Source organism: Cupriavidus sp. GW821-FHT02F09, assembly GCF_059421605.1.
In genome coordinates, this window is record NZ_JBWKVH010000003.1 from 112,596 (window position 1) to 225,868 (window position 113,273).

General features: G+C 66.2%; 98 protein-coding genes and 3 pseudogenes (2 of these 101 cut by a window edge). 39 read left to right on the forward strand and 62 right to left on the reverse strand.

Going from position 1 to position 113,273, the window contains the following annotated elements:
- The 6 genes from groL to AC07XB_RS05050 form a co-directional block, all read left to right on the forward strand.
- A protein-coding gene (groL, locus tag AC07XB_RS05025; protein WP_492371239.1) for a chaperonin GroEL crosses the window boundary here: on the forward strand, positions 1-1,221 show its 3' portion. It extends 417 nt beyond the left edge of the window; only the last 1,221 of its 1,638 coding nucleotides appear in the window; the start codon falls outside the window, past its left edge; the stop codon is at positions 1,219-1,221.
- Positions 1,222-1,703: 482 nt separating this feature from the next.
- A complete protein-coding gene (gene msuE, locus AC07XB_RS05030; protein WP_492811943.1) occupies positions 1,704-2,270 on the forward strand; it encodes an FMN reductase in 567 nt (188 codons plus the stop codon).
- A gap of 17 nt (positions 2,271-2,287) precedes the next feature.
- Positions 2,288-3,436: an FMNH2-dependent alkanesulfonate monooxygenase gene (gene ssuD, locus AC07XB_RS05035; RefSeq protein WP_492371241.1), complete on the forward strand. Its 1,149-nt coding sequence runs from the start codon at positions 2,288-2,290 to the stop codon at positions 3,434-3,436.
- Positions 3,437-3,581: 145 nt separating this feature from the next.
- Positions 3,582-4,790, forward strand: coding sequence for an acyl-CoA dehydrogenase family protein (locus AC07XB_RS05040; protein WP_492826681.1), 1,209 nt, complete (start codon positions 3,582-3,584; stop codon positions 4,788-4,790).
- Between the two features lie 241 nt (positions 4,791-5,031).
- Positions 5,032-5,163, forward strand: a complete 132-nt coding sequence (locus AC07XB_RS05045; protein WP_492826679.1) for a hypothetical protein — start codon at positions 5,032-5,034, stop codon at positions 5,161-5,163.
- Complete coding sequence (locus AC07XB_RS05050) at positions 5,154-7,235, forward strand: HEAT repeat domain-containing protein (protein ID WP_492826677.1); 2,082 nt, start codon at positions 5,154-5,156, stop codon at positions 7,233-7,235. Before AC07XB_RS05045 ends, AC07XB_RS05050 begins: the two co-directional genes overlap by 10 nt.
- Positions 7,236-7,298: 63 nt before the next feature.
- Here AC07XB_RS05050 and AC07XB_RS05055 read toward each other — a convergent pair whose 3' ends face one another.
- The 8 genes from AC07XB_RS05055 to AC07XB_RS05090 form a co-directional block, all read right to left on the reverse strand.
- On the reverse strand, positions 7,299-7,709 hold the full coding sequence (locus tag AC07XB_RS05055; RefSeq protein WP_477134584.1) for a CBS domain-containing protein: 411 nt from the start codon (positions 7,707-7,709) through the stop codon (positions 7,299-7,301).
- 351 nt (positions 7,710-8,060) lie between these two features.
- A complete protein-coding gene (locus tag AC07XB_RS05060) occupies positions 8,061-9,422 on the reverse strand; it encodes an LLM class flavin-dependent oxidoreductase (protein ID WP_492826675.1) in 1,362 nt (453 codons plus the stop codon).
- Positions 9,422-10,672 (reverse strand): SfnB family sulfur acquisition oxidoreductase, encoded by a 1,251-nt coding sequence (locus AC07XB_RS05065; protein WP_492826673.1) that lies wholly within the window; start codon positions 10,670-10,672, stop codon positions 9,422-9,424. The genes AC07XB_RS05060 and AC07XB_RS05065 overlap by 1 nt, the downstream gene beginning before the upstream one ends.
- A gap of 1 nt (position 10,673) precedes the next feature.
- Entirely contained in the window at positions 10,674-11,945 is a 1,272-nt protein-coding gene (locus tag AC07XB_RS05070) for an SfnB family sulfur acquisition oxidoreductase (protein ID WP_492826671.1), read from the reverse strand.
- A gap of 40 nt (positions 11,946-11,985) precedes the next feature.
- A complete protein-coding gene (locus tag AC07XB_RS05075; protein WP_492371247.1) occupies positions 11,986-12,828 on the reverse strand; it encodes an ABC transporter permease in 843 nt (280 codons plus the stop codon).
- A complete protein-coding gene (locus AC07XB_RS05080) occupies positions 12,825-13,832 on the reverse strand; it encodes an ABC transporter permease (RefSeq protein WP_492371248.1) in 1,008 nt (335 codons plus the stop codon). Before AC07XB_RS05080 ends, AC07XB_RS05075 begins: the two co-directional genes overlap by 4 nt.
- A gap of 13 nt (positions 13,833-13,845) precedes the next feature.
- Positions 13,846-15,546 carry an ABC transporter substrate-binding protein gene (locus AC07XB_RS05085; RefSeq protein ID WP_492826669.1) on the reverse strand — a complete coding sequence of 567 codons (1,701 nt, stop codon included), beginning with the start codon at positions 15,544-15,546 and terminating at the stop codon, positions 13,846-13,848.
- Positions 15,547-15,599: 53 nt separating this feature from the next.
- Positions 15,600-17,321 (reverse strand): ABC transporter ATP-binding protein, encoded by a 1,722-nt coding sequence (locus tag AC07XB_RS05090; RefSeq protein ID WP_492826771.1) that lies wholly within the window; start codon positions 17,319-17,321, stop codon positions 15,600-15,602.
- Between the two features lie 456 nt (positions 17,322-17,777).
- On the opposite strand from AC07XB_RS05090, the gene AC07XB_RS05095 reads away from it, so the two are divergent.
- A complete protein-coding gene (locus AC07XB_RS05095; protein ID WP_492826667.1) occupies positions 17,778-18,800 on the forward strand; it encodes a fatty acid desaturase in 1,023 nt (340 codons plus the stop codon).
- Positions 18,801-18,817: 17 nt separating this feature from the next.
- Positions 18,818-19,645: a phosphate/phosphite/phosphonate ABC transporter substrate-binding protein gene (locus tag AC07XB_RS05100; protein WP_492371283.1), complete on the forward strand. Its 828-nt coding sequence runs from the start codon at positions 18,818-18,820 to the stop codon at positions 19,643-19,645.
- Positions 19,646-19,710: 65 nt separating this feature from the next.
- Here AC07XB_RS05100 and AC07XB_RS05105 read toward each other — a convergent pair whose 3' ends face one another.
- On the reverse strand, positions 19,711-21,426 hold the full coding sequence (locus AC07XB_RS05105; RefSeq protein ID WP_492826664.1) for a carboxylesterase/lipase family protein: 1,716 nt from the start codon (positions 21,424-21,426) through the stop codon (positions 19,711-19,713).
- Positions 21,427-21,856: 430 nt separating this feature from the next.
- Here AC07XB_RS05105 and AC07XB_RS05110 point away from each other — a divergent pair, with 430 nt between their 5' ends.
- The 9 genes from AC07XB_RS05110 (at position 21,857) to AC07XB_RS05150 (ending at position 33,258) form a co-directional block, all read left to right on the forward strand.
- Entirely contained in the window at positions 21,857-24,010 is a 2,154-nt protein-coding gene (locus AC07XB_RS05110) for a hydantoinase/oxoprolinase family protein (protein ID WP_492826662.1), read from the forward strand.
- Entirely contained in the window at positions 24,007-25,728 is a 1,722-nt protein-coding gene (locus tag AC07XB_RS05115; protein WP_492826660.1) for a hydantoinase B/oxoprolinase family protein, read from the forward strand. Before AC07XB_RS05110 ends, AC07XB_RS05115 begins: the two co-directional genes overlap by 4 nt.
- A 101-nt stretch (positions 25,729-25,829) precedes the next feature.
- Positions 25,830-27,461: an ABC transporter substrate-binding protein gene (locus tag AC07XB_RS05120; protein WP_492371252.1), complete on the forward strand. Its 1,632-nt coding sequence runs from the start codon at positions 25,830-25,832 to the stop codon at positions 27,459-27,461.
- A gap of 23 nt (positions 27,462-27,484) precedes the next feature.
- The gene (locus AC07XB_RS05125) at positions 27,485-28,471 is read left to right on the forward strand and encodes an ABC transporter permease (protein ID WP_492371253.1); all 987 of its coding nucleotides are present in this window, start codon (positions 27,485-27,487) and stop codon (positions 28,469-28,471) included.
- Between the two features lie 161 nt (positions 28,472-28,632).
- Entirely contained in the window at positions 28,633-29,463 is an 831-nt protein-coding gene (locus tag AC07XB_RS05130) for an ABC transporter permease (RefSeq protein ID WP_492371284.1), read from the forward strand.
- Between the two features lie 77 nt (positions 29,464-29,540).
- Positions 29,541-30,608, forward strand: a complete 1,068-nt coding sequence (locus AC07XB_RS05135; RefSeq protein ID WP_492826658.1) for an ABC transporter ATP-binding protein — start codon at positions 29,541-29,543, stop codon at positions 30,606-30,608.
- A complete protein-coding gene (locus tag AC07XB_RS05140; protein ID WP_477134589.1) occupies positions 30,586-31,368 on the forward strand; it encodes an ATP-binding cassette domain-containing protein in 783 nt (260 codons plus the stop codon). Before AC07XB_RS05135 ends, AC07XB_RS05140 begins: the two co-directional genes overlap by 23 nt.
- A 130-nt stretch (positions 31,369-31,498) precedes the next feature.
- Entirely contained in the window at positions 31,499-32,371 is an 873-nt protein-coding gene (locus tag AC07XB_RS05145) for a transporter substrate-binding domain-containing protein (protein ID WP_492811973.1), read from the forward strand.
- A gap of 77 nt (positions 32,372-32,448) precedes the next feature.
- Positions 32,449-33,258, forward strand: a complete 810-nt coding sequence (locus AC07XB_RS05150; protein ID WP_492826656.1) for a transporter substrate-binding domain-containing protein — start codon at positions 32,449-32,451, stop codon at positions 33,256-33,258.
- Positions 33,259-33,380: 122 nt separating this feature from the next.
- Here AC07XB_RS05150 and pcp read toward each other — a convergent pair whose 3' ends face one another.
- On the reverse strand, positions 33,381-34,028 hold the full coding sequence (gene pcp, locus AC07XB_RS05155) for a pyroglutamyl-peptidase I (protein WP_492826654.1): 648 nt from the start codon (positions 34,026-34,028) through the stop codon (positions 33,381-33,383).
- 97 nt (positions 34,029-34,125) lie between these two features.
- On the opposite strand from pcp, the gene AC07XB_RS05160 reads away from it, so the two are divergent.
- The 3 genes from AC07XB_RS05160 to AC07XB_RS05170 all read left to right on the forward strand — a co-directional run bounded on the left by AC07XB_RS05160 (position 34,126) and on the right by AC07XB_RS05170 (position 35,774).
- Positions 34,126-35,064 carry a LysR family transcriptional regulator gene (locus AC07XB_RS05160; protein ID WP_492826652.1) on the forward strand — a complete coding sequence of 313 codons (939 nt, stop codon included), beginning with the start codon at positions 34,126-34,128 and terminating at the stop codon, positions 35,062-35,064.
- A 66-nt stretch (positions 35,065-35,130) separates the two neighbouring features.
- Positions 35,131-35,262 carry a type II toxin-antitoxin system PrlF family antitoxin gene (locus AC07XB_RS05165; RefSeq protein ID WP_492826650.1) on the forward strand — a complete coding sequence of 44 codons (132 nt, stop codon included), beginning with the start codon at positions 35,131-35,133 and terminating at the stop codon, positions 35,260-35,262.
- Complete coding sequence (locus AC07XB_RS05170; RefSeq protein ID WP_492811981.1) at positions 35,259-35,774, forward strand: type II toxin-antitoxin system YhaV family toxin; 516 nt, start codon at positions 35,259-35,261, stop codon at positions 35,772-35,774. Before AC07XB_RS05165 ends, AC07XB_RS05170 begins: the two co-directional genes overlap by 4 nt.
- Before the next feature lie 31 nt (positions 35,775-35,805).
- Here AC07XB_RS05170 and AC07XB_RS05175 read toward each other — a convergent pair whose 3' ends face one another.
- From AC07XB_RS05175 to AC07XB_RS05200, 6 genes are all read right to left on the reverse strand, one after another.
- Complete coding sequence (locus AC07XB_RS05175) at positions 35,806-36,102, reverse strand: XapX domain-containing protein (RefSeq protein WP_492371260.1); 297 nt, start codon at positions 36,100-36,102, stop codon at positions 35,806-35,808.
- Between the two features lie 71 nt (positions 36,103-36,173).
- On the reverse strand, positions 36,174-36,614 hold the full coding sequence (locus AC07XB_RS05180; RefSeq protein ID WP_492371261.1) for a DoxX family protein: 441 nt from the start codon (positions 36,612-36,614) through the stop codon (positions 36,174-36,176).
- Between the two features lie 42 nt (positions 36,615-36,656).
- Positions 36,657-38,522 (reverse strand): amidohydrolase, encoded by a 1,866-nt coding sequence (locus AC07XB_RS05185; RefSeq protein ID WP_492371262.1) that lies wholly within the window; start codon positions 38,520-38,522, stop codon positions 36,657-36,659.
- Between the two features lie 155 nt (positions 38,523-38,677).
- Positions 38,678-39,499: an alpha/beta fold hydrolase gene (locus AC07XB_RS05190; RefSeq protein WP_492826769.1), complete on the reverse strand. Its 822-nt coding sequence runs from the start codon at positions 39,497-39,499 to the stop codon at positions 38,678-38,680.
- A 217-nt stretch (positions 39,500-39,716) separates the two neighbouring features.
- Positions 39,717-40,403, reverse strand: coding sequence for a hydrolase (locus AC07XB_RS05195; protein WP_492371263.1), 687 nt, complete (start codon positions 40,401-40,403; stop codon positions 39,717-39,719).
- 505 nt (positions 40,404-40,908) lie between these two features.
- Positions 40,909-41,928, reverse strand: a complete 1,020-nt coding sequence (locus tag AC07XB_RS05200) for an AraC family transcriptional regulator (RefSeq protein WP_492811984.1) — start codon at positions 41,926-41,928, stop codon at positions 40,909-40,911.
- Between the two features lie 171 nt (positions 41,929-42,099).
- Between AC07XB_RS05200 and AC07XB_RS05205 the strand changes: the two genes are divergently transcribed.
- The 5 genes from AC07XB_RS05205 to AC07XB_RS05225 all read left to right on the forward strand — a co-directional run bounded on the left by AC07XB_RS05205 (position 42,100) and on the right by AC07XB_RS05225 (position 47,533).
- Complete coding sequence (locus AC07XB_RS05205; protein WP_492811986.1) at positions 42,100-42,699, forward strand: RBBP9/YdeN family alpha/beta hydrolase; 600 nt, start codon at positions 42,100-42,102, stop codon at positions 42,697-42,699.
- A gap of 163 nt (positions 42,700-42,862) precedes the next feature.
- Positions 42,863-43,711, forward strand: coding sequence for a TauD/TfdA dioxygenase family protein (locus AC07XB_RS05210; protein ID WP_492371266.1), 849 nt, complete (start codon positions 42,863-42,865; stop codon positions 43,709-43,711).
- 67 nt (positions 43,712-43,778) lie between these two features.
- Complete coding sequence (locus tag AC07XB_RS05215; RefSeq protein WP_492826647.1) at positions 43,779-44,837, forward strand: beta-keto acid cleavage family enzyme; 1,059 nt, start codon at positions 43,779-43,781, stop codon at positions 44,835-44,837.
- Between the two features lie 207 nt (positions 44,838-45,044).
- Complete coding sequence (locus AC07XB_RS05220; protein WP_492826645.1) at positions 45,045-46,016, forward strand: quinone oxidoreductase family protein; 972 nt, start codon at positions 45,045-45,047, stop codon at positions 46,014-46,016.
- Positions 46,017-46,198: 182 nt separating this feature from the next.
- Positions 46,199-47,533: a spinster family MFS transporter gene (locus tag AC07XB_RS05225; protein ID WP_492826643.1), complete on the forward strand. Its 1,335-nt coding sequence runs from the start codon at positions 46,199-46,201 to the stop codon at positions 47,531-47,533.
- A 43-nt stretch (positions 47,534-47,576) separates the two neighbouring features.
- Here AC07XB_RS05225 and AC07XB_RS05230 read toward each other — a convergent pair whose 3' ends face one another.
- Genes AC07XB_RS05230 through AC07XB_RS05245 form a run of 4 tightly spaced genes read right to left on the reverse strand, consistent with a single transcriptional unit; the run spans position 47,577 to position 52,410 of the window.
- On the reverse strand, positions 47,577-49,115 hold the full coding sequence (locus AC07XB_RS05230) for a TolC family protein (RefSeq protein ID WP_492811991.1): 1,539 nt from the start codon (positions 49,113-49,115) through the stop codon (positions 47,577-47,579).
- Positions 49,102-51,120, reverse strand: coding sequence for an FUSC family protein (locus tag AC07XB_RS05235; protein WP_492826641.1), 2,019 nt, complete (start codon positions 51,118-51,120; stop codon positions 49,102-49,104). Before AC07XB_RS05235 ends, AC07XB_RS05230 begins: the two co-directional genes overlap by 14 nt.
- Entirely contained in the window at positions 51,101-52,150 is a 1,050-nt protein-coding gene (mdtN, locus tag AC07XB_RS05240) for a multidrug transporter subunit MdtN (protein ID WP_492826639.1), read from the reverse strand. Before mdtN ends, AC07XB_RS05235 begins: the two co-directional genes overlap by 20 nt.
- The gene (locus AC07XB_RS05245) at positions 52,147-52,410 is read right to left on the reverse strand and encodes a hypothetical protein (RefSeq protein WP_492826637.1); all 264 of its coding nucleotides are present in this window, start codon (positions 52,408-52,410) and stop codon (positions 52,147-52,149) included. Before AC07XB_RS05245 ends, mdtN begins: the two co-directional genes overlap by 4 nt.
- Before the next feature lie 316 nt (positions 52,411-52,726).
- Between AC07XB_RS05245 and AC07XB_RS05250 the strand changes: the two are divergent.
- Positions 52,727-53,227 (forward strand): annotated as a pseudogene (locus AC07XB_RS05250) (helix-turn-helix domain-containing protein); the annotation flags it as partial.
- A gap of 386 nt (positions 53,228-53,613) precedes the next feature.
- Here AC07XB_RS05250 and AC07XB_RS05255 read toward each other — a convergent pair.
- Together AC07XB_RS05255 and AC07XB_RS05260 are read right to left on the reverse strand one after the other, a co-directional pair.
- Entirely contained in the window at positions 53,614-54,129 is a 516-nt protein-coding gene (locus AC07XB_RS05255; RefSeq protein WP_492807496.1) for a DUF2867 domain-containing protein, read from the reverse strand.
- Positions 54,130-54,172: 43 nt separating this feature from the next.
- Positions 54,173-54,355: pseudogene (locus AC07XB_RS05260) on the reverse strand (lipocalin-like domain-containing protein); the annotation flags it as partial.
- A 266-nt stretch (positions 54,356-54,621) separates the two neighbouring features.
- Between AC07XB_RS05260 and AC07XB_RS05265 the strand changes: the two are divergent.
- From AC07XB_RS05265 to AC07XB_RS05280, 4 genes are all read left to right on the forward strand, one after another.
- On the forward strand, positions 54,622-55,275 hold the full coding sequence (locus AC07XB_RS05265) for a pyridoxamine 5'-phosphate oxidase family protein (RefSeq protein WP_492826635.1): 654 nt from the start codon (positions 54,622-54,624) through the stop codon (positions 55,273-55,275).
- Between the two features lie 384 nt (positions 55,276-55,659).
- Entirely contained in the window at positions 55,660-57,789 is a 2,130-nt protein-coding gene (locus tag AC07XB_RS05270; RefSeq protein ID WP_492807463.1) for a TonB-dependent siderophore receptor, read from the forward strand.
- Between the two features lie 279 nt (positions 57,790-58,068).
- The gene (locus tag AC07XB_RS05275; RefSeq protein ID WP_492826767.1) at positions 58,069-58,527 is read left to right on the forward strand and encodes a MarR family winged helix-turn-helix transcriptional regulator; all 459 of its coding nucleotides are present in this window, start codon (positions 58,069-58,071) and stop codon (positions 58,525-58,527) included.
- Between the two features lie 87 nt (positions 58,528-58,614).
- Positions 58,615-59,181, forward strand: coding sequence for an isochorismatase family protein (locus tag AC07XB_RS05280; protein WP_492826633.1), 567 nt, complete (start codon positions 58,615-58,617; stop codon positions 59,179-59,181).
- 168 nt (positions 59,182-59,349) lie between these two features.
- Here AC07XB_RS05280 and AC07XB_RS05285 read toward each other — a convergent pair whose 3' ends face one another.
- From AC07XB_RS05285 to AC07XB_RS05335, 11 genes are all read right to left on the reverse strand, one after another.
- Positions 59,350-60,150 (reverse strand): IclR family transcriptional regulator, encoded by an 801-nt coding sequence (locus AC07XB_RS05285; protein WP_492375584.1) that lies wholly within the window; start codon positions 60,148-60,150, stop codon positions 59,350-59,352.
- Between the two features lie 112 nt (positions 60,151-60,262).
- On the reverse strand, positions 60,263-62,377 hold the full coding sequence (locus AC07XB_RS05290; protein ID WP_492826631.1) for an acetate--CoA ligase family protein: 2,115 nt from the start codon (positions 62,375-62,377) through the stop codon (positions 60,263-60,265).
- Between the two features lie 4 nt (positions 62,378-62,381).
- Positions 62,382-63,182: an enoyl-CoA hydratase/isomerase family protein gene (locus AC07XB_RS05295; protein WP_267601856.1), complete on the reverse strand. Its 801-nt coding sequence runs from the start codon at positions 63,180-63,182 to the stop codon at positions 62,382-62,384.
- A gap of 98 nt (positions 63,183-63,280) precedes the next feature.
- Entirely contained in the window at positions 63,281-64,279 is a 999-nt protein-coding gene (locus tag AC07XB_RS05300; RefSeq protein ID WP_492826629.1) for a tripartite tricarboxylate transporter substrate binding protein, read from the reverse strand.
- Positions 64,280-64,460: 181 nt separating this feature from the next.
- A complete protein-coding gene (locus AC07XB_RS05305; RefSeq protein ID WP_492826627.1) occupies positions 64,461-65,126 on the reverse strand; it encodes a class I SAM-dependent methyltransferase in 666 nt (221 codons plus the stop codon).
- A gap of 115 nt (positions 65,127-65,241) precedes the next feature.
- On the reverse strand, positions 65,242-66,867 hold the full coding sequence (locus tag AC07XB_RS05310; RefSeq protein ID WP_492375580.1) for a histidine kinase N-terminal 7TM domain-containing protein: 1,626 nt from the start codon (positions 66,865-66,867) through the stop codon (positions 65,242-65,244).
- A gap of 140 nt (positions 66,868-67,007) precedes the next feature.
- Positions 67,008-68,324 carry a HipA domain-containing protein gene (locus AC07XB_RS05315; protein WP_492826625.1) on the reverse strand — a complete coding sequence of 439 codons (1,317 nt, stop codon included), beginning with the start codon at positions 68,322-68,324 and terminating at the stop codon, positions 67,008-67,010.
- A complete protein-coding gene (locus AC07XB_RS05320; RefSeq protein ID WP_183033991.1) occupies positions 68,321-68,593 on the reverse strand; it encodes a helix-turn-helix domain-containing protein in 273 nt (90 codons plus the stop codon). Before AC07XB_RS05320 ends, AC07XB_RS05315 begins: the two co-directional genes overlap by 4 nt.
- Before the next feature lie 176 nt (positions 68,594-68,769).
- On the reverse strand, positions 68,770-69,945 hold the full coding sequence (locus tag AC07XB_RS05325; RefSeq protein WP_492826623.1) for an acyl-CoA dehydrogenase family protein: 1,176 nt from the start codon (positions 69,943-69,945) through the stop codon (positions 68,770-68,772).
- A 145-nt stretch (positions 69,946-70,090) separates the two neighbouring features.
- Positions 70,091-71,431, reverse strand: coding sequence for a type II toxin-antitoxin system HipA family toxin (locus AC07XB_RS05330; RefSeq protein WP_492826621.1), 1,341 nt, complete (start codon positions 71,429-71,431; stop codon positions 70,091-70,093).
- Positions 71,432-71,433: 2 nt separating this feature from the next.
- The gene (locus tag AC07XB_RS05335; RefSeq protein ID WP_416052607.1) at positions 71,434-71,685 is read right to left on the reverse strand and encodes a helix-turn-helix domain-containing protein; all 252 of its coding nucleotides are present in this window, start codon (positions 71,683-71,685) and stop codon (positions 71,434-71,436) included.
- 266 nt (positions 71,686-71,951) lie between these two features.
- On the opposite strand from AC07XB_RS05335, the gene AC07XB_RS05340 reads away from it, so the two are divergent.
- Entirely contained in the window at positions 71,952-73,577 is a 1,626-nt protein-coding gene (locus AC07XB_RS05340) for a class I adenylate-forming enzyme family protein (protein WP_492826619.1), read from the forward strand.
- Here the strand turns inward: AC07XB_RS05340 and AC07XB_RS05345 are convergent.
- The 19 genes from AC07XB_RS05345 to AC07XB_RS05435 all read right to left on the reverse strand — a co-directional run bounded on the left by AC07XB_RS05345 (position 73,574) and on the right by AC07XB_RS05435 (position 99,319).
- On the reverse strand, positions 73,574-74,431 hold the full coding sequence (locus AC07XB_RS05345) for an AraC family transcriptional regulator (protein WP_492807445.1): 858 nt from the start codon (positions 74,429-74,431) through the stop codon (positions 73,574-73,576). The genes AC07XB_RS05340 and AC07XB_RS05345 overlap by 4 nt on opposite strands.
- Positions 74,432-74,626: 195 nt before the next feature.
- Positions 74,627-76,267 (reverse strand): class I adenylate-forming enzyme family protein, encoded by a 1,641-nt coding sequence (locus AC07XB_RS05350; RefSeq protein WP_492826617.1) that lies wholly within the window; start codon positions 76,265-76,267, stop codon positions 74,627-74,629.
- Between the two features lie 35 nt (positions 76,268-76,302).
- Positions 76,303-77,475 (reverse strand): ABC transporter substrate-binding protein, encoded by a 1,173-nt coding sequence (locus AC07XB_RS05355; RefSeq protein ID WP_150984552.1) that lies wholly within the window; start codon positions 77,473-77,475, stop codon positions 76,303-76,305.
- A gap of 64 nt (positions 77,476-77,539) precedes the next feature.
- On the reverse strand, positions 77,540-79,798 hold the full coding sequence (locus tag AC07XB_RS05360; RefSeq protein WP_492826615.1) for a 3-hydroxyacyl-CoA dehydrogenase NAD-binding domain-containing protein: 2,259 nt from the start codon (positions 79,796-79,798) through the stop codon (positions 77,540-77,542).
- Between the two features lie 34 nt (positions 79,799-79,832).
- On the reverse strand, positions 79,833-81,656 hold the full coding sequence (locus AC07XB_RS05365; protein WP_492826613.1) for an AMP-dependent synthetase/ligase: 1,824 nt from the start codon (positions 81,654-81,656) through the stop codon (positions 79,833-79,835).
- 69 nt (positions 81,657-81,725) lie between these two features.
- Positions 81,726-82,538, reverse strand: a complete 813-nt coding sequence (locus AC07XB_RS05370; RefSeq protein ID WP_492826611.1) for an ABC transporter ATP-binding protein — start codon at positions 82,536-82,538, stop codon at positions 81,726-81,728.
- Positions 82,535-83,332, reverse strand: coding sequence for an ABC transporter ATP-binding protein (locus tag AC07XB_RS05375; RefSeq protein ID WP_492826609.1), 798 nt, complete (start codon positions 83,330-83,332; stop codon positions 82,535-82,537). Before AC07XB_RS05375 ends, AC07XB_RS05370 begins: the two co-directional genes overlap by 4 nt.
- A 12-nt stretch (positions 83,333-83,344) precedes the next feature.
- Positions 83,345-84,421: a branched-chain amino acid ABC transporter permease gene (locus AC07XB_RS05380; RefSeq protein WP_174426302.1), complete on the reverse strand. Its 1,077-nt coding sequence runs from the start codon at positions 84,419-84,421 to the stop codon at positions 83,345-83,347.
- A 7-nt stretch (positions 84,422-84,428) separates the two neighbouring features.
- Positions 84,429-85,301 carry a branched-chain amino acid ABC transporter permease gene (locus AC07XB_RS05385; protein WP_492375568.1) on the reverse strand — a complete coding sequence of 291 codons (873 nt, stop codon included), beginning with the start codon at positions 85,299-85,301 and terminating at the stop codon, positions 84,429-84,431.
- Positions 85,302-85,542: 241 nt separating this feature from the next.
- The gene (locus AC07XB_RS05390) at positions 85,543-86,154 is read right to left on the reverse strand and encodes a methyltransferase domain-containing protein (protein ID WP_492826607.1); all 612 of its coding nucleotides are present in this window, start codon (positions 86,152-86,154) and stop codon (positions 85,543-85,545) included.
- A gap of 901 nt (positions 86,155-87,055) precedes the next feature.
- Positions 87,056-88,642 (reverse strand): acyl-CoA synthetase, encoded by a 1,587-nt coding sequence (locus tag AC07XB_RS05395; protein ID WP_492826605.1) that lies wholly within the window; start codon positions 88,640-88,642, stop codon positions 87,056-87,058.
- 72 nt (positions 88,643-88,714) lie between these two features.
- Positions 88,715-89,500: an enoyl-CoA hydratase/isomerase family protein gene (locus AC07XB_RS05400; RefSeq protein ID WP_492375246.1), complete on the reverse strand. Its 786-nt coding sequence runs from the start codon at positions 89,498-89,500 to the stop codon at positions 88,715-88,717.
- Between the two features lie 85 nt (positions 89,501-89,585).
- The gene (locus tag AC07XB_RS05405) at positions 89,586-91,586 is read right to left on the reverse strand and encodes an acetyl-CoA carboxylase biotin carboxylase subunit (protein WP_492826603.1); all 2,001 of its coding nucleotides are present in this window, start codon (positions 91,584-91,586) and stop codon (positions 89,586-89,588) included.
- A 39-nt stretch (positions 91,587-91,625) separates the two neighbouring features.
- Positions 91,626-92,780: an acyl-CoA dehydrogenase family protein gene (locus AC07XB_RS05410; protein ID WP_492826601.1), complete on the reverse strand. Its 1,155-nt coding sequence runs from the start codon at positions 92,778-92,780 to the stop codon at positions 91,626-91,628.
- A 55-nt stretch (positions 92,781-92,835) separates the two neighbouring features.
- Positions 92,836-94,458, reverse strand: a complete 1,623-nt coding sequence (locus tag AC07XB_RS05415; protein ID WP_492375249.1) for an acyl-CoA carboxylase subunit beta — start codon at positions 94,456-94,458, stop codon at positions 92,836-92,838.
- A gap of 155 nt (positions 94,459-94,613) precedes the next feature.
- A complete protein-coding gene (locus AC07XB_RS05420; RefSeq protein WP_492807429.1) occupies positions 94,614-95,516 on the reverse strand; it encodes a phosphatidylglycerol lysyltransferase domain-containing protein in 903 nt (300 codons plus the stop codon).
- Positions 95,513-96,325 carry a TIGR03084 family metal-binding protein gene (locus AC07XB_RS05425; RefSeq protein ID WP_492826599.1) on the reverse strand — a complete coding sequence of 271 codons (813 nt, stop codon included), beginning with the start codon at positions 96,323-96,325 and terminating at the stop codon, positions 95,513-95,515. Before AC07XB_RS05425 ends, AC07XB_RS05420 begins: the two co-directional genes overlap by 4 nt.
- Positions 96,326-96,433: 108 nt before the next feature.
- A complete protein-coding gene (locus tag AC07XB_RS05430; RefSeq protein WP_492375252.1) occupies positions 96,434-97,204 on the reverse strand; it encodes an AraC family transcriptional regulator in 771 nt (256 codons plus the stop codon).
- Between the two features lie 282 nt (positions 97,205-97,486).
- A complete protein-coding gene (locus AC07XB_RS05435; protein ID WP_492826597.1) occupies positions 97,487-99,319 on the reverse strand; it encodes an acyclic terpene utilization AtuA family protein in 1,833 nt (610 codons plus the stop codon).
- Between the two features lie 277 nt (positions 99,320-99,596).
- Between AC07XB_RS05435 and AC07XB_RS05440 the strand changes: the two genes are divergently transcribed.
- Positions 99,597-101,165 carry a fatty acid--CoA ligase gene (locus AC07XB_RS05440; protein WP_492375254.1) on the forward strand — a complete coding sequence of 523 codons (1,569 nt, stop codon included), beginning with the start codon at positions 99,597-99,599 and terminating at the stop codon, positions 101,163-101,165.
- Between the two features lie 162 nt (positions 101,166-101,327).
- Here the strand turns inward: AC07XB_RS05440 and AC07XB_RS05445 are convergent, their stop codons facing one another.
- On the reverse strand, positions 101,328-102,296 hold the full coding sequence (locus AC07XB_RS05445; protein WP_492807423.1) for a DNA-binding protein: 969 nt from the start codon (positions 102,294-102,296) through the stop codon (positions 101,328-101,330).
- A gap of 122 nt (positions 102,297-102,418) precedes the next feature.
- On the opposite strand from AC07XB_RS05445, the gene AC07XB_RS05450 reads away from it, so the two are divergent.
- The 4 genes from AC07XB_RS05450 (at position 102,419) to AC07XB_RS05465 (ending at position 105,913) form a co-directional block, all read left to right on the forward strand.
- Entirely contained in the window at positions 102,419-103,579 is a 1,161-nt protein-coding gene (locus tag AC07XB_RS05450) for a site-specific integrase (protein ID WP_492826595.1), read from the forward strand.
- 230 nt (positions 103,580-103,809) lie between these two features.
- Positions 103,810-104,226 carry a hypothetical protein gene (locus tag AC07XB_RS05455; RefSeq protein WP_492375257.1) on the forward strand — a complete coding sequence of 139 codons (417 nt, stop codon included), beginning with the start codon at positions 103,810-103,812 and terminating at the stop codon, positions 104,224-104,226.
- A gap of 194 nt (positions 104,227-104,420) precedes the next feature.
- On the forward strand, positions 104,421-105,392 hold the full coding sequence (locus AC07XB_RS05460) for a GGDEF domain-containing protein (RefSeq protein ID WP_492826593.1): 972 nt from the start codon (positions 104,421-104,423) through the stop codon (positions 105,390-105,392).
- Positions 105,393-105,493: 101 nt separating this feature from the next.
- Positions 105,494-105,913 carry a hypothetical protein gene (locus AC07XB_RS05465; protein WP_492375259.1) on the forward strand — a complete coding sequence of 140 codons (420 nt, stop codon included), beginning with the start codon at positions 105,494-105,496 and terminating at the stop codon, positions 105,911-105,913.
- Positions 105,914-105,934: 21 nt separating this feature from the next.
- On the opposite strand, the gene AC07XB_RS05470 is transcribed toward AC07XB_RS05465, so the two are convergent.
- From AC07XB_RS05470 to AC07XB_RS05505, 8 genes and pseudogenes are all read right to left on the reverse strand, one after another.
- Positions 105,935-106,123 carry a hypothetical protein gene (locus tag AC07XB_RS05470; protein WP_492375260.1) on the reverse strand — a complete coding sequence of 63 codons (189 nt, stop codon included), beginning with the start codon at positions 106,121-106,123 and terminating at the stop codon, positions 105,935-105,937.
- Positions 106,124-106,337: 214 nt separating this feature from the next.
- A pseudogene (locus tag AC07XB_RS05475) lies at positions 106,338-106,592 on the reverse strand (TCP-1/cpn60 chaperonin family protein); the annotation flags it as partial.
- Positions 106,593-106,633: 41 nt separating this feature from the next.
- A complete protein-coding gene (locus tag AC07XB_RS05480; RefSeq protein WP_492375261.1) occupies positions 106,634-106,921 on the reverse strand; it encodes a co-chaperone GroES in 288 nt (95 codons plus the stop codon).
- Between the two features lie 112 nt (positions 106,922-107,033).
- Positions 107,034-107,444, reverse strand: a complete 411-nt coding sequence (locus AC07XB_RS05485; RefSeq protein ID WP_492826591.1) for a hypothetical protein — start codon at positions 107,442-107,444, stop codon at positions 107,034-107,036.
- Between the two features lie 239 nt (positions 107,445-107,683).
- Positions 107,684-108,250 carry an Hsp20/alpha crystallin family protein gene (locus AC07XB_RS05490; RefSeq protein WP_492826589.1) on the reverse strand — a complete coding sequence of 189 codons (567 nt, stop codon included), beginning with the start codon at positions 108,248-108,250 and terminating at the stop codon, positions 107,684-107,686.
- An 89-nt stretch (positions 108,251-108,339) separates the two neighbouring features.
- On the reverse strand, positions 108,340-108,747 hold the full coding sequence (locus AC07XB_RS05495) for an Hsp20/alpha crystallin family protein (RefSeq protein ID WP_492807416.1): 408 nt from the start codon (positions 108,745-108,747) through the stop codon (positions 108,340-108,342).
- A gap of 15 nt (positions 108,748-108,762) precedes the next feature.
- Positions 108,763-109,203, reverse strand: coding sequence for an Hsp20/alpha crystallin family protein (locus AC07XB_RS05500; RefSeq protein WP_492826587.1), 441 nt, complete (start codon positions 109,201-109,203; stop codon positions 108,763-108,765).
- Between the two features lie 486 nt (positions 109,204-109,689).
- On the reverse strand, positions 109,690-110,139 hold the full coding sequence (locus AC07XB_RS05505; protein ID WP_492375265.1) for a PA2169 family four-helix-bundle protein: 450 nt from the start codon (positions 110,137-110,139) through the stop codon (positions 109,690-109,692).
- Positions 110,140-110,488: 349 nt separating this feature from the next.
- Between AC07XB_RS05505 and AC07XB_RS05510 the strand changes: the two genes are divergently transcribed.
- On the forward strand, positions 110,489-110,860 hold the full coding sequence (locus AC07XB_RS05510; protein ID WP_492375280.1) for a hypothetical protein: 372 nt from the start codon (positions 110,489-110,491) through the stop codon (positions 110,858-110,860).
- A 22-nt stretch (positions 110,861-110,882) separates the two neighbouring features.
- On the opposite strand, the gene AC07XB_RS05515 is transcribed toward AC07XB_RS05510, so the two are convergent.
- On the reverse strand, positions 110,883-111,692 hold the full coding sequence (locus AC07XB_RS05515) for a sulfite exporter TauE/SafE family protein (protein ID WP_492375281.1): 810 nt from the start codon (positions 111,690-111,692) through the stop codon (positions 110,883-110,885).
- A gap of 123 nt (positions 111,693-111,815) precedes the next feature.
- On the opposite strand from AC07XB_RS05515, the gene AC07XB_RS05520 reads away from it, so the two are divergent.
- Together AC07XB_RS05520 and cqsA are read left to right on the forward strand one after the other, a co-directional pair.
- Positions 111,816-112,667 (forward strand): AraC family transcriptional regulator, encoded by an 852-nt coding sequence (locus AC07XB_RS05520; protein ID WP_492375266.1) that lies wholly within the window; start codon positions 111,816-111,818, stop codon positions 112,665-112,667.
- 218 nt (positions 112,668-112,885) lie between these two features.
- Positions 112,886-113,273 carry the 5' portion of an alpha-hydroxyketone-type quorum-sensing autoinducer synthase gene (gene cqsA, locus AC07XB_RS05525; protein WP_492375267.1) on the forward strand. 941 nt of this gene lie beyond the right edge of the window, so 388 of the gene's 1,329 nt are visible here — the first part of the coding sequence; it begins with the start codon at positions 112,886-112,888; its stop codon lies off the right edge, out of view.

Below are 113,273 nucleotides of genomic sequence, written 5' to 3' on the forward strand. Positions count from 1 at the left end.
ACCAGCCGCGAGATCGCGCAGGTCGGCACCATCTCCGCCAACGGCGAAAGCGCCATCGGCGAGCGTATCGCCCAGGCCATCGACCGGGTCGGCAAGGAAGGCGTGATCACGGTGGAAGACGGCAAGTCGCTGGAAGACGAGCTCGAAGTGGTGGAGGGCATGCAGTTCGACCGTGGCTACCTGTCGCCGTATTTCATCAACAACCCCGACAAGCAGGTGGCGGTGCTCGAGCAACCCTACCTGCTGCTGGTGGACAAGAAGATCTCCAGCATCCGCGACCTGCTGCCCGTGCTGGAGCAGGTGGCCAAGGCCGGACGTCCGCTGCTGATCGTGGCCGAGGACGTGGAGGGCGAGGCACTCGCCACGCTGGTGGTCAACAATATCCGCGGCATCCTGAAGGCCGCCGCGGTCAAGGCCCCCGGCTTTGGCGACCGCCGCAAGGCACTGCTGGAAGACATCGCGATCCTGACCAGCGGCCAGGTGGTGTCGGAAGAGGTCGGGCTGTCTCTGGAAAAGATCGCGCTGGAGCAACTGGGCCAGGCGGGGCGCGTGGAAATCGGCAAGGAGAACACCATCATCATCGATGGCGCCGGCGACGCCGCGCAGATCCAGGCGCGGGTCAAGCGTATCCGCACCCAGATCGACGAGGCCAGCTCCGACTATGACCGCGAGAAGCTGCAGGAGCGCGTGGCCAAACTGGCCGGCGGGGTGGCGGTGCTCAAGGTCGGCGGCGCCACGGAAGTCGAGGTCAAGGAGAAGAAAGCCCGCGTGGAAGACGCGCTGCACGCCACGCGTGCCGCGGTGGAAGAGGGCATCGTGGCCGGCGGCGGCGTAGCGCTGATTCGTGCGCGCCAGGCCATCAAGGATCTGACGGGCATCAACCCGGACCAGCAGGCAGGCATCAAGATCGTGCTGCGGGCACTGGAGGAGCCGTTGCGCCAGATTGTTGCCAACGCCGGCGAAGAGGCCAGCGTGGTGGTAGCGCGCGTGGCCGAAGGGACGGGCAATTTTGGCTACAACGCGGCGACGGGAGAATATGGTGACCTGGTGGAAGGTGGTGTGGTTGACCCGACCAAGGTCACACGCACCGCTTTGCAGAATGCCGCTTCGGTGGCAGGCCTGATCCTTACCACGGATGCTGCGATCGTCGAACTGCCGAAGGATGAGGGACAGCTCGGCGCGCAGGGCGCGGCTGGCGGAGGCGGCGGACTGGATTTCTGAGGCCGTTGGATGAAGACGCGTCCGGCAAGGCATGAACGAAGGGGGTCCCGCAAGCGGGGCCCCCTTCGCTTTGCATGCATCGCCGCTGCGCATTCGGGCTGGAGCAGCACCAATCTTCGGCACCCTCTGCAGGGTCCTGGCGGGGATGCAAAGCTCGCATGCCTATATGCGTTTCGCGTGTCTATATATAGACGAAATTCATCCTTCGACGGCCAATTCCGTTGCGCTATCGTGAGGGGCTTGTAAGCGCTTGCCTAAGACGGCTGCGGTGGCAACGCCCCCCATCTCCACGCAGTTGCATCAGCAACAGCAGATCAGCAGTGTGCTCTGGGAGAACGGCGCGGATCCGTGCCAGGAATGGCGCACAGGCAAAGAACATGGCAATTCACGCGGGCTTGCTTCTTGCCTGATGCATTGCCGGCAACGAAATGCGCCCCGCGCGTGAATCCACAAACCATCGATATCGACAGGAGGTTCTTCCCATGGCTACACCGCTGAAAGTGGTCGCCGTCAACGGCAGCGCGCAGCAGCCCTCGCGCACGCTCGCGCTCGTGCAGGCACTGCTCACGGAACTGGATAGCCGGCTGCTTTTGCAAAGCCATATCGTCAACCTCGGCGATATCGCGCGTCCGCTGGGCGCGGCGCTGTCGCGCGCAGAGCTGCCGGCCGAGATTGAAAACGAACTGGTCGCCATCGAGTCCGCGGACCTGCTGGTGGTGGCCGCGCCGGTGTATCGCGGTTCTTATCCCGGCCACTTCAAGCACCTTTTCGACCTGGTGGGGCAGGAAGCGCTGGTGGACAAGCCGGTGTTGCTGGGGGCGACGGGCGGCAGCGACCGCCACGCGCTGGTGCTGGAGCATCAGTTGCGGCCGCTGTTCGGCTTCCTGCAGGCGCTCACGTTGCCCATCGGCGTGTACGGCAGCCCGGGGGATTTCCACAATGACCAGGTCAGCAGCACCGCGCTGGCCGAACGCATCCGCCTGGCCGCGGATCGTTGCGCGCCGTTGTTCGAAGCCAGCCGCAAATCGCCGCTGCAGCGCGCGGCTTGAAGGGGAGAGCCGCGGCAATGAATGTCTTCTGGTTTCTTCCCACGCACGGCGACGGCCACTATCTCGGCACCACGGAGGGCGCGCGCCCCGTTTCGCTGGGTTATCTGAAGCAGATCGCGCAGGCGGCTGACAACCTGGGCTACTACGGCGTGTTGATTCCCACCGGCCGCTCCTGCGAGGATTCATGGGTGATTGCCTCCGCAGTGGCGCCCTGGACGGAGCGCCTGCGCTACCTGGTGGCAATCCGCCCGGGCATCATCTCGCCGACCGTGTCGGCGCGCATGGCCGCCACGCTTGACCGTATTACCAATGGCCGGCTGCTGATCAACGTCGTGACCGGCGGCGATCCGGACGAAAATCGTGGCGATGGGCTGTACCTCGACCACAGCCAGCGCTACGCGGCATCGGCCGAGTTCCTGCGCGTCTGGCGCCGCGTGCTGGAGGGCGAGGCGGTTCACTTCGATGGCGAGCATATCAAGGTGGATAACGCCAAGGCGCTGTATCCGCCGGTGCAGCGTCCTTACCCGCCCCTTTACTTTGGCGGCTCGTCCGAGCAAGCGCACGACCTGGCAGCCGAGCAGGTCGACGTGTACCTGACCTGGGGCGAACCGCCCGAGGCCGTAGCGCAAAAAATCGCCGATGTTCGCGAGCGCGCCGCGCGCCTTGGCCGCAAAGTGCGTTTTGGCGTGCGCCTGCATGTGATCGTGCGCCGTACCAGCGAGCAAGCCTGGCGGGCCGCCGATGAACTGATCGCGCAGATCTCGGACGAAACGATCGCCGCCGCGCAGAAGTCCTTCTCGCGCTTCGATTCCGTCGGCCAGCGCCGCATGGCCGCGTTGCACGGCGGCCGCCGCGACCAGCTGGAGATCTATCCCAACCTCTGGGCCGGCGTGGGCCTGGTGCGCGGCGGTGCCGGCACCGCGCTGGTGGGCAATCCACAGGAAGTGGCCGCACGGATCCAGGAATACGCGGATCTTGGCATCGAGAGCTTTATCTTCTCGGGCTACCCGCACCTGGAGGAAGCGTACCGCTTCGCCGAACTGGTGTTCCCGTTGCTGCCGGAGCCGTACGCCAGCCTGGGCCGCGGCGGCGCCACCAACCTGACGGGGCCGTTCGGCGAGATGATCGCCAACGACGTGCTGCCGGGCAGGAAGGCTGCGGCCTGAGCCGCAACCTCACGCGCTCGCGCCTGATCCAGATCGGCGAGCTGCGGGAGAGCCGGCCCAAGCCCGGCGAGCCGGAAGAGCCAGATGCCGCCGCTGGCGAGCCTCCCGTGTTTGCCATCGCTATCTAAACCCAGACAACAAACGCATGCCAGAATTCAATCCTTCCCAGGCGGATCTCTTTGCGCGCTTCCGCCCGATCTTTGCGCAGATCGCCGAACGCGCGGCCCAGCGCGAACAGGAGCGCGAGCTTGCTTTCGATGCGGTCGCCCTGCTGCGCGATGCCGGCTTCGGCGCCTTGCGCGTCCCGGTGGCGCTCGGCGGGCTGGGCGCGTCGGTCGAGCAATTGTTCGAACTGCTGATCGAGCTGGGCGAAGCGGATTCCAACTTGCCGCAGATCCTGCGCGCGCATTTTGGCTTTGTCGAGCGGCTCTATGCGGAGATAGCGCCCGAACTGCGGGAGCGCTGGCTGCAGCTCGTCGCGCAGGGCGCGATCTTCGGCAACGCCACTACCGAGCTTGGCGACGGCGCGCCAGGCAAGCACAAGACCACCTTGTCGCCGGATGGCGAAGGCTGGCGGCTCGACGGCGAGAAGTTCTACAGCACAGGCACGCTCTATGCCGACTGGATTGCCGTCAGCGCCAGCCGCGAGGGCAGTGCCGATCCGGTTTATGTGCTGGTGCCGGCCAATGCGCCGGGCATCGACCGCATCGACGACTGGCGGGGTTTTGGCCAGCGCCTCACCGGCTCCGGCACCACACGCTTTCGCGATGTGGCGGTGTCCGGCGAACAGGTGCTGAGCTTCCCGCGCAATGTGCCCACATCCATCACGGCTTACTTCCAGCTGGTGCATCTGGCGACGCTGGCCGGCATCGCCCGGGCCATCGAGCGCGACGCGGCCGCCTTTGTGCGCGCGCGCAAGCGGGTGTACAGCCACGGCAGCGGACGCACGCCAGCCGAGGATCCGCTGGTGCAGCAGGTGGTGGGCCAGCTTGCCGGCACGGCGTTCGTTGCGGCTGCCGCCGTCGCAGCCGTGGCGCAAGGCCTTGGCGAGATCGATCGCCTGCGCCAGCGGGGCGAAGCCGTTCCGGTCGGCTTGCTGGACGACGTGGAGTTGCGTACCGCCAAGGCGCAGGTCGGCATCGCGGACCAGGTGCTGGCGGCGGCCACGCGGCTGTTCGACATCGGCGGCGCTTCCGCGCTGGATGAAGACCGCCGGCTGGACCGCCACTGGCGCAATGCGCGGACACTGGCTTCGCATAATCCGACCCTCTACAAGAGCAGAGTTGTCGGCGATCACGTCATCAACGGCACGGCGCCGACTTACTACTGGTCGGTTGGGGCGAAGGCGGCCTGATTGTCCACATTGCCGGGTTGCGCCTGCACTTGAGATGCACGAAGCGCCTGTGATAACGTGTCGCGCCGGTTCGATGCGACATGGTTGCGTTGAGGCTCGAAGCGAGCAGTGTGTGCCGGGCGACGGGCGAGCTGGTCACCAATCCGTCAAGCGGCGAACGGCAGGCGAACGGCAGGCGAACAAGGCGTAGGCCTCGCGACCGTGCAATGGGGAGGGAAGCTTACGCATCGCGATGGACATCATGAGAGATATCAAGGAAATCCGGCGCATTGACTGCGCGTCCGATGCGCTGCTCGACGGGCGGCAACCGCGCGCGTTGCCGGTTGCGGACGACGACACGTGGGAAGGTCCGGGGGCCGGCACATGCGGCTGAAGGCACTGATGATGCGCATGAAAGCGGCCCTTGCTGGCCATCGAGATGCCGCTGCTGACGATTCGGCCGGAGAAGGGATACGTGCGCCGAGCGAAATCGAAGACCTGATCGCGTCCTTGAGGACGCAGCCCCCTGACGAGCGGCGCGGTGCGAACGTCAGCCTCACCGATCCGGGGGTGGCCGATGCGTTCGTTGCGCCGTTGCTGGCCGCAGCGCGGGACCAGGACCCGTACATCCGCGCCAGCGCGATCCATGCGCTCGGGCACTACGACATGGATACGCATGCGCAAGCGGCGCAGGCCGTGCATCGGGCGCTGGCGGGCGACCCCGACGCGTCGATCCGGGCGGCCGCGGCGGAAGCCCTGGCGAGCCAGTCGCCGAAGCACGTGCATGCGCTCGTGAAGGCGCTCGATGACGCCAGTGCCGAGGTCCGCAGGCAAGCCGTCCTGGCGCTCGGCGTCTTTCGCACGGAGCCGGCAGTCGAGGCACTGAAAGACCGCCTGCGCCACGATCGGGACGCCGGGGTTCGCGCCTCTGCCGCCGCCATGCTCGGTGAATTACGGCGTGCCGACCTGATCCCGGATCTGCGCGTGGCCGTCAACGATAGCGATGAGGGTGTACGGGCCACGGTACTATCCGCGCTCAGGGAGTGCGCCGGCTTCGAAGCGGCGCCGGAGTTGCGCAGCCTATTCTTGGCCGCTTTGTCGGACACCTCGGCAATCGTCCGGGAAACGGCAGCCGAAGCCTTGCGGTTTTCGTCGCCGGAGGCCATCCCGGCGCTCATGCTTGCGGCAAACGACGAGGTGGCTGGCGTGCGGCTGCAGGCCGTCATCGCGCTGGGTTCGATGCAGGTGCATCAAGCCATCGACACCCTCGCCGACCGTATCTTCAGCGATCCGTACGAAGAGGTCCGTTATTACGCGGTCAATGCGCTGGGCGAGATGCGGCACGCGGGCGCCACGCAGCATCTGATTGACGCGCTCAACAATCCTGCCGAGACACGTCGGGTCCGCTGGGCGGTGCTCTGGGCTTTGGGCGACAACAACGACTTTGACGCGCTGCCGGCATTGCATGCGGCCCTGCAGGATCCCGACCCCGAATTCAGGGAGCGCGCCGCCGACTCGCTCGGCAGCCTCCCGTGGGAGGCGCATCCCGACACCACGGCCACGCTGCAAAGCCTCTGCCGTGCGCTGAGCGATGCCGAGCCGAACGTCAGGCGCAGCGTCTGCGACGCGCTCGCCAGCTTGCGCGATGCGCGGGCCGTCCCGTTTCTTGCCGGTGCGCTGCGCGACGGCGACGACGAGGTTCGGTGCAAGATCATCGAGGCCATCAGCCGCATCGACGCGAAGCACCATGCCGCCCTGATCCTGGGTTGCCTCCAGGATCCGAGCCGGCGCGTTCAGCAGTGCGCAGCCGAAGCACTCTGGCTCCCCGATGGTGCCGTCACACCGCCGGAAGCACTGGCCTTTCTGCGCGCCCCAGATGCGGATGCACAAGTAAAGGGGGCGCTGGCGAAGTCGCTGACGCGGCATGGCGACCCCGCAGCCATTGCGCACCTGATCGACGTGCTCGCCACCGCGCAGGCAGATGCGCGCGCTGGCCTCGTCGAAGCCTTGCGGGAGCAACCCGATCCGCGCGCGATGCCGTTGCTGCTTGGGCTGCTGAGTGATGACGACGATGCGGTGCGTGGCGAGGCGGCGTTGGCGCTGGCGGCCATCGGTGACGATGACGCGGTTCCGCCATTGGCGTCGCGGCTCAAGCGGGAGCCTTCGCCGGATGTCCGGCGCCGGGTCGTCTGGGCGCTGAGCTTCTTCACGCCCGGCAAGGTGCTGCCGCTGCTGACGGGCAGCTTTGGCGACAGCGATCCCCATGTGCGGCAGCAGGCTGTCCAGGCGCTGGCCGAGATCTGCAATGTGTCCGAACTGCGCGACCTGCTATCGGCTCTGCCAAAACGGCGCGAGGATGTGAGGCAAGCGCTGGAGGAGGCGATCGAGGCGCTCGAAAGCGACCCGATGCCCGACGAGGCTGGCGGATCCCGTCGCGTCGGCATCGGAACGGTGCACTACGCGTAGCGGCCGCCCTGCAAGGGGGAGGACAGTACTCCCCGCCCGGATATCTCGGATGCCATGTCTTTCCTAGGCGGCGCTATCCGGCGGCGTGGAACTTGCCGCCAACGATCGCAGAATGTCCCGCCAGCTCACGATGCCAACCGGCCGGAACTGCTCGTCGACGATGGGAATGCACGAGACCTGGTGGGCAAGAAATAGTGCAATGGCATCAGCAATCCCGGCCTCGGGGCGCAGCGTTACCGGCTTGCGCGTCATGATCTGGTGCACGCGCTTCTTGAGGGTATTGACGTCCCTGGCCGACTCTACCGTGCTGCCTATAAACGGGCTCATCGCGCGCAGCAGATCGCGGTCCGATACAACACCATGCAGCTTTCCGTCCTCTACGACGAGCACGTGGTGGAACTTAGCCTCGTCGAAGATATTCTTGATCGTTGCCAACGTGTCGTCGAACACGACGGTGACGAGCTTTTTGGACATGATGCTATCGATACTCACTACTAGCTCCATGTTTGTCTTTTCCTATGATCGTAAGCGATCCGCATGCGCATGCGCGCGCCTGGCCGGTCACAGACTGAAGCCGTGGTCTTTTCTATCGACCCCCTGGGGGAAAACTTGACCCTACTATCGGGGGGGGGCTTGTATTTCTGTATGTACCGCTGCCTGGCGCCAGGTGCATGCCGATAGCAGTTGGGAGGGGCCCTTGGCGAGCATATTGCGGCCATTCGGCGCGACCGGCTGAGCCCGCTGGACAGCGCCTCGATGCGAGGTGTTCCGGGGGGATTCCTCGCCCTTGCGTGCCTTCGGTGCCTTCAATGGGGTGCGCGGGGCTCAGTCCCGGCCATGGCGAAATCCCGCCGCCGCGTGCCGCGCCGGCAGCCGATCGTCTTCGGCGAACAGCTTCTTGCGCAGGCTGCCTTCGGCATAGGCCGTCTTGTAGATGCCGCGATTCTGCAACTCGGGCACCACCATGTCCACGAAGTCCTCGTAGCTCTCCGGCACCACGGTGCGGCTGAGGTTGAATCCGTCGATGCCGGTCTCGTCCACCCAGGATTGCAGTTCATCCGCAACCTGCTGCGCGTCGCCCACGATGGCGGGATAGCGGCCGCCGAGCTCGAACAGCTCCAGCAGCTTGCGCCGGGTCCACCCATGCTGCTGCGCGGTGCGCGTGGCCGACTCGATGGCGTTGCCGCCGCCGTAGTCCACCGGCGCGTCGAGGTCATAGCGGCCGAAATCCACGCCCGTGCTCGCGGCAAAGTGCGCCAGGCCGGCTTCGCGGCTGGCGTAGTCCTTGTACTCGGCGTGCTTCTGGCGGGCTTCTGCAGCAGTCTTGCCCGGTACCACGGCGGTGCCGGCAAAGATCTTGATGTCATCCGGCCTGCGTCCGGCGGCCACCAGTTGGTCGCGCAGTGCCCTCACGGTATGGCGGGCGGCTTCCTTGCTGGGTGGCGAGATGAACACGCACTCGGCATGGCGCGCGGCAAACTGCTGGCCGCGCCCGGAGCTGCCGGCCTGGAACAGCACCGGCGTGCGCTGCGGCGAGGGCTCGGCCAGGTGATAGCCATCGACCTTGTAGTACTTGCCCTCGTGCCTGACCTTATGTACCTTGCGCGGATCGGCGAACACGCGGGCGGCCTTGTCGCGCCGCACCGCATCGTCCTCCCAGCTGCCTTCCCAGAGCCTGTAGAGCACCTCCAGGTATTCGTCCGCGCGGTCGTAGCGCTCGTCGTGCGCGATCTGGCCGGCGAGGCCCATGGCGCGCGCGGCGCTGTCCAGGTAGCCGGTGACGATGTTCCAGCCAACGCGTCCGCGCGTCAGGTGGTCCAGCGTGGAGAAGCGGCGCGCCAGCAGGTAGGGCTGCTCGTAGGTCAGGTTCACGGTGACGCCGAAGCCAAGGTGCTGCGTGACAGCGGCCATCGCAGGCACCAGTAGCAGCGGATCGTTGACCGGCAGCTGGATCGACTCGCGCAGCGTCACGTCCACATTGCCCTGGTACACATCGTAGACGCCGACGATATCGGCGATAAAGAGCCCGTCGAACAAGCCGCGCTCCAGCGTGCGCGCCTGGCCGGTCCAGTACGCCAGGGTGTTGTAGTCAGCCGAGCGGTCGCGCGGGTGCGTCCATAGGCCGTGGTTGATATGCCCGGCGCAGTTCATGTTGAAGGCGTTGAGCAGGATTTCCTTGCGTGCCATTACAGCGCTCCATGCCGGGTCGGGAGCCGGTCGTTGAGGTAGAAGTTGCCGACGGCGTGGTACTTCCAGCGCACCGGGTCGTGCAGGGTGTGGGTGCGGGCATTGCGCCAGAAGCGGTCCAGGCCCAGGTGATCCAGCGTGGCGGCGGTGCCGCCCAGCTCGAACAGCTTGCTGCCCGCCAGCAGCGATGCCGTGGTGGTCAGTGCGCGCGCCTCTGCCACGGCGATGGAGGCCTCTGCCACGCTGCGTTCGGTGGGGGCCAACTGGGCGGCATCGACGATGCGCCCGGCGCGGCGCACCAGCGCTTCGGCTGCGCGCAGCCTAACCGAGACCTCGCCAACCTGGTGGATCGTCAGCGGGTCGTCGCTGGCGCGTTGCACGCCGGCGTCCACCCAGGGGCGGGCGCGCTCGCGTACGAAGGGCAGGGTGGCTTCGAAGGCGGCGCGGCCAATGCCGAGGTCGATCGCCGCGTGCAGGAGCTGCGCCACGGGGCCGATGGTGGTCGGCTGTTCAGAGGAGGCCAGGAAGGGCACTACCCATTCGGCCTCGACCCGCACGTTGTCGAAGGACACCGAGCCGCTGCCGGTGACGCGCTGGCCGAAGCCGTCCCAGTCGTCGACGATGGACACGCCTTCGGCGCGGCGCGGCACAAAAGCCAGGTAGGTGACCTCGCGCCCTTGCTCCTCGGCTACCACCAGCGTGGGGATCCAGTGGGCGAAGAGCGCGCCTGTGCAATAGAACTTCTTGCCGTCCACGCGCCAGCCGTCGCCGTCCGGCGCCAGCCGGGTGCGGCGCTTGAAGTCCTTGTGGCCGATTTCGGCAAGGGCGTTGCCAAAGCGCTCGCCGGCGAGTGCACGCTCGTAGAAGAAGCGCTTTTGCGCCTCGCTGCCGCCCACACGCAGCACTTCCAGCGCGTAGAAATGGTTTTGCGGGATCTGCCCGAGCGAGCCGTCCGCGGCGGAAATGGTGGCAATGACCTCGGCGAGCGTGACGTTGGACACGCCGGGGCCGCCGTATTCGCGCGGCACCGTGATGCCCCACAGGCCGCTGGCGCTGAAGGCGTCCAGCTCGGCCCAGGGCAGGCGGCGCTCGCGGTCGCGCAATGCCGCCTCGGGGGCAAACCGGGCTGCGAGCTGGCGCGCGCTCAGGATGGCGTGGGCGTCGTCGCGGATCAGTTCGGGCGGCTGGGCGGGCGGTGCGGCTGGCGCGGGACGGCTATCGGTGGGAACCGGGGAGAGGAGCACGGACATATCAGTTCCAGGAGTGGCGCGCGGGCAGCACGTGGTTAAGGTGGTAGTTGCCGATCAGGTGGGTTTTCCAGCGCACCGGGTCGTGCAGCGTGTGGGCGCGCGCGTTGCGCCAGTGGCGGTCCAGGTTGTGCTTGGCGCGCGTGGCGGACGAGCCGGCGACTTCGAATAGTTTCTGGCTGGCTTCCAGGGCGATCTCGGTGGTCAGCACCTTGGCCTCGGCCACCGCCACGGAGGCGCGCGCGCTGGCTTCGGCATCCAGTGGCTGCGCGGCGATCGCGTCAAGCGTGCGGCCGGCTTCCAGCAGCACTTCGCGCGCGGCGTGCACGTCGATCTGCAGGCGGCCGACGTCCTGGACGATGTAGGGGTCTTGCGTGGCGTGCTCCAGGCCGGAGTCGATCCATGGGCGGGCGTACTGGCGCACGAAGGCGATGGCATCGGCCAGCGCAGCCTCGGCGATGCCCTGGTCGATGGCGGCCTGGATCAGTTGCGAGGTGGAGCCATACAGGCCCGGACGGTCGGCCAGCTGCCAGATCGGCAACACGTCCTCGGGCGCCACCGGCACGTTGTCGAACACCACGCTCCCGCTGGCCGTGGTGCGCTGGCCGAAGGAGGACCAGTCGTCGACGATGCGCAGGCCGCGCACCTCGCGCGGCGTCCACACCTGCACGCTGCGGCCCTGGTCGTCGAGCGCCCGTGCGGGAACGCGATGCGCGAACAGCGCGCCCGTGGCGTAGAAGCGTTGGCCGTTGAGCCGCAGGCCCTGGGCGGTTCCGGTGAGCCGCGTGGTGCCTTGGAGGATGGTCTGGCTGGTCTCGGAGCGGCGCTCGGGACCGGCGTTGCCCAGGCGCGCGCCGGTCAGTACCTCGCCATAGAAGCGGCGTTTCTGCGATTCGCTGCCAATTTCGCGCAGCACGCCCAGCAAGCCGAAGTGGTTCTGCGGGATCTGGCCGAGCGCCGGGTCGGCAGCGCAGAGGATGGTGAAGACTTCGGCCAGCGTGGCGTAGGACACATCGGCGCCGCCGTACTCGCGCGGCACGGTCATGCCGCCCAGGCCGCTTTCGGACCAGCGGTCCAGCTCGTCCCAGGGAAGGCGGCGTTCGCGGTCCCGCTCGGAGGCGCCGTCGGCGAATACCGCTGCAAGCTCGCGGGCGGCTTGCAGCGCCTCGGCATCGCTGGCGATGCGGCGCACGCGCTCCGGGTCGGGCAGCCGTGCCGGTGGCGCGGGAGTGGGTGTGCAAATGGGTGTGGAAGGGAGATCGTTCAGTTTCGTCATGGCAGTCGTGTGTCGGGTCGGCGCGGGTCAGGCTGGCAGTTCAGGTTGGCAAAGCAGCCCGGCGCGCGCGGCGCAGGCGCGGGTTGAGCGCGGCCTGCAGGCCGTCGCTGAGCAGGTTGAGCGAGAGCACGGTGAGCACCACGGCCAGGCCGGGGATCGCGGTCATGTACCAGCCGGTGCGCAGCGCGTCCCGGCCCAGGCCGATCATCGAACCCCAGCTCACCACGTTGGGGTCGCCCAGCCCGAGAAAGGCCAGCCCGGCTTCGGACAGGATCGCGCTGGCCACCAGCAGGCCCGTGGAGACAATGATCGGCGTCCAGGCGTTGGGCAGGAGCTCGCGGAAGATCAGGTGCGCGTCGCTGGCGCCCACCGCCACGGCGGCCCGCACGTATTCGCGCTCGCGCAGCGTCAGGAACTCCGCGCGCACCAGCCGGGCCACGCTGGTCCATGAGGTCACGCCAAGCGCGAACACGATGGTGCCGAGGCTGGGCTTGAGCACCGCCACCAGGATGATCGCCAGCAGGAAGGCCGGGATGGTCTGGAAGAACTCGGTGATGCGGCTGAGCACCGCGTCCACGGCGCCGCGATAGAAGCCCGCCGCTGCGCCGATCGTGACGCCGATCGCTAGTGCTACCGCGGCCGACGACACGCCAACCAGCAGTGAAACGCGCGCGCCGTGTGCTAGCCCGGCCAGCAGGTCGCGGCCCATCAGGTCGGTGCCGAGCGGCGTGGCCGGGTCCGTGCCGGGCCAGACGAAGGGCGCGCCCACCATGTCGAGCGGATCGGCCGGGAACAGCACGCCGGCCAGCGCCGCAGCGGCTAAGACCAGCAGCAGGATGGCGCCGCCGAGCCAGATGGAAGGTTGCAGGTACCAGCGCTTCATGCCGCGCCTCCTTGTGTTGCCGAAGGCACGGGGGCCGAACCGGCCCGCACGCGCGGGTCAAGCACCGCCTGTGCCATGTCCACCAGCAGGTTGGCCAGCACCACCAGCACGCCGCTGAAGATCAGCACGGCCAGCAGCACCGGGATATCGCGGCTCTTGATGGCCTCGAAGGAGAGCTGGCCCAGCCCGGGCCACGCAAACACCGTTTCCACCACGATCGAGCCGCCCAGCAGCGCGCTGCTTTGCACGCCCAGCATGGTGATCACCGGCAGCACGGCGTTGCGCAGCGCGTGGCCAAAGATGACCCGCGCCTCCCGCGCGCCCTTGGCGCGGGCGGTGCGGATAAAGTCCTCCGCCAGCGTCTCGATCATCGACGCGCGCGCCAGCCGTGCATATACCGCGATGTAGTAGATCGCCAGCGTCAGCACCGGCAGCACCAGGTGATGGATGTAGTCGAGCAACAGCCGCAGGCCGTGGTAGCCGGCATTGACTTCGCGCAGCCCGCCGATCGGCAGCCATTCCAGCTGCACGCCAAACAGCACGATCAGCATCAGCGAGGTCCAGAACATCGGCGCCGAGTAGCCCACCGTAGCCAGCGCGGACAGCACGGTGTCGGTCAGGCCATGCGGGCGCCGTGCCGCCGCCACGCCCAGCAGCACGCCGCCGACGGTGGACAGCAGCAGCGCGGCACCGACGAGCGCCAGCGTTGGCCCAAGCCGGCCGAGCACGAGATCAAGGACAGGCTCGCCGAAGCGGAACGAGTAGCCCAGGTCGCCATGCGCGATGCGTCCGAGATAGCTTGCCAACTGCTCCGGCAGGCTGCGGTCCAGCCCGTAGAGCTGGCGCAGCTGCGTCACGTACTCCGGCGGCACGCTGCCGCTCTCGCTGGCGATCACATCCACCAGGTCGCCGGGCAGCGCCTTGAGCAGCGCGAAGTTGAGCACGGCGGTGGCGACGATCACGCCAAGAAGTTGCAGCAGGCGGCGCAGCAGGCGTCGGGTCATGCGCACGGCAACCTCACTTGGCGCTGAGCCAGACACGGGAGAAATTGTTCTGGCTGTGGTCGAAGGTATCCGTGACGTTGCGCAGGCGCTTGTCCCAGACGCCGAACCAGCGGAACTCGAACAGGTTCAGCAGCGCCAGGTCCTTCTGCGCCAGCTTCTGGAAATCCTGGTAGAGCTGCACGCGCTTGGCGGGATCGCGCTCGACCTGTGCCGCTTCGATCAGCTTGTCTGCTTCCGGGCTGGCATAGCCGGACGCGTTTTGCCACGGCGTGCCCTTGGACTCGGCCTTGGACCAGTAATGCTGCTCCACGCCGATCTGCGGATCCTGCCAGTTGATGCCCCAGGAACTGACCAGCTGGTAGTTGTAGTCGGTGAAGACGTTCTTGGTCCAGGTGGGCAGATCCTGGCCGCGCAGGTTCACATCGATGCCGACAGCGCGCAGCGACTGGCGCACGAACTCGCCGGTGCGGCGGTAGTCGTCCCCAAAGGGAATGAAGTCGTGATTGAGCTTGAAGCGGAATCCGTCCGCCTTGCGTGGGAAGCCGGCTTCGTCGAGCAGCGCTTCGGCCTTCTTGCGGTCGAACGGGTACTGCTGTGTGTCCTTGGTATAGAAGGTCTTGAGCAGGGAGGACACCGGCCCGGTGGCTGGCACCGCGTAGCCGCCCCACACCGTTTTGACCAGCGCATCGCGGTTGATCGCATACAGGATGGCCTCGCGTACCTTGAGGTTGCCGATGACCGGGTCGCGCAGGTTGGGGATCAGCCACAGCCAGCCGGCAAAGCCGTTGTAGCCCTCGGTGCTCACCACCAGGTTAGGCGACTTGGCCAGGCGGTCGGCGTCGGCAAAGGTTACCGGGTTGCGCTCCCCGTATTGCACCGCGCCGGTCTCCAGCGCAGTGGCGCGGCCCGCCACGTCCGGGATGATCTTGAAGGTGAGCTTGTCGAGGTAAGGCAGCCCCGGCGCCCAGTATTTGTCGAAGCGCTCCAGCGCGATATGCTGGCCGCGCACCCACTCCTTGAAAACGAAGGGGCCGGTGCCGACTGGCTTGTTGTTGTACGGATTGTTCGGGATGTCCGTGCCTTCGTAAAGGTGCTTGGGCAGGATCGGCGCGGCTACCACGTCGAGCGCGTTCAGGATCACCGGCGTTGGCTTGCCGAGCGTGAGCACCACCGTATGGCTGTCCGGCGTATCGACCTTGGCCAGGTGCTGGAACACGCGGCGTGCGGTGGGTGCGTGCTTGCGCCAGATTTCTTCAGCGGAGAATTTCACGTCAGCGGCGGTGAAGGGCTTGCCGTCGTGCCACAGTACGTTCTTGCGCAGCTTGAGCCGCACGGTGAGGCCATCGGGTGAGACGTCGACGCTCTGCGCGAGCTGCGGGCGCGGCTTGAGGTCGGGGCCGTAGTCCAGCAGGCCGTCGAAGATCTTGCTGACCACGGTGCGGCCCGGCGTGGAGGTGTTGATGAAGAACGCCAGCGTGGGTGGCTCGGGGTGCACCACGGCATCGAGAGCGCCGCCGCGCTGGGCGCCATCTTCGGTATTCGGCAGCGGTTTGGTCAGCGCGCTGGCCTCGGGCAGCAGGCCGGCGAACAGGCCACCGGCAAGCAGGGCGCCGGTGGCGCCAAGCAGCTGACGGCGTTGCGCGCTATGCGGCGCGGCGTTGTCCTGGGCAAGGGTGTCGGACGGCTTGGCGAAGGGGAAATCGTGTTCGTTCATGGGGCGTTGAGGTTCCGGTGATGCGGTAACTGCGGAAAAAAGACAGCAAGAGTTCAGCTGTGCGCGAGGGCAGGCAGCGGCGCTTCGGCGGCAGCGTCCGGAGGACAGGCCGGTCGCGCATGGCCGGGCATGGCCGCCACCAGGGTGCGGGTGTAGGGATGTTGCGCACGCGTCCAGATGGCATCGGGATCGCCTGATTCGACGATCCGCCCCGCCTGCATCACGCACACACGGTCGGCGATATAACGCACGACCGACAGGTCGTGCGAGATGAACAGGTAGGTCAGGCCGTGCTCTGCCTTCAGGTCGACCAGCAGGTTCAGGATCTGCGCCTGGATGGAAACGTCCAGCGCGGATACGGGCTCGTCGCAGATCACCAGCTCAGGGCGCAGCACCAGCGCGCGAGCGATGGCGATGCGCTGGCGCTGCCCGCCCGAGAACTCGTGCGGGTAGCGGCTGCGTGCGCCCGTGCCGAGCCCGACGTCGTCGAGGATGGCGTCGATGCGGCGCGTGCGTTCGGCGCGCTCGCGCACGCCATGGATGGCCAGGGCATGGCCAAGGATGTCTTCCACGCGGTGGCGCGGGTTGAGTGAACCGTAGGGATCCTGGAAGATCAGCTGCACGCGGCGGCGCCAGGGCAGCAGCGCACCGGGCGCCAGTGCCAGCAAGTCCTGTCCGGCAAACGAGATGCTGCCCGCGTCGGCAGGCGCCAGCCGCAGGATGGCGCGCGACAGGCTGGACTTGCCGCAGCCCGATTCCCCCACCAGTCCGAGTGTTTCGCCGGCGGCGATGTCGAGCGAGACGTCGTTGACCGCGCTCACCCGATGCTCGCCGCTGGTGTATGAGACGCGCAGGCCTTGCACCGAGAGCAGCGGTGCAGCGTTGGCGGCCGGCGTGCGCAGCGCGGCCGCGCAAGGCGCTACCGGCGGCTTGACAAGCTGGAAGCCATCCTGGCCATCTGCGCGGATCTCCGCCAGCCGGTCGGTGGTGTAGTGCAGGCCCTGCGCGACGTGCAGCGATGCGCCAAGCAGGCCACGCGTGTAGGCGTGCCGGGGCGCGGCGAATACGCTCTGCGTGGCGCCTTCTTCCAGCTTGTACCCGCCGTACATCACCGCAACGCGGTCTGCATACCGGGCCACGACACCCAGGTCGTGCGTGATCAGCAGCACGGCCATGCCGAGTTCACGGCGCAGGCTGTCGATCAGCGCGAGGATCTGCGCCTGGATGGTCACGTCCAGCGCGGTGGTCGGCTCGTCCGCGATCAGCAGGCGCGGCTTGCAGGCCACCGCCATGGCAATCATCACGCGCTGGCGCTGCCCGCCGGAGAACTGGTGCGGGTACGCATCGAAGCGGCGCGCCGGGTCGGGCAACTGGACCAGGTGCAGCAGTTCGATGGCCTGTGCCCGTGCCGCGCGGCGTGACAGCGGTGCGTGCAGCGTCAAGGCCTCGGCGACCTGCTGGCCGATGCTTAGCACCGGGTTCAGCGAAGTCATCGGCTCCTGGAAAATCATCGACACAGCGCGCCCCCGCAAGGCGCTCATCTCCGCCTCGCGCAGCGCAAGCAGGTCCACGCCGTCGAAGCGGACAGTGCCCGACAGCCGTGCATGCGCCGGCAGCAGGCGCATCAACGCCAGGGCCGTCGTCGATTTTCCGCAGCCGGATTCGCCGACCAACGCCAGCATCTCTCCGGCAGCGACCTGCAGGTTCAGGTCGCGCAGCGCATGATTGCCGGGAAAGTGCACGTTGAGGCCATGGATGTCCAGTAATGGCTGCAGGGTCACCGTGCCGGCCCGTGTGCCGGTTTGCGTGACTGGGGAGGGCGACGGAGCAGCGTGGCTGCCCGGCCTGGAGGCTGGATGCGCTAAGTAAACCATTCGCGCATTGCAGCATGGCGCCTCGGCTCTTTCCCACGAATTTTTTTGTAGATGCTTACTCGGTTCCGTGCGTGCGCTCGCTGCAGAAGTAAGCTATCGAACGCCTGCCGAGGCGGTAAACCCGATGCCTGCGGGCCCGGCGAGCACTCCAGCAACAGCAGCGGTTAGCCGGCCCTGCGCTGCGCATATCCTTATCGGCATTCCTTCGTTCCCTTATTTTCCGTCGGCGCTAAGCTGGAGTGACATCCCTCGCGCCGGGAGCCATGCACATGGCGGAGCGCTGGGCGCGGGATGCCCTGGGTGTTCGCATCGCCTCGATTGCCGACCAGCCCGCCACCGATCGACGATGACGAAGCCATGGCAATCTACCTGGATGACATTCAACGCGCCGAGATTGCGCGCGCCTCCCGCCGTTGGTTATGGCGAGCGGAGGCGCCCACCTGGCTGCTGATCGCGGCGGTCTATGGCGCGTGGTTTGGCATTGCCTTCAACGCCACCCGCATCGGCCTGCCGCTGGCTGTTGCGCTGCTGGCCCTTGTCACCGCCTGGTATATGTCTGTGCAGCACGAGTTGCTGCATGGTCATCCGACCCGGCTGGCCTGGTTCAATGCGCTGTTCGGCATGGCGCCGCTGGCGGTATGGTTTCCCTACGGGCTGTATCGCCGCGAACACCTGCGCCATCACGAGGCCGATGATCTCACCCATCCGGGCGCCGATCCGGAGAGCTATTTCATGCTCTCCGGTGACTGGCAGGCGGCCGGTCCGCTAGGGCGGGTGCTGCTGCGCTGTCGCAATACATTGGCGGGGCGTGTGCTGATCGGCCCGGCCTTTGCCATTGCGCAGACTGCGGCCGGCGCAGGGCGCAAGGTGCGCGACGGCGATCTGCGCGACCTGCCGATGTGGCTTGCGCACCTGTTGGCGTTGGGCGCGTTGCTGGCCTGGCTCGACCGCATTTGCGGCATAGCGCCGTGGCTGATGTTGGGCGGCGTGGCCTATCCGGCGCTGTCGCTGTCGGCGGTACGCTCCTTCCAGGAGCACCGTGCCCATGCCTTGCCGGCATGCCGCAGCGTGATAAACGAGGCCGCGTGGCCATGGCGCTTGCTCTTTCTCAACAACAACTATCACCTCGTCCACCATGATCTGCCCGCGGTGCCCTGGTTCGCGCTGGGGCGTATCTATCGTCGCCGCGCGGCCGACTACCAGCGGCGCAGCGGCGGTTTCGTGGTAGATGGCTACGGCGAATGGCTGGCGCGCTTCTCGCTGCGTCCGGCCGCGCCCGTGGTGCATCCGCTGTTTCACGGTCCTGTACGTGACGCGGTGCCCGTTGCAACAGGAAGCGAGCAGGCCAGCAACGATGCCCGTGCGCAACTGGCGGGGTGAACGTGGAAGACCGGCCGATGACCGAACGCAAGCACTGGGTGGCCGCGCTACCCATGTATAACCTGACACCCGCGCTGCATACGGACTGGCTGGCGCTGATCGCACGCGTGGCCGACGTGCTCGCGCGGCAACGCGACCCGCTCCAGCTGAGCATCGTCGAACCCGCCGCGACGGTGGAGGCGCTGCACGACTTCTGGCGCCGGCCGGACCTGCTGCTCTCGCAAACCTGCGGCTATCCGCTGGTGCAGGGCCTGCGGCGCCATGTGCGCATCATTGGCACGCCTCGGTTCAATGCGCCGGGCTGCGACGGCGCCAGCTATACCAGCGCCATCGTGGTGCGCGCCAATGACGGGCCCGCCACGCTCGCCGCATGCCGCGGATTGCGCGCGGCCTACAACGATGAGGGCTCGCACAGCGGCATGAACGCGCTGCGCTACGCGGTGGCGCCGCTGGCGCGGGACGGCCGCTTCTTCTCCGGCACGGTGCGCACCGGCTCGCATCTGGCATCGCTTGACGCCGTGGCCAACGGCGCGGCGGATGTCGCCGCCATCGATTGCGTCACGCTGGCATTCGCGCGCGATCACCTGCCCGAGCGTCTTGTCGCGCTGCGTCAGATTGGCCGCACCGAGGCCGCCCCCGGACTGCCGCTGGTGTCTTCGCGCCACGCCGCCCCGGCGCATAGCGCGCGCGTTGGCGCGGCGCTGGCCCAGGTGCTTTCCGGCGAGCCGGCACTGGCGCGCCGCTTGCGCTTGCGGGGCATTGCGCGGACCGGACTGGCGCACTACGAGCCGGTGGCGCAGATGGCCCGCGCCGCGGTGGCGGCCGGCTACGCGCGGCTGGTCTGATCGCGGATCAACGCCGCCTGATGCGCGTCGCGCACGCAGGCGCGTTTGCCGGCGCGCGCCGGGCGTCAGTCGCGCGTGAACGACACCGGGACGCTGTACGCGTACAGCGGGATACCCGCAAACGCGGCGCGTGCGCGCGCGGCAGGGTCGCGCCGTGCCTCCCATGACTTGCCCAGCAGCGCGGTGGTGCGCGCCGAGCCGTCGTAAGGCGCCCAGCCCGCTACCACGCCGCTGCCCGGCTTGCCGGTGCGTGCGAACTGCGCCCAGATTGCCCCCATGTGGTCGCGCACCTCCAGCTGGTCGGCGCTGTCTTGCACCAGAGGCCTCGCCGCGTCCAGCGTGCCGAAGATGAACGGCACCTCCGACGTATGTGCAGCCCCCAGGACGCCGCCGCGCGCCGGCGATTGCCAGTCGAATTCGTAGGCATAGACCGGCGCGCCATTCTGCGCGGCCTTGCGCTCGGCCACGGCCAGCGTCGGCAGGCGGTAGTTGTAGTCGCCGGCAATGCGGATCAGCAGTTCGCTGGGCGTAGCCTTGCCGTCGAGGTCGCGGTAGGCATCGATCAGCCGAGCGGTGCCGGCGTCGTCGAGCTTCAGGAAGCGCTGGATGCGCTGACGCGCCTGGCCGGCGCTCAACGAGAAATTGCGCGGGTCGGCGGCGAGGAAGAACGTGGCCTCCTGCGCGGCATTGCCGATCAGGACCGGAACGTCCGCCGACAGCGGCGATGCCACCGGGTCGAACGGATCATCGACGAACACCTTGCCGTCCAGCGTGGGCCGGAACTCGCTGACGCCGCCGGCGGCGCCGGACACCTTGGCGAATGCGGCCACCAGTTGCTCCACCGGCAACTGGCGCAGGCGGCCCGCGTTGGCGGCGGTCAAGCCGAACTCACGCAGGAACGCATGCGCGGCGCGTGCCGCCGCATCCGGGCCTGCCAGCTTCCAGGCGCCGGAGCCGCTCTGCACGATGGCCCGCTGGATGTAGCCGCGCGCGGCGGGCAGCCCCAGCAGCGCCGTGACCTTGGCCGCGCCGCCCGACTGGCCGAACACCGTGAGGTTGGCCGGGTCGCCGCCAAACGACTCGGCATTGGCCTTGATCCACTTCAGCGCGGCAAGCTGGTCGAGCGTGCCGAGGTTTCCCGATTCGGCGGACAACTGTTCGGGATGCTCGCCGGTGAACAGCCCGCCCAACACGTTGAGGCGATGGTTGACGGACACCACCACCACGTCCTGCGATGTCGCCAGATGGCTGCCATCGAAGCCCGCCGACGTGCCGGCTCCGATGGCGAATGCCCCGCCGTGCAGCCACACCAGCACGGGGCGGCGCTGATTGTCACGCAGCGCGGGCGTGAACACCGACAACGACAGGCAGTCCTCGCTCGCCGGAATGCCCGACCAGTACCAGGCGAACTCGACCGGGCTGCCGACTTGCGGCTGCGGCGCGGAAGCACCGCCTTCCAGGGCATCGCGAACGCCTGCCCACGGTTGCCGCGCGACGGGCGGGCGGAAGCGGTTGTCGCCAGCTGTTGTCGCCGCATAGGGCACGCCCTTGAAGACGAACGCGCCGCGCGCACGCGTGCCGCGCAGGCGGCCCGATGTGGTATCGACGACCGGCTCGGCGGTGCCCGATACCGTGGCGCATGCCGACAGCGCGCCCAATGCGGCAAGGCTGGCCCCGGCGCGCGCGGTGCTGAGAAGGAAGATGCGCCGGGAGGTGCGTCGGGAAGTGCGAGAAGCGGTACGAGAAGCGTTGGGAGAGAAGGGCGGGACGGCGAGAGTCAAGGTGGATTCCAGTGAGCGCCATGGCGGGCAGGCCGGCTTGCGCGGACCCGGCACGGCAATAGGCGACGATCCTAGCCGCGCCGCAATGCCTTGCATACGAAGGTTCGCTCATATGGGTATTTGCCGACGTGCGAAGGCCCGGCCGGGGCGCGACATAGTCTCGCGCGCGCGTTGGCGCAAGGATGGATTGCGTCTATCCATAGCCATTGACACAACATAAGCAAGCGCGAAATCCTTCGTTCCGATGTGCCGCCGCGGCCGACTATGCTGCGCGCTGGCTTTCAGCGAAGTCCGGCGCTTGCTCCCTGCCTTCAGGCAGGGGAGATGTATCTATCCAGGGGAAGTTCCCGATGGTCGTCGTTTGTCGAGTGCGCTGCGGCACCCCGCCGCGAGGGCTGAATCCAGATATTCCCACTCCATGAACAACGGCATGCCTGCAGACAACCAGAATTCACATCAGGCGAGCGTGCGGCTCGCTGTCGACGTTGGCGGCACCTTTACCGATACCGTCCTGCTGGCCGGCACGCGCCGCTACACCAGCAAAGTCCTGACAACGCCGGCCGCGCCCGAGAACGGCGTGATCCACGGCGTACAGGACCTCCTGGCCAGCGCCGGGCTCTCGCTGGCTCAAGTCGACCTCTTTATCCTCGGCACCACCCTTGCCACCAATGCGCTGATCGAACGCAAGGGCGCGCGTACCGCGCTGATCACCACGGCGGGATTCCGCGATCTGGTCGAGATCGGCTGGGAGGATCGTTTCGCGCAGTACGACATCTTCCTCGACAAGCCAGCACCGCTGGTGCCGCGCTACCTGCGCTTTGGCGTACCGGAGCGCGTCGACGGCCGCGGCAACACGCTGCTGTCCCTCGACGAGGAGGCCGTGGCCGCGCTGGTGCCGCAGTTCGAGGCGCAGGGCGTGGAAAGCGTGGCCGTCACCTTCCTGCACAGCTATGTGAATCCCGCGCACGAGCAGCGAGTGCGCGCCATCCTGGGCGAGCTGGCACCGCATCTGTGGGTCTCGCTGTCTTCCGACGTGTGCCCGGAGATCCGGGAGTACGAACGTTTGTCCACCACCAGCGCCAATGCCTATGTCCAGCCGCTGGTGGCGGGCTATCTCGGACGCCTGCGCGAGCGCGTGGCCGCGTTGGGCCTGCGCAGTCCGCTCTTCCTGATGACATCGGGCGGCGCCATTACCAATATCGAAGCGGGCATCGCGCAGCCGGTGCGGCTGGTCGAATCCGGTCCCGCCGGGGGCGCCATCCTGTCGCGCCGGGTGGCGGAGCAGGGTGGCATCGGGCGCGCGCTGTCCTTCGACATGGGTGGCACGACCGCCAAGATTTGCTTTATCGACGACTACCAGCCGCAGATCTCGCGTAGTTTCGAATTCGGCCGCATGCACCGGCACCTCAAGGGATCGGGCTTGCCGATCCGCATCCCGGTGATCGAAATGGTGGAGATCGGCGCGGGTGGCGGATCGATCGCCCGCATCGACGCGCTGGGCCGCGTGCAGGTCGGCCCGGATAGTGCCGGTTCCGAGCCCGGCCCGGCCAGCTATGGCTTGGGTGGCAGCGCTGCCACGGTGACCGACGCCAACTGCGTGCTGGGCCTGCTGGATCCGCAGCGCTTTGCTGTGGGCAAGATGGCGCTGGAGCCGGAGCTCGCGCGTGTTGCGCTTGGCACCGATATCGCGCATGGACTGGGTACGACACCGGAGTTCGCCGCGCTGGCGGTGACCGAGATCGTGACGGAGAACATGGCGAACGCTGCCCGCGTCCATGCCACCGAGCTCGGCAAGACGGTGGAGGACTACACCCTGATCGCGTTTGGCGGCGCCGCGCCGTTGCATGCGGCGGCACTGGCCAGGCGGCTCGGCATCCACCGCGTGATCGTTCCCCAATCCGCCGGGGTGGGGTCGGCGCTGGGTTTCCTGTGGGCACCGATTGCTTATCAGGCGGTGCGCAGCTTTTATCAACGCCTTGACGCCTTCGACGCAGCGGCAGTCAATGCCGTGCTCGGGCAGTTGGCGGCCAGCGCGCGGGATATCGTCAGCCAGGCCGCACCCGGCCAGGCATTGGGCGAACAGCGCCTGGCGTACATGCGCTATGCAGGCCAGGGGCACGAAATTCCCGTGCCCCTGCATGCACAGGTTCTGCGCGCGGCAGATGCGGCGGCGCTGGGCGAGAGCTTCGAGCGTGCCTATGCCGCCCTGTACGGCCGCACCTTGCCCGGCAACCCGGTCGAGATCATCAGCTGGTCGATCAATGTGAGTACCGCGCAGCCGGCGATTGCACGCGCGGGGCAGAGCGTGGCGGCGGGCGCCGCGGCGGTGGCCAGCGGTGGCCAGCGGATCCTGTTCGACGGCGAGCACGGTGCGGGGCGCGAAGTACCGGTGTACGAACGTGCCGCGTTGTCCGGCGGCTCGCCGATACACGGCCCCGCGCTGGTGGTGGAGGACGAAACCACGACCGTGGTGCCGGCTGGCTTTGCCTTCTCGCTGGATCCGGATGGGCATCTGGTGCTCGCGGCGTCGATACCTGTCCCGGCCCAAGCGGGCCTTACCGATCTTGTGGAGGTGGCGCAATGAGCCCGGCCAATCCCGTAGTCACCCATGCCGCGCTGCGCGGCACCATCTACGCCCAGTTGATGTGGAACCGGCTGCTGTCGGTCGTGGAGGAGCAGGCGCAGACCCTGATCCGCACGGCCTTTGGCACCTCCACGCGCGAAGCCGGGGATCTATCCGCCGGGGTGTTCCTGCCCGATGGCCGCATGATCGCGCAGGCGGTTACCGGTACGCCGGGGCACGTCAACTCGATGGCCGAATCGGTCAAGCACTTCCTGTTTGCATTTCCCGCCGCAACCATGGCCGAGGGCGATGTCTACCTTACCAACGATCCATGGAAGGGCACCGGCCACCTGTTCGACATGACCATGGTCACGCCGGTGGTGCGCGCGGGCCAGGTGGTGGCGCTGTTCGCCTCGACCCTGCACGTGGTCGATATCGGCGGCATCGGTGCGGGTCCGGATGGCACCCAGGTCTATCACGAAGGCCTGTTCCTGCCGATCCTGAAGCTGTTCGACGCAGGCCAGCCCAATGAAGCCGTGTTCGACATCGTGCGCGCCAACGTGCGCGAGCCGGTGCAGGTGATCGGCGACCTGCATGCGCTGGTTGCCTGCAACGAGATCGGCGGGCGCCGCTTGCGGACGATGATGGATGAGTTCGGACTCGGCGACCTGCATGCGGTGGGCGAGTACATCATCCGCCAGGCCGGCCAGGCCATGACCGCCGCGATCGCCGCGTGGCCCCACGGCACCTGGCACAACAGCATGACCATCGACGGCTATGAAACGCCGATCACCCTGCAGGCCAGCCTGACCATTTCGCCGGACGGCATCGACGTGGACTTCACCGGCTCGTCGCCGGTGGTGGCGCGCGGCATCAATGTGCCCAAGGCCTATACCGACGCCTATACCTCGTTCGGCATCCGTTGCCTGATCGGCGCTGATATTCCCAACAACGCCGGCTCGCTGGCTCCCGTGCGCGTGCATGCGCCCGAAGGTTCGATCCTGAATGCGCCGTTTCCTTGCGCCGTGACCGCGCGCCACATCATCGGCCAGATGCTGCCGGACGTTGTGTTTGGCTGCCTGCGCCAGGCGCGCGCTGGCGTGGTGCCGGCCGAAGGTTCGTCGAGTCTGTGGAATATCCAGCTCTCGGGCGGCCAGCCGCTGGCCGGCGCTGGCGCAGGCGAGCTGCTGCAAGGCCGGCGCTTCGCCATCACCAGTTTCTCCACTGGCGGCACCGGCGCGCGTCCAGGCAAGGACGGGCTGTCCACCACGTCTTTCCCCAGCGGGGTGCGCAATGTGTCGGTGGAAATCCTGGAAACGGTGAGCCCGCTGGTGTTCTGGCGCAAAGAGTACCGTCCGGATTCGGGAGGCGCCGGGCAGCAGCGCGGCGGCCTGGGGCAGGTCATCGAGGTGGCCAACGCCGAAGGTGCGCCCATGGTGCTGGCTGCCGCGTGGGATCGCCTGCTGTTTCCGGCGCGGGGCGCCGATGGCGGCCTGGCCGGCGCGCCCGGCCGGGTCTCGCTTGCCTCTGGCCAGGCCCTGAGGGGAAAGGGCCGGCAACTGGTGCCGGGTGGCGAGCGACTGGTGGTGGAAACGCCAGGCGGCGGTGGCATCGGCAACCCCGCGGCGCGCGATTCGGAGAAACTGGCGGCGGATCTGCGCAACGGCCTGGTCAGCGCCGCGCAGGCGAGCGCCAGCTATGGCCTGGATGCCGCGCCGGGCAATGCCGCATTGGCATGAAGGATTTGCCTCACCTCCCTACGCCGGCTCGCGGCGCTGCCGCCGGCCCGGCGGTGCCCGGCACCGCCATCCATCCGCATTTTCATCAGGATCTCCCACTCATGTCTTCAAAGCCTTCGTTGCCCAAACTGCATGAACGCTTGCTGTCCGGTGTGTTGTCGGCAGTGCTGGTTGTCTCGCTAGGCATTGCCGCGCTGCCGATACCGGTCGCGCACGCCGCGCCCGCGCCAGCTCACGGTGGCACGCTCAACCTCTTGCTCAACTACGAGCCGCCCACGCTGGTGTCGCTTGCCAATGTGGCCACGCCCGCACTCAGCGTCAGTGCCAAGGTGACGGAAGGCCTGCTGGAATACAACTACGACCTGACCCCGCGCCCGCAACTGGCCACCTCGTGGAGCATCAGCCCGGACGGCAAGCAGTACACCTTCCATCTGCGCAAGGGCGTCAAGTGGCACGACGGCAAGGACTTCAGCTCGGCCGATGTCGCGTTCTCGATCCTGCTGCTCAAGAAGGTCCACCCGCGCGGCAGCAGCACCTTCGCCAACGTGACGGAGGTGAAGACCCCCGATCCCTACACCGCGATCATCGTGCTGTCCAGGCCCGCGCCTTACCTGATCAAGGCGCTGGTGGCCACCGAATCACCGATCGTGCCCAAGCACATCTACGAGAACACGGACGCCATCGGCAATCCCAACAACAATGCCCCGATCGGCACCGGCCCCTTCCGTTTCAAGGAATGGGTGCGCGGCAGCCACATCGTCTATGAGCGCAATCCGGACTATTGGGACAAGCCCAAGCCCTACGTGGACCGCGTCGTGGTGAAGTTCATCCCCGATCCGGCCGCGCGCGCCATTGCCTTCGAGACCGGCGCGGTGGACCTGGGCTACCGCACACCGGTACCGCTGTCCGATCTGGCGCGGCTGAAGAAGGTGCCCAAGCTGATGTTCGAGACGAAGGGCAACAGCTACTCCTTCAATGTGACGCGACTGGAGTTCAATCTCGACAATCCGTACTTCAAGAACCTGAAAGTGCGCCAGGCGGTGGCACAGGCCGTCAACCGAGATGTGGTGCTGAACACGGTCTACTACGGCTACGGCACCCGAACCGCATCGCCGATCGCTCCCGGCCTAAGCGCGTTCCACGACAATACGCCCACGCCTTACCCATTCGACACGAAAGCGGCCGACAAGCTGCTGGATGAGGCCGGCTATCCACGCAAAGGCGGCGCTCCGCGCTTTCGCGTCACGCTGGATTACAACCCCATCAGCGAGGACAGCAAGCGCCTGGCCGACTACCTGCGCTCGGCGCTGGGCAAGGTCGGCATCGACGTGACCATCCGCTCGCAAGACCTGCCGGCCTTCGTCAAGCGCATCTATACCGAGCGCGACTACGATTTCACTGTGAATGGCGCGAGCAACCTGTTCGATCCCACCGTCGGCGTGCAGCGTTTGTATTGGTCCAAGAACTTCAAGAAGGGTGTGCCGTTCTCCAACGCAACCCACTACAGCAATCCAGAGGTGGACCGGTTGCTGGAGGACGCCACTTCCGAGATCGACCCCGCCAGGCGGGTGGCGCAGTTCAAGCAGTTCCAGCAGATCGTCGGCAAGGAGGTGCCCGATCTGAACCTCGTGTCGCCGCAGTTCATCACCATCGCCAACACGCGGGTACATGACCATTCGCTGACTGCCGACGGGGTCGAGTCCAACCTCGCCAACGTCTACCTGGACAAATAGTCCGGCCGACCGGGCGCCACACCATGCCAACCTTGCTACGAATCGGATCGGCCCTGCGGCGCACGCTATGGCGCGCGCTGCCCACCGCCCTGGGCGTGATCGTCTTCAACTTCCTGCTGCTGCAGCTGGTGCCCGGCGATGCCGCCGACGTGCTGGCGGGCGAGTCCGGCTCGGCTACCGAGCAGACCATGGCGTTGATACGGGCCCGCTTTGGCCTGGACCAGCCGGTGCTGCACCAGTTGCTGGCCTACCTGGGCCACCTGGCACGCTTCGACCTGGGTTTCTCGCCACGCTACAACATGCCGGTGGCGGACCTGATCCTGGCGCGCCTGCCCAATACGCTGCTGCTGACGGGCGCCGCGCTGTGCATCGCGCTGGCGCTCGGCGTGGCTTGCGGCGCTGCCATGGCCGCGCGCGTGGGCACCTGGGTGGATCGCGCACTCTCGCTCGCGGTGCTGCTGCTGTACTCGGTGCCAGGCTTCTGGATCGGGTTGATGGCAATCGTGCTGTTCTCGGTCCATCTGGGCTGGCTGCCCAGCGAAGGCACCGGCACCATCGGCGCGGAGCTGGGCGGGTGGGCGCGGCTTGGCGACGTGGCCAGCCACCTGGTGCTGCCGGCACTGGCAATGTCGACGTTCTTCATCGCCATCTACGCGCGCTTGACGCGCGCCGCCATGCTCGAGGTACAGCGCCAGGACTTCGTGCGCACCGCTGCTGCCAAAGGGCTGCATCCGCTGCGGGTATCCGTGCGCCACGTGCTGCGCAATGCGCTGATGCCGATCACGACGGTGGCCGGCATGCACTTTGGCGCCTTGTTGGGCGGCACGGTGGTGATCGAGACGGTATTCAGCTGGCCCGGGCTGGGCCGTTTGGCGCTGGAGGCGGTGATGGCGCGGGATTTCAGCGTGCTGCTCGGCGTGCTGTTGCTGTCGTCCTTCTTGGTGGTGCTTGCCAATGTGCTGGTCGACCTCTTGCAAGCATGGCTGGACCCGCGCATCAAGAATGCCTGACGCACCAAGCACGGCATGGCGGGATCGCCGATCAACCGAATCGCGGAGCGCCATACAAGGCGCGTATTGATATGAGTTCCATGTCTTCCTCCGGGCCGGCCGGCGCGGCTGGCACCGCAAACACCACCTCCGTGGACGTATCGCAGGCGGGCACTGCGCGCATGCGCGCGCTGCGCATTTTCCTGCGCAACCCGGCCGCGCTGGGCGGCGTACTGGTGCTGCTGACGATGGTGTCAATGGCCGCGCTCGCCGGCGTGCTGTTTCCCGGCGATCCGCTTGACATGGTGGGCCAGCCCTTCCTGTGGCCCGGCGCAGATCCCGCCTTCCCGTTCGGCACCGACTCGCTCGGCCGCGATGTGCTGGCCGGCATCGTGCACGGGGCGCGCGTGTCGCTGCTGGTGGGGCTGGCGGCGGCGTCGCTGAGCCTGTTGATTGGTATGCTGGTGGGCGCCGTGGCAGGCTACTTCGGGCACGCGGCCGACGCCGTGCTGAGCCGGCTGATCGAGCTGGTGCAGACGGTGCCGAGCTTCTTGCTGGTGATCGTGATCGTGGCCATCGGCAGTCCGTCTGTCACCACCATTGCGCTGGCGATCGGGCTGGCCTCCTGGCCCACGGTGGCGCGCCTGGTGCGCGCCGAGTTCCGTACCCTGCGGGAGGCGGATTTCGTGTTGGCTGCACGCAGCGTGGGCTACCGCAGCAGCCGCATCATCGTTGCCGAGATCCTGCCCAATGCGCTGCCACCGGTGATCGTCACCACCTCGGTCATGGTGGCCAGCGCCATCCTGATCGAATCGGCACTCTCATTCCTGGGCATGGGAGATCCCAATGTCGTGAGCTGGGGCAGCATGATTGGCGCCGGCCGCGAGGTGCTGCGCAGCGCCTGGTACCTGAGCGCGCTGCCGGGGACCGCCATCATCCTGACCGTGCTGGCACTGAACCTGGTGGGCGATGCACTCAACGATGCGCTCAACCCTCGCCTGCGGTATGACTGAGATATGACTGTGACCGATGCCAGAAAGGCCGGCCGTGGCCTTGCCGCCGTGCATGCGGGCGCACTAGGGGAGAGCGCATGAGCGCACTGTTGGAAGTCGAGAAACTGGAGATCCGCTTCGGTACCCAGCCCGTGGTGCATGACCTGAGCTTTGCCATCGAAGCCGGGCAGACCCTCGCGCTGGTGGGCGAATCGGGCTGCGGCAAATCGGCCACCGCGCTGGCACTGATGCAGCTGTTGCCAGCTCCTGGGAGAATCAGCGGGGGGAGCATCCGCTTTGCCGGGCAGTCTTTGCTGGGCTTGCCGCCACCGGCGCTGCGCGACCTGCGGGGGCGCGCGATGTCGATGATTTTCCAGGAACCGATGAGTTCGCTCAATCCGGTGATGCCGGTGGGCCACCAGATTGCCGAAGTGCTGCGCCGGCATCAGGGCTTGTCGCGCCGCGCGGCGCGCGCGCAGGCCATCGAGCTGCTGGACCTGGTGCGTATTCCCGCCCCGGCGCAGCGCGTGGATACCCATGCGCACAATCTGTCGGGCGGCCAGCGCCAGCGCGTGATGATCGCCATGGCGATCGCCTGCAAGCCGCAGCTGCTGATTGCCGACGAGCCCACCACCGCGCTCGATGTGACCATCCAGGCCGAGGTACTGGCCCTGCTGGATACGCTGCGGCGCGAATTGTCGATGGCGTTGCTGCTGATCACCCATGATCTCGGCCTGGTGGAGCAATGGGCCGACCGCGTAGTGGTGATGTACGCCGGTCGAAAGATGGAAGAGGCGCAGGCGGGCGAGCTATTCGCAGCCCCGGCCCACCCATACACGCGCGGCCTGCTCGACGCCTCGCTGCGGCTGGATCAGGGCAGGTTCTATCGCGACACCCGGCTTGCCGAGATTCCCGGCGGCGTGGAGTCCGCGCGGCAGGCTGCTGGCTGCCCCTTCGCGCCGCGCTGCGCGCAGGCGCAGGCGCAGTGCCTGGTACGGCCGCCAAGGCCAGAACCGCTGCGCTCAGCGGTATACGAACAGTCCCGCGTTGCGCCGCCGGGCGCAACGCTGCACCACGTGGCCTGCGGGCCCGCTCACCGCGGTGCCGTGCCAGGCTATTATCAGAGCGAGAAACAGGATTCTCATGCCGCTGTTGTCAGTCATTGATCTGCATACCCGCTACGCCACCCGCGCGGGCGTTACCCATGCGGTAAGGGGTGTGTCCTTTGACATTGCCGCAGGCGAAACCGTGGGGCTGGTAGGCGAGTCCGGCTGCGGAAAATCGACCCTCGGAAAGACGCTGCTGCAACTGGTGCCCGCCACTTCCGGACGCGTGCTGCTCGACGGTGTGGACCTGGGCGCCTTGAAACCGGGGCCGCTACGCGCATTGCGTCCCCGCGTCCAGATGATCTTCCAGGACGCTTACGCGTCCCTCAACCCGCGCCGCAGCGTGCGCGACACGCTGGAGACGATACTGCGTGTGCATGGCGTGTCCAACGCGAGGGAGCGCTTGCGGCAGGTGGCGCTGATGATCGACCGGGTGGGCCTGCCGCTGTCGGCGCTGGGGCGCTATCCTCACGAGTTTTCCGGCGGCCAGCGCCAGCGCATCGGTATCGCGCGCGCCTTGCTGCTGCAGCCCGACCTGGTGGTCTGCGACGAGCCGGTGTCGGCGCTCGATGTGTCGATCCAGGCCCAGATCCTGAACCTGCTGGTTGACTTGAAGCGCGAGTTCGGCCTGGCCTACCTGTTCATTTCGCACGATCTCGCCGTGGTGCGCTATCTGGCTGACCGCGTCATGGTGATGCAGGCGGGGCAGATCGTCGAAAACGCGCCGCAGGAGCAGCTCTGGAATTCTCCGGTGCATCCCTACACGCGCGCACTGATTGCGGCCGAGCCCGCGCCTGCACGCCGGGCGCGCGCGGCCTAGCTAAGCCGGGCGGGGTTCCGGGCCCTACCTGGAGTCGCGCATATCCATATCCGAAACCCTTTCTTGTGATCGTCTGGGCGATCCAGCAAGATCCCCGCTTCCCCTTCATTTGCCTCGGTGCGTAGCCCGCATGAATTCCGTTTTCCGCTTCCCGTTTTTTCCCCAAATCGCAGCCGCCGCCTTGCTTTGCCTGGCGGTGGGCGCCGCCCATGGCGATGCCACGCTCGACAAGATCAAGCAGCGCGGCAGGATCAGCGTCGGCATCGACGGCGCCAGCCCGCCGTTTGGCTTCATGGACACGGCTACCGGCAAGGTTGGCGGCTACCAGACCGACCTGGCGAGCGATATCGCCAAGCGCCTGGGGGTGCAACTGGAGACCGTATCCGTTACCGCCAACACGCGCGTCCAGTTTCTCAATACCGGCAAGGTTGACTTGTTGATCGCCAATATCCAGTGGACACAGGAGCGCAGCGAAATCCTCTCTTTCGCGCCGACGCCTTATGACCTCATCGGTGGCGCCGCCATGGTGGCCAGATCGAGCGGCATCCATCGCTGGGAGGATTTGCGCGGCAAGATCGCGTGCGTATCGCAAGGCAGCAATTTTGCCAGGCCGCTGCAGGAAACCTACGGTGCCATCGTCAAGGGGCTGCGTGGCATTCCCGAATCGTTGCTGGCCCTGAAGGGAGGCTCCTGCGCTGCCTCAGTGCATATCCAGCCGGCGCTCTACCAGACGCTGCATGGCCAGGGCGCTGCCGAATGGAAGGACTATGAGCTTGCCACGCAGGACCAGCTGATCCCGTCACCCACTGTGGTCTGGATGCGGCGCGGCGAGACCGATGCGCAGGCGTTCGTCGACCAGGCCATCCGCGACTGGCACCGCTCCGGCCTGCTGCTGCGGACCGCGCGCAAGTATGGCGTGCCGGATGCCTACATCAAGACCCGTAACCAGAAGGCACAGCAGGGCGAATTCGACCATGCGCCCTTCGAGCAATCCAGGAAGTGACATTGCAGATGCTGAAAACCTTGCGTTCCCACTCCCATTCCCGTTTCCCTTTCTGTTTCCGTCTCCCCTCGCGTGGCGTGCGTGCCGCGCTGCTGGCCGGCCTTGCCCTGGTGGCCACTGCCGCGCATGCCGATGCCACGCTCGACAAGATCAGGCAGCGCGGCAAGCTCGTGGTCGGCGTGATCCTGTCCGGCCCGCCCTTCGGCACCATCGACCCGGCCACGCAAAAGCACATTGGCTATAACGTGGCGTTGTCCGAAGGCGTGGCCAGGGGCCTTGGCGTCACACTGGAAACCATCCAGGTGCAGCCTTCGAACCGCGTGCAGTTCCTCCAGCAGGGCAAGGTCGACATCCTGATCGCCAACATGCAATGGACGCAGGAGCGCAGCGAGATCCTGTCCTTCGTGCCCACGCCCTTTGAGGAGGTCGGTGGCGCGGCCATCGCCAGGAAGGGGAGTGGCATCGCCAGGTGGGAAGACACAAAAGGCAAGCCGGTCTGCGATTCGCAGGGCAGCAACTTCACCAAGCCGCTGGCCGAGCAGTATGGCGCGCAGATCAAGGCTTTCCGCGGCCAGCCGGAGTCGCTGCTGGCGCTCAGGGGCGGCAATTGCGTGGCGGCGGTGCATGTGAGTCCGACGCTGCGCGACCTGGTGGAGAACAACGCCGACTGGAAGGACTACGAGATCGTTTCGCCACGCGACCTGATCCCATCGCCATCGGTGATCTGGGTGCGTAAGGGCGAGACCGATACCCAGGCCGCCGTTGACCGCATCGTGCAGGACTGGCATCGCACCGGCTGGCTGATTGCCGTAGAAAAAAAGAACGGCATGACGCCCACGCCGCTGCTGCGCCAGCTGCACGAGAAGTTTCGCAAGACTCCCGCCTGAGGCGACGCGCACATGGCAGAGAATCGCTACAGCGCAGAAAGCCTGCGCACCCAGGCCGAGACCATCCTGACTCTCGGTGCCGGTCTCTGCGCAGGCTCGGCAATGCCGAGTTCCTGGCCATTTCAGTGCAGCGCGCCCGCGCCTTCTCGGATGTCCTGCTCCACAGCTAGCGTAGTCGCCACTATTACCCGGACGCCGGCAATCAGCGTATCGAGCGCAAGGCTGGGAGCGCCTGGATGGCGCGCCGCCATTTCAGGCAGATAGGGTACGTGGACGAAGCCGCCGCGCAGGCTGGGCCGGCACTCGGCAATGTAGTGCGATAGCCCATAGAAAATCGCGTTGCAGTTGTACGTGCCGGCGGTTTGCGACACCGAGGCGGGCACGCCATGTTGACGGAGTGCGCTGACAATGGCCTTGATCGGCAGGGTGGAGAAATAGGCCGCTGGCCCGTCGCTGACCACCGGTTCGTCGACAGGCTGGCGCCCTTCATTGTCGGGGATCCGTGCATCGACCACATTGATCGCGACGCGCTCTATCGAGATATCGCTGCGGCCGCCGGCCTGTCCGAGGCAAATGACCACGGTCGGATCAAGCTCCTCGATGGCGCGCTGCAGGACCTGGTTCACCTTGCCGATCACGCACGGCAGTTGACGGGCGACGACGCTCGCCCCATCGATGGACTCGCCGTCGAGCGCACGCGCCGCTTCCCATGACGGATTGATTGTTTCGCCATCGAAGGGCTCGATGCCGGTGAGCAAGATCTTGGTCATTGCAGGCTCCAAACCTGGTTAGCTGGTAGATCCGCAAGCATAGATCTGCTGGTATGAATTCTTGAAATGGATAATCAATATCCGTAGTATTGGAATCATGAATTTAGCTTCCATCGACCTGAACCTGCTGGTGGCCTTCGAGGCAGTGTTCGAGACGCGTAACGTCACGCTAGCCGCGCAGCGTTTGCACAGAGCCCAGCCGTCGGTCAGCAACGCGCTGAGCCGCCTGCGCACGCTGTTTCAAGACGAACTGTTCATGCGGACCGCGGCCGGCATGGTGCCAACCGAACGGGCCATGGCCCTGATGCCGTCCATCGGCCAGGCACTGACGCAGATCCGCGAGGTGCTGGACCAGGGCGCCGGCTTCGATCCCGCGACGGCCAGGGGCAAGCGCTTCACCATCGCCGCCAGCGACTATGCCGATATTGTGGTCGTGCCACATATATTGGCGCGGCTGCGTCGCCTGGCGCCGCACACCGACCTGCGCGTCGCCAAGCTCGATCGCGCTGCCATCTACAAGCAACTGGATGAAGGCGTGCTGGACATGGCCATCGGCGGCCACCTGGCGCCGCCAAAACGCATGCTTGTCACCCATCTGTATGAGGAGCAATTCGTTTGCATCGCTGACCGCCGCCATCCGCGCCTGCGCCGGCACGCGCTGGATCTGCAGACCTTCATCGAGTTGCCGCATGCGCTGTTCGTGCCGAGCGATGACGGTTCCACCCGCGGCGTGATCGATGAGAACCTGGCCAGGCTGGGAGTCAGGCGACGCGTGGCGGCGACCTTCGCCCACATTATTGCGTTGCCCTATGCCGTGCAGAACACCGACCTCGTCGCAACGCTCGCGCGGCGAGCAGCGTTGCCATTGGCAGGCCGGCAGATCGCGCTGCATGCGCTGCCGCCGGAACTGGGCGAAAACGCGTTCAGCATAGACATGGTCTGCAGCCGCCGCGTGCTGGGTAATGCCGCGCTTGAGTGGCTACGCCGCATCGTCGGCGAAGCGGTGGGCGATATGGAGAGGAAGGACGCGGTCTAGCTTCCGCGCATGCAGCGGTGAGCCAGGCTCGCATTCGTCCCGGCCTAGCCTTGGGGATTGTGCATTGTGGCCATTTCGGCTCTTGTTCTGGCGGCGCGCCTGCAGGCCGTCGATGCCAGTTTTGTGCGGCGCATCCAGTCGCTGGTCGGTGGCATCGAAGTTGATCTTGATGCCGCCCTTTCGGCAGACGATGAATGAGCGCGAGTCAGCCCGCGCCTTTAGTCATCAACGGTTGGACCGTTTTTGCCCATCCCCTGTTTCTTGCTCAGCTTGAGGGGCTGACCCAACAAGTCGAAGCGCTCAAGCAAAGAGACCCAACCGGGTACGTGAAGAAGAACGCCAGCAAGCGGCTGGCGGCGATCACCAGGTTGGCGTTCGAGGTGATCGCGCAGGAGCCGGCACGGCCGGAATACCGGCAGGGCGGCACTCTCGGCGACGATCACAAACATTGGTTCCGGGCCAAGTTCTTTCAACAGTACCGGCTGTTCTTTCGCTACCACGCGCAAAGCAAGGTAATCGTATTTGCCTGGGTTAGCGACGAAGACACCAAGCGCGCCTGCGAGAGCAGCGACGACGCCTACCGCGTATTCCGCAAGATGCAGGAGAGTGGCCACCCTCCGGACGACTGGAATCAGCGACTGGCCGAGGCGCGCGCAGAAGGTCTGCGCTTGCAGCGGATGGCTGCGGGAGCAGCGCAGGTGCAGCCTTGAATCGCCGGAAGGCTTGGCTTGTGAGGCGGGCTCAGCGCGAATCGATGGGGCCGCTCGGCGCTGGTGGTATGTCGTTGCGGGCCGCGGCCAAGGTTGCCGGCGGCGGTGCGCCGGTGATCTTGGGTACGCACTCCGTGTGGAACCAGGCGGCGGTGACGGGCTCGCCGGCCAGCATGCGCTTGATTGGCGGCACGACTTGCTCGCCGATCAGCATGCCGAGCAGCCCGATCAGCGCGACCACGGGCGGGGCGGGCGAGCGGACCTGCAGCAAGGCGTAGATGATGCCGACGAGGATGCCGGCGCCAAGCGAAACGATATAGAGCTTCATCGCATTTCCAGTGTTCTGTGTTCAGTGTTCAGTGTTCAGCGTGGGTTGCCGAGCTCGCGGCATGGCCAGCCTCATGCCGTTTGCCCGGCCGCGCGGCGGCAGAGGTCTTCCCACGCCACCAGTACAAAGCCGCCGACCAGGCCGATATGCTCGAAAAAGGCGTTGGCCATCATGAACTGCTCGGCTGGCGGCGCCGCCCAGAAGCGGTTGGCCAGCAGGGTCGCCAGCAGCGTGAAGACCGCCAGCGCCAGCGCGCCGAGCCAGCGGTAGACGCCACACAGGATCATCAGCGACGCGCCCAGCTCCAGCGCGATCACCGCGGCGGCCAGCGGCGCCGCTGGCGCGAGGCCGAAGTGCTGCATCTCGCCGATGGCGCCGGCGAAGTCCATGGCCTTGACCAGGCCACCTTGCAGGTAGGCGGCGCACAGCGCCAGCAGTGCAAGCCAGCGCAGCCAGGACGGGAGCGGGACGGCGCCCGCCGCGCAAGGGTGGGTGGAGGCAGAAGGGCGCATCTTGGAGTCTCCCTGGCAGGATGCGTGGATCGGACGCGCGTCTCAGAAGGCCCAGCAGGAACAGCCGAGCGCGCCCCAGAATGTGCTTTCGTCCGACGCAGGCACGCCGGCCGTCCACGCGTTCGCATGGCCGTGGCCGTGCACGCCGCAGGCACTGGCGCAGGCGCACGCGGTGTTGAGCGCGAGCGCTTTGGCCTGCGGCCGTGGCTGGTAGCCGCCAGCGTGGCGCACCGGCGACCAGTCCGGCATGGCGGGCGGCAGCGCCGGCGCGAGCTTGTCAAAATCGCCGTCGCCGTACACCACCTTGCCGCCCAGCACGGTCATCACCGAGGTGATGTCCTGGATATCGTCTCCGGGCACGCTGAAGTAGTCGGCGGAGAGCACCGCGAGGTCGGCCAGCTGGCCGGCCTTGATTTGGCCCTTCTTGCCTTCCTCGGAGGAGAACCAGGTGTTGGCTTCGGTCCACAGCCGCAGCGCCGTGTCGCGGTCGAGCAGGTTGGCTTGCGGATACATCGACAGCCCGCCCACCGTCTTGCCGGTCGTCAGCCAGTACAACGACACCCACGGGTTGTATGAGGCCACGCGCGTGGCGTCGGTGCCGGCGCCGACCTTGACGCCGCGCTCGAGCATGCGCTTGATCGGCGGCGTGGCCTCGGCCGCGCGCGCGCCGTAGCGTTCGACGAAATACTCGCCTTGGTAGGCCATGCGGTGTTGCACGGCGATGCCGCCGCCCAGCGCCGCGATGCGGTCGATGTTGCGGTCCGTGATGGTCTCGGCGTGGTCGAAGAACCAGTGCAGGCCGTCGAAGGGCACGTCCTTCGCCACCTTCTCGTAGACATCCAGCGCGCGCGAGATGGTCTCGTTGTAGGTGGCGTGCAGGCGCCAGGGCCAGCGGTTCTCCGCCAGCAGGCGGATCACCGGCTCCAGGTCGCCTTCCATCGACGGCGGCATGTCGGGCCGCTCGACGCGGAAGTCCTCGAAGTCGGCGGCGCTGTAGACCAGCATCTCGCCGGCGCCGTTGTGGCGGTACAGGTCGTCGCCCTGGCCGGGCTTGATCTGCTTGGACCAGCCGCTGAAATCACTGAGCTCGTCCTTGGGCTTTTGCGTGAACAGGTTGTAGGCCAGGCGCACCGTGAGCTGCCCGTCCTTGTGCAGCTCCTCGATGATGTGGTAGTCCTCGGGGTAGTTCTGGTAGCCGCCACCAGCGTCGATGACGCCGGTCACGCCAAGACGGTTCACCTCGCGCATGAAATGGCGCGTGGAGTTCTTCTGGTATTCGGGCGGCAGCTTCGGGCCCTTGGCCAGCGTTGCATAGAGAATGGTCGCATTCGGCTTGGCCAGCAGCAGCCCGGTGGGATTGCCGGCCTTGTCGTGCACGATCTCGCCGCCCGGCGGGTTCGGCGTGTCCTTGGTATAGCCCACGGCGCGCAGGGCGGCGCCGTTGAGGATGGCTCGGTCGTACAGGTGCAGGATGAACACAGGCGTATCCGGCGCCGCCGCATTCAGCTCCTCGATGGTGGGCAGGCGTTTTTCGGCGAACTGATGCTCGGTGAAGCCGCCGACCACGCGCACCCACTGCGGAGCGGGCGTGCGCGCCACCTGGTCCTTGAGCATGCGCATGGCATCGGCTAGCGAGCGCACGCCGTCCCAGCGCAGCTCCATGTTGTAGTTCAGCCCGCCGCGAATGATGTGCATGTGGCTGTCGATCAGCCCGGGAATCGCGCGGCGGCCTTGCAGGTCGACCACCTTGGTGGCGGCGCCGGCCAGTTGCATGATCTCGTGCCGGGTGCCGACGGCGATGAACTTGCCGTCGCTGATGGCCACGGCTTCGGCCTGCGGATTGGCGCGGTCGAGCGTGGCGAACTTGCCGTTGACGAGGATGAGCTCGGGCGTGCTGGTTTGGGTCATGGCGAAACTCCGGCCGGCGGCCGCCGCGCCGAGCGCGGCGGCGCCGGCGATGAACTGGCGGCGGGTCAGTGAGACGGAAGGCGAGGGGGACCGGGGGGCATCGGATGAAGACAGGCCGTCCCGGCCTGTCTGCTGGTCGCGAGACGGCGTGTTCATCAGGCCGAGAGGAAGGCCAGCAGGTCGGCGTTGACCTTGTCGGCTTGCACCACGCACATGCCATGCGCGCCACCCGGGTAGACCTTCAGCGTGGCGTTCTTGACGATCTTGGCGCTGAGCTTGCCCGCATCGTCGATCGGCACGATCTGGTCGTCATCACCGTGCAGGATCAGCGTCGGCACATCAATCTTCTTCAGGTCCTCGGTGTAGTCGACTTCCGAGAATTCCTTGATGCACAGGTACTGGCCCAGGATGCTGCCGGTCATGCCCTGCGCCCAGAACGCATCGATGGTGCCTTGCGAAATCTTGGCGCCGGGACGGTTGAAGCCGAAGAACGGCACCGCCAGATCCTTGAAGAACTGCGAGCGGTTTTCAGCCGTGTTCTTGCGGATGCCGTCGAACACGTCCATCGGCAGGCCGCCGGGGTTGGACGGGGTCTTGACCATGATGGGCGGCACCGCGCCGATCAGCACGGCCTTGGCCACGCGCCTGGTGCCGTGGCGGCCGATGTAGTGGGCCACCTCGCCACCGCCGGTGGAGTGGCCGACCAGCGCCGCACCCTTCAGGTCCAGCGCTTCGATCACCGCTGCCAGGTCGTCGGCATAGGTGTCCATGTCGTTGCCCTTGGCGGGCTGGTCGGAGCGGCCATGGCCACGGCGGTCATGCGCGATCACGCGGAAGCCGTGCTGCACCAGGAACAGCATCTGCGCGTCCCAGGCGTCGGCATTCAACGGCCAGCCGTGCGAGAACACGACCGGGCGGCCGGTGCCCCAGTCCTTGTAGTAGATCCGGGTGCCATCCTTGGTGGTAACGGTGTTCATGCTGCGTGCTCCGGTATGGTGGGATGCGGCGTGGCCCTGCGGCTTGCCGGCGGCAACGGCGGCGGTGCTGCCCAGGGCCGCGAGGGCGGCGGCACCGGCCGTGCTGGCGCCGGAAACCAGCAGCTCGCGCCGCGCTGGGTTCTGGGCCATGCCTTGCTGATTGGATTGCGCGCTCATGCTTGTCTGCCCGAGAGATAAGGGTGGTGTTGGCGGCGAATCAGCGGGCCGGTACCGGCGCGAGCGACTCGTGCGGCGTGGCGGTACGTTGCTCGGCCTTGTGCACCATGGTGTAGGCATAGTCCACGCCCATGCCGTAGGCACCTGAGTGTTCCTTGACCAGTTTCATCACGGCGTCATAGCTGTCACGGTGCGCCCAGTCGCGCTGCCATTCGAGCAGCACCTGCTGCCAGGTCACCGGTACCACGCCGGCCTGCACCATGCGCTGCATGGCGTAGTCATGCGCTTCCTTGCTGGTGCCGCCGGAGGCATCGCCAACCATGTAGATCTCGTAGTCGCCTTCGAGCATCGCGCACAGGGCGAAGGTGGTGTTGCAAACCTCGGTCCACAGGCCGGCGACGACGACCTTCTTGCGGCCGTTGGCTTTCAGCGCGTCGCGCACCTTCTGGTCGTCCCACGAGTTCATCGAGGTGCGTTCCAGCGTCTTCTGGCCGGGGAATACGTCGAGCAGTTCGGGGTAGGTGTAGCCCGAGAACGACTCGCTCTCCACCGTGGTGATGGTGGTGGGGATATTGAAGATCCTGGCCGCCTTGGCCAGCCCGACCGCATTGTTCTTCATGGCCTGGCGATCCATCGACTGCACGCCGAAAGCCATTTGCGGCTGATGGTCGATGAAGATCAGCTGGCTGTTCTGCGGGGTCAGCACTTCTAGCTTGGGATTGGTCATGGTTCTCTCCTGAAGTTGGGTTGGCAGGATCGTGCAGGCATGGCGCGGCACAGGCGACGGACGGCCGATCCTTGGTCGGATGCAGCGCGGGAGTGTGGCGGAGCTCTGCGCAAGCACCTCGAACGAAGGTTAAAGCTGCATGGTGCTCATCGCCATTGTCTCTTCGTATTAGTCAGCCGCTGTGGGGCGTTATGGGCAGGGCTGGCACGGCGGGCTGCTGCTGGTCAGGCGCGGATCAATGCGCCCGCGTGCGGGAATCCCGTGGAATTCCCGTCCCTTGACGCCGATATGGCCAAGACCCGGAAAGGAGATGGGCGCAGCGCCGGGCCAAGCGCCGTTCTGCGCTGCGTCCGGGGCCGGGAATACCTGCCGCCAGGTCAGCGCAAGGCTAGGCGCAGGGGGCCGGGGGCGTCTATTGCCCTTTGGTATGAGGCGATCATACCGGCGAGCCCGGCCAGAAACTGGCCTGCCTCGGTGCGCAGGTTACAGTGGGAGAGGGCGAAGATCAGCCGGGTTGCGGCAATGCACTTGCGACTGCCTGTGCGCTTTGCTTCCAGCTCGACACCGTCATGCCAAAGTGCTTTCTGAACCAGAATGCGAAAGCGCTGGGGCTTGAGAAGCCGAGCAGATCGGCGAGTTCGGCGAGGGAGCGATCGCTGTCGAGTATCTGGCGGGAGGCGAGTTCCGCCCGGACCGCCTGGAGCAGTGACAAAAAGCTCGTGCCTTCCGCAATGAGCCGGCGATGCAAAGTTCGGCGATCCACGCCAAGGTGCTTTGCCACCTGGTCCGACGTACACCTGCCCCCGGGCAACATGGCAATCACGACCTGCCGAACGGTGTGCGATGCACTCTCATCGGATCCAGACATGGCCTGGTCGAGAAAGCGACGGACATAGGGCGTCATACGGTAGTCATTGGCCGGCATGGGCGCGGCGAGGTCCTTTGCCGCACAGACGATGCCATTGAAACTCGCATTGAATTCAACCACTGAGCCGAACAGCGCTTTGTGACACGTAGCACCGTGCGGTTGACGATGCTCGAAACAGACGCTTCGGGGCCGCCAGGTTGGCCCCAATAGTTCCTGGATCGTGCGGTATAGCACGCCCACGGCCATTTCAATGGACTGCCGCACCGGGTACTTGCCGGTGACCAGGATCTCTTCGCGAATCAATACGGCATCGCCAAAGTCTTCGATGCTAGTCAGCAGCGCCGCATTGATCAGGCGCATATAGCGACACAGGTTGTCCAGCGCCTGCCGGGCATTCGGTGCTTCGCGCATCACAAAGCTGATCGGGCCCAGGTTGGCCAGCCGCCGGTCCATGGCCAGCCGCAAGCCGAAGTCTTCCACGCCCGCCATCGATGCGCTGTCCTCAAGCAACTGGCGTACCGCCATGGAAGTGACCGGCATGTCGGGATCGAGGAGGCTTCGAGGACTCAACCCCACCTTGCGCAGCATTGCCTCAGGGTTGAGTCCATGGTGGCGCGCCAGTTCCATGTAGCCGGTAAGACTGGCGCTTCGGATCAAGGGCGTATATCCGGGCATGGGTGTGTCCCAATTTAGACATTGAATGTCCCAAATAATACATCGCATTTGGTCTTGCAGAGATAGTCTTGCGATGTGGATCCGATGTGGATCTGATCCCCGATAGCTGTTGACAGACCCGAGTTCCAGCACAACCTCAAATCGAAATCCATCATGACAACGTCCACTGTGCTTATCGTCCCCGGCCTGCGTGACCAGGTTGCCGACCATTGGCAGACATTACTGGCCGAGCGACTGCCTGGTGCATGCACGGTGCCGCCGATGGGACGCGAGAACCTGGACTGTTCTCGCCGTGTCGCGGCAATTGAGCGGGCGGTGGCAGACATTGGCGGCCCTGTACTGCTGGTCGCCCACAGCGGTGGCTGCATCATGCTTGCCCACTGGGCCCTGACAACCGCACACGCAGCACGCATCAAGGGCGCATTGCTGGCATGCCCGCCTGACTTTGAACGCCCCATGCCGGAAGGCTACCCGACACTCTCCACGATCCGGTCCAGCGGCTGGCTCCCGGTACCACGCCAGCAGCTTCCGTTTCCCAGCCTGGTCGCTACCAGCCAGAACGACCCGCTGGGCGATCTGCCCAGGGTGATCGAACTCGCGCAGGCCTGGGGCAGTGACACGGTGGACCTGGGCAAGGTCGGTCATCTGAACCCGGCATCTGGCTATGGGCCCTGGCCGATGGCCTCGCAGTTGATCGAGCGGCTTGACACAGGGCGCCGCTCTAGCCGTCCCGAGCCCGCGTTGCAGCACTGACCGGGCAAGCATCAAGCATTGGCGGCAGCTCTCAACGCAAGAGCGGCCCGGCCAGCGCTACGCGCCGCATGTAGCAGGGCGTGCCCACCGCGACTTTGAGTCCCGCAAGACGACGGGCCCGTCCGTGGTGGTGATTTGAACAAAAAAACGAAGGAGACAAACCATGCATATCAAACCGCTGACGTGCGCCATCGGTGCCGAGCTTGTGAATGTGGACCTGGCAGACGCCGTGCACGACGATGGGCTGTTCGCCGAGATCAGGGCCGCGCTGCTCAAGCACAAGGTGCTGTTCCTGCGCGACCAGGACCTCACGCGCGCCGAGCATGTGGGCTTCGCGCGCCGCTTCGGCGAGCTCGAGGACCACCCCGTGGTCGGCAGCGACCCGGATCACCCGGGCCTGGTGCGCATCTACAAATCGCCGGAGGCTCCCAACGACCGTTACGAGAACGGCTGGCACTGCGACGCCACTTGGCGCGAGACGCCGCCAATGGGCTGCGTGCTGCGCTGCGTGGAATGCCCGCCGGTGGGCGGCGACACCATGTGGGCCAACATGGCGCTGGCCTACGAGAAGCTGCCCGACGAGGTCAAGCTCCAGATCGCCGGCCTGCGTGCGCGGCACAGCATCGAAGCCACGTTCGGTGCGGCCATGCCGATTGAGAAACGCCTGGCACTCAAGGCCCAGTACCCGGATGCCGAACATCCCGTGGTGCGCACCCATCCCGAGACCGGCGAGAAAGTGCTGTTCGTCAACGGCTTCGCCACCCATTTCACGAACTTCCACACGGCGGCCAACGTGCGCTACGGCCAGGACTTCACCCAAGGCGGATCGGCGCTGCTGCAGTACCTGATCGGCCAGGCCTTGATTCCCGAGTATCAGGTGCGCTGGCGCTGGAAGCCGAACAGCATCGCCATCTGGGACAACCGCTCGACGCAGCACTACGCCGTGATGGACTACCCGCCCTGCCATCGCAAGATGGAGCGCGCCGGCATCATCGGCGACAAGGTGTTCTGACCTGGTGTTCTGATCCTCACTCTCGCTAACCCTATCCCCTTTCTTCTTTCCCCCCTGGAGACACGCCATGAACTTTCTCGACGGACACCTGTTCCCCGAAAACCAGCAGCCGCTCATCATCACGGCCGCGCCCTACGCGCCGTCCTATGTCCCCTCTGACTTTCCCGAGGACATCCCGGTGACGATGGAGGCGCAGATCCAGAAGGCCGTGGATTGCTACAACGCGGGTGCCACGGTGCTGCACCTGCACGTACGCGAACTCGATGGCCGCGGCTCCAAGCGTTTGTCCAAATTCAACGAACTGGTCGCCGGCGTGCGCAAGGCCGTGCCCGAGATGATCATCCAGGTGGGTGGTTCGATCTCCTTCGCGCCAGAGACCGATGGCGCTGCCGCCAAGTGGCTCTCCGACGATACGCGCCACATGCTGGCCGATCTCGACCCCAAGCCCGACCAGGTCACCGTGACCGTGAACACCTCGCAGATGAATGTGCTGGAGCACTTCGATTACGAAGACCTGCGTGGCACGTCGATGGAAGATCCGGCCACCTTTCAGGCTTACAAGGAAATGACGGTGCCCTCGCAGCCAGGCTGGGTCGAGGAGCACATCCGCCGCCTGTCGGCTGCTGGCATCCAAAGCGCTTTCCAGTGCTACAACATCAACAGCTTCGAGTCGGTCGAGCGCCTGATGCGCAGGGGCATCTACAAAGGCCCGCTGGTCATGAACTGGGTGGCCATCAGCGGCGGCATGGACGCGCCCAACATCTACAACATGGCTAACATCGTGCGCGCCGTGCCCGATGGCGCAGTGCTGACGGTGGAAAGCTCCGTGCTCAACGTGCTGCCGATCAACATGATGGGCATCGCCATGGGCCTGCACGTGCGCTGCGGCATCGAGGACAACCTCTGGAACCAGCAGCGCTCCAGTAAGTTCAGCACGGTCCAGCAGATCGAGCAACTGGTGCGCATTTCACGTGAGTTCGGCCGCCCGATCGCCACCGCGCAGCAGGCGCGCGAGATTTCCAAGATCGGTGTGTTCTACGACACCGTGGAGGCGTCCCTGGCGGCCAATGGCTTCGCGCCCAACCGCGTCGGTCGCCAGCAGGGTCATCTGCGCAAGGTCGCCTGAGCGCCGCCACGCCCTGGCTCACAACGGCAAGGAGACCCATGATGAGGCAAGCCACCAGGTACGGCCAGCGTGCGGCGCTTCTCGGGGTCGCCTTCGCCCTGCGCGCGTCGGCGCCTCTGGCCCGTCCACGAACCCCGTCGCCGTGCTGTCAGTGACCAACTGGGCCGGCGGCGCGAAGCCCCACAGAACATACACAGGAACACAATCATGTCAAAAGCCATTCGCTTGTACGAAACCGGCGGCCCGGAAGTGCTGAAGTTCGAGGACGTCGAAGTCGGCGAGCCTGGCCCCGGCGAGGCCCGCGTGCGCCACAGCTACATCGCGCTGAATTTCATCGATATCTATTTCCGCACCGGCCGCTACCCGCTGGCGCTGCCCAACGGGCTGGGCTCCGACGCGGTCGGTGTGGTCGAGGCCGTGGGTTCCGGCGTGACGGACATCCGCGTGGGTGACCGCGTCGGCTACCTGATCGGACCGCAGGGCGCTTACTCCCAGGTGCGCGTGATGCCGGCCGCGGTGCTGATCCCGCTGCCCGATGGCATTTCCGAGCGCACCGCCGCCACGCTGATGATGAAGGGCATGACGGCGCAATACCTGTTCCGTCAGGTCTACCCGCTCCAGGGTGGCGAGACCATCCTCTACCACGCGGCTGCGGGTGGCGTGGGGCTGATCGCCTGCCAGTGGGCGCGGGCGATGGGCGTCACCATGATCGGAACCGTAAGTACCGACGAGAAGGCCGCGATCGCCAAGGCCAACGGCTGTGCGCACACCATCGTGACCTCGCGCGAGAACATCGTGCAGCGCGTCAAGGAGATCACCGACGGCAAGGGGGTTCCGGTGGTCTATGACTCGGTGGGCAAGGACACGCTGGAAGCCTCGCTGGACTGCCTGCAGCCGCGCGGTTCGCTGATCAGCAACGGCACCTCGTCGGGAGCGGTGATCGTCGACTCCCAGATGCTGGCCGTGAAGGGATCGATCTGGTTCACGCGGCCCGCCATGATGCACTATATCCAGCCGCGCGCGCACATGCTGGACATGGCCAAGGAACTGTTCGACCACGTGCTGGCCGGGCGCATCGCGAGCGAGCCCCAGCAGACCTTTGCCCTGGCCGATGCCGCCGACGCGCATCGGGCGCTCGAGTCGCGCAAGACAGTAGGCTCCACCGTCCTGGTGCCCTGACAGGGCACTGTCACGTTGCAGTAGCACACGCGGCATGCATCAAGGGCGCATTGCTGGCGTGTCCGCCTGACTTTGAACGCACCATGCCGGAAGGTTGCCGGCAATGCCCGTTGCAAGTAGCAGACTGTGCAAGCATCAGAGGTGGCTCTCAATGCAAGAGCCGACCCACTATGGAGACACGCATGAACCCGCACATCCCGCATTCCGGACCCGATGATCGCGACGACTATCTGGTCAGCCGGCCCCGAGCCTGGTTTGCCTTTGCCATGACCTTTGCGCTGATGCTGTTCGACTACATCGACCGGCAGGTCATTGTCTCGTTGTTTCCCCACTTGAAGGAGGCGTGGAGCTTGTCGGACAAGCAGCTTGGCGCACTGGTGTCGATCATCTCGATCGTTGTCGCACTGGGCGGCCTGCCCGTCGCTCTTCTGGCCGATCGGATGAGCCGGGTCAAGAGTGTCGCCGTGATGGCAACGGTATGGAGCGTAGCGACCATCTCATGCATGTTTACTCGCAACTACAGTCAGCTATTTGCCGCGCGCGCCATGGTAGGCGTTGGCGAAAGTGGCTATGGTTCCGTCGGTGCGGCACTGATTGCAAGCTTGTTTCCTAAGCGCATGCGCTCCATGTTGCTGGGAGCGTTCTTTGCCGCCGGCTCCATTGGCGCGGTCCTCGGCGTCATGCTGGGCGGCGTGATCGCCCAGCGCTGGGGCTGGCAGGCAGCGTTCGGCGTGGTGGGCTTCCCGGGACTGGCAATCGCGCTGCTGTACCTGTTCGTGCCTGACTACAAGACCGTGGAACTGACATCCCGGCTGCACAAGGCGAAGGAATCACCATGGAACTTCATCAGGCACGTCGCAAGCGCGTTGTCTGACTCGCGTACGGTTTGGTGGACGTGCGTCGGCGCAGCGTTTCAGCTCATCGTGGTGTCTACCGTCTGGGCCTGGCTCCCCAGCTACTTCAACCGGTTCCACGGCGCAGCCCCGGATGTTGCCGCCAAGCAAGCGGCGCTGATTGTGTTGTGCGGCGCGCTGGGGGCCTTCGTATGGGGTCTCGTGGTGGACAGGGCGGCTGCACGCCGGCCACGCAACAAGCCTCTCGCCGTGGCCTTCCTGTGCGTGGCGACCCTGCTGGTTTTCATTGCAGCCTTTACCGTTGCGATGCCAGCCGGCCAGCAGTTCCTGCTCATTGCGTTCGGCGGCTTTCTGATGACGTGTACGGTAGGGCCGGCGGCGGGTATTGTGCTCGACGTCGTTCACCCGGGCGTCCGTTCCACCGGCGCCGCACTACTGTCGCTCTTTCAGAACATGTTTGGCCTTGCGGTTGGGCCTTTCGTCGGGGGGGCGATTTCGGACGCCCTTGGCCTGCAGACGGCCCTTGCGGTGATGCCGGCATTCGGCTTGGTCGCCGCCGCATGTTTTCTTTTGGCGGCGCGCCAGTATGAATCGGATCTGCATCGGGCCGACATACGCCTGCAGACTTACACCGAAGTACCGCTCGCATCGGCATCCGCCTGATGGGTTTTGGAAGCAGAGGGGGACGGAGTCGGATTCGGGTGGCTCAACGCATCGAGCCGATCGCCCCGGTCGCAAGCGCCAGCGTGGCGGCGGCGGCCAGCGCGCCGCTATACGCGTCGGTCGACGCGTTCCATGCCAGCAGCAACTGGGTCTGCGCCAGGTTGGCTTCGGTTACCGATCCCACGCCCTTGCTATATGCAGCAAAGGCCGCGTTGTAGGTGACCTGGGCGGCGTCGGCCAGCGCCTTGGCCGCGTCGTACGCCGCCAGGCTCGATTCGAGCGCGCTCTGGCTGACCACCACTTGCCGTACCGATTCTTCCTTGGCGCGCGTCAGCCGGGCCGATGCGCTGTCGACGTCATTGCGCGACTGCGCGACCACCGCCGAGCGCACCCCGCCGTCGTAAATGGGCACGGTAACGCCAAGGAATACGCTAGCGCCGTAGCGATAGCCGTTGAGGTTCAGCGTCGGCGGCTGCTGGCCGATTGGCGGAATCGCCGAGATGGACGATCCACCCGACGCATATGACGTGTACGCGGACAGGAACACCTTGGGCAGGAACGCCGCCTCGGCCGCCTTGACCTTGGCCTGGCTGGCACGCTCGACCGCGTAGGCGCTCAGCACGTCGGGCCGCTGCGCGATCGCGCTTTCCACGATCTGCTCGATGGAGCCGCGCAAGGCGGGCGACAAGGGCCGCACGGGCATTTCGGCGATGCGTGGTTTGGACAACGGCGAGATACCGATGGCCGTGAGCAGGGCCAGATACGCGTCGGTCTCGGCGCCCTGTGCTTGCACCATCGCAAGGTTGGTCTGCGCACGGTTCTGGGTGGCCTGCGCCACCTCCACGACCGTGCCGATGCCGCGCTGGTAGCGGGCTTTGGCGGCCGCGAGCACGGCATCGGCGTTGGTCATGGCCTGCTGCACCGTGCCGCCGCGCGACCGGGCAGCCTGATAGCGGTAGAACGCCACGCTGACATCGTGCACGATGCGCTGGTGAACAGCCGTGAACGCAATATTGACGGCGATCGAAGTTTGCTCCGCGGCATCGACAATCCCCGCACGTTCACCGAAATCGAACAGCAGCCATTGCAGCGACAGTACCGACACCGCGCCGTGGGTGGATGTGTTGGTGCCGGCCGATCCCAGGGGCGTGCTGGTGGAAAGATGCCCGTTCTGGTAGCCGCCCATGGCCGCGGCCGAGATGTGCGGCAGGTAGCTGGCCTTGGCGATGCCTGCGGCCAGCGCCGCATTGCGTGCGTCGTTCCACGCGATGCGCGTCAGCGGGTTGGCGGACTCGGCCATGTCGATCAGTTCCGGCAGCGAGTAAGCGTGCGCCGGATCGAGCGCGGGCGGCGGTGCGATCGACGCCAGCGCTGAATTGGCGGGTAGCGTGTAGTCGGAAGGCCCTGGCGCGGGTGCGGCCCTGGCCGCGGCGCCGGGCACGATTTCTCCGGATGCCGTGGTGGCGGGCTGCCACGGCCGATCGGCTTGCACAGGCGCGAGATTCAGCGACGACGTGGCACAACCGGCCAGCGTCGCGGCAATCAGCGATAGCGGAATCACCAGCGAATCACGTTTGCGCATGGATTGGGGAAGGGTGGGCCGCCTGCGCGGCGTCGGCAACGGAGGCGGTCAGGCGTTTGTCGATGAGAGCCAGCAAGGCGTCGCGGGCTGGGCCGTCGTGACCGGCGGCGTCAGTGGCCTCAGTGGCGTGGGTGGTATCGGTGGGCTGCACTGGCTGCGGCGCCGTATCGTGCGCCCGCAGCGTGCGAAGCCGCTGCACGAGGTCAGGGTCGCCCGGGAACCGCTCGGCGAACAGGAACGCCGGACCGGCAATCGCGTCGAGCGAGCGCAGGCGCCGCTGGCGGTCTTCGACCCACTCGGGTGCCGGGCCCACGGGCGCAGGCTCGTAGTGCGCGAGGATCAGGTCCTGCGCAATATCGCCCTGCAAGGCCAGCGCGGCCGTGGCATGCCCGCGCCGGTCGTCGGGCCGCCTGGCATGCGCCAGTTGCTGCCATTGCTCGACCAGCCGGCCCAGCGCCGCTTCGATGCGCGCGGCAATGCTGACCGGCCAGATGCGCGTGAAGACCAGGTAGACCATCAGGTTGCCAAGCATGATGCCGATGACCCGGTCACGCGCGATGGTCAGGTCAAAGCCTGGGCCTGCGCCCTGGATGACACACAGGTAGAACGCGAACGCGATCTGGAAGCCAGCGTAGGCGATGCGCGCAGAGCCTTGCGCAACCCAGGCCGATATCCACGAGCCCGCGAAGACGAGCAACATGAGTGCGCCCACCGACGACAGCGAAGGCACGACATAGACGAGGGCGGCCGTGCCGATGACCGCGCCGGCCAGGCAGCCGGCCAGCCGCAGCGCGAGCTTCTCCACGGTCTCCGCGGCGGTCCCGAGCGACACGAGATAACACGTGATGAAGCAGGTATGAATGCCTGGCCAGTTGAGCTGCTGATAGAGCAGGTAGCAGAACATGGCCGCTCCGGTGGTCTTGAGCGCGTAGTGGATGTGGTCGCGATTGCTAAAGGCATCTGCGTCGAGGAAGCCGCCACGGCGGGTTGCGGGCGTCGGGGCTGTCGCTGTGTCCGTCGCCGTGTCCGCTTCAGGGGGCTCGGCAAAGCCGTTGATGGCCGAGTGCAGTTCCCTGGCAACCGCCGCCTGCGCCGGCGCAAGCTGGCTGGAGTCCGGTGGGCTCAGCCCGATCTCCACGGGATAGCCGCCCGCATCGAGCATGCGCGCCATCGCGTCAAGCGTGTCGGCGATCGGATCGGCAACCGGGGCGGGCAGGGGTGCGCCCGGCTGCCGGCAGGCGACATCGACCGCCAGCAGGATCGCCATGGTTGACGCCGCGGCATGACGTAGCGCGGCTACGTCGCTGGCCTTGGCCGAGCCTTCGATCCTTGCCAGCTTCAGCCAGCCCGCCACCGGCTGAACGCCGGCGTGCAAGGCTGCGTGCAGCGCGGCGCCGTCCGGTGGCGGATCGCGCAGGCAGGCCGCCGCCACGCGCAGGCAATGGGCCAGCCGGTCGCAGGCCAGCCGGCGCGGCGCCGCCCCCAGCACCAGGTTGACCACCACGTTCACGCCGATCGGAATTGCCACCATCAGCCAGGCATAGAGCAGGGCGCGCGTGGCGATCTCGCCGCCGGGCACCAGGCCGAGTTCGTCGAGCCCGAACCCGATGATCATGGCGATGATGGCGCCCACCGGGCGCAGCTTGCTGGCTGAGGTCAGGAAGAGCAGGGCGGCCGACAGCACGGCCATGCACACCACCCGGCGCAGTGGGTCATCGACGCTGAAATCGGCCAGCAGCATCACAAGTCCGATGATGATGCTGACCAGCACCAGCGCCGCCACGCTCATCACGATGCTGGTGGTGCGATCCGCCCGGTTGATGAAAAAGACGATATAGGCGGAGATGGCCGCCTCCGGCGTGCCATAGATGCTGGTGACGAGCACCGTCAGCGTGCAAGCCACGGCAATGCGCGCGGTGGCCGATGCGCGGCCCGGAAACGGTGCCAGCAGGGCGCCGAGATCGGCCAGCCCGAGACGCAACTTGTCAGCGGCAGGCTGCGCCATGCCGGATCTCGACGGTTGCACTCGCGCCCACCCGGGCCAGCGTTTCCGGCGGTTCTTCCAGCTTGATCCGTACCGGGAATCGCCTGGCCACATGCACCCAGTTCACCGACGGCTGGACATAGGGCAGGGAACGCGGCAGGTTCAGGCGCTCGGTATCGGTGATGCCAATGCCAATGCCCTCGACCTTGCCGCGCATGGCATGGCTGCGGTCGATCATCGAATAGACCGTGGCGCAATCGCCCAGCCGGATATCGGCAAGCTGGGTTTCACGGAAATTGGCGACGGCGAACCATTCGCCGGTATGCACTAGCAGGAAGAGGGACTGATTGGGAATCACCACTTCGCCGGACAACACGGTCAGGCCACTCACGCGGCCGTCATGCGGGGCGCGAACCACGGTGTCGTCCAGTGCCCGCTGGGCGATGGCCAGAGCCGCCTCGCGCGCTCGCACGGTCGCCGTGGCGTCGTCTTCCGTGCCCACCGCCTTTGCCGTCGCGGCACGCTGCACATTGGCCTGTTTCAGCGATACCGCCGCGTCGCGCTGCGCCACCTCGGCCTGGTCGAGCTGCTGCTTCGGCACGTAGCCATCCGCGGCCAACGGGCGCAGACGCTCCACGGTGCGCGCGGTCAGCGCGTAGTTCTGCTCGGTACGCGCGGTCTGCTCCGAGGCAATCGCCGCGTTGGCGTGTTCGGTGGCAATCGTGCGTCTGCGCGTGCCCAGCGCAGCCTGCGCCAGTTCCAGATCGGCAGTCGCCTGGGCCACGGCTAGCCGGTATGGCACAGGATCGATCTCGAACAGCACGTCGCCCTTGGCCACGTGCTGGTTCTCGCTGACGAGGATCCTCGCGATCCTCCCGCCCACGGGCGAGGCCACATGCACCATGTCGGCATCGAGCCCGGCATCGTCGGAAGACGGAAACCGCACGGTGCGATGCCAAGCATAGATGGAGAGCAGGATGGCCAGAACAACGATCGCCAGGGTGATCAATTTCCCGCGCAGCGGGCTTTTGCGGACGCCGGCCATTTTCATAGGATGTGTCCCGTAGCCGATAGCCAGACGATTTCAGCGACCATCAGGCCGATTGCCGTGTTCACCAGCAGCGGGAAGCCGACGATATCAGCCCAGCCGGCCAGGATAAACAGCCGCCAGGAAATGATGGCGCCCACGATGCCGATCAGGGCGCTCAAGAGCCAAAGCGGAAAATAGGCGCCAAACAGGCTGAAGGACGGAGCGCCGGCGCAACCATAGAGCGAAGCGGCCAACGCGACAAGCACAAGCGAGCGTGCCATGGGATCTGGGGCAGGAATGGTTCACGCAATATAGCAGCGAGTATTCGCGATTGTCCAAGGGACAAGGAAAATGGTCAACGCCGGGCTGACGCTGCGCGGCGCTGCTTGGGGGCCAGGGATGGGCAGGATGGACGTTCAGGCGGTCAGTATCTCAGGCGTGGATTTAGAATATTCATGATTTAACATAAGCCTAATTATGCGCGCATAGGGTGTTACGGCTAAATAGTAATGTCGTACTAGAGCCAAATAGAAATGTCGTACCTGTAGGCTAACGCGAGCATGCTGGCGCTCTATCCGCCTGGATCGGAGTCCAGCCATGCCGAAGCCCGAGATGGTGACCATGTCGATGCGTGAACTGGACCGGTTCAAGGTGATTCAGGCCGTCGTTGAGCACGGGCTGATGGTTTGGCGCGCGGCCGAGAAGCTGGGACTGTCCCCGCGCCAGGTGGAACGCCTGGTGATCCGGTATCGCGAAGACGGTCCAAGCGGCCTAGGTTCGCGTAAGCGCGGTCACGACAGCAACCGGCAGTTGCCTCCTGGGCTGGAAGCGCGGGCCCGCGGGCTGATTCGCGACACCTATGCCGACTTCGGTCCAACCCTGGCCTGCGAGAAGCTGCGTGAACGCCATGGCATCGTGCTGGCCAAGGAGACCGTGCGCCGCCTCATGATCGACGCGGGTTTCTGGGTGCCGCGCCGGCTGTGCCCGCCCAAGGTTCACCAGCCAAGGAATCGGCGCGCCTGTTTGGGCGAATTGATCCAGATCGATGGCAGCGATCACGCCTGGTTCGAAGATCGCTCGTCGCCTTGCACGTTGCTGGGCGAGCCGCCGCGGCCGCACAACCCGCCGCTGCACGTGAAGCGGCAGCGGCTGATCAACCGGCTGGACCTGGAGCGGGCGATCAAGGGCACGCCCATGCCGTAGTTTGGTTCCTTGCCGCCCGGTAGTGGACGCGGGACGGGACAGTCTCCAAGGGCGGCTACCGACGTTCGTCCTTCCGAAGAGCGGACATCGGGCCGAAACAAGAGTCGAGTCGCAGGCAACATTGGGGCGGCGCCGCAAAGCCAATTCCTGTTTGGCTTCGCACACTCAAAGAGGGGGACGGTTCAGTTCAACCCATCGCCGCACGGTGGGTCTCTCCCACTGACATGCAGCGTAGTCCATTAACCTTGTTGGTACCGGATCGTCGGCAAGCGCAGACCAGTTCAGACAGCACGGCTTGCCGCCTGTTCCAGACTAGCCCGCGCGATTACACGGTGGAACGGTGTGATTACCGCGAGGTACGTCCGTCCCAGCAAGTTATGGCAATGCACTACGGTCACCAGGACGAGCTCCCTGCCGCCTGCCGCACCCGTGCGCAGCTGGATCGCGAGCCGGAAGTCGAGATGCCGATCGTCCTCGCCCATCACCAGTTCCCCCGCACTCTTCGACCGCAGTGGAAAGAAACCGATCACCGGCCCTCGCGCCGCCGCAGCAATACCGACCGCACGAGACGATTTGACGCCGACTGTCGCCATAATCGTGTCCCGTACCCGCGTCAGCGCACGAATCCACCACGCCTGCCGCTCGAATCCAGCGCGCGCTAACACTTCGAGATCGTCGCTGGCCCCCGCCGGCAACTGAACCGCATACGCATCCAGCAGGTCCGCGCTCCTATAAAGCGGCGCCAGGATGCTGTCGGATGGCATGGGTATCGCATGAGCTTTTTGGGCATTGATCATCAATCAATCTCTCCATGGTTTGGGTTTAGCGCGAGAGCCTGCGCTAGACATTGTTTCTCTGTGCCATCAGCACACCGCGAGCCATTCGCCTCGGGAACGATGGATGGATCTGCCACGCAGTTGTTATCGCTAGGACGCCGCGATCTACTTTGAAGAACCGAACCTGCTCGGTGCCAATCCAGGCTGGATGCCACGCCGTGTCGACCTTGATGATGAGTTTATCCTCATCCTCGACACGACACCAGAATAAGCAATCATTGTCTCGAAAAGGGCCGCCGGATCGCTATTCAGGCGCTCTCTGGATGTGAGTATCGACATCATCCTATCGCGTTCGATGACAATATGACCGAGTGGTTCGACACCGTATGTGTCCGCGCGCTCGCCTGTATCCTCGAACTCGACCTGAATCTAAATAATGGGGATCGGCTGGATCTAGGCAGCGGGATGATGCAAACCTATACTGCCGCACCGTTTATACACGAGGAATGACTGTTGAAAATGCCATCCCCCACTCCCCGCACCCGCACCCGCATACGCCGGCTCCCGGAGCTTGCGCTCTATGAAAAGGCGGCGCTTTATTCGATAATCGATTCAGCTTATGTCTGCCATATTTCTTTTTACGATGGCGAATCCAGTCATGTCATTCCCACTGCGTGCTGGCGCGATGGCGATAGGCTATACGTCCATGGCTCCAATGGCGGGCGCCTTATTCGCCAACTAACCAGTGCCAAAGAGGCAGCGGTAGCCATTACCCACTTGGACGGACTCGTGTTGGCAAAGTCTGCATTTAATCGCGCCATGAATTATCGCTCCGCGATTATTTATGGGCGATTTAATGCTGTAAATGACGAGGCGGAAAAGCGCCGACTGATGGATGTTTTCATGAGGCTGATTGCGCCAGGCCGTGAGGGGGATGCCCGGCCGGGGAGCGCGAAGGAGTTTGCTGCGACGACGATTCTAGGCATCGCGCTCGATGAAGCCGCCGCGAAAGTTCGAACTGGCGGGCCGATTGATGACGAATCAGACCTGGATTTGCCAATTTGGGCCGGTGTCCTGCCGATGGTGACGCTGCCACAGACGCCGATTGCTGCATCGACCAGCATCGGAGCAGAACCAGTGTACGTGAGGCAATGGAAGGCGTCTTAGTCAGCGTGATTGAATGGCATGGGATACCGCTTAGTGGTGTTGATCGGTGGATTCATTGGAAGAGACACGGGGAATGGACCCTTAGCCCTTGTTCCTGTAGTACGCCGCTTAGGCAGTCCGCTGGGGTGCTGCGGAACTCCGGCTTATGACATGCCGGTGGCGAACGAACAGGAACGCTGGCTTGCCGGCATGTCGACCCTGTGGCATGGCGCCGCGGCGCCGGAAAATTCCACACAACGGATGGAGAAGCTCCTTATAATGCAACTTGGTTGCAATAAGGGGTCAATCACGTTGGCCCCCCCGTTGGGACTGGCCGTCTCGCGCCGCGCCACCGCCGAGCCCCCAACGCGCTACCCAGCGCCAGCGCTTTCCTCTGATCCGAACATGCCGATACTTTCTGTCACTCCAGCCGGCCAACGACGGCGTAGTCCTCTCGCCGCACTGGCCGCCGCCACGGCGATCACCGCGCCGCTCGCCGATGCCGAGGAGGCGCCCGCGACGACGCTCCCCGAAGTCTCGGTGGTCAGCACCGCCGACAAGACCTACGCGCCTTCCTCCTCCACCGGCGCGACTCGCACCGAGGCCCCGCTGCGCGAGGTGCCGCAATCCGTGCGTGTGTTGCCGCGCGAGCTGCTCGACGATATCGGCGCCACGCGGCTGGATCAGACCTTCGACTACGCCAGCGGCGTGTCGCGCCAGAACAGCTTCGGCGGCCTGTGGGACAACTACGCGATACGCGGTTTCACCGGCAACGAGAACACCGGCGCTGGCTACCTCGTCAACGGCTTTGCCGCCAACCGCGGCTTCACCGCGCCGCGCGACGCAGCCACCATCGAACGCGTGGAGGTGCTCAAGGGCCCGACCTCCTCGCTGTACGGCAACAGCGAACCCGGCGGCAGCATCAACGTCATCACCAAGCAGCCACAGTTCAAGCCCAGCCAGACCTACGACATGGAGGTCAGCAGCCGTGATGGCTACCGCGTGTCGGCCGACGTCACCGGCACCATCAGCGACAATGTGGCAGGGCGGCTGATCGCCGTGGGCGACCACGAAGGCAGCACGCGCGACTTCGTCAACAGCAAGCGCTACCTGGTGGCGCCGTCGTTCACCTGGACCCTGGGCGCTGACACCATCGTGCAGTACGCAGCCGAGTTCCAGCGCTACACCACCCCGCTGGACCGCGGCGTGGTGGCCATCAACGGGCAGTTGGGCGCCGTACCGCGCTCGCGCTTCCTCGGCGAGCCAAACGATAGCGACATCCGCCTCGACAGCCAGTCGCACCAGTTGAGTGTTGAACATCAGTTCTCGCCGGACTGGAAGGGCCGCCTGGCCGCGGCCTACCGCGGCGGCAGCCTGGTGGGCTACTCCACCGAGGCCAGCGCGCTGTCCGCAGACCAACGTACCCTGAGACGCCAGCGTCGCTATCGCGACTACCAGTCCGACGACGTCTCGCTGCAGGCCGACATGACCGGCAAGTTCACCACCGGCGCGATCGGCCACGAGCTGCTCGTCGGCGTGGACGCCTACCGCTTCGGCAACACCCAGGTGCAGCTGCGCAAGAACCCCAGCGCCAGCGCGCCCTATGCCATCGACATCGACAACCCGGTCTATGGGCAGACCCCACCCACAGTGGCAGCCAACACCGACACCTACGAGCGCCAGACCAATCTCGGCCTCTATGCCCAGGACCAACTGCGGCTGGGCGAACGCTGGCGCCTGCTGGCCGGCGTGCGTTTCGATGCCTACAACCAGTCGCTGGACAACCGCCTGGCCGGCACCAGTGCCAGCCAGCATCAGAGCGCGGTCTCGCCGCGCATCGGCCTCACCTATCTGGCCAGCAACAACGTCTCGCTGTTCGCCAACGCCAGCCGCTCGTTCCGCCCCAATACCGGCACCGATTCCGCCGGCAACCCGTTTTCTCCAGAACACGGGCGGGCTGTCGAGGCCGGCGTGAAGCTCGACAGCGACGACCGCCGTCTCGGCGCCACACTGTCGGTCTTCGAGATCCGCAAGCGCAACGTGCTGACCACCGACTCGCTGGATCCCTCCTACTCGGTGGCCGCCGGCGAGGCGCGCAGCCGCGGCGTGGAACTCGACGCGTCCGGGCAGCTCGGCACGCATTGGCGCGTGACCGGCAACTTTGCCTATACCGACGCCGAAATCACCCAGGACAGCACGCTCGCCGCCGGCACGCCGCTGGCCAACATCCCGCGCACCAGCGGCAGCGTGATGGCGGTGTACGAGGATGCGGCCCCCATCGGCCAGCGCTACGGCGTGGGCGGGGGCATCCGCTATGTCGGCAAGCGCTCCGGCGACTCGCAGAACAGCTTCTCGCTGCCCGCCTACACGCTGGCCGACGTGCTGGGCTATTGGCAATACAGCAAGACGGCACGCGTGACACTCAACGTCGACAACCTGTTCGACAAGACCTACTACGCCAGCTCTTATAGCAGCGTGTGGGTCATGCCCGGCGCCGGCCGTACTGTGCGCCTGGGCCTGCGGCTGAGCTACTGAGGCCTGTTCGCGCGCATGCAGGCACTGAAACGCTGGTGGACCATGACCTCGCCGGCTCACTCGTCCGTTCGCGCCGTTGCCTGCCCTTCTGTCTCACAGTGGCACCCAGGTGCCGCATCCTTCGGTGCCGATGGCAACGTGCGTGCCATTTCCGGCTCGGGGCCCTAGCGTTGGCCGCCGGGCCACTGTTTGGATCTCCCGGCCGTCAATCATGACGGACCTGAGCAAAATAAGAAGGTTACCTTTGTAGTTTTCCTTCGTATCGGCTACATTGGGGGGATGCATTCCAACCACAAACAAGATGATCCGCAGGCTGCCGGCGCGTCCGCGCTGGCAACCGATCTACGTATCGTGATCGGCCAGCTAAGGCGCCGCCTGCGTGAAGAGGTGCATCCGGGCGATCTCACCTGGTCGCAGATGTCGGTTCTTGGCCGCCTGGAGCGCGACGGTCCGGCCACTGTGACAACCCTGGCGCGGGCCGAGGGTGTGCGGTCGCAGTCCATGGGCGCCACGGTTGCCGTCCTGGAATCAGCCCGGCTGGTGAGCGGTGCGCCGGATCCGGTCGACGGGCGGCGGACCATCTTGTCGCTCACGGCTGACGCCAGGGAGATGATCCTGGCGACCCGGGCAGCGCGCGAAGACTGGCTGCTCCGTGCCATCCGGACACAGCTGGCGGCGACGGAGCAAGAGGAGCTTGCTGCCGGCATCGCCCTGCTCAAACGGCTGGCCGACTCGTGACGGGGCCCTTTCAAAGCCCCGGCCAGCGCCCCGCTCCGGACTCGCCGAAGTCCCTACCTTAGTCCCTATCGACCGTGAGAAAACACCATGCCAGTCACCGTTCTTGATCCGAAAGCCGCTCTCGTTGTCATCGATCTGCAGCAGGGAATCGTCTCGCTTCCCGTCGTGCACCCGGTCGATGAGGTCGTGAAGCAGTCTGCGACCCTTGCCACCGCGTTCCGTGGCCACGGCCTGCCAGTTGTGCTGGTCAATGTTGCCGGCGGCGCCCCCGGCCGTACCGAACAGGGACGCAGGCTTGGCGATCTTCCTGCCGGATGGGACGATCTGGTGCCCGAGTTGAACCGGCAGCCGGCTGACCACACGGTGACAAAGCGGACCTGGGGAGCCTTCACCAATACCGATCTTGAGGCGCAACTGAGAAAGCTGGGTGTGACACAGGTGGTGCTTGCCGGCGTTGCAACCAGCATCGGCGTGGAGTCGACCGCGCGCCAGGCGTATGAGCTTGGGTTCAACGTTGCCCTGGCCGTCGATGCCATGACCGACATGAGCCTGGACGCGCACGCGAACAGCATTGCGCGGATTTTCCCTAGGCTGGGGGAGACTGGCACAACCCGCGAGATCATCGATCTGCTCGAAAAGGGCGGTAGCCGGTGAGAGGCACCTTCCGTTCGCGGGCATCGGCGCCGGCGCGGGCTTTGCCGCTGCGATCGTCGGCGTGCGTTACTTCGCGAAATATCATCGCCTGCGCTTGCGCATCGACGCCGGGCGCCTGCGCTTGAGCTTGGACGAACACTTGCTCAAGCCGAAGGCGTGAGCCGCCTGTTACACGGCCTCGTCGCCCATCGCGCTGCGGATCTGCGCGGCAAGTTTCATCAGGTGTGGCTTGAGAATGCGTGCGGCGCTGGCCGGCGTTGCCTGCGTGGTGGTGCTGACGTTCAGCACGTGGATGGCGTAGCGCTTGAACACCAGTGGCGTGGAGAGCGCGACCACTTCCGGCTGCCAGCTCGCCATGCACCAGCCTTGCTTGCGCACCTGCCCGATGGCTTGCTCGATGTCTTGTGCAAGTGCAGGCCAGTTAGCGCGCAGGCGCCTGCCGAAGCCTTCCAGCAAGGCCTTGGTTTCCTGCTCGGGGGCCGCGGCCAGGTAGGCGCGTCCCAGGGAGGTCAGCTCCATGGGCACACGCTGCCCGGTCACCACGCTGCGCAGCGAAACCTTGCGGCTATAGCGGACGGATTCCAGGTAGACCATCTCGTCGCGGTCGGCCATGGCCAGCCCAACGTTGATGTGCTGGCTTTGCGCGAGCTCGCGCATCAACGGGGCTGCTGCCTGCAGCACGGCAGAGCCGGTGCGCATGGCGTGCGCCAGGCTCAGGACCGGCGGGCCGAGCCGGTAAGCGCGCAGCGTGGCGTCGTACAGGAGGAAGCCGGCCTCGACCAGGCTTTGCGTGAGCCGGCTGACGGTCGAGCGCGGCAGGCCGGTGCGTTCGGCCAGGTCGCCGTTGCCCAGCACTTCCGAGCCCGCGCGAAACGCCCGGAGTATCTCCATGCCGCGCTCGAGCGAGCGATTGGCCGACGTGCTGCTCGCCCTGCCACGCGCCCGCGATAACGCTAGTTCGGGATCCAAGGTCATGCTCCTGGGGAGGACTGATTTCCGGCAGCCGGAATTAAAGCATCGGAGAGGAGTCTGGCATCATTTGGCATGACTATGCCAGACTCCCCTGCCCGGCTCCCTGCCATCAGCCCGCCAGCACAACCACGCCATCTGCCGCCCGCACGCCTTGCGATGCCGGCAGCACGAAGACCGGGTTGATCTCTGCCTCCACCAACTGCTCGCCCAGCGCTGCCGCCATGCCGGAAAACGCCACAATGGCATCGGCCAGCGCCGCAACGTCGGCCTTGGGCCGCCCGCGGAAGCCGTCCAGCAGCGGCCAGGTTTTCAGTTCCTGGATCATGCCAAGTGCTTCGGTGTGCGACAGCCCGCCGGCCGGCGGCAGCATGCGCATGGTGGTGTCCTTGAACAGCTCCGCGGTCACGCCGCCCATGCCAAGCAGGATCGCGGTGCCGAGCGCGTCGCGGTGCATGCCAAGGATCATCTCCACGCCGCCGGTGACCATCTCCTGGACGAGGAAGCGCTGGGGCACCACGCCGGTATGCGTGCGCACGTCGTCGGCCATCGCCGACAACCGCGCCGCTATGTCTTGCGGCGTCAGGTTGACGGCGACGCCGCCCACATCGCTCTTGTGCGTGATCTCGGCGCTGAGGATCTTAAGGACCACGCGGGCACCGAGGGCCTTGGCGGCGTCGCTGGCTTCTTGCCCATTGCGTACGATGCGCTCGCGCACCGACGGGATGCCAAAGCGCGCGAAGAGCTGCTTTGCCGCTGCCTCATCCAGCGCGCCGCGCGGCAGCTCCCCGGCGACGCGGGCTGCCGCCGGGGCCGGGACGTCAGGCGTCTCGCGCCATTGCCCTGCACGCAGCATGGCGCTTAGCGCGGCCGTACAGCTCTCGGGCGCGCTGAATGCTGGCACGCCGCGCGCGGTCAGCAGGCTGGCCACCTGCGGCGCATGCGGGCTGACGAAGGCCACCACCGGCTTGTCGCTGGTGGGCAGGCAATCCTGGATCGCGCCTGCCATCAGGTCTGGCATGGCCAGGCCGGACGACCCGACGATGATGGCAACGGCGTCATAGCTCGGGCTATCCAGCAGCGCCCGGATTGCGCCGCGCAGCAGGTCCGGCTGCAGGCCTGCCAGGGTGACATCGATGGGGTTGCGATCCAGTGCCGCGTGATCGCCCTGCTGCAGCGAGCGCAGCCGTTGCGCGGTGGCTTCATCCGGCGCGGGCGTCTCGAAGCCGGACAACCCGAGGCTGTCCGAAACCAGCGTGCCGGCGCCGCCAGTCGAGGTCAGGATGGCAACCCGGTTGCCGCGCAGCGCCCTGCCGGTGGCGAGCGCGGCGGGCATGTCGAGCAGGTCCGCGAAAGTTTGCGCGCGGATCACGCCGGCTTGCCGGAACAGCGCGTCGTACATCCGGTCCGCGCCGGCCAGCGCGCCCGTGTGCGACACCGCGGCGCGTGCCCCCGCCTCGGAGCGGCCGATCTTGAACGCGACCACCGGCTTGCCTGCCCTGGCCGCTTTCAGCGCGGCGGCACGGAATCGGTCGGGATGGCGCACGCTTTCCACATACAGCGCAATCACGCGGGTGGCCTCATCATCCGCCAGGTAGTCGACGAAATCCGCCAGGTCGAGGTCCACTTCATTGCTGGTGGAAACCAGCTTGGAAAGCCCGATGCCGCGCGCGGCGGCGCGCGAGAGCAAAGCGCCAAGAATGCCGCCGCTCTGCGAGACCACGCCGATGTTGCCGACGGGGAAATGATCCATCTCCAGCGCCCCGCTGGCGGAGAGCGGGATATTGTCGGTGAGGTTGACCAGGCCGATGGTGTTGGGGCCGAGCAGGCGCATGGCGCCGGCTGCCTCGATCAGCTCCGCCTGGCGGCGCGCGCCTTCGGCGCCCGTCTCCGAGTAGCCGCTGGCCAGCACGATGGCGGCGCCGGTGCCGAGCGCGGCCAGTTCGCGCACGGCCAGGTGGGCGCGCTGCGCGCCTAGCAGGACGATGCCCACATCCGGCACTTCCGGCAACGTGTCGATATCCGCATAGCAGCGGATGCCGTCAATCTCGCCCACCTTCGGGTTGACCGGGTAGATGGCGCCGGCGAAGCCGTGTTTTTTCAGGTAGGCGACCGGGCGCCCGGCGGTCTTGGCCGCATCGGCGGAAGCGCCGATGATGGCGACGCTGCGCGGCTTGACCAGGCGGGCGATGGCGGAGAGTGCGTTTTCTGCGTTATCTGCGTCCATGGTGTCAGGCCTGTTCCTTTCCAGCCATCTTGGCCAGGAATGCCAGCACGGATTCCCGATGCTCGGCGCTGGTGTAGCAGATGCCCTGTGCCTGGCTGCCTTGTGCGAATACCTGCTCGGCCGGCAACTCGAAGGCCTGGTTCAGGATGGACTTGCCCAGCGCCAGGGCAGTCGCGGAGCCCTGGCTCAGTTCCGCCGCCCAGGCCCTGGCACTGGGCAACAGCGCTTCCGGCTCGCTCACGCGATCCGCGATGCCCAGCTGGAGGGCCTCTGCGGCATCGACCTTGCGCCCGCTGAAGATCAGTTCCTTGGCCTTGGACAGCCCGGTGCGGCGCGGCAGGAAGTACATGCCGCCGCCGTCCGGGATCAGGCCACGATGGATGTACGACCAGGCGAAACTGGCGCTTTCCGAGGCCACCACAAAATCGCAGCTCATGGCCATATCGGCACCCAGCCCGGCGGCGGCGCCATTGACCGCGGCAATGGTGGGCTTGGGCATGTTGTGCAGCAGCGCCACGGTATGGTGCACCCGTTGCTGGCGCGACCAGCCGTTGAACGCAACCTCGCCCGCCGGCGCATCCATGCGCCGCTGCATGCCGGCCACATCGCCACCTGCGCAGAAGCCTTTACCGTTGCCGGTGAGCACCAGCGCCCGAATGGTCTTGTCCTGCGTGACATGCTCTAGGGCGGCGATCAGCTCGGTGCGCATATCGTCGGTCATGGCGTTGCGCTTTTCAGGGCGGTTCAGCGTCAGGGTGGCGATCCCGGCGTCGATGTCGAGCGTGATCAGTGAAGTGGTGTTCATGGTGGGTCTCTCTACCTTGTGTTTTGTGCTTCGCGCTTGGTGCTTGGTGCTTGGTGTTCTGTGTATTGCGCGCCGATGCGCAATCGAGGGCTGCCGGATTACTCTGCGGTGATGTTGGCTTGCTTGACCACCCGGCTCCAGCGAACCTCCTCGGCGCGCACATAGCGGCCAAATTCCTCGGGCGTTCCCGCGCTGACTTCCAGGCCCTCGGTTTCGGCACGCTTGCGGAACGCCTCGGTCTGCACCGCCTTCCTGGCGGCGGCGTTCAGGCGGGCAATCACCGCGGCGGGCGTGCCTGCCGGGACGAAGAGCCCGTACCAGCTTTCGGCCACGTAGCCGGGCACGCCGCTTTCCGCGATGGTGGGCACCTTCGCCAGGACAGGGCTTGTCGAGCGCTTGGCCGTGGTCACCGCGATCGCGCGCAGCTTGCCGTTCTCAAGCAACGACCCGACTGCGGAGGCCGTGGCGAACATCACATCCACCTGGCCGCCCAGCAAGTCTGTAATGGCTGGGCCGGCGCCTCGGTAGGGAATGTGATTGAGGTCGACTTTGGCCAGTGACTTGAATAGTTCACCCGCGAGGTGCGCGGAGGTGCCAGGGCCCTGCGATGCAAACGAGATTTTCCCTGGCTTGGCCTTGGCGGCAGCGATCAGGTCCTGCACCGTCTTGTAGGGGCTGTCCGGGCGAACCACCAGCACGTTGGGTGACTGGCCCACCAGCATCACCGGCGCAAATGCCTTGTCGGTGGCATAGGGCAGCTTGGCGTGGATGCTCGGGTTGACTGCGTGCGCAAACGTGGCCATTACCATGGTGTAGCCATCCGGCGCGCTCTTGGCCACCGTGTCGGAGCCGATGATGGTACCGCCACCCGGCTTGTTGTCGATGATCACCGGCTGGCCGAGATCCTGCGACATCGTCACGCCCATGGTCCTGGCGATCAGGTCGGTGCCACCGCCTGGGGCGAAGGGTACGACGAGGCGAATGGGCTTTTCCGGGAAGGCTGCGGCGTTCGCGGCTGGCGCCAGCGCGCCCGTGGCGGCAAGCGCAATGGCCAACGCGGCCAGCGCCCTGTTGAAAAGGGGGAATGAATTAGGCACTTGCGTCTCCGTCTGGGTTTCTTGACGGGACAGGCGCCATGCTTTGCCCTGCCCGTCGTTTATCGATGAACCCAGATTAAGCGCAAATACGGTCGAATACAGCCCTGCATTTCCACGCAGTGGAATTGAGATCCGGTCTCGGCGGGCCTGCTTGGGGCCAGTATGGTCGCCCGCCCGGCCGCTACCGGCATCCCGAAACTACCGTCACGACAAGCGGCCGCGGCAACATGCCGGATGCGTCAAGATGACGTCCCACGTAGTCACGCAGCTCAGCCTCAATGGCTGCGTGGAGCGATGTCGGCACCTCTTCCCACAAGCGCATCGACCGCGCGTGCGCAACCGCATGCTCGATGGAAAGCGACTCCATCGTTTGGATCCGGTCTTCGCGGACCGCGTGAAAGCCGCCGGCGGCTAGCGTCCCGGCAGGCTGGTATTCGGCTTTGGGCCGCGCCTGGCTCAGGGCCACGTGGCGGCCGACGATGTCAACGATGGCCTCGCGGAAATCGCCCGCATCGTTCTTGTTGACGACGACGAAGGCCGCGCCTGGCATCAATACGCGGCGGATGTTGCGCACTGATGCATCGTCCGAGAACCAGTGGAACGCGCCGAAGGCGGTAGCCCCGCTGAATGCCGCGTCGGCAAAATCCAGGCGATCGGCGCCCATTACGTGGTACGCGCCCGCCTGCCCCAGCCGGCGCGCCTCGTCGATCATGTCGGGGTCAACGTCGATCCCGACCGGGCGAAAACCGCACGCGGTCAGTTGCCGGGTGGCGATGCCCGTGCCGCATCCGATGTCGAGGATGGCTTGCGTCTGTGCCGCCGCCAGAATATCTGCGACCTTGTCCATCACAGCCGTGCTGTAGGACTGGCGTGCCTGGCTGTAGATGGCTGCGGATTCGCCGAATGACATGAGCGGGGTACTCCTGAGAGGATGGCCGGTCAGGCCAATCCATGAAAGACGTTCAGCCCGGGTACACAGGCGACGCCACCGGGTCGTGCATCATGAAGCGGTCACGGCCGTTGCGCTTGGCCTCGTACATGGCAGCGTCGGCCTTTTCGAGCAGGAATTCCAGCGATGGCGACGCCGGGATTTCGCAAACCGCGCCAACGCTGATGGTGACGCAAGGGTGTTCTGGCCAGCCGCCATGCGGCAGCGCCAGCGAGCGCACGGCATTAAGCAGGCGCAGGCCAACTTCCCGTGTATTGGCTGGCGTGATCGCTGGCAGCACGATGGCGAACTCTTCGCCGCCAACGCGGGCGCAGAAGTCGCCGGGGCCGTTGCGCATGGCTTCGCCGATGGCGGCGGCAACGCGGCGCAGGCATTCGTCGCCATGCACATGGCCGTGGAGATCGTTGTACTGCTTGAAGTAATCGACGTCGATGATCAGCAGGCCGACGGGAATGCCGCGCTCAAACGCGTCGGCTATCGCGGCGGCGGCCTCGCGCTGGAAGTAGCGCCGGTTGCGCGCGCCGGTGAGCGCATCGCGATACAGGTCCGCCTCGATGCGTGAGAGCTTTTCCTCGGTCTCGCCGAGCCGCACCGCCAGGCTGGAGTTTTCCACCGTCAACGCGTGCTCACGCGAGCGAAAGCGCGTGACATCGCGCAGGAACACAATGATTCCGACCGGCTGCCGGTTCAGGTTGCGCACCGAATCCACGGTGAGCTCGTAGTCGACACGCTCCTCCGAAATCAGGTGCGAGCCGCCGCTGCCAGGCGCGCCGCTGCGGCTGGCAGCGATCGCGTCCCGCCAGGCCGGCGGAAACGCGCTGCCCCGCTCCACCTCCACCAGCAGGCGCCGCGCGGCAGGGTTGAAGTCGACGATGATGTCGTTGGCATTCACGATCACGCAGCCTTCTTGCAAGGCATCGAAGACCCTGAGCCTGGCGTAGTGGCCAACGTCATCCAGGTGCCTGCGCAGCGCGCATACCCACACCAGCACCGCCGTCACCGCGAAGGTGGCGGGGGTCAGGTCGCCGCCTAGCGGCCCCGTCCATCCGCGCAAGTACGCGATATTGGCCACCAGCGGCAACGCCAGGCCGCCCGCAAGCACCGCCCTTCCCCCGCGGGTCAGGCTGCTGCTTGGCACCCGGGCCGTCAGCAGGAAGTAAACGCTGATCAGCAACAGCAGGTAGGTGTAGGCAGCCGCCGCGGCGTATCCCGGGCCATGGCCGAAGACGGCGCCCGGTGGCGCGCCCCCCGGCACCAGCTGGATCGACGTCCAGATCAGGTGATGCCGTTCGTTGGTAAAGACCAGGGCCAGCGTCACGATATTGATGACGATGGGCAGCGAGAGCAGCGACCAAGGGATGACGAATCTTGGCCGGCTGAGCTGGACGATGGCGCAGAGCCAGCCGATGGGCACGGCGACAATGCCGACATATTGCACCTTGGCCCACAGGATGCGGGTTTCCAGGTCGACGGAGTTCAACTCGAGCAGGCGGCCACCGCTCCATAGCGCGCTCCCCAGGGCCAGCGCCAGGAAGGCCTTGACGATGGGATCGTCCCGCCGCGTCCAGGTTGCGACGGCAACCGTCAGACTTCCGACGACCGCAAAGGTGAGGCAGAGGACAAGGGGGTACGAAGGCATTCGGCCGGTTCCAGGACACGCCCGCCGGCAGCGCCAGCGGTGGATTCTCCGGTCGGATTATAAGGCGGCGCGGCGGGGCCGATCCGCGTCGCAGGAAGGCTGAGGCGCTTCCCTGGACGAATGCCCTCTTGTGCAGGCAGCTATGCTGCCGGACTTCGAACTGGCCGTCTGAGCCGATCGGACATCTCCTTGAGTGGCATGGCCAGGATGGCATTGAGCAGCCGGGCCTCGCCACCATCCGGCGTGGCCTCAGCTTCGACTTGCGCTCGGACCTCATTCGTGGCCTGCGCTACGGCAGCCATCATTGCATCGAGCTCATAGGCCGCCGCCGTTGGACTCAAGCCAAGTTCCTGCCCCGCTTGAATCAGGTCGGTGCGCTGGAGGTCGCCGAAATGCCTGGCGGCCCCGATCGGCATGGACAATTCGGAGTCCGGCCAGTACGGCGCGGTGTCGCGAAAGTTCTTGGTGTCGTACACCACGGTGCTGACGATATCGTAGAACGGGGCAAGGCTGTAGCCGTCGGGATCCGCGAAGAACGACAGGTTTTTCATATGCGCGTCGCCGTTGCCAACCAGCACGTTGAACACAATCCAGCGGTAAATCGCCAGGCGCGAGGCGGCGCGGGTGCGTGTCAGCTCGATCATCGCTCTCAGGGTCTGCGTCGAGGCTTGCGTGTATTTTAGTGTCCGGCTCTTGCCGCGCAGCTGCATGCCGTCAATGACATGCCGGCGCCGCACCTGGCCTTGCAGCGATTCACGATCGAAACGGGAAATAGCGAAGACCGGCGCAGGCACGCGCAGGAACGCCGTGGCTGGCACCGGCAGACCCACGCGCGCAGCCAGCCGCATGCAGAAGAACTCATTGATGGCAGTATGTGGCCATGCGGTAGAGCGTGCTTCCGGCTTCAGGATATGGGTGGAAGGCTCTGCGCCGATTGGTTCCAGCAATCGCTGCTCTCCTTGCCTGCCCTCCAGGATTGCCGCCAGCTTGTGCTGCGCGCCACCCACCGACATGTGCTTGGGCGCCTTCGCGTCAAGCGGGCGCCCCGGCAGGTCCGCGATACGGCGGTGCAGTTCTTCGAACGATAGCGGCACCCGGCCTGCGCCGGGTTCCTGCTGGCCCGGCGCCAGAAGCGTGATGGCCCCGGCCGATTCCGCGCCGTAGTACGCCAGCATGCCCCATGCGTCTTCGATATCGAGCCTTGCCGTGCTGGCCAGCACGGCGCGTTGGCCCTCTTCCGGCAAGAGGTTGTCGAAGAAGTACTGCACGGGACGGTCGGAACTGGTATCGACCTGAAGTGCCGGCCCTAGCGGAAGACTAGGGCTCAGGGCGAAGCGCCCGGGGTGATTCAGCCAGCCCGCGTCATAGGCAAACGTCCAAACCCCGTTGTTGTCCGCCACTTCACCGATTTTTACGCCGTTGGCAAAGGCGATGAGCGTGCGCTCTTCTTCGCTCATTTACGCACTCGCCGGTTGGCGAGCCCGTCTTTGTCCGCCATCAGTTGCTGGACGCCGGAAGCCTCGCCGAACAGCGTCACGCCGAGCTCCTGTAGCAGGAGCAGCACCTTGCCGATTTGCGCGGTCTCCTTGCCACGTTCAACCGCAGAGATAAAGGCTGGCGAGAGTCCCGTGGCGCGGGCCAGTTCGTCGCGTGTGAGCTTCTGGGTCATGCGCGCAGCGCGGGCGAGCTGGCCAAGGCTTGCGGTTGCGGTAATAAGGTGCTGCATTGCGCCTTTCGTCGTGTTGATAACGTATCAGTACAAAGACAGTATAGAGTGCTATCTAGCAAAATTCCAGATATGAGACTCGATCTAATACGTTAGCTTGGTGACGGTTGGTTTTGCTTCTTAAAAAGCATAATCGAATACGTTAACTGCTATTCCAGCCACCTCTCCGCCTCCCTTCAAAACCCCAACTGCCGCGCGGCCAGGTCTTTCATGATTTCCTCCGACCCGCCGCCGATCATCATGACCTTGACCTCGCGGTACACCCGCTCGCTCAGGGTGCCGCGCATGAAACCCATGCCGCCCAGGATCTGCACGGCCTGGTCGGCGCAGAACTGCATGGCCTGGGTGGCCTGGATCTTGGCCATGCAGGTGCGCGCCACCAGCTGCGCCGGGTCGCCGGCCTGGTGCTGCACGCGGTAAGCCAGGTCGTAGACGAGGTTGCGGGCGGCTTCGATGCGCAGGGCCATGTCGACCAGCTTGTGGCGGATCACCTGGCGCTCCACCAGCGGGTGGCCGAAGGTGCTGCGCTGGCGCGCCCAGTCGAGTGCTTCCTGCAGGCAGGCTTCGGCGTAGCCATAGGCGCTGGCGCTCATCCCCAGCCGCTCGGCGTTGAAGTTGCGCATGATGATCTGGAAGCCGCGGTTCTCCTCGCCGATCAGGTTGGCGGCCGGGATCCGGCAGTTGTCGAAGTGCAGGTGAGCAGTGTCGGAGGCGAGCCAGCCCATTTTCTTGAGTTCAGTGCGGGTCAGGCCGGGCGTGTTGCCTTCGATCAGGAGCAGGGAGATGCCGCCCGCGCCCTTGTTGACGGGATCGGTGCGCACCGCGGTGGTGATGAAGTCGGCGCGCATGCCGGAGGTGATGAAGGTCTTCTCGCCGTTGACGATGTAGTGGTCGCCGTCGCGCACGGCGGTGGTTTTCAGGCTGGCCACGTCGGAGCCGCCGCCGGGCTCGGTAATGGCCAGGGCGGCGATCTTGTCGCCAGCAATGACCGCGGGCAGCACGCGTTCCTGCAGCGCCTGGCTGCCGGCCGCGACGATGGGCGGCACGCCGATGGAATGGGAGTGCAGCGACGCGTTGACGCCGCCGGAGCCGCAGCGGGCAAACTCTTCGGCCTGGATCAGGTGATAGAAGATGTCGCCGGGCGTGCCGCCGAAGTGTTCCGGGTAACCCAGCCCGAGCAGGCCGACTTCCGCGGCGCGGCGGTACAGCGAGCGGGGAAAGGTCCCGGCTTCGTCCCAGTCGTTCACGTAGGGCGTGATCTCGCGGGCGACGAAGTCGCGCAGCGTGCTGCGGAACTGCTCGTGCTCGGCGGTGAAATAGTGCGCAAGGGGCGGCAGGGTCAGGAGGCTCATCGTGGGTCCTGTCAGTGGGGCTGTCAGTGGGCTTTCGGGTCGGGGGTGGCGTGCAGCATGCAAGCTGGCATCCCTCGACCATAGGCTGCGCCGTGCGCTTCGTCTTGCGCAAAGTGGTTGGCCCCGCCAAACCCCAACCAACCTCTTAGCCAGGCGGCATGCGATCGAGCTGCCGGGCGGATGCCTCCAGCCCTTGCAGGATGCTGTGCGCCACCTTTTGCGGGAAGCCCCCCGGCAAGGCGGCGCTGACCGTGGCAATGACAGCCGGCGTCTGCGCAATGAGCCGCTGAACGATGCCTTCGGCATCCGGGCCGTGGAAGCACTTGGGCGCCATGGCGTTGAAATGCCGGCGCTGCACGTCCTTGAACAGGTAGTGCCGGTTCTTGCCGGCCACCGCCATGGCCAGCTTGGCCTTGTGCCATGACCACTGGTTTGCCCCAAAGCCAACCACCGGCCAGATCGACATCACGTCATAGAGCGGCGTCATCCGGTAGCGCCCGCCAGGCAGCAGGCGGATGCTGAAATTCTTGGCATGCCCGTCAGGCGCCGCCAGCATCCAGAACAGGATCTGCGTGGTGAGGAAGATCTCCAGGTCTTCGTCGGCATGGGTCGATTGCCGCAGGATCTGGGCGATGTCGCGCATGCCAGGGCCGCCATCCGCCTCGTACTTCAGGTGCGGGGCGACGCCAAGCGCCTGGCAGAAATCCTCCTGCGGCAGGCGCAGGATCCAGCCTCCCGAGGAATGCATCTGCCGGTCGAAGCGCTGCACGCTCAGGACCTTCTGGCTGGCGAAGGTCTTGATTTCGCTATGCGCCACCGGCAGGCCATAAGCGGCGAGGATGGTCAGGCAGAGCCACTCGTTCTCGACCGAGGTACTGAGGTCGGCCCGCTTGTTGCCCACCAGTCCAAGCGGCAGCTTGAGGATGTGCGTGGTGGGCGTGGCGCCGTGGGGCTTCATCCACTGGTTGCCATGCCACAGCAGCGCGGTCTTTTCCTGCGCGCCGGCCAGGGAGATGCGGAAATCATCGTCATTGTCCTGCGCGCCCATGCCGGTGGGGCTGACCGTCTGCCGCAGCAGCTTTTCAATATCGGAGTCGGACTGCGGCGTACCGTCGATGCGGTCATGGCCCACCGGCTGTTCGTTCTCACCGAGCAATTGCACGGCGCCGACGCAATCGCGGCCGATGGCTTCCAGCAGGTCGAAGGCTTCCGTGGTTGCCGCCTTGAAACGCGTGGCCAGGCGCTTGCGGATGGCATCGCTGTCGGGTAGCAGGTTGTCGAAGTAGTTGCGCACCCGGTCGCCCTTGAGCGGGGAGGTATCGACGCCGAAGGGAAGCGACAGGGAAAGCGGGCGTCCGGCGGGCGAGGCCAGCCAGCCTGGGTCGTACTGCAATTCCATGTCGCCCCGCGTGGGGATGCGCCACGTCCCTACCCGCTCGCCATTGGCCCATACCGACAACGCCCGCGCATGCGATCTGCGGCCCATGGCTACCACTCCACCGGCGAGGCTTCGGCGCCTGCCGCGTGCCGATCCTGCACGACGAGTTCCAGGCCGAGGACGCTGATCAGCGCCAGCAACTGGTCGGCGCTGATGCTGCCCGGGTTGAGCTCCATATGGGAGATGCGGCTCTGGCTGACATCCAGCCGCGCGGCAAGGTCCGTCTGCGACAGCTTGGCGGCGCGCCGTGCGGATTGCAGCACTTGCCCGAGCTGGCTGGGGGTGGTGAGCAGCTGTTTCATCTTGGTGATCCGGAGTTACCCATGAAATGCGTAATCTCACTTTACAAATAATATGGGTAAATTGCAAATACCAATTTTGTGGGTATTTTTCAATTACCCATGTCATGCGTAATCTACGTCCACCGAGACGACGCTGCCGCCGCCATACGCAGCGACCCAGCCACTTTCCGCAAGCCTTGCCCGGCGCTACTTGGCTACGCTTGCCGCTCTGACCTGCCCCGGTCTTTGCCGCATCCAACTTGACATCCAACGCCAGGAGAGCCCGCATGATTGCCAACCCGCCGCCCGCCACCATTGGTGCCGCCCTTCGCCAGGCCAGCCAGCGGTGGGGCCAGCGCACTGCCTACCGCTGCGGGCCGCAGGCCCACACCTTTGCCGGGATGCAGGCCAGCTCCGCGCGGCTTGCCTGTGGGCTGCTTGGCCTGGGCATCGCCCGTGGCGAGCGCATCGGCGTGATCGGCCTGAACCAGATCGAGTGGCTGCAGCTGTTCTATGCCGCAAGCCGCATCGGCGTGGCGGTGGTGGGCCTGAGCGTGCGCTACCGCGACAACGAGATCGAGCATATGGTCAACGACAGCGCGGTCAAGGCGGTCTTCACCGTGCCGGAGTGCGAGGGCTTTGATTTTCCAGGCATGCTGGCACGGCTGGCTCCGCGCATGCCGGGCTTGTCGCATGTGGTGCTGATCGACCCAATCGACCCAATCGACGCAATCGACACGGCGCCATCGGCCGACACCAGCTCGCTGCGGCTTTCCACGCTGCTGGCCACCGCGCCGGACCCGGCCGTGCTGGAGGCCGCCGAGGCGCAGGTCGTGCCGCAGGACCTGGCCATGGTGATCTACACCTCGGGCACCACCGGGCGGCCGAAGGGCGCGGGACTGTCCCACCGCAGCATGCTGGCGGCGGCCCTGGCGCAAGCGTGCCATGTGCGCACGAGCGAGGCCGACCAGATCCAGCTGGCCCTGCCCTTGAACCACGTGGGCGGCATCACCTGCGGGGTGCTGAACTTCCTGCTGGGCGGCGGCACTTGCGACCTCGTGCCAGCCTTCAAGGCGGACCTGGTGCTCGCCAGGATGCGCCAGCACCCGCCCACCATCTTCTCGGGCGTGCCGACCATGGCCACGCTGCTGCTGATGCATCCCGACTCGGCCAAGGTGGACTTCTCCTCCGTGCGGCTCGTGATCGTGGGCGGCGCCACGGTGGATGCGGCCCTGCTGGAGCAGTTGCAGGCCCGCATGCCGCAGGCGACGGTGATGAACCTGTACGGCCTCTCGGAATCCTCTGGCGCGATCGTCATGACGCCCTGGGACGCGCAGCGGCAGGACCTGATGCAATCGATCGGCCGTGTGTTCGACGCCGCCGAGGTGCGGGTGGTCTCGTTTGCCGGCGAAAGCCTGGCCACGGGCGAAATCGGCGAGCTCTGTTACCGTGGCGCGGGCGTTTGCCCGGGCTACGTGGGCGGCGCGGCCGGGGAGGATGGATTCGATGCCCAGGGCTGGCTGCACTCGGGCGACCTGGGCTATGTGGACGAACGCGGCTATATCCACCTGAAGGGGCGCAAGAAGGATATGTATATCCAGGGCGGCTTCAACGTCTATCCGGCCGAGATCGAAGGCGTGATCGCGCGGCACCCGGCGGTGATGATGGTCGCCGGCATTGGCGTGCCCGACCCCGTGCTGGGCGAGATCGGCCGTTATTACATCGTGCCCAAGCCTGGCTGCCAGGTCTCCGAGCAGGAAATCCGCGCGTACTGCGGGACCCGCCTGGCCGACTACAAGGTGCCGCGCCAGGTGGTGCTGCGCGAAGCGCTGCCGCTCACGCCGGCCGGCAAGATCCACAAGGCGGCCTTGCGCACTGAGGACGCGCAGGATACCCCTGCGCGGCCCGCCTAGCCGGGCATGCCGCTGCCCACCTCCGCAAGCTCGCCAATCAGGGCGAGCTTGCGCGAGCCGGCAAAGATATCGCTGGGTTTGAGTCCGTAAACCTGGCGGATGGAATGGCTGAAGTGGGTGGAGTCCGGATAGCCGGCATCCAGCGCCACATGGGCCAGGTTGGAGTCCTGGGTGACATAGTGCAGCAGGCTGCGGGCGCGTTTCCAGGTCCGGAAGCTGCGGAACGGCGTGCCGACATCCTCCTTGAACAGATGCAGGAAGCGCGAGAAGGACAGATGGGCCGATGCGGCGCATGACTCGGCCGTGGCCGTGGCCGACGGCGCATTGCGAATGCGCTGCACCGCGGCCTCGATACGCGGGTCCAGCTTGCGCGGCGCCAGCGCGTGCCCGAAGAAGATCTGGTCGAAGCTGTCCGCCTGCAGTTCCAGCTCCCGGCCGCGCTCGCTCAGGTAGGCATGCGCTTGGCGCACATGGCGCACAAAGGCCGGATCGTCCACCGGCCCTGCCCGCTCGCGTATCACCGGCGGCAGGCGCGCCAGGTCGATGCTCTCCGCTTCCAGTGCGAGGTCGCAGATCATGCGGTCGTCGCAAGCAACCGAGTGCGGCATGTACGCCGGCACCACCGCCAGTTCCGTGGATGCCCAGGGTCCGTCGTCAAAGCGGATGCGGATGGGTGCACGCAAAGCCACATAGATCAATAGCCCACCCATGGTGCGGACCGAAGGCGAGCCAAGCAGGCCGGCGTAGAACAGCCTGTCGGGGGTGAGCCACATCACCCGGCCGGCTCCGTCCCGGGCGCCAGGCGCCACGGTCGTCGCTGGCGGGCACGCAATGCCTGGTGCTTGCATCTGCATGTCCTCGTCTCCTGCTGGCACCGTCCGCGCCCCGATGGGGGCATCGTCAGGCCTGCTAGTTATTTGCTCTCGGTGCGCCGCCATGATGCGATGCAAAAATGCGACGCAAAAAGCAGCGTAGCCGGGGCTACCGGCTACGTCTTGCGTCAGGTGGCTATGTCAGGTGGCTATGCCAGCCACAGGCGGGCCCGGTGCTCAGCCCTCGCCAGGGGGCTCGTGGTGCGCTTCGTGTTGCTCATCGTAATGCTCGTGATAGCGCTGGCGCAACGCGAACTTCTGGATCTTCCCGGTGGAGGTGGCCGGCAATGCCGCCAGCAGCAGCACCGCCTTGGGCACCTCGAAGCCGCCCAGGTGGGCCCTGCAGTGCGCGCCCAGCTCGTCGTCCTCCACCCGCGCGCCGGGCTTCAGGGTCACGAAGGCCGTCACCGCTTCGCCCCAGCGCGCATGCGGCAGCCCGACCACCGCCGCATTGGCCACGGCGGCATGGCGCAGCAACACTTCCTCGACCTTGATCGAGGGCACGTTTTCGCCGCCGCTCTTGATCATGTCCTTGATACGATCGAGGAACAGCAACTGGCCATCCTCGTCCAGCACGCCAAGATCGCCGGAGTGATGCCAGCCAAAGCGCTGCACGCGGGCGGTAGCCTCGGGGTCCTTGTAATAGCCCAGCATCACGTTCGGCCCGCGAAACACGATCTCGCCGGGCTCGCCCGGGCCGAGCAGCCGGCCGTCGTCGCTCATCACCGCCACCTCGTTGACCACCGTGCCCACGCCCCAGAAGGCGCCAAAGCGCTTGCGCTGCTCCTGCGCCTCGAAGATGGTGGCCGCCGGGTACATCTCGGTCTGGCCCGAGCACAGGACGAAGTTGGGGCAGAACGCATCCAGCAGGCGCAGCAGCAGGTTCTTGGGCAATGGCGCCATGCCGTAGATGCACAGCCGCACGCTGGAGAGGTCGGTCGCGGCGAACTGCGGGTGCTCCAGCATGGCCCGGTACATCATCGGCAGCGCCACCACCACGGTGACGCGGTGCCGGGCCAGGTCCGCCAGCACCCGGGCCGGATCGAAGCCGCGCCCGATCACCACGGCATGGCCGCCCAGCAGCGCGCTCATGGTATTGCCGTGCTGCGCGCAGTGGAACATCGGCAGCAGGCAGGTAAAGACTTCAGTCGCCGTCCCGCAGCCGGTATCGACCAGGTTGGCCGCCAGCACCGAATGCACCGAGGCGTGGGAATGCATGACACCCTTCTGCGGGCCGGTGGTGCCGCTGGTGTACATGATCTGTGCCAGTTGGCCGCTGGCGATGTCCACATCTGGCAGCGTGGCCGGCTGGCCAGCCAGCGCGTCGGCATGCCGGGTAACAGCTAATCCGGCTAATCCCGCCATCTCGCCTGCCACCTCGCCCGCCGGCTCCAGCAACACGACGGGAATGCGCAACGCCGCGACCAGCTCGCCGATGCCGGGCCGCGCCAGCACGGACGCGTCCGCCACCAGGCGCGTTACCTCCGCGTGTTCCAGGATGTACTGGATCGCATCCGGCGCCAGCGCCGTGTTGATCGGCACCCACACCATGCCCGCTTTCTGGATACCTAGCAGCGCCACGATCATGTCGATCGAGTTGTTGCACAGCATGCCGACACGCTCTGCACTGCGCATGCCCTGGGCCAGCAGGTAGTGGGCAAACTGGTTGGTGGCGGCGTTCAGCGCCGTATAGCTGAGGCTGTGGTCGCCCTCGATCAATGCCGTCCGGGCGCCGAAGCGCCGGGCGCTGCGGTGGATCACATCGCCCAGGGCGATGCGCCCGATGCGCTCGCGCGCCTGTTCCGTTGCCGTGCTCATGGTTGTCTCCGGTTGTTCATGAATGCCGCGCCCGCTCAGTTCATCTTGGGCGGCGGCAGCAGGTCGCTGGCCGGGATCCACTTGTCGCCAGCCACCTTCATGATGCGGATGCGGTCGTTGCTCAGGCGGTTGCTGGCGGAGACATTGAAGCCCGGGTTGCCCAGCGCGTCCTGCGGTAGCTTGGTCGACTCCATGGCGGCGTTGAAGGACTCCGCGCTCAGGTTGCGCCCGGCCTTGTCGGCGATGGTGGCGAAGGTGGTGTAGGCGTAGTAGCTGAACATCGAGTACACGCCCGGGTCTTCATTGAAGCGTTTCTTGTAGGCGGCCGCCCATTGCCGTACCGCCGGGTTTGCATCGTCCGCATAGGGCAGCATGATGAAGGCTGCCGCATGCAGGCCTTCCATGGCCTTGCCGCCGAGCAGCGGCACCTGGTGCGCGTAGTTGGCGGAGGTGCCGGCGAAGACCGGGTTGAAGCCGATCTTGCGCGCTTCCTGGACGGAGGCGATGTACTCGCGCATCGTGGAGGCGTTGAACACCAGGTCGCAGTTGGCCGCCTTGAGCCGCGCCATCTGCGAGGAAAAATCGGTGGCGCCGCGCTTGTACGACACCTTTTCCACCAGGGTCATGTTCCTGGTCTTGAGGTAGGCCTGCACACCCTCCACGGACTCCCGCCCGTAGTCGTCGTCCTGGTACAGCGCGCCCACCCGCTGGTAGGGCTTCTGCTTGAAGAAGTAATCCATGATGGTGGTGGACATCAGGAAGTTGGACGGTCCCAGCGCGATCTTGTATGGGCTGGCCGGCTCATACATGTCGCGCGCGGCGCTCTGCGGCATGAAGTTGAAGACCTTGCTTTGCACCAGGAACGGCAGCGTGGCCATATTGGGCGCGGTGCCCAGGTGGCCGATGATGGCGAACACGCCATCCTGCGTGACCAGCTTCTGCGCGGCCAGCACGGCTCGCTTGGGCTCGTAGCCATTGTCTTCCACCACCACCCGCAGCTTGCGGCCCTGCACGCCGCCGCGGGCGTTGATCTCTTCCACGGCCATGGTCATGCCGTTGCGCGACTCCTTGCCGTAGTTGACGATCGGCCCGGACATATCGGTGATCAGGCCGAGCACGATTTCCTTGTCGGTGACGCCGCGCGTCTGCGCGCTTGCGCCGGCGCTGAGCGCGAGCGCAATGGCGGCGATGGTAGTCTTCAAGATCATGGTTGTCTCCTTGTCTTATCGGTTCGTTGCTTGTTCGTTGCCTTCTTGCTGGTTTGCCTTGGCTTCAATGCACGCTCTGCGGCGGCTTGGGTCCCGACTGGATCCTGCTTTGCACGGACCGAGAGTCCTGCGGTAATGAGATAGGCGCATGGCACTGTGCCTGGCCGCCCGGTGCTACGGCATCGGCTGCGGGCGGCGGCGCGCACCAGTCGGACAAGCGCTGCCCGCTTTGTGCCAGCGCCGCCAGCAAGGGGGAGATGTCCCAGTAGTCGTAAGGATTGCCGCGCAGGCGGGCGTAGCGCTCCAGCCCGGCTTTGACGCGGGGCAGGCCAATGCTGTCCGCCTGCCACACAGGGCCCCCGAGATAGTCGGGAAAGCCATAGCCGGCGGTCCATACCATGTCGATGTCTGCGGGCCGGCAGGCCATGCCCTCCTCCAGCAGCTTGGCGGCCTCGTTGATCAGCGGAAAAATCAGGCGCTCGATGATCTCGGCATCGGTAATGTCGGTGCGCTGGGAGATGCCGTGCGCGCGGCCCAGCGCGGCGCAGATGCGCTCGGCCTCCGGGTCCGCCACCGGCTCGCCGTCCGGATAGCGGTAGTAGCCCGCGCCGCTCTTGCAGCCGAGCCGCCCCAGCATGAACAACGTACGCACCACCGCGCGATAGGCGGGATCCGGCGGCAGTCCCCCGGCCTTGCCGTACTCCAGCACGATCTTGGCGCCCGTGTCGATCCCGGCCAGGTCCAGCATGCGGCACGGCCCCATCGCCATGCCGTAAGCCTGCATCACGGCATCCAACCGCGCCGGGCTCACGCCTTCCATGAGCAGGAACTCGCTCTCGCGCAGGTAGGCCTCGGCCATGCGGTTGCCGATAAAGCCGAAGCACACGCCCGTCACCACCGCTACCTTGCCGAGCCGCCGGGCCAGGTGCATGGCAGTCATCAACACATCCGGCGCGGTGGCGCTGCCGCGCACCACTTCGATCAACCGTCCGCCATTGGCCGGGTTGCGGAAATGCAGCCCGGCGAAATCGTCCGGCCGGCCGCAGGCCTCGGCCAATACCTCCACGTCCAGCGTGGAGGTATTGGTGGCAATGATTGCGCCGGGCTTGCAGATCTGGCCAAGACGGGCGCACACCTGCTGCTTGAGCGCCATGTCCTCGACCACCGCTTCGATCACCAGTTCGCAGCCGGCCAGTGCGTCGTAGTCCAGCGTGCCGGCAATCAGGCCCATGCGCCTGGCCACCTGATCGGGCTGCAGCCGCCCGGCCGCGGCACTGGCCTCGTACTGGGCGCGCACGGATGCCAGGCCCTTGGCCAACGCCGCGCCGCTGGCCTCAACCAGCGTTACCGGCAAGCCGGCGTCCGCCAGGCTCATGGCGATGCGCCTGCCCATGGTGCCGGCGCCCACCACTCCAGCGGTATGCAGCGCGCGCGGCGTGATGCCCGAGGGCACCCCGGGCACGCGGGCCGCCTGGCGCTCGGCAAAGAACAGATGGCGCAGCGCCCGCGATTCCGGCGACGCCACGCAGGCGGCAAGCAAGGCGGCCTCCACCGCCTCGCCCCCGGCGAACGGCAGCGTCGCTGCCGCCTCCACCGCTTGCACAATTGCCGCTGCCGCGGGATAGCGCGCACGCTCCTGCGTGGCGCGCTGCAAGGCCTGCGCGAAGAAGTCCGGCGGGAGCCCGGCAACAGGCACGGACAGCCTCGACAGCCGGCGCGGCGGCGCTCGCTTCGCCAGCAGGTCTTCCAGAAAATGAAGGCCGGCGGCCAACGGCTCGCCCGGCACCAGCGCATCGACGATGCCGGCGGCCAGCGCTGCCTCGGCGTCGAGCATGCGCCCGCTCAGCATCAGGTCCAGCGCCAGGGCCGCCCCGCAGGCGCGCGGCAGCCGCTGGGAGCCCAGCGAGCCGGGCAGCAGCCCCAGCTTGATCTCGGGCAGCCCGACCCGCGTGCCGGGCGCGGCCACGCGGTAATGGCAGGCCAGCGCCAGTTCCAGCCCGCCGCCCAGCGCGGTGCCGTGCAGCACGGCCACCACCAGCCGTTCGCACGCTTCGATCCGGGCCAGGATACGGTTGTAAGGCGCAGCCGTGAAATCCGGGGCATCAAATTGCGCGATGTCGCCGCCCGCCACGAAGGTCCGGCCCGCGCACCAGATCAGCAAGCCATCGAGGGAGGAATCGGCCTCGAAGGCGGCCACCTTGGCATCCAGCCCCGCCACCGTCGCCACCGAGAGCGCGTTCACCGGTGGATGGTCGATGCACAGCAGGCCGATGCGGCCATGCCGCACCAGGCTGACGGGAACCGCTTTGTCTGCATCGCTCATGGCGCCTCCTGTCTCCTGTTGGGGCCGCTTGCGTTCAGGCCACCTTGGCCAGGTACATCGACTCGATCAGCGCGCTGTATTTGTCGTTGACCAGCTTGCGCTTGAGCTTCATGGTGGGCGTCAGTTCCTCGTCCTCGGCGCCAAGGCGGGTCTCGATCAGCCTGAATGCCTTGATCTGCTCGACCCGCGCGAACTGCTTGTTGACACGGTCGATCTCCTGGCCCACTAGCGCGATCACCTCCTTGCTGCGGCACAGCGAGCCGTAGTCGGAGAAATGCACGTCGTGCTCCTGCGCCCACTGCTCCACGTTGTCCTGGTCGATCATCACCAGGCAGCTCAGGTAGGGCCGGCGGTCTCCGATCACCACGGCGTCGGTCACATAGGGGCTGAACTTGAGCTGGTTCTCCCACTCGGACGGCGTGACGTTCTTGCCGCCAGCGGTGATGATCAGGTCCTTCATGCGGTCGGTGATATAGAAGTAGCCCTGCTCGTCCACCCGGCCCACGTCGCCCGTGCGCAGCCAGCCGTCGGCCATGGTCTCGGCGGTCTTGGCGGGCAGGTTCAGGTAGCCCATGAAGACCTGCGGGCCCCGCACCAGCAGCTCGCCTTCCTGCGAGACCTTCACCTCGGTATGCGGCAAGGCAATGCCGATGCTGCCCGGGCGTGTCCGGCCGGGCGGGTTGCAGGTAGCCGCGCCGGTGATCTCGGTCATGCCCCAAAGCTCGTGCAGCACGATGCCCAGCGCCATATACCAGCGGATCAGGTCGGGCGAGATCGGCGCCGCGCCGGTCACCGCCAGCTGCACGCGGTTCAGGCCCATCATGCGGCGCACGTTGCCCAGCACCAGCGTATCGGCCAGCCAGAGCTTCAGGCGCGCGGCCAGAGGCAACACCGTTGCCTGCCCGTCCTCGCGGGCCTGCCCGGCGGCCAGCGCCCAGTCATAGGCCCAGCGCTGCAGGCGGGTCGCTTCCCGGACCGCGATGGTCACGCTGGAATACAGCTTCTCCCACACGCGCGGCACCGCCAGGAAGGCGTCGGGCTGGATCTCGCGAATGTTGTCGAAGATGGTGTCGGGGTTCTCGACAAAGTTGACGACGGCACCGGACAGGATCGAGTAGTACTCGCCAAAGATCCGCTCCGAGACGTGGCACAGCGGCAGGAACGCCATGCGCTCGCCGATGGTGGTGGCCGGGAGGAACTCGCGCAGCGTCAGGCAGCTGCGCAGCACATTGCGGTGCGACAGCATCGCGCCCTTGGGCCGTCCCGTGGTGCCGGATGTATAGACCAGCACCGCCAGCGCGTCGGCGCTGCCGGCGGCCAGCCGCGCCGCCACCAGCCCCGGTTGCCGGGCCCTCGCTTGCCTGCCGAGTGCCAGCAGCGCGTCGAAGCTGAGCACGCCGGGGTCATCGAAGCCGGCCAGCCCTTCCATGTCGTATACGATCGCCTTGCGCAGCCGTGGCAGGCGCTCGCGCACCTCCAGGTACTTGTCCAGCTGCTCCTCGTTCTCGGCGAAGAGCATGACGCTGCCCGAGTCGTGGCAAAGATACTCCACCTGCGAAGGCGAGTCGGTGGGATAGATGCCGCTGACCACCGCACCGGCGGTGAGTGCGCCAAGGTCGCTCCACACCCATTCGCGGTTGGTGCTGGACAGCACCGACACCACCTCGCCTGCCTGCAGGCCCAGCTCGGCAAGGCCGGCGGCGACATCGGCCACGATCTCGCCCACTTCGCGCCAGCGATAGCTGCGCCAGACGCCGAGGTCCTTCTGCCGCATCATCACGGCGTCGGCGCGCTGGGCCACGGCGTGCCAGAACATCTGCGGCAGGGTCTCGAATGCCGCTTCGGAAAGGGGCCGCATGGTGTGCGCCGTCGCCATTGCCGTTGCCATTGCCATTGATTGCTCTCAACTTGGTGATCGTTTAGCGGGCTACCGCCAGGTCTTGCGCTTTTTCCAGCGGCGCTCGCCGCGCACGCCGTTGTCCTTCATGCCGAGGTAGAACTCCTTGATGTCGTCCTTCTCGCGCAGCACGGCGCAGGTGTCCTCGGCCACGATGCGGCCGTTCTCCAGCACATAGCCATAGTCCGCTGCGTTGAGCGCCATATTGGCGTTCTGCTCCACCAGCAAGATGGTGGTGCCGCGCTCGCGGTTGATGCGCACCACGATCTCGAAGATGTCCTTGGTGAGCTTTGGCGACAGGCCCAGGCTGGGCTCGTCGAGCAGGATCAGCTCCGGCGCGGCCATCAGCGCGCGCGAGATCGCCAGCATCTGCTGCTGGCCGCCCGAGAGCAGGCCGGCATCCTGCGCGGCACGCTCGCGCAGCACCGGGAAGTAGTCGTAGACCATTTCCATGTCGCGCGCCACGCCGTCGCGGTCGCGCCGCGTATAGGCACCCATCAGCAGGTTGTCACGCACAGACAGCAGCGGGAACACCTCCCTCCCCTCGGGCACGTGGCTCAGGCCACGCCGCACGATCTGCGCCGGGTCCATCGCTGCGATGCTCTCGCCCTTGAAGGCGATGCTGCCGCGCGTCGGGTCCAGCACGCCGGAAATGGTCTTGAGGATGGTGGTCTTGCCGGCGCCATTGGCGCCCAGCACGGTGGCGATGCTGCCGCGCTGCACGGCAAGGCTCACGCCCCGGATCGCCTTGACCGGGCCGTAGACGCTTTCCACGTTGGCCAGCGCCAGCACGGGCGTGCCGTGGATTTCGCGCATCTTGTCAGCGCCTTCCATCAGGTTCATGCGGCCCTCCGCAGTGAGGCTACGTCGTCTACGGTGCCCAGGTAGGCTTCGATCACGCCGGGGTGCGCCTGGACCTCGGCCGGCGTGCCCTGCGCCAGCACCTGGCCCTGGTTCATCGCCAGCACCCGGTCCGACACGCGCGACACCAGGCTCATGTCGTGCTCCACCATCAGCACGGTGATGCCCAGCTCGCTCTGGATATCGCGGATCCACCAGGCCATGTCCTCGGTCTCTTCCACATTCAGCCCGGAAGACGGTTCGTCCAGCAGCAACAGCCGCGGGCTGCTGCACAAGGCCCGCGCCAGCTCCACCACCTTGCGCACGCCATAAGGCAGGCCCGCCACCAGCGCGTCGCGGTGCGCCTGCAGGTCCAGCAGCTCGATCATTTCCTCGGCCTTGTGGCGCGCGGCCAGCTCCGAGCGGCGCGCGGCGGGGGTAAACAGCAGGTCAGCCCAGAAGCCGCTGGCGCGATGCGTGTGGTGGCCGATCAGCAGGTTCTGCAGCACCGTGGCGTGCTCGAACAGCTCGATATTCTGGAAAGTGCGCGCGATGCCCTGCGCGGCGATCGCGTGGGGCGGCAACTGCGTCAGGCTGCTGCCCTGCCACAGGATCTCGCCGCCGGTGGGCGGATAGATGCGGCTGATCAGGTTGAACACCGTGGTCTTGCCGGCCCCGTTGGGCCCGATCAGCGTAAAGACCTCGCCGCGCCGCACATCGAAGCTCACGCCGCCAAGCGCCAGCACGCCGCCAAAGCGCACCGACAGGTCGCGCACGCTGAGAAGAGTGTCTGTCATGTGCGGGCCTCCTTATTTCAGGCGCTCGGAGCGCTGGAAGGCCTTCTGGCGCCGGAACATACCCTGGCGATAGAAGGGAAACAGCTCCAGGTACGTGCGGATCTTGCACCAGCGCCCGTACAGCCCCATCGGCTCGAACAGCACGAAAGCCATCAGCACCAGGCCGTACACCAGCGCCTGCAGGCCGCTGGCTTGCCCGATGGCAGGCGGCAGGAGATCCTTCGCCAGCACGATCATCTGCGGCATGACGATCAGGAAGATCGCGCCAAGAAACGCGCCATGCACAGAGCCCAGCCCGCCCACCACAACCAGCAGCAACAAGTCGATCGACTGGGCAATGCCGAATTGCTCGGGCGAGATATAGCGCAGCTTGTGGGCATACAACGCCCCCGCGATGCCAACCAGCGCGGCGGACAACGCAAACGACAAGGTCTTGTAGCGCGCCAGGTGAATGCCCATGCTCTGCGCCGAGATCTCCGAGTCCCGGATGGCGATGAAGGCCCGCCCCGTGGCGCTGCGCAACAGGTTGAGCACGGCCAGCGTGGCCAGCAGGCAAACCGCGAGCGACAGGTAGTAGAACGCCACCGGCCCGTCAAGCACATAGCCCCACAGCTGCGGCGCGGCCACCGGCAGGCCGGCATTGCCGCCGGTCACGCTCTCCCAGCGCGCCAGGACCTCCTCGACGATCAGGCCGAAGGCCAGCGTGGCGATCGCCAGGTAGATGCCCTTGACGCGCAACGCCGGCAGGCCCACCACCACGCCCGTCAGTGCCGACAGCGCAGCCGCGGCCAGCAAGGCCGGCACGAAGGGCACGCCGTGGCTGGTCAGCCAGGCCTGTGTATAGGCGCCCACGCCAAGGAAGGCCGCATGGCCGATCGACAGCAGCCCCGTGTAGCCGGACAGCACCATCAGGCCCAGGCCCGCAATGGCGTAGATCAGCACAAAGCCAAGCTGCGCGATCCAGTAGCTGCTGGCCCAGCCCGGCGCGATCAGCAGGCAAGCCATCAGTAAGCCGTACCAGAACACATGGCCCGGGTGCCTGGCCAGGCGCAGGTCCTGGCGATAGTCGGTCTTGAAGAGGAATCGCATCGCGTCTCTACACCTTTTTGCGCAGGTTCTCGCCGAACAGGCCGTTCGGCTTGACCACCAGCATGATCAGCACCACGACATAGGCCGCGACGTCCTTGAAGCCCTCGGGCAGGTAAAAGCCCGCCAGCGACTCCACCACGCCAATCACCAGCCCGCCCACGATCGCGCCCGGCAGGCTGCCGAAGCCGCCCACCACCGCTGCGGGGAAGGCCTTGAGGCCGAGCATGCCCATGCTGGCGTGGACAAAGGTGATGGGCGCCAGCAGCAGGCCGGCGATCGCGGCCACCGACGCCGACAAGCCCCAGACCAGCCCGTTGAGCCGCCGCACCGGAATGCCCATGTAGTAAGCGGCAAGCTGGTTCTGCGAGCTGGCCTGCATCGCCACGCCGATGCGGCTGTAGCGGAACACCAGGTAAAGCACCACGCACAGCGCCGCGGTGACGCCGATCACCGCCACCTGCTCCACGCTCAGCACCAGCGCGCCGGTGCGCCACACCATGCCCTGGTAAGGCACAGGCAAGGTATGCGTGCCGGCGCCGATGCCCGGCACCATGGTGATCAGGCCGCGCATCACGTAGCCCATGCCGATGGTCAGCATCACCACGGCGAACTGCGGCTGGCCCAGGATGGGGCGAATCGCCAGGCGCTCGACCAGCATGCCAAAGCCTGCCATGCCCGCCACCGTCAACGGCACGGCAAGCACCAGTGGCAACCCGAGCATGGTCAGCACCACGCCAGCGAAGGCGCCCAGCATCATGAACTCGCCTTGCGCGAAATTCACCGTCTCGGTCGCCTTGTAGATCAGCACAAAACCCAGGGCGATCAGCGCATAGATGCAGCCCAGCGCAATCCCTGAGATCGTCAATTGCAGGATCTCCAATCTTGTCTCCTGTGCCGGCCGCCCCTTGCCGCGCGCGGTCTGCGGGCGGCAAGGGGCCGATCTCGGAATTGGGTGGGTCAAGCGCGCCCGATGGCACCGGGTGCGACGCGTGCCGTCTTGCGGCTGCTGTGACTGGTGCCACCGTAACAAAACTACCGGTGTGGCTCTTGTGTGGACTGGCTGTATATGGATTGGGGATTACCCATGGATAGCGCGGCTGGCGCTGTGCGCCGCCAGGGGATCAGCGGCGCACCAGCACCACCGCAAGCTCGAATGCGCCGCTCGGATGCGTGACAGCGCCGAACGGCGGCTTGGGCCATTCCCATTGCTGGGCGGGGAACAGCGCGCGCATGGCGTTGATGTCGCAGTGATACGGCGGCCCTTCCACCACGCCCTGGCCAGCGCTGTCGCGGCGCATCTGCATGACCAGCGCTAGCAGGCGTCCGCCGGGACGCAGCCAGGCATGAAGCTGAGCGGCGTAACGGGTCCAGTGGTCGGGATGCAGCGCGCACAGGCAGGTCTGCTCATAGATGGCATCCACCGGCGTGGCCGGCTGCCAATGCAACACGTCCGCCTGTTCCAGGTCCGCTTGCAGTCCGCTGCGCTCCAGCCGGGCAAGCGTGCGGGCCAGCGCCCCGGGCGCGTAGTCGATACCGCTGACCCGCGCGCCATGCGCGGCCAGCGCGGCGACTTCCCAGCCACCGCCACAGCCGGGCACGACCACACGTTCCCCGGCCTGGATGACGCCTTGCGCCAGCCAGGCTTGGAGTTGCGGGCTGGCGGATTCGCGTTCCCAAGGGGTTTGCCCGGATTCGAAGCGGGTTTGCCAGAAATTGATGGTTGGTCCTGCCATTGAAGGCTCCTCTTGTTTTTTGGAATTTCCGGTCTGTTGTTTCTTTTGCTGATTCTTTTGGCGGCGTTGGTTTTTGTACCCAAGGGCCATACGACATCCCCCTGCGGGGGCTGCCGGTCACTCTTCTTTGCGTCGGCAAAGAAGACTAACGAGAAGAAAGCCGACCCTGCCGGGAGCAGAGCAATCAGGCTTATGTGGGGCTGTGGTTGCGTCGTACGGCCCGGAGTGTTGGCTGGCCTTTGCCATACCGGTTTGGAGGTCATCTCTACGGAATGACCCTATGGTCACGTGGTGGTGCCCCTGATCGCTTTGCTCGGTGCGCGTTCGGGCATCTGCCGTTCGCGGTGCGCAGCGCCACGATCCTGCCTGCCTTGGTGGTTTCGTGGTTTTGTCTCTGACGGCGGGCGCCCTGCCATTTGATGCCCTGCCGTACCGGTGCGAGGGGTACCTTGCTACCAACTCCCCTGGTTTCGTGGTGGGCACCGTGGCCCGTGCGCGAGGGCCGTGCTCACACCCACGACGCTTGTCCTCCGAGACAAAACCACGAAACCAGCCACACCCGAAACGGCGCAGCCCCTCGCCCCGCGAACGGCAGATGTGGGAACGGGCACCGCAAGCGAGGTCAGGGGCTGCACCACGTAACCAATGGGTCATGCAAGTATGATGTCCTTCGGGTCGGTAGGATTCGCTAGCCAACACTCCGGGCCGTACGACGAAACCACCGCCCCACATAAGCCTGATTGCTCTGCTCCCGGCAGGGTCGGCTTTCTTCTCGTTAGTCTTCTTTGCCGACGCAAAGAAGAGTGACCGGCAGCCCCCGCAGGGGGATGTCGTATGGCTGTTGGGTCCAATAACCAACGCCGCTCAAATAAAGAGCGATCCCCGACATGCCCCACAACCCCTACCCCCTACCCCCTACCCCCTCCCCCATCTCCCTCAACCTAACCTTCAACACCTTCCCCGTAGGATTGCGCGGCAACGCCGCCACCACCCGCAACGCCCGCGGCAGCTTGTACCGCGCCAGCCGCGGCTCCGCAAACGCCTGCAGGGCTTCCAGCGTCAGGCTGGCGCCCGGCTTGAGCGCCACCACGGCAACCACATGCTCGCCCCAGCGCTCGTCGGGCGCGCCGATCACGGCGACTTCGGCAATGGCCGGGTGCTCGTACAGCACGCTTTCGACTTCGGCCGGGTAGACGTTCTCACCGCCGGTGATCACCATGTCCTTCAGGCGGTCGCAGACGTAGTGGAAGCCTTCTTCGTCGACATAGCCGACGTCGCCGGTGCGGAACCAGCCGCCTTCGTAGAACGCCGCGGCGGTGGCTTCCGGGCGGTTCCAGTAGCCCTTCATGATGTTGCCGCCACGCGCGCAGATCTCGCCGCGGGCCTGCGGCTCGGTCAGTGGCTTGCCGTCGAAGTCGCGGATGCAGACTTCGGTCATCATGGCCGGCGTGCCACAGGAGCCGAGCTTGTCCTGCGCGCGCTCCGGGGCCAGGAAGGTCGTCGCGGCGGCGGTCTCGGTCAGGCCGTAGCCCTGGTTGACCGGAATGCCGCGCCCGGCGAACAGGCGCAGCAGCGGCTCGGGCATGGGGGCGCCGCCGACCGAAATGGTCCGCAGGCTGGACAGGTCCGCCCGCGCGAAATCCGGGTGCTGGCTGACGAACAGCAGCATGGCGGGCACCGCGAAGCTGACCGTCACGCGGTGCTCGGCCACCGCCTGCATGACGGCTGCGGGGTCGAAGCTGCGCTGCAGCACGAGATGGCCGCCCGCCATCAGGATGGGCAAGCTCACGCAGCACATGCCGCCAACATGGAACAGGGGCGCGAAATTGAGCGCGACGTCGGTGCTGGCGAGGTCGCTCAGCATCATCACGTTCAGGTTGTTGGCCCAGAAGTTGCCATGCGTGAGCATGGCGCCCTTGGGGTGTCCGGTGGTGCCCGAGGTGTACATGATCGCGGCCACATCATCCGGATCGGTGGGCACGAGCGGCAGCACGGCATCGGCTTGCGCCATCCGCGACGACAAACCTTCCCAGCCCGGCGCGTCGGCGCGGCGCAGGTAGCGCTGGCATTCCAGCGTCGGGCGCGCTTCATCGATCAGGCCGGCGTAGTCCTCATCGGCAAACAGCGTATGCACGCCCGCATCGTTGAGGATAAAGGCCAGCTCCGGCCCGGTGAGCCGGAAATTGAGCGGCACGAAGATGGCGCCCAGCCAGGCGCAGGCGAACTGCGTCACCAGGAACAGCGGGTCGTTCAGGCCCAGGTAGCCCACGCGCTGGCCGCGTCCGACGCCGCCCGCCGCCAGCACGGCCGCCACCTTCTGGGCGTCGGCCACCAGCTCGGCATAGGTCCAGGTCTGCCCGGCGCAGGTCAGCGCGGGGCTGCGGGGGCTGCGCGCAGCGCGGCGGTGCAGCCATTGCGCCATGCCGAGCGCCAGGAAGGCGGCGCTGTCCGCTTGGGTGGACGATGTTGTCGACGATGCATTGTTCATAGGCTGCTTCCTTGTTCAGTCGTTGCAGACACCGCCAGCGCGCCCTGCCCGGCGCGCGCCTCGCCGGTTGTTTTACCTGCCGGTCCAGACCGGCTTGCGCTTTTCGTTGAAGGCGGCCAGGCCTTCGCGCGCGTCTTCGGTCATCGCCAGCAGCGCGATCTGGCTTTCGGTATAGGCGATGCCTTCGGGAAAGCTCATCGACGCCATGGCTTGCATGGCGTACTTGCCGCGCCGGATCGCGGTGGGCGACTTGTCGGCCACGCGGGCGACCAGCCATTCGGTGCGCGCGTCCAGCTCGCCCGGCGCGGCCAGGTGGTTGACCAGCCCGGCGGCCTTGGCCTCGGCGGCGGAAAACGGCTCGCCGCTGATGCACCACTCGCGCACCAGCCGGGGCGGCGCCAGCGTTTGCAGCAGACTCAGCACTTGCATCGGGAACACGCCCACCTTGACCTCCGGCAGGCCAAACAAGGCGTTCTCGGCGGCCACCGCCATATCGGTCATGCACAGCAAGCCCATGCCGCCGGCCATGCAGGTGCCGTTGATCCGCGCAATGCTGGGCAGCGTGGCTTGCTGGGATTCGCGCAGCATGTCGGCGTAGTCCACATTAGGCTGCGAGAGGTCGAAGGCAAAGCCCTTGCCTGGCTGCAGGTCGCCACCGGCGCAGAAGGCCTTGTCGCCGGCGCCGGTCAGCACGATGGCGCGGATGGCGGGGTCTGCATGCGCAGCGCGGTAGCCCGCCCGGATGCCGGCCACGACTTCCTTGTTGATGGCGTTGCGCTTGTCGGGCCGGTTGATGGTGATCCAGAACGCGGCGCCGCGTTTTTCATGGAGGACGGCTGGGGTTTCCGATTCGCTCATGGTGCTCCGCTGGTTAGTCTGTCTCTATGGGTTGGGAAGCGGTCTGATGGGTGCCGTGGCAACAGGCTCAGGCCACTCGGAGGGCTCAGGCGGCAGCCTTGACCGGCTCCGCCGGCGGCGCCTCGAACTCGATCTCCGCGATCACGCGCATGGCGGCGGCCTGATCGCCAACCTGTACGTGCACGGCGCCAACCCGGCCGGCGGCCGGGGCCACGTGGATGTGCTCCATCTTCATGGCTTCCAGCGTGACCATGGGCTGGCCCGCCTCGACCTGGTCGCCGATGGCCACCATCACGTTGACCACGCGGCCATTCATCGAGGCGCGCAGCTTGCCGTCCCCGGCAGCCTCGCCAGCCCTGGCGGCAGCGGCCCGGGTGTGGTCCTCGATGCGCAGCGGCGTGCCCTGGTAGTGCAGCAGCAGCGTGCTGGCGTCGCGATGGAAGGTAGCGCTCTCGACCAGGCCATCGCAGCTGAAACGTACCGAATGCGCGCTTAGCGCGATGGTCTCGAAGGCAAAGCGCGCCTCGCCCATGGCAACCGCGAAGCGATTGCCTCCGCCATATGCCAGGCTGGCCTGATGCTCCGCCCCGTTGACCCGGTAGCGCAGGCCGATGGGCAGCGTGGGGGCCAGGCTCGCGGCTGGCTCGCCCGGCTGGCGCTCCGGCGAGGTTTCATACAGGAGCAGCGCCGCCAGCGCGGCGGCCCGCTGGCGTAGTGCCGCATCGGGTTGCAGCAGCGCGTCCTGGTGCTGGCCGATGAAGGCGGTGGTGGCCTCTCCCGCGGCAAAGGCGGGATGGGCGAGGCAGCGGCCAAGGAACACCTGGTTGGTGGTCACGCCAAGCGCCACCAGGTCCGCCAGGCCTTGCGACAGCTTGCGCCGCGCTTCGTCGCGTGTACCACCGCAGCTGATGAGCTTGGCGATCATGGAGTCGTAGTACGGCGGGATTGTGGCGCCACTGCCCAGCGCGTGCTCCACGCGCAAGGCGCACGGGGCCTGCCACAGTGCAATCTCGCCGCTTTGCGGCATAAAGCCTTGATCGGCGTCTTCGGCGCACAGCCGCACTTCGATGGCGTGGCCGGAAAAGCGTACGTCTTCCTGCTTGAGCGGCAACGGCTCGCCTGCGGCAATCCGCAGTTGCAGCGCCACCAGGTCCAGGCCGGTGATGGCCTCGGTCACGGGGTGCTCCACCTGCAGCCGCGTGTTCATCTCCATGAAGTAATAGTTGCCGTCGCGATCGAGCAGGAACTCCAGCGTGCCCGCGCCTTCGTAGCCGATCGCCTTGACGGCGGCCACGGCGGTAGCGCCCATGCGGGCCCGCAGCTCGGCGCTCACCGCGGGCGATGGCGCCTCTTCGATCAGCTTCTGGTGGCGCCGCTGCACCGAGCAATCGCGCTCGCCCAGGTGGATGGCGTTGCCATAGCGGTCCGCCAGGATCTGGATCTCGATATGGCGCGGTTCCACCACGGCCCGCTCCAGGATCACCTCGGGGTCGCCGAAGGCGCCCTGCGCTTCCGAGCGCGCGCTGCGCAGCAGCTCGGGAAAGGCCCGCGCGTGCGGCACCAGCCGCATGCCCCGCCCGCCCCCGCCTGCCGTGGCCTTGATCATGACCGGGAAGCCGATGCGCTCGGCCTCGGCGCACAGGCGCGCCTCGTCCTGGTCCTCGCCCTGGTAGCCCGGGATGCACGGCACGTCCGCGGCCATCATCAGCCGCTTGGCGCCGGCCTTGTTGCCCATGGCCACGATGGACTCGGCCGACGGGCCGATGAATACCAGCCCCGCTTCGCGGCAGGCGCGGGCAAAAGCGGCATTCTCCGCCAGGAAGCCGTAGCCGGGATGCACGGCATCGGCGCCGCAACGCCGCGCTGCCTCGATGATGGCGTCGATGCGCAGGTAGGACTGCGCCGGTTGCGCCTCGCCGATATACACCGCCTGGCCGGCTTCCTGGACATGGCGCGCGCCGGCATCGGCGCTGGAGTAGACCGCCACCGTGCGGTAGCCCAGCGCGGTGGCGCTGCGCATCACGCGCAAGGCGATTTCGCCCCGGTTGGCGATCAGGATCTTTTGGAATGGCGTGGGCTGCTTCATGGTGGCCTGGTCTGCTCTCTTGTCTTTAGCTTTGAACGCTTACTTCGACTGGGGGAAGGTGCCCATGAACTTGCACAGGATCTGCATCATGACTTCGTCGGCGCCGCCGCCGATGGAGGTGAGCCGCCCGTCCCGGAAAATGCGCGAGATCGGGCTCTCCAGCACGTAGCCCATGCCGCCCCAGAACTGCAGGCAGCGGTCCGCCACCTCACGCGACAGCCGGCCGGCCTTGAGCTTGGCCATGGTGGCCAGGCGGGTGGCATCCTCGCCGCGCACCATCATCTCCACGGCGCGCCAGCACAGGGCGTGCAGCGCTTCGACCTCGGTCTGCAGCTCGGCCAAGGTGTAGTGCACCCACTGGTTGTCCAGGATGGAGCGGCCAAATGCCTTGCGCTCGCTGGTGTACTCGATGGTGAGATCGATCGCCTTGGCGCATCGGCTGGCGGAGCTGAGCGCGCCCCACAGGCGCTCTACCTGGAACTGTTCCATCTGGTAGGTAAAGCCCATGCCTTCCTCGCCGATGCGATAGCGCTGCGGCACCCGCACGTCGTCGAAGTACAGCTGCGCGGTATCGGACGAGTCCATGCCGATCTTGCGGATCTTCTTGGCCACTGAAACGCCGCGGGTCTTCATTGGCACCACGATCAGCGTCTTGTTGCGGTGCGGCGCTCCGTCCGACGTATTGGCCAGCACGCAGCAGAAGTCTGCCTGGGTGCCATTGGTGGTCCACATCTTGCCGCCGTTGATGATGTAGTCGTCGCCGTCGCGCCTTGCAGTGGTCTTGATCGAGGCCACGTCGGAGCCGCTGCCCACCTCCGAGACGCCCAGGCAGGCCACGTACTCGCCGCGGATCGCGGGCGCCAGGAATTCGCGGCGCAGCTCCGCGCTGCCGTGGTGGGCCAGGGCCGGGGTAGCCATGTCGGTCTGCACCCCGATGGCCATGGGCACGCCGCCGCAGTTGATGTCGGAGAGCGTTTCCGCCAGCACCGCGCTGTAGGAGTAATCGAGCCCCATGCCGCCATCCTCTTCCGGCTTGGACAGGCCCAGCAGGCCCAGATCGCCCATCTTGCGGAAGACGTCATGCGCGGGGAAGATCTCGGCCTCTTCCCAGGCGTCCACGTGCGGATTGATCTGCTCGGCGATAAATCGCTTGATGGTGGCGCGCAGCGCCTCGTGTTCGGGTGTCAGTAGCATGTCGCTGGTCTCCGTTCGTTCTTTTGCATGTCTGTTCTGGCTGAGTCGCTGGTCGTCAGGGCCGCGCAACCCCGAATTGCATGGCTTGCGGCGTCCTGGCATCACCCTCGCGGCAGACCGCCAGCACATTGGCCAGCACCGCGCGCGTATTGCGCGGGTCGATCACGCCGTCGTCCAGCACGTGGGCGCTGGTGACAAACACGCTCATCTGGCGGTCGAAACGCTCGACGATGCCTTTCTGCAGTGCTTCCAGCTGGTCGGCATCGGCCTGCCCGCCTTTGCGCTTCATGGCGGCCTCGGTCACGATGGCCATGGTGCGCGCGGCCTGCTCGCCGCCCATCACGGCGGTCTTGGCATTGGGCCAGGAGAAGCAGAAACGCGGGTGGAAGCCGCGCCCGCACATGCCGTAGTTGCCCGCGCCGAACGACGCGCCGCAATAGATCGTGATCTGCGGCACGGTGGCGTTGCTCACCGCCTGGATCATCTTGGAGCCGTGCTTGATGATGCCGGCTTCCTCATAGCTGCGGCCCACCATGAAGCCGGTGGTGTTGTTCAGGTAGAGGATGGGCGTGCGCGACTGGCAGCAGGCCTGGATAAAGTGCGTGGCCTTGGTCGCGCCGGCCGGATCGATCGGGCCGTTGTTGGTGATGATGCCCAGCGGCCAGCCCTCGATCTTGATATGGCCGCATACGGTGGCGCCGCCGTAGTTCTCGCCGAACTCCAGGAAGTCGGAATCGTCGGCAATGCGCGCGATCACCTCCTTCATGTCGACCGGCCGCTTATGGTCCATCGGCATCACGCCGAGCAGCTCCTCGGCATCAAAGCGCGGCGGCTTGTAGCTGCGCGGCGCGGCGGCGGGCTGGTCGCGGTGCCAGTCGATCTTGCCCAGGATCTCGCGGGCGATGCGCAGCGCATCGCGGTCGTCCTCGGCCAGGTAGTCGCCCAGGCCGGAGACCGAGGTATGCATCACGGCGCCACCGAGCTCCTCCTCGGTGGCCACTTCGCCCGTCGCTGCCATCAACAGCGGCGGGCCTGCCAGGAAGGCGCGCGAGCGGCCGCGCACCATGATGATGTAGTCCGACAAGCCGGTCTGGTAAGCCCCACCCGCCGTGGACGAGCCATGCGTCACCGTCACCACCGGCAGCCCGGCGGCCGACAGGCGCGCCAGGTTGCGGAACAGGTTGCCGCCCCGCACGAAATCCTCGACCTTGTAGGTCATCAGGTTGGCGCCGGCACTCTCCACCAGCTGCACATAGGGCAGCTTGTTCTCGAGCGCGATCTCCTGCACCCGCAGCTGCTTGTCCAGCCCCTTGGGTTGCAAGGCGCCGGCGTTGATGCCTGAGTCCGAGGCGCTGATCATGCAGCGCAGGCCCGACACAAAGCCGATGCCCGCGATCAGGCCGCCGCCGGGCACGCTCTTGTCCAGGTCGGGGTTGTCCAGCCCCAGCCCGGCCAGCGACGACAATTCGATAAACGGTGCGCCCGGGTCCAGCAGCAATGCCAGCCGGTCGCGCGGAAGCAACTGCCCGCGCTTCTCGAAGCGCTCGCGCGAGGCGGCGGACAAACTGGCGGCGCGCTGCTCGAAGGCGCGGATACGCTCCAGCAGTGCCAGCATGCCGGCGCGGTTGGCCTGGAATGCTTCACTGCCGGCGGAGAGTCTGGATTCGATATTTGCCATGTGGGTTCACTGTTCAGGGGCGGTGCGCCGGTGTGAAGCCATGGTAGGGGTGGGAGCCGGCAGGGTCTTGCGAGAACTGGCTGTGCTGCTTCGCGCCGTTCTGCCTTTGCGTCGATCTGCCTTTGTGCCTTTGTGTGACAGATGCCGGAAGTACGTCAACTCACCCGCAATTGCACCCTGAACTTCGGCAGCAACGCGCTCGGCGCATAGGAGAGCTTGGTCTGACGGAAGTTGTCCAGCCCCATGTCCTGTTCGAAATTCAGCCACGCTACCGGGCGTGGATACGCCGTGCAGAAGTGGTGGAACATGTACTGGTAGATGCCCTTGCAGGCTGCCAGGCCTTTGGCGAAGCGCATGGCGAAGACCGTTGGGCGGATCTCCTGCGCCAGCACGAAACCCACGGGCTGCCCTGCTATCTCGTACAGGAAGCCTTCCAGGCCGAGTCGTTCGGCGTGTTGGAGGGCCTCGCCGCAGGGGGTGTCGTCGGCTTCGCCGTGCGCCTTGTGCTTGGCTTGCATCCAGCCTTCATGCACGGCCAGGGCCTGGTCGGCCAGCCCCGGGTGGTAGGCGCGCGCGGTGACGGCATGCGTGGCCAGCAGTTGCTTCATCAGGTTGCGCTTCTTGGCCAGCGTCGTGCCGCGATAGGCTGTGAAGTTGGCGGCGGGATAGAGATAGTCGGCGTCGGCGCGCGATGCCGTCCAGGTGAAGATGGCGGGGTCGAGCCGCGCGACCTGGGCCGTGGACAGCGGATAGAAGCAGGCGTGCTCGCGCAGCAGCGCCCGCAGCACGTCAACCGGTGCGGTTTCCAGCGCGAACAGCGGCAGCACGTGGCGCGCGCCGTCATAGGTCACACCGCTGATATGCGGATGGTCGCCGCCGACATAGCGGTAGGCGTGCGCTTGCCGGAACAGGTACAGGTTGGCGAAGGCGTGCTCGGAGAGGCAGGTTTCGCCGGCGTCGGCGCTGAGCTTGCGCAGCGCTGCGTCGATCCCGGCGGCAAGCGCCGGGACCAGCGGCTCGCCGTGCGCGGCCTGAATGGGCGCTGCGGTGCCGTTCACCCTGCCGAAGCCGTGCGCAACACGCGCGTGCCGGCAGCCGGCCCGGTGGCGGGCGGCCCGGCGAAGCACTGGGCCTGCGCCAGCCATTGCCGGGCCGGCCCGGCGCTGTATTGCAGGCGGGTATCGTCCAGATGGCGGCGCTGCGTGACCAGCAGGCAGAAATCTTCCGCGCTGCCGCGCACGTAGTTGTTCTGCTGCGGTTCGTTCCAGGTCCACACGCTGCCATCGGGCGCGCTCAGCGCGATATAAGGCGCGGGCCCCGGCACCGGCTCACCGCGGTTGACGAAGGTCCAGCCGTAGGTGGTGGCGCCGATATGCGCGATGTGCTTGAGGCGGGCGGTGGGCGCGCGGGCCTGGCCCGCCGTATCCCAGATGTCCTGGCCATGGGCCCAGGTCTCCATCAGCCGCGCGGTGGCAAAGCTGCGGGCGCTCATGGGTGGACCGTACCAGGGCAGGCGGGCCTTGGGGTCGAGCGCGGCCAGCGTGCGCACCAGCTGCTCGTACAGTGGCTGCCAGTACGCCAGCAAGGCGGGGCCGTCCAGGTGGCCGTAGGTATCGCGCGCCACGGCGCTGATATGCCCGCCTCCTGCCATCAGCGCATTGAGCGCTTGCGCGTCGCGCAGGAAGGCTTGCGGGTCGGTGGCAGCCTGCAGCGCGGTCTGGTCGAAGTAGCACAGGTGGGCGATCTCGTCCCAGGCGCTCCAGTCATAGAAGGCGCTTGGCTCGCGCCATTGCGCGGGGGTGAGCGTGGCGCAAAGGGCGGCCAGCTCGCGGTACTCGTCCAGCAGGTCCTGGCAGGTTGCTTTCATGGGGCGTATCCGGCTGCCGTTGGCGGCAGGCTTGGCAAGGTTCGATGGCTTCGATTCTGGCGCGCGGCGCGCCATTGGTCTTGTGCAAAGTGATCGCCGCCTGGCCAGCTACGCGGGGCGATAGGCAGTCATTGGCGGCAGGCCATGCAGCGCGAGCTTGCGCGAGCCCGCGAAGATGTCGCGCGGCTTGAGACCGTACACGCGGCGGATGGAGTGGCTGAAGTGCGTGGAATCCGGATAGCCGGTATCCAGCGCGACCTCGGCCAGGTTGGCCTCCTGGGTGACGTAGTGCAGCAGGCTGCGGGCGCGCTTCCAGGTGCGGAACGTGCGGAACGGCGTGCCGACCTCCTCCTTGAACAGGTGCAGGAAGCGGGAAAACGACAAGTTGGCGTCGCGCGCATGGTCGCTGGCGGCGCTACGCCCGCCCGGGTCGGCCTTGATCTGACGCACCGCCGCATCGATGCGCCGATCGAGCGCACGCGGCGCCAGCGGCTCGCCCAGCAGCAGCGCATCGAGCAGCCCGGCGCCCAGCTCCGGCCGCCGCATGCCGCGCAACTGGGTGATCAGGTCGCGCGCATGCTGCGCCATCCGCGGGGCCGCCAGTGCGCCGCCCGGACCGCGCAGCGGCAGGGGCAAGCGGGACATATCGACGGTCTCGGGCTCGATCAGGAAGCCGCACAGGCTGCGGCTGTCGGAAGCGATGCGGTGCGCAGCGTAGGGCGGCACGAAGGCGATCTCGGCGGTTTCCCACTCGCCATCCGCCACGCTCAGGCGAAACGGCGCGTCCAGCGCCACATAAAGCAGGATGGCGCCGATCGAGCGCACCGACGGCGCGCCGAGCAGCCCAACGTAGAGCACGCGGTCGGGGTCGATCCACATGAAACTTCCGCTCGGGCGCCTGCATGGCAGGTCCGTGGCGTCCGGTGTGCATGGCAAAACTGGCTGCATCTGGGTCTCACTGTTCGCGGCGCCGCGCGTGGCTGATGTGGCTGATGTGGCTGACGGCTGGCGCCTGGTTCGGCAAGAACGCGCGGGCAGCCGCCCTGCGGCCTTGCGCGCCAGCGTCATGATGCCAGCGAAGGCGGCTGAAGAGGCGCCGGATGGGGGTTTATCCCGATGCCGCATGCCGTCGGCATCGGGATAGACCCCATCCGGCCTGGCTCAGGCGCCCAGTGCCCGCGCCAGCGCCGGCGGCACCCGCACCGGCATGGCCAGCAGGACCTGGCCCATCCCCTTGCCCAGCGGATCGTTGCGCAGCGACGCCATGCCGCCGCCGCCCAGCGCCTGCTCGCACAGGAAGTTGAAGGCGCCGATGCCGGGCAGGAAGTAACGCGTCACCCTGCCCTTGACGTTGTGCGCAAGGAACGCGGCCACCGCAGCCTCTGTCAACTGCGCTGCGATCAGCGGCAGGTAGGCGGCGTCGCGCGCGATGATGCCGATGTTGGAAAAATCGCCCTTGTCGCCACTACGCCCGTACGCCAGCCGGATCAGCGGCACATCGACCCAGTCTGCGGCAGGCTCGGTAGCGGCAGATGGCGTCGACGCGCGGGCTGGCTCGGCCGCCGGCACCGTGCCACTTGGCGCATCGCTTGCGCAGGCCATGGTCGCGGGCAGCGGCACCGGCTGCTCGTCAAGCCACACGGCGGGCTGGACCCGCGTTTTTGGCACCAGGAAGGGAAACTGCTTGATGGCCATGCTGACGGATGGCCGCCCGCCTACCCCGGTGGTGCCGGGCGACCATGAAGTGCCTGCCGGCGCAATCTCTCGCGCGAACATCTCCAGCGCGCGCTTGTCCGGATGCGTCACCGCCAGCCACATCACCGCCTCGAACAAGGCAGGTTGCGGCACATGCGGGCCAAAGGCCGCGGCGGTGCCCAGCACGTCCAGCCGGGTCTCGGTGAAATCCGGCTGCCCGGCCCGTGCCAGCATGCCGCGCGTGCGTGCCAGGAAGGCCTCGCCGCTGCGGCGCGCCTTGCGCACGGCATCGAAGCCCACGATGGTCAGTTGCGCCGAGCAGCGATAGCCGTCGGCATAGGTGGCCGAGACCTTGTAGCTGGCGCTAGGCGGGCGGCCCTTGGCGCCCTGGACTTCCACCAGGTCCGTCCCGGCCTGGCGCAGCGTGACGCCGGTGAAATCGCAGATCACGTCAGGCAGCAGGTAGGCGGCCGGATCGCCTATCTCGTATAGCATCTGCTCGCCGACGGTGGCCGGGCTGACCAGCCCGCCGGTGCCGGGCGGCTTGCCGACCAGGAAGGTGCCATCCGCCCGGCAGGTCACTACCGGGTAGCCGATATTGGCCCAGTCCGGTACCTGCTCCCAGTCGGTGTGCAGGCCGCCGGTGGCCTGGCAGCCGCACTCGATGATGTGCCCCGCCAGGCTGCCCGCGGACAGCAGGTCGTAGTCGGTGGGGCTCCAGTTGAACTCGTGCATCAGCACGCCCAGCGTCACCGCGCTGTCCACGCAGCGCCCGGTGATCACGATATCCGCGCCGGCATCCAGCGCGGCCCGGATCGGCATGGCACCCAGGTAGGCGTTGGCCGTCAGGATGCGGGCCGGCATCGCGGCGCCGCTTTGCATGTCGCGCGTGCCTGCCTCGCGCAGCGCGTCGAGCTGCGGCAGCAGGTCGTCGCCATCGACCACCGCCACCCGCACCGTCACGCCGAGCTCCTCGGCCAGCTTGCGCACCGCCGCCGCACAGGCCCGCGGATTCACGCCGCCGGCATTGCTCACGATGCGGATGCCCTTTTCCATGGCTGGCTTGAGCACCGAGCGCAGGGCCCCGGTGACAAAATCCAGCGCATAGCCAGCTTCCGGGTTCTTCAGCCGCGCCGCCGCCAGCAGCGACATGGTGAGCTCAGCCAGGTAGTCGAACACCAGGTAGTCGATGTCGCCCTTGTCCACCAGCTGGACCGGGCCGATTGCGCTGTCGCCCCAGAAACCGGAGGCGCCGCCTATCCGCACGTTTTCCTTGCCCTGCCGACTTTGCTTGTTCATGGACGCGCTTCCCCTTTCGCCTCAGTCATCGATTGCCGTTGTCATCGGCGAGTCATGGCTCGCCGGCCTTGCTGGCACGATAGCGAGTTGCGGGCATGACGTCTTGCGTCAATTGGCTTCGGCGCAGGGCGCCCTGGCGGATCCATATATGCAAAGTGCAAATCGTTATTTCCCAAAAAGAGACGCTGGCTTTATATTCGACCGCTTTCTTTCGGCCGTTCTTGCCGGCTTGCCTTGCCCGCCGGCGCCCCCCCACCCCCGCTGTTGGAGCATTGCCTTGAGCCACGTCCTTACCCTGGGCGACACCCTTTCCTGGCCCGCGCGCTACCTGCCACGCAAGACCGCGCTGGTCGCCGGCATGGGACCGAGCCGCCGCACCTGGACCTATGCGGAGCTGGACGCGCAGGTGAACCGCCACGCCCATGCGCTGCTGTCGATCGGCGTAGGCCATGGCGATGTGGTTGCGGCGTTCCTCTACAACACGCCAGCCTTTGTTTTCAGCATGCTGGCGGCGGCCCGGGTAGGCGCGATCTTTAATCCGATCAACTACCGGCTGGCCGCGCAGGAACTGGCCTTCATCCTGGAGGACGGCAAGGCCAGCGCCCTGCTGTTCGAGCAGGAAGGCTGCGCCGTGGTGGAAAAAGCCGCCGAGCTGGCCTCGGGCACAACACGCTGGATCTACGCGGACCCCGAGCCGGCACCGGCCTTTGCCACGCACCACCTGGCCACGCTGGCCGCGGGGCAGCCGCATGACGCGCCCGGCATCGCCGTGATTGAGAACGATCCCTGCATCCTGATGTACACCAGCGGCACCACCGGCCGCCCCAAGGGCGTGCTGCACACGCACCGCAGCAAGCTCGCGCACAACGCCATGATGCATCAGGCCATGACGCTGTCGCGCGAGGACGTGGGCTTGTCGATTGCGCCGCTGAACCACACGGCGGAGCTGCACACCAGCTTCCTGCCGCGCCTGCAACTGGGCGCCACGCAGGTGCTGCAGCGGCGCTTCGATGCCGGCGAGGCCTGGCAACTGGTCGAGGCCGAGAAAGTCACGCACTTCTTCGCCGCGCCGACCATGGTCGGCATGCTGCTCAACCACCCGGACGCCCACGCGCGCGATGTGTCGTCGCTGCGGCTGGTGGAGTACGGCGGCGCATCGATGGCGCCGCACCTGATCCGCGAGTGGGACCGCGTGGTTGGCGCGGGCTTGGTGCAGGTGTATGGCACCACCGAGATGGGGCCCTGCATGTCCGTGCTGTATCCGCATGAGCAGCTCAGCCACGCCGGCTCGGCCGGCCTGCCCTCGCTCAATCACGACCTGGTGGTTGCAGTGCTGCGCGAGGACGACGCCCCGACCGATCCGGCCCAGCCTTGCGCACCCGGAGAAGTCGGCGAGATCCTGGTGCGCGGCCCGTGCATGATGGCCGGCTACCTGAACCGCCCGGATGCCAATGCGCGCGCCCTGGCCCACGGCTGGTACCACACCGGCGACCTCGGCAGCCTGGACGAGGACGGCTACCTGTGGGTGCGCGATCGCATCGACTACATGATCAATTCGGGCGCCGAGAACGTGTATCCGCGGGAAGTCGAGGATGCGCTGATCGAGCACGCTGCCGTGCTGGAAGTGGCGGTCATCGGCGAGGCGGATGCTACCTGGGGGCAGGTTGTCGGCGCCTATGTGGTGGTCAAGCCCGGGGCACAAGCTACCGCGGCATTGCTCGACGGCTTCCTGGTGCATGGCGACCGCCTGGCTGCCTACAAGCGGCCGCGCCGGTATCACTTTGTCGATGCGCTGCCGAAGACCACGAGCGGGAAAATCCAGAAGCACTTGCTAAGGGGGACATAAAGGAGTCGGGTCATGGAAATGCATGAAGATCAATGGCTTATCGGCATGTCCAAATGTCAGGTGTTAGGTGTTCCGGTGTGGAAACATTCCGGAGATTTCCAATAAATTCAACCGGTTGCGCCCTACTGTCAATGCTAGATCTAGCATCAGGATAGACCCTCCTCACACCTTGAATCTCGGTGGCCGGGCGGGCCTGATCGGGCGACTCTTTCGTATTGGCGGGCGTGCTGCCCGCGCGATATCCGCGTCCGGCTCTCCCCGGTTTTCCAATTGCTGCCGGTACTCGGCCAGCAAGCCATCCTGCTGCCGGACCCGCTCATCCAGCACAGCCACGGCATTCCCTACCTTTGCCAGTTCCTCGGCCTGCCGCCCCGCGGCTTCGGCCGCGTCGGCCAGTTTTTGCTGGGCCGCCTTGCGCTCGTTGTCCAACTGACGCTGCCCTTCGCGCAGCGCTACCCGCGCGCCGTCCAGTTCCAGCGCCATGCGCCGCTCATTGGCGCCAAATCGATCCGCCATGGTTTCGCGCTCCTTGTCCCAGGCGGCGCGCTGGCTAGCGGTATCGCGCAGCAGCGCGTCCTTCTCTTGCTGCGCGCGTCCCAGCGCGGCACGCATGGCGTCGTTCTCCGCTTGCTGCGCCACCAGTTGCGCCTCGGCGCGGGCGGCGCGTTCGCTGGCTTCATCGCGGGCGCGCGCCAGTTCGGCCAGGGCGTTGTCGGCGGCGTCCAGTTTTGCCATCAGGATGGCGCGCTCCTGCGCCAGCGCGGCCTGCTCCGCCTCGACGGCTGCCCTCGCCAGCGCCAGTTCCGATTCTCGCGTGGCATAGCTCGCCGACACGGTGGCCCGGGCCTCGGCTTGTGCCGCATCCCATAGATAGCGTGCGGCCTGGTTCACTGGCTCAGGCAGGTTCGCTGGCGCCGCAAACGCCTGCGGGTCCTGCAAACGGGCGCCCAGCCCGGCGAACCAGGCATCCAGGTGCGGGCTGACGGTGTTTGGCGAGCCGCGCCCAAGATGCAGCCGGATCCGTTCGATGGTGGGGCGCTGGCCGGCCAGCAGCAAGGCATCGGCGGCTTGCCAGACATCTTGCTGGGTGATGGAACGGGAGCGCGTGGCGGGCAGATTGGCGTTTTGCATGGTCCGGGCAAGTTTTTTGGCGGCGTTGGATCTCGCCCCAAAGATAAGGCACGATAATGAATGGTTATCGCGCCTTATCTGGTGTTGGTGTATAATTTAATACAGCATACATCATATTTATTATGATTTCACAAGGGCCACTCTTATTCCTCGGTGACAAGGCCGAAAACTCGCCAAAGCACCCCGATTCCTCCAGCCTGAAGCTCGCTCATGCCGATTTTCCCGCGCCGCTGCGCCCGTCCGAACTCGACCCGCTTGGCCGCCAGGCCGCCGAAGCGCTGTACCGCGAGGGCGAATCCGCCAACACGGTGGCCAGCTATCGTTCCGCCCTACGGTATTGGGCAGGTTGGTTCGCGCTGCGCTACGGCCAGCCGATCGCCCTTCCCCTGCAGCCGGCGGTCATCATCCAGTTTGTCGTAGACCACGCCACGCGGACCACGCCCCAGGGCCCGGTCAGCGAATTGCCGCCGGCCATCGACGCGGCACTGGTCGCGCGTGGCCTCAAGGCGCGTACAGGCCCGCCGGCATTGGCCACGCTGATGCACCGGCTGGCCGTGATTGCCAAGGCGCATCGGCTGGAAAACCTGGATAACCCCTGTGCCGACGCGGCCGTGCGTGAGCTGGTGGCGCGCACGCGCCGGGCCTATGCCAAGCGCGGCGAGCGCCCGGCGCGCAAGGCGGCGCTGACGCGTGAGCCGTTATCCCGGCTACTGGAGACCTGCGACGATTCGCTGATCGGCCTGCGCGACCGTGCGCTGCTGCTGTTCGCCTGGTCCAGCGGTGGCCGGCGGCGCTCCGAGGTGGCGGGCGCCACCCTGGCCAACCTGCGGCGCCTCGCGCCGGGCGAGTTCGTCTATCAACTGGGCTGGTCCAAGACCAACCAGGCCGGAGCCGACCTGCCGGACAACGCCAAGCCGGTGATCGGCGCGGCGGGCGCGGCGCTGGAGGCCTGGCTAAAGGCGGCAGCGATTGGCGATGGCGCGATCTTCCGGCGCGTGCGCCGTGGCGGGCATGTGGGCGAAGCGCTGTCCGACGCCGCCGTGCGCAAGATCGTCAGGCAGCGTTGCGAGGCGGCCGGGCTGGAGGGAGATTTCTCGGCGCACTCGCTGCGCTCGGGCTTTGTGACCGAGGCCGCTTCGCGCCAGGTGCCGATGGCCGAGGCCATGGCCATGACGGGGCACACCAGCGTGGCGACGCTGGTGCGGTACTTCCGGGCGGCGGATGCGCGGCGCTCGGTGGCGGCTGACCTGATCGGCGTGCTGGACGAGGATGCCGAGCGGTGACAGCTGATGCCGCCTTCCACGTGTAGTTCTCCTTGATGCAAGGAGAACGTCTCAAATCTGATTCTATTGCCGAGAATGCAAGGGCGCCAGGATCATGGGAGAACGGTCGGCACCGCTGGACAAGCCGCCCTGGGACGGACAAGAATATGGGCCGGGTTGCGCACACGCCCACCAGATTCCAGATCGACAATCACGGCGGCCGCCACCGGCGGTGCCAACGGGAGACTGCCATGCGGCACTGGCTTGTCCTGCTTGCGCTTGTCTGCTGCATGGGCGCGGCCCACGCCGGCAAATGCGTAAGCGGCAACAAAACGCTCTACACCGACGCCCCGTGCCCGGCCGGCTGGCAGGGCGCGGCGCTGGGCGGCAATCTCTCTCGTATCAGCCCCGAACCGGCTACCGACGCGGCCAACCAGCAGTTCCTGAAAAAGCGCGAGGCGGAGGAGCGCGAATACCAGGCGCGGCTGGTGCGCGAGCAAAACGAGGCCGCCCGCACCGAGGTCAACCAGTGTTACTGGCTGGCCAACCAGATGCGGCTGCTGGAGTCCGACTACAGTGCGCGCCGCCGGGCTCGCCTGCCAGAGCAGGAGGACTACCGCCGGCGCTACCGCAACCTGCGCGATCAGCAGGCGCGGCTGCGCTGCTGAGGCCATGGACATCGCTCGAATGCCTGTTCGAATGCCTGTTCGAATGCCTGTTCGATTGCCTCTTCGATTGCCTGTTTGAATTCCGCAAGCCACTACAATACGCGCCGGGTATGCCGATATACAGGCGGTGCGCGTGCAATCGCAGCCCGAGAGCGTGATGTCGCACACCATCCCCTGCCAGTCGCCGAACCCCTATGACGCCGCCTTCGATCCCCGCCAACGAACAGCTTCGGCTGGACACGCTGCGTGCCCTGAATATCCTCGATACCTCGGCGGAAGAGCGCTTCGACCGCCTGACCCGGCTGGCGCGGCGCCTGTTTGGCGTACCCATTGCGCTGGTCAGCCTGGTAGACGCCAACCGCCAGTGGTTCAAGTCCTGCATTGGCTTGTCTTCCACCGAGTCCCCTCGCGAGGTCTCGTTCTGCGGGCACGCGATCCTCGATGACGGCATCCTGCTGGTGCCCGACGCGCTGCTCGACGAACGCTTTCACGACAACCCGCTGGTCGTGGACGAGCCCGGCATCCGCTTTTATGCGGGCTGTCCGTTGTCGGTGGCCAACGGCAGCAAGCTGGGTACGCTGTGCCTGATCGACGTGCAGCCGCGCGAGTTCGGCGAGGAAGACCGCGCCTTGTTGCGCGATCTGGCTCGCATGGCCGAGCAGGAGTTGGCCGCGCTGCAACTGGCCACCATGGACGAGCTGACGCTGTTGTCCAATCGCCGCGGCTTCTCGGCGCTGGCGCAACACGCGCTCAATGTGTGCTTGCGGCTGGACAAGCCCGCCACGCTGCTGTTCTTCGACCTGGATGGTTTCAAAGGCATCAACGACCGCTTCGGCCATGCCGAAGGCGACCGCGCCCTGTCAGTCTTTGCCGCGCAGTTGCGCCAGTCGCTGCGTGACTCCGATGTGATCGGCCGCCTGGGCGGCGATGAGTTCGTGGCGCTGCTGACCAGCTCCGACGCCGCGCTGTGCCAAGCCACGCTGGCACGCCTGAAGACGGCCATGGATGCGATCAACGAGCAGGCGGCGCGAGGTTATGACATCGCGTTCAGCGTCGGCTCCGTCCAGTTCGATGCGGCGCGCCACGATGGCACCACCGCGCTGCTGGCCGAGGCCGATGCGGCCATGTATGCCAACAAGGCATCCCGCAAGGCAAGCCAGCGCTAACCCTAGGGGTTGCTGCCAAGCCACGCGCCCACCGCCGGGCGCGCCCTCCTGCCTATACTGACAAGCAGCCCCACTGAGCCAACAAGAAAAGGAGAACGGCTATGTCACACGAGCAATTCCTGGCCAAGCAGGAGGATCGCCGCAGCGGCCTGCGCGCCCTGCGGGCCGCGCTCCTGAAGGTGCACAAGGAAGTGATCGCGCTGAATCGCGTGGAGTACGAACGCCTGCATGGCCCGATCCCGGCCGGGCTGTTCGTGCAGGTTGTGACCGAGGAGACCTATTTCCGCTGGCTGGACCCGCTCTCGCGGCTGATCATCGAGATCGACGAAGAGCTGGACGCGCCCGAGCATCACGATGAAACCTGCAAGGCGGTGGCCGCGGCCACCGAGAAACTGTTTGGACCCGACAGCGCCCCGGCGTTTCGTGACCGCTACCAGCAAGCGCTGCAGGACGAGTCAGGCGTGATCGTGGCGCACGGGCAACTGATGAAAGTCGTCGCGCAGCTGCGGCAACTGGTCTAGCGGGGCGGCCCGGTGCAGGGGCTACTTCGCAGGCCGGGTGACGCGTCCGTGGTCCACCGAAATCGGGTCGCTTGCGGGAAAGGTTTCCCTCAGGGCTTCGTCGAGCTCTTCTTCCGCGTGGTCGGCCTTGCTGGCAGGCGATGGCTTGGTTTTGGATGGTGCGGGCGCCTTGTGAGGCGTCGGCGCTGCAGGTTTGCTCGCATTGGTCATGGTCATGTCCCTGGACGGGTGAGTGTGACTTGATCTTAGAAGGCTTATGGGCGGGATGCCAATCCTGCGCCGATCGCGGGCGCGCAGGCAGTGCCGGGCTCCGGCGCGTCGGCCAGCGCGCACAGGCAGCCGGCGAAGCCGTCCCGCACCCGGGCGTGCCGCCCAGCACAAGGTCGGCAGCGCGCGCGGCTGTCATGGCCGGAGACCGCCACGCGGCCACGTCGGAAGTCTTGGCCGCAACCTGCTTGACCAACTGGGCCCCCAATGTTTTCGAATTTGTCGCGAAGCTCGATTTCCTTGGTGACCGACACGCCATCCTTGGTAATCAACGGGGCCCCGAACGATCGCTCGAGGACCACATTACGCCCCTTGGGACCGAGCGTGACCTTGATCGCGTTGGCCAGCAGGTTGACACCCGCCACGATGTGGCGGCGACGGACTCCTGAAACTGGATCTCCTTGGCTGCCATGATGAGACTCCTCGCGAGACTCTGGCCTTATGTTCCTTCCTCTATCCGACGACGCACAGAATGTCCTCGTCATGCATGACCAGCACGTGCTCGCCTGCAAGCTTGACGGTGCTGTCCGTATACTTGCCAAATAGCACGCGCTCGCCGATCTTCACGCTCGGCGCGCTGACACGGCCATCGCCCAGGCGCTTGCCGGGGCCGATGGCCAGGACTTTGCCCTGGTCCGGCATTTCAGCGGCAGTTTCGGGGATGACAATGCCGCCGGCCGTCTTGTGTTCAGCCTCCAGACGTCTGACGATGACGCGATCGTGTAGTGGACGGATGTTCATCGCCTTGCTCCTCATCCAATCACCGTGATCATGAGCTTGACGGGCCGGCCAGTCCTGACACTGTTCGTGCTTGAGAGCCTTAACGCCGATGCCTGGATTCGCGCCACGAGCGTCACTGGCCCAGAAGCCGAATTCTGGCGCTTCTCTGAATGGGCGGCACGGCACCGAGCTTTTCGGCCAGCATCCGCTCATACACGCCAAAATGCGTATCCACCTCTGTTTGACTGACGACAACAACGTCAATCGTGACCTGCTCGAGCGCCAGGCCGAACATCGTGGCAAGGGCCACCTCCAGGTGGGGCGCCGCCTCTCTGTCCTTTTCGAACGTCGTGCCGATGCTGATCACGTAAGCATCGCCTTGTGCCGTGACTTCCACCAACCGGGCCCGCGCGCTGAGGTTGTTATCGATCGCGATGGTGACCAACTCCGCCACGCGCCGCGTCCGCTCGGTAGGGAAGCCGCGCGTGCACTTGAGCCGCACCCGATGCCTGCCTAGCGTCACCCACTCAGAATCGAATTTCATCGAAGTCTCCTTCTCGGGAAGCGTTTTCCGCGGAAATAGAGGCCAGTCCCGCGATTTCAAGACCTCAGCTTCGCACGTGGATTCGCTGCAGGGTTGCAAGCCGCACCGCACGTTCCGAGCACCGCGTATGCCAGAAAGGAACCGCGGAGGTGCTACCTTGCATGGCCAGCAGGAACATCCCGGCGGAGCGCAGCAGGCTCACGCGAGTCCATGCCCTTGAGGCAGCTCGCATCTCCCGCTCACTTCACCTCGATCTTCCTCACCGCAGACTGCGACGCGCCGGTCTTGGGCAGACGCAGCGTCAATACACCGCGGTCGAAGTTCGCCTCGACGTGATCAAGGTCGACGCCATCTGGCAGCGGAATACTGCGCATGAAGGCGCCATATGCCCGCTCCAGCCGGTAGCAGCCGTTTTCCTCGCTCCGAGTGTCCTGCTTCTTCTCACCCCGCAACACCAGGGCGCCATCTTCGATGGTGGTCTGCAGGTCCTCGCGATCCATGCCGGGCAGCTCCGCCGTAATCCTCAGCGCCGTGCCATCATCGACCACATCGATCCGTGGCTGGAAGCGCGACGAACTGAAGTCACCGAACCATCGATCCAGGCCCCCGAAGCCCGCGAAGGGTTCATGCAGAAGCTCGCCCATCGCACGCCATGGGTCGCTTGAAAACAGCCGCGAAACGTCAGGCCAGTCCGGTGTCCGGTGCCTTGGCGCGGGAACATTTGATGACTCGCCCGTCGGCTGCCTGTCCTCTGTCGATTTGCGTAGGAACTTGAAGGGGTTCCATTTACCCAGATCGGTTTTCATCTTGTCCTCACCGAATGTCCAGCCAATTTCCGCGGGCACTGCGGTGGCGCCCTTGCGGACGCCACCGCTACCCGGCGGGCGACGGCAACTCACGCGACGTTGACGGCAATGCGGCGTGGGCGCGCTTCGTCGCGACGCGGGATCGTCAGCTTGAGCACGCCGTCCTGCAGGTTCGCCTCGATCTTCGACGCGTCAAGGTCCGCACTCAACGAGAAAGCGCGTGCGAAGTGCGGCTGGCGAATTTCCGCGTGTTGCACCCGCAGTCCTTGGGGGGTGGGCACGACCGCTTCCGCCTCGATATGGAGGTTGCCGTCGTGAACATTCACCTCGAGCTTGTCCCTGGTCACACCTGGAAGGTCGGCCCAGAGGGTGACGCCGTTGCTGTCCTCGACGATGTCGACCGCGGGAAGCAGCGTCATCGTCGGCGTCGACCTGTCTTCCTGATCTTTTGTCACCGCATTCTGGTTGCGTTCAACCATTTGGGTAGTTTCGTTCATGGCATTCTCCTCGCGTTATTGGACCGTGATCGCCCGGGGCTTCGAGGCTTCGCGCTTACCGACACTGATAGACAGGCAGCCGTTGGCATAGCGCGCCTGAACTTTGTCCGGGTCGGCGCTCTGCGGCAATTCGACGACGCGCCGGAACGTGCCTGTGAATCGCTCTTGCGCGTACAGCCGGACCTCCGGATCATCCTCCGCTTGCGCCGTTTCGCGCTCGCCGCTGATGGTCAGCAAGCCCTTGTCGATCGACACCTCGAACTTGTCTGGCTTGAGCCCCGGTGCGAACGCGACGATCTCGATGGAATCGTCCGTGGCGCCGATATTGACGGGGGGAAATGCCCCGAAGCGGCCGGAGCGGATGCTGGATGGGAAGCCGCCGAACAAGCTCGCCATCTGCCTTTGTATGCGGTCGAGTTCGCTGAAGACGTCAGTTCCAAAGAAAAGATCGCTCATGGTTGTATCCTCCTTCGACGCAGCAAGGAGGCGAAGGGGCAACGCGCTCCCATCCACCTGCCAAGCCGCTGGCAAACAAACAGAAACACGCAGCGCGCAATGGTCGCGACTGCCTGAGCAAAAATAAAATAGTAATTGGCCACCCAAATTTCAAGGGGAGCAAGCCTGCGCCGTTCGTGAGATTCGTGCCGCCCCGGTCGCGTTTGGTCACACTCGCTTGCATTGCATCCGCGGCTGGTGCTCCCGGTTGCACGCCGCTCAAACAGGCGGGACAGGCTCATCGCTTAATCGATAGGCCGTGGGTATTCAAAGTCAATCGCCCCATGTAGTCCGAAAACCACTCGCCGGAGCATGCCCTCGACGGCAGCGCCGGCTTGCCTCTCGTTGAGCAGAATCGGGCTGGTCATAGGATGCTGGCCGACGAACGTGGGTGCACCGTCGTACATGCCGATCATGACGAGCCTGACGTGCGGGAGGCGGCTGGCCTCAGGCTGCGCGATAGCGGTTGCGCAGGTCGCGGATCAGGTCGTGGTTGCGTAGCACGCCCTGGTACTGGCGTTCCACCAGCGCACGGACTTCGACGCTCAGCTCGGTTTCCTGCAGCGCGTCGGCGTACTTCTTCTTGGCCACGTCCTCGCCCTTCTCGGTTTCTTCCAGAATGGCGAGATCGTTGCGGTCGGCCACCGCCGTGCGCAGACTGACCCAGCCGCGATGCAGCGCGCCGGCCACGCTGCCGTGTTCCTCGGGCTTGCCGCCGAGCGCCGCCACCTGTGCCTGCAATTCCCTCACGCCGGCGGCGATGTCCGTGGCGCGGCTGGCGAAGAGTGACTTGAGCTCAGGATTCTGGGCATCCTCCGCTGCCTTGAGAAAGCCTTGCTCGCCGTCACGCGAAACTTCGATCAGGTCGTTCAGTATGGAGATATTCTTGTCAGCCATGTGAGCTCCTTGCAGCGTGTTGAAAGACAGTGTTCAAGGGTCCAGGGTTTCAGAACCTCAAAGAGAGTGGCGCCGTGAAGACGACAGCCGATGAAGCGGGCCTTGGCGTCGGCGCTGCGATGCGCCCTGCCTTGCCACCCCTCCACATTACGAAAGGGCGGCCCCGCCGGCTGTAGGGAGAAGGCGCGACGGTTTGTCGGTGCCGGCCTACAGCAGCCCCGCGGACATGGGGGCAAGCCGCAGACAGTTGCCGGCACAATTGACATCCCCATGAAAATTCCACGTGCCCTTCCCGGCATTGCCCGGCATTGCCTGGCAAGGACCAGCCTGAGCGCGCCTGTGCATGCCGATGCGCCCTTGGCACGCTATCTGCCTTGGATCAGTCTTTGCTGCTGTTTCCGGCCGACACTCCTCGGTGGGTTCCGTGATGTTCGATGCCGTCCATGTGCCGCAAGGCGATGTCGATGCGCTGCAGGCCGACCCCGCTGCCGTGCTCTTCATCTGCGAGGCCTACAAGCATGACAAGCCGATCGGCGCGGGTGGCACCGGCGCGATGCTGGTTGCCGCCGCCGCGCGCGCAGCCGGGATCGACGGCGGCTTTGCCGGCCCTGGCGTGGTGCTCGCCAAGAAGGATGGGGCCTCCGAGCACGATGCACTGCTGGAAGCCGTGGGCGAGCATCGCTGGTGGGCGCGCACGGACGCTGCGCGGGTCATGGCCTGAGCGGCCGGCGCCAGGCTCGCGCTTACTTGAACATCATGCTGACCATCACCAGGGCCAGCAGCCCGAGATAGACGCGCGCATGCACGCGGTCGGGGATGCGCCCGGCCAGCGGGGCGGCAAGGCGGATGCCGGCAAGGGCGCCGATCGATAGCAAGCCGAATGCGGCGAGGTCGATGTACCCCAGATAACCACTGCCCAGCGCCACCGGCTGGTACCACGCCATGGCCACATAGGCCAGGGTGCCCGGCACGGCAACCGGCAGGCTCAAGGGGTTCGCCATCGCCGTGGCTTGCGCCATGCTCAGGCCGCGGCGGCGCAGCAGGGGCACGGTCATGACGCTGCCCCCCACGCCGAGGAACGTGGCGACTGCGCCGATCGCCAGGCCGCCCGCCACCGTCTGCGCCTGCCCGAGCCGCTGCGGTGAGTCCTGCCCGGCGCGCGCGAGAAATCCGCGCCGTGCCAGGCAATCCAGCAGCGTGACGCCAAGGTAGGCCACAAAGGCAAGGCGAACCACGTCGCTGCTCGCCAGCGTGGCGGCGCCGGCGCCCATGATGGCGCCCAACCCGATGAATCCCCCCAGCGGCCACACATAGGACCACAGGATGTTGCCTGCCAGGCGATGCTTGCGCGTGGCGAGCGAGGCGCTCAGGATCATCACCGCCGTTGAGGTCGCGACGGCAATATGCATGGCGGACTGGCCTGGCCCATGCGCATCGGCGGCGCTCAATGCGCGGTAAAGCAAAGGCACCACCACAAACCCGCCGCCGAAGCCGAACAAAACAGTGGTCAAGCCAGTCAGGCAGCCGAACAGGACAAAAAGGAGATAGAGCATCGCAAAGGCGGAGTGGGTTCCAGGTGCGCCCACGATACGTGCGGTTGGCATGGCCAACTTTCGAAGATTGGACAATAATATTTGTGTTTCGGCCATTCCACCCTTCCGCCGCCATTTCCTTCCATGCGCAACGTCCGCATCGACGACTACGACCACGTGCCCAGGCCCGTGGTTGCGATCGGCACCGACTACCCCGAGGGCTACCTGCTGCCGCGCCATGCCCATCGCCGCGCGCAGCTGCTCTATGGCGCGACGGGTGTGATGCATGTGGCGACGCACGATGGCAACTGGATCGTTCCGCCGCAGCGCGCGGTGTGGATTCCGCCGGGGATGGCGCATGAGGTGACGATGCTGGGCGTCAGCACGCGCAGCCTGTATATCGAGCCCGGCGCCGTGCCGGGGCCGGGCGATACGTGCCAGGTGGTGGGGATATCGGCCTTGATGCGGCAGTTGCTGATTGGTGCGGTGGAGATGCCGGCGCACTACGATCCCGACGGCCGGGACGGCGCGCTGGTCGCCCTGCTGCTGCATGAGATCGCGGGCATGACGGCGCTGCCCTTGCATATTCCGCTGCCGCGCGATGCGCGGCTCGCGCCGCTATGCCACGCCTTTCTCCGGCAGCCCGACACCCATGATTCGCCGCAACGCTGGGCCCTGGTGCTGCACATGAGCAGCCGGACCTTCAGCCGGTTTTTCCGCGAGCAGACCGGCATGGCGTTTTCGGCATGGCGCCAGCGCGCCTGCGTGGTCCTGGCCTTGTCCCGGCTGGCCGCCGGCGACGCCGTCACGCGCATTGCCCTGGATTTCGGCTACGACAGCCCGGCGGCCTTCTCGACCATGTTCCGCCGCGTGCTGGGCCACGCCCCCACAGAATATTTGCGCCAAGGCATGGCCAGCCCGCGCGCCGCCGGCGCGCCGCTGGCCGCCGCATTGCCGCCTGCCGGCTTGCCCGCCGAAGCCTTGGCCCACATCTAGGCGTGGCGTCGCCGCGCCATTTGTCTGCTACGGAACAAGGCGAATTCCCGGACACGCGTCAGAATAGCTTGTCGGCGCAACATCAGACATGCAGCAGGCTGCATTCCGCCCCGGAACCTATATTGCAAACAAAGGACGCGGGATGCACCTGTGTTGCCTCGACCTTTATCGGCCGTTTCGGCCATTTTCTTTAGTCGGAGTACTTCAAGGGGGTTGTAATGAGCAATATGGATTCGGGTTGCCTGCAAGCTAGCCGTACGTCGCATCAGGCCGCCGCCACGGTGGCTGCCTGGCCGGATTTTGTCACCACGCGGGTGGCGGGCCACGAGGTGGAACGCGTACAGAAGCGCTGGGGCGGCAGCCATCTGCTGCACGGCCGGCAACCGGGGCCCGACGCCGTGCATTTCTCCAGCAACGACTATCTTTGCCTGCTCGGCGAAGACAAGCTGGTGCGCGCGCAGACGGCCGCCATGCGCGGGCCGGAGAGCGAGCTGCTGATGTCGGCGGTGTTCCAGTACGGCGACAACCCCACCAGCCGGCTGGAGCGCAAGCTGGCGCAGTTCAGCGGCGCCGAGGACAGCATCCTCTGCCAGTCGGGCTGGGTGG

Excerpts from the sequence above, each read along its gene's own strand:
- AC07XB_RS05340 (WP_492826619.1), top strand. The coding sequence starts at position 71,952 with ATGATTGCCAACCCGCCGCCCGCCACCATTGGTGCCGCCCTTCGCCAG.
- AC07XB_RS05330 (WP_492826621.1), bottom strand. The coding sequence starts at position 71,431 with ATGGGCCGCAGATCGCATGCGCGGGCGTTGTCGGTATGGGCCAATGGC.
- AC07XB_RS05320 (WP_183033991.1), bottom strand. The coding sequence starts at position 68,593 with ATGCAGCACCTTATTACCGCAACCGCAAGCCTTGGCCAGCTCGCCCGC.
- AC07XB_RS05405 (WP_492826603.1), bottom strand. The coding sequence starts at position 91,586 with ATGAAGCAGCCCACGCCATTCCAAAAGATCCTGATCGCCAACCGGGGC.
- AC07XB_RS05180 (WP_492371261.1), bottom strand. The coding sequence starts at position 36,614 with ATGCGCCCTTCTGCCTCCACCCACCCTTGCGCGGCGGGCGCCGTCCCG.
- AC07XB_RS05515 (WP_492375281.1), bottom strand. The coding sequence starts at position 111,692 with ATGCTCTATCTCCTTTTTGTCCTGTTCGGCTGCCTGACTGGCTTGACC.
- AC07XB_RS05075 (WP_492371247.1), bottom strand. The coding sequence starts at position 12,828 with ATGAAGCGCTGGTACCTGCAACCTTCCATCTGGCTCGGCGGCGCCATC.
- AC07XB_RS05315 (WP_492826625.1), bottom strand. The coding sequence starts at position 68,324 with ATGAGCGAAGAAGAGCGCACGCTCATCGCCTTTGCCAACGGCGTAAAA.
- AC07XB_RS05335 (WP_416052607.1), bottom strand. The coding sequence starts at position 71,685 with ATGAAACAGCTGCTCACCACCCCCAGCCAGCTCGGGCAAGTGCTGCAA.
- AC07XB_RS05370 (WP_492826611.1), bottom strand. The coding sequence starts at position 82,538 with ATGAACCTGATGGAAGGCGCTGACAAGATGCGCGAAATCCACGGCACG.
- AC07XB_RS05350 (WP_492826617.1), bottom strand. The coding sequence starts at position 76,267 with ATGAGCACGGCAACGGAACAGGCGCGCGAGCGCATCGGGCGCATCGCC.
- AC07XB_RS05065 (WP_492826673.1), bottom strand. The coding sequence starts at position 10,672 with ATGTCCGTGCTCCTCTCCCCGGTTCCCACCGATAGCCGTCCCGCGCCA.
- AC07XB_RS05040 (WP_492826681.1), top strand. The coding sequence starts at position 3,582 with ATGCCAGAATTCAATCCTTCCCAGGCGGATCTCTTTGCGCGCTTCCGC.
- AC07XB_RS05070 (WP_492826671.1), bottom strand. The coding sequence starts at position 11,945 with ATGACGAAACTGAACGATCTCCCTTCCACACCCATTTGCACACCCACT.
- AC07XB_RS05220 (WP_492826645.1), top strand. The coding sequence starts at position 45,045 with ATGTCAAAAGCCATTCGCTTGTACGAAACCGGCGGCCCGGAAGTGCTG.
- AC07XB_RS05230 (WP_492811991.1), bottom strand. The coding sequence starts at position 49,115 with ATGCGCAAACGTGATTCGCTGGTGATTCCGCTATCGCTGATTGCCGCG.
- AC07XB_RS05270 (WP_492807463.1), top strand. The coding sequence starts at position 55,660 with ATGCCGATACTTTCTGTCACTCCAGCCGGCCAACGACGGCGTAGTCCT.
- AC07XB_RS05435 (WP_492826597.1), bottom strand. The coding sequence starts at position 99,319 with ATGAACAAGCAAAGTCGGCAGGGCAAGGAAAACGTGCGGATAGGCGGC.
- AC07XB_RS05410 (WP_492826601.1), bottom strand. The coding sequence starts at position 92,780 with ATGCTACTGACACCCGAACACGAGGCGCTGCGCGCCACCATCAAGCGA.
- AC07XB_RS05325 (WP_492826623.1), bottom strand. The coding sequence starts at position 69,945 with ATGAGCCTCCTGACCCTGCCGCCCCTTGCGCACTATTTCACCGCCGAG.
- pcp (WP_492826654.1), bottom strand. The coding sequence starts at position 34,028 with ATGACCAAGATCTTGCTCACCGGCATCGAGCCCTTCGATGGCGAAACA.
- AC07XB_RS05140 (WP_477134589.1), top strand. The coding sequence starts at position 30,586 with ATGCCGCTGTTGTCAGTCATTGATCTGCATACCCGCTACGCCACCCGC.
- AC07XB_RS05055 (WP_477134584.1), bottom strand. The coding sequence starts at position 7,709 with ATGTCCAAAAAGCTCGTCACCGTCGTGTTCGACGACACGTTGGCAACG.
- AC07XB_RS05355 (WP_150984552.1), bottom strand. The coding sequence starts at position 77,475 with ATGATCTTGAAGACTACCATCGCCGCCATTGCGCTCGCGCTCAGCGCC.
- AC07XB_RS05390 (WP_492826607.1), bottom strand. The coding sequence starts at position 86,154 with ATGGCAGGACCAACCATCAATTTCTGGCAAACCCGCTTCGAATCCGGG.
- msuE (WP_492811943.1), top strand. The coding sequence starts at position 1,704 with ATGGCTACACCGCTGAAAGTGGTCGCCGTCAACGGCAGCGCGCAGCAG.
- AC07XB_RS05130 (WP_492371284.1), top strand. The coding sequence starts at position 28,633 with ATGCGCGCGCTGCGCATTTTCCTGCGCAACCCGGCCGCGCTGGGCGGC.
- AC07XB_RS05225 (WP_492826643.1), top strand. The coding sequence starts at position 46,199 with ATGAACCCGCACATCCCGCATTCCGGACCCGATGATCGCGACGACTAT.
- AC07XB_RS05445 (WP_492807423.1), bottom strand. The coding sequence starts at position 102,296 with ATGCAAAACGCCAATCTGCCCGCCACGCGCTCCCGTTCCATCACCCAG.
- AC07XB_RS05100 (WP_492371283.1), top strand. The coding sequence starts at position 18,818 with ATGACCGAACGCAAGCACTGGGTGGCCGCGCTACCCATGTATAACCTG.
- AC07XB_RS05045 (WP_492826679.1), top strand. The coding sequence starts at position 5,032 with ATGAGAGATATCAAGGAAATCCGGCGCATTGACTGCGCGTCCGATGCG.
- AC07XB_RS05295 (WP_267601856.1), bottom strand. The coding sequence starts at position 63,182 with ATGAACACCACTTCACTGATCACGCTCGACATCGACGCCGGGATCGCC.
- AC07XB_RS05495 (WP_492807416.1), bottom strand. The coding sequence starts at position 108,747 with ATGAACGAAACTACCCAAATGGTTGAACGCAACCAGAATGCGGTGACA.
- AC07XB_RS05395 (WP_492826605.1), bottom strand. The coding sequence starts at position 88,642 with ATGAACAATGCATCGTCGACAACATCGTCCACCCAAGCGGACAGCGCC.
- AC07XB_RS05280 (WP_492826633.1), top strand. The coding sequence starts at position 58,615 with ATGCCAGTCACCGTTCTTGATCCGAAAGCCGCTCTCGTTGTCATCGAT.
- AC07XB_RS05455 (WP_492375257.1), top strand. The coding sequence starts at position 103,810 with ATGCGGCACTGGCTTGTCCTGCTTGCGCTTGTCTGCTGCATGGGCGCG.
- AC07XB_RS05360 (WP_492826615.1), bottom strand. The coding sequence starts at position 79,798 with ATGAGCGATGCAGACAAAGCGGTTCCCGTCAGCCTGGTGCGGCATGGC.
- AC07XB_RS05465 (WP_492375259.1), top strand. The coding sequence starts at position 105,494 with ATGTCACACGAGCAATTCCTGGCCAAGCAGGAGGATCGCCGCAGCGGC.
- AC07XB_RS05460 (WP_492826593.1), top strand. The coding sequence starts at position 104,421 with ATGACGCCGCCTTCGATCCCCGCCAACGAACAGCTTCGGCTGGACACG.
- AC07XB_RS05490 (WP_492826589.1), bottom strand. The coding sequence starts at position 108,250 with ATGAAAACCGATCTGGGTAAATGGAACCCCTTCAAGTTCCTACGCAAA.
- AC07XB_RS05175 (WP_492371260.1), bottom strand. The coding sequence starts at position 36,102 with ATGAAGCTCTATATCGTTTCGCTTGGCGCCGGCATCCTCGTCGGCATC.
- AC07XB_RS05470 (WP_492375260.1), bottom strand. The coding sequence starts at position 106,123 with ATGACCAATGCGAGCAAACCTGCAGCGCCGACGCCTCACAAGGCGCCC.
- AC07XB_RS05145 (WP_492811973.1), top strand. The coding sequence starts at position 31,499 with ATGAATTCCGTTTTCCGCTTCCCGTTTTTTCCCCAAATCGCAGCCGCC.
- AC07XB_RS05375 (WP_492826609.1), bottom strand. The coding sequence starts at position 83,332 with ATGACAGACACTCTTCTCAGCGTGCGCGACCTGTCGGTGCGCTTTGGC.
- AC07XB_RS05365 (WP_492826613.1), bottom strand. The coding sequence starts at position 81,656 with ATGCGGCCCCTTTCCGAAGCGGCATTCGAGACCCTGCCGCAGATGTTC.
- AC07XB_RS05120 (WP_492371252.1), top strand. The coding sequence starts at position 25,830 with ATGTCTTCAAAGCCTTCGTTGCCCAAACTGCATGAACGCTTGCTGTCC.
- AC07XB_RS05290 (WP_492826631.1), bottom strand. The coding sequence starts at position 62,377 with ATGGACGCAGATAACGCAGAAAACGCACTCTCCGCCATCGCCCGCCTG.
- AC07XB_RS05480 (WP_492375261.1), bottom strand. The coding sequence starts at position 106,921 with ATGAACATCCGTCCACTACACGATCGCGTCATCGTCAGACGTCTGGAG.
- AC07XB_RS05205 (WP_492811986.1), top strand. The coding sequence starts at position 42,100 with ATGACAACGTCCACTGTGCTTATCGTCCCCGGCCTGCGTGACCAGGTT.
- AC07XB_RS05430 (WP_492375252.1), bottom strand. The coding sequence starts at position 97,204 with ATGTGGATCGACCCCGACCGCGTGCTCTACGTTGGGCTGCTCGGCGCG.
- AC07XB_RS05510 (WP_492375280.1), top strand. The coding sequence starts at position 110,489 with ATGCGCCCTTGGCACGCTATCTGCCTTGGATCAGTCTTTGCTGCTGTT.
- AC07XB_RS05185 (WP_492371262.1), bottom strand. The coding sequence starts at position 38,522 with ATGACCCAAACCAGCACGCCCGAGCTCATCCTCGTCAACGGCAAGTTC.
- AC07XB_RS05305 (WP_492826627.1), bottom strand. The coding sequence starts at position 65,126 with ATGGACAAGGTCGCAGATATTCTGGCGGCGGCACAGACGCAAGCCATC.
- AC07XB_RS05310 (WP_492375580.1), bottom strand. The coding sequence starts at position 66,867 with ATGCCTTCGTACCCCCTTGTCCTCTGCCTCACCTTTGCGGTCGTCGGA.
- AC07XB_RS05485 (WP_492826591.1), bottom strand. The coding sequence starts at position 107,444 with ATGAAATTCGATTCTGAGTGGGTGACGCTAGGCAGGCATCGGGTGCGG.
- AC07XB_RS05450 (WP_492826595.1), top strand. The coding sequence starts at position 102,419 with ATGATTTCACAAGGGCCACTCTTATTCCTCGGTGACAAGGCCGAAAAC.
- AC07XB_RS05210 (WP_492371266.1), top strand. The coding sequence starts at position 42,863 with ATGCATATCAAACCGCTGACGTGCGCCATCGGTGCCGAGCTTGTGAAT.
- AC07XB_RS05215 (WP_492826647.1), top strand. The coding sequence starts at position 43,779 with ATGAACTTTCTCGACGGACACCTGTTCCCCGAAAACCAGCAGCCGCTC.
- AC07XB_RS05195 (WP_492371263.1), bottom strand. The coding sequence starts at position 40,403 with ATGACCAATCCCAAGCTAGAAGTGCTGACCCCGCAGAACAGCCAGCTG.
- AC07XB_RS05135 (WP_492826658.1), top strand. The coding sequence starts at position 29,541 with ATGAGCGCACTGTTGGAAGTCGAGAAACTGGAGATCCGCTTCGGTACC.
- AC07XB_RS05425 (WP_492826599.1), bottom strand. The coding sequence starts at position 96,325 with ATGAAAGCAACCTGCCAGGACCTGCTGGACGAGTACCGCGAGCTGGCC.
- AC07XB_RS05345 (WP_492807445.1), bottom strand. The coding sequence starts at position 74,431 with ATGCAGATGCAAGCACCAGGCATTGCGTGCCCGCCAGCGACGACCGTG.
- AC07XB_RS05400 (WP_492375246.1), bottom strand. The coding sequence starts at position 89,500 with ATGAGCGAATCGGAAACCCCAGCCGTCCTCCATGAAAAACGCGGCGCC.
- AC07XB_RS05245 (WP_492826637.1), bottom strand. The coding sequence starts at position 52,410 with ATGGCACGCTCGCTTGTGCTTGTCGCGTTGGCCGCTTCGCTCTATGGT.
- AC07XB_RS05235 (WP_492826641.1), bottom strand. The coding sequence starts at position 51,120 with ATGGCGCAGCCTGCCGCTGACAAGTTGCGTCTCGGGCTGGCCGATCTC.
- AC07XB_RS05380 (WP_174426302.1), bottom strand. The coding sequence starts at position 84,421 with ATGCGATTCCTCTTCAAGACCGACTATCGCCAGGACCTGCGCCTGGCC.
- AC07XB_RS05275 (WP_492826767.1), top strand. The coding sequence starts at position 58,069 with ATGCATTCCAACCACAAACAAGATGATCCGCAGGCTGCCGGCGCGTCC.
- AC07XB_RS05095 (WP_492826667.1), top strand. The coding sequence starts at position 17,778 with ATGGCAATCTACCTGGATGACATTCAACGCGCCGAGATTGCGCGCGCC.
- AC07XB_RS05110 (WP_492826662.1), top strand. The coding sequence starts at position 21,857 with ATGCCTGCAGACAACCAGAATTCACATCAGGCGAGCGTGCGGCTCGCT.
- AC07XB_RS05050 (WP_492826677.1), top strand. The coding sequence starts at position 5,154 with ATGCGGCTGAAGGCACTGATGATGCGCATGAAAGCGGCCCTTGCTGGC.
- AC07XB_RS05060 (WP_492826675.1), bottom strand. The coding sequence starts at position 9,422 with ATGGCACGCAAGGAAATCCTGCTCAACGCCTTCAACATGAACTGCGCC.
- AC07XB_RS05085 (WP_492826669.1), bottom strand. The coding sequence starts at position 15,546 with ATGAACGAACACGATTTCCCCTTCGCCAAGCCGTCCGACACCCTTGCC.
- ssuD (WP_492371241.1), top strand. The coding sequence starts at position 2,288 with ATGAATGTCTTCTGGTTTCTTCCCACGCACGGCGACGGCCACTATCTC.
- AC07XB_RS05170 (WP_492811981.1), top strand. The coding sequence starts at position 35,259 with ATGAGCGCGAGTCAGCCCGCGCCTTTAGTCATCAACGGTTGGACCGTT.
- AC07XB_RS05505 (WP_492375265.1), bottom strand. The coding sequence starts at position 110,139 with ATGGCTGACAAGAATATCTCCATACTGAACGACCTGATCGAAGTTTCG.
- AC07XB_RS05115 (WP_492826660.1), top strand. The coding sequence starts at position 24,007 with ATGAGCCCGGCCAATCCCGTAGTCACCCATGCCGCGCTGCGCGGCACC.
- AC07XB_RS05190 (WP_492826769.1), bottom strand. The coding sequence starts at position 39,499 with ATGAACACCGTTACCACCAAGGATGGCACCCGGATCTACTACAAGGAC.
- AC07XB_RS05125 (WP_492371253.1), top strand. The coding sequence starts at position 27,485 with ATGCCAACCTTGCTACGAATCGGATCGGCCCTGCGGCGCACGCTATGG.
- AC07XB_RS05500 (WP_492826587.1), bottom strand. The coding sequence starts at position 109,203 with ATGAGCGATCTTTTCTTTGGAACTGACGTCTTCAGCGAACTCGACCGC.
- AC07XB_RS05160 (WP_492826652.1), top strand. The coding sequence starts at position 34,126 with ATGAATTTAGCTTCCATCGACCTGAACCTGCTGGTGGCCTTCGAGGCA.
- AC07XB_RS05520 (WP_492375266.1), top strand. The coding sequence starts at position 111,816 with ATGCGCAACGTCCGCATCGACGACTACGACCACGTGCCCAGGCCCGTG.
- mdtN (WP_492826639.1), bottom strand. The coding sequence starts at position 52,150 with ATGAAAATGGCCGGCGTCCGCAAAAGCCCGCTGCGCGGGAAATTGATC.
- AC07XB_RS05255 (WP_492807496.1), bottom strand. The coding sequence starts at position 54,129 with ATGATCAATGCCCAAAAAGCTCATGCGATACCCATGCCATCCGACAGC.
- AC07XB_RS05080 (WP_492371248.1), bottom strand. The coding sequence starts at position 13,832 with ATGACCCGACGCCTGCTGCGCCGCCTGCTGCAACTTCTTGGCGTGATC.
- AC07XB_RS05415 (WP_492375249.1), bottom strand. The coding sequence starts at position 94,458 with ATGGCAAATATCGAATCCAGACTCTCCGCCGGCAGTGAAGCATTCCAG.